This window comes from Enterococcus sp. FDAARGOS_553, from assembly GCF_003812305.1.
Taxonomy (GTDB): Bacteria; Bacillota; Bacilli; order Lactobacillales; family Enterococcaceae; genus Enterococcus_D; species Enterococcus_D gallinarum.
This window is the reverse complement of the sequence record NZ_CP033740.1, coordinates 1,262,501-1,377,843: the sequence shown is the minus strand read 5'-3', so window position 1 is coordinate 1,377,843 and position 115,343 is coordinate 1,262,501. Positions and strand designations below refer to the sequence as shown.

At 42.0% G+C, this 115,343-nt stretch carries 113 protein-coding genes, 1 tRNA gene, 1 other RNA gene, 1 riboswitch and 2 other annotated features (1 of these 118 cut by a window edge); of the genes, 38 read left to right on the top strand and 77 right to left on the bottom strand.

Going from position 1 to position 115,343, the window contains the following annotated elements; genetic code table 11:
* Positions 1-411 carry the 3' portion of a GNAT family N-acetyltransferase gene (locus EGX73_RS07145; RefSeq protein WP_021149078.1) on the top strand. Its footprint begins 60 nt before the window's first position, so 411 of the gene's 471 nt are visible here — the last part of the coding sequence; the start codon falls outside the window, past its left edge; the stop codon is at positions 409-411.
* 270 nt (positions 412-681) lie between these two features.
* Here EGX73_RS07145 and udk read toward each other — a convergent pair whose 3' ends face one another.
* The 3 genes from udk to EGX73_RS07130 form a co-directional block, all read right to left on the bottom strand.
* Positions 682-1,311, bottom strand: coding sequence for a uridine kinase (udk, locus tag EGX73_RS07140; RefSeq protein WP_003128539.1), 630 nt, complete (start codon positions 1,309-1,311; stop codon positions 682-684).
* A gap of 83 nt (positions 1,312-1,394) precedes the next feature.
* Positions 1,395-2,078, bottom strand: coding sequence for a YjjG family noncanonical pyrimidine nucleotidase (locus EGX73_RS07135; protein ID WP_003128538.1), 684 nt, complete (start codon positions 2,076-2,078; stop codon positions 1,395-1,397).
* Positions 2,079-2,091: 13 nt separating this feature from the next.
* Complete coding sequence (locus EGX73_RS07130) at positions 2,092-2,805, bottom strand: pseudouridine synthase (protein ID WP_003128537.1); 714 nt, start codon at positions 2,803-2,805, stop codon at positions 2,092-2,094.
* Between the two features lie 300 nt (positions 2,806-3,105).
* Between EGX73_RS07130 and EGX73_RS07125 the strand changes: the two genes are divergently transcribed.
* The 4 genes from EGX73_RS07125 (at position 3,106) to EGX73_RS07110 (ending at position 5,573) form a co-directional block, all read left to right on the top strand.
* Positions 3,106-3,720 (top strand): 50S ribosomal protein L25/general stress protein Ctc, encoded by a 615-nt coding sequence (locus EGX73_RS07125; RefSeq protein WP_003128535.1) that lies wholly within the window; start codon positions 3,106-3,108, stop codon positions 3,718-3,720.
* A gap of 119 nt (positions 3,721-3,839) precedes the next feature.
* Positions 3,840-4,157: a DUF960 domain-containing protein gene (locus tag EGX73_RS07120; RefSeq protein ID WP_003128534.1), complete on the top strand. Its 318-nt coding sequence runs from the start codon at positions 3,840-3,842 to the stop codon at positions 4,155-4,157.
* A 409-nt stretch (positions 4,158-4,566) separates the two neighbouring features.
* A complete protein-coding gene (locus EGX73_RS07115; RefSeq protein WP_029487302.1) occupies positions 4,567-4,824 on the top strand; it encodes a hypothetical protein in 258 nt (85 codons plus the stop codon).
* Positions 4,809-5,573: a helix-turn-helix domain-containing protein gene (locus EGX73_RS07110; RefSeq protein WP_081445579.1), complete on the top strand. Its 765-nt coding sequence runs from the start codon at positions 4,809-4,811 to the stop codon at positions 5,571-5,573. The genes EGX73_RS07115 and EGX73_RS07110 overlap by 16 nt, the downstream gene beginning before the upstream one ends.
* Positions 5,574-5,755: 182 nt before the next feature.
* On the opposite strand, the gene EGX73_RS07105 is transcribed toward EGX73_RS07110, so the two are convergent.
* The 7 genes from EGX73_RS07105 to EGX73_RS07075 all read right to left on the bottom strand — a co-directional run bounded on the left by EGX73_RS07105 (position 5,756) and on the right by EGX73_RS07075 (position 10,887).
* A complete protein-coding gene (locus EGX73_RS07105; protein ID WP_123866841.1) occupies positions 5,756-6,607 on the bottom strand; it encodes a MetQ/NlpA family ABC transporter substrate-binding protein in 852 nt (283 codons plus the stop codon).
* 47 nt (positions 6,608-6,654) lie between these two features.
* Entirely contained in the window at positions 6,655-7,341 is a 687-nt protein-coding gene (locus EGX73_RS07100) for a methionine ABC transporter permease (protein ID WP_003128528.1), read from the bottom strand.
* A complete protein-coding gene (locus tag EGX73_RS07095) occupies positions 7,334-8,368 on the bottom strand; it encodes a methionine ABC transporter ATP-binding protein (RefSeq protein WP_003128527.1) in 1,035 nt (344 codons plus the stop codon). Before EGX73_RS07095 ends, EGX73_RS07100 begins: the two co-directional genes overlap by 8 nt.
* Before the next feature lie 75 nt (positions 8,369-8,443).
* Positions 8,444-8,695 (bottom strand) — a binding site (T-box leader).
* 72 nt (positions 8,696-8,767) lie between these two features.
* Positions 8,768-9,106: a glycine cleavage system protein H gene (locus EGX73_RS07090; RefSeq protein ID WP_003128526.1), complete on the bottom strand. Its 339-nt coding sequence runs from the start codon at positions 9,104-9,106 to the stop codon at positions 8,768-8,770.
* Positions 9,088-9,465, bottom strand: a complete 378-nt coding sequence (locus EGX73_RS07085) for an arsenate reductase family protein (protein ID WP_003128525.1) — start codon at positions 9,463-9,465, stop codon at positions 9,088-9,090. Before EGX73_RS07085 ends, EGX73_RS07090 begins: the two co-directional genes overlap by 19 nt.
* A gap of 10 nt (positions 9,466-9,475) precedes the next feature.
* On the bottom strand, positions 9,476-10,657 hold the full coding sequence (locus EGX73_RS07080) for an FtsW/RodA/SpoVE family cell cycle protein (protein WP_005472807.1): 1,182 nt from the start codon (positions 10,655-10,657) through the stop codon (positions 9,476-9,478).
* 157 nt (positions 10,658-10,814) lie between these two features.
* Positions 10,815-10,887 (bottom strand) — tRNA-Thr (locus EGX73_RS07075).
* Between the two features lie 126 nt (positions 10,888-11,013).
* Here EGX73_RS07075 and EGX73_RS07070 point away from each other — a divergent pair.
* Complete coding sequence (locus EGX73_RS07070; protein WP_003128523.1) at positions 11,014-11,250, top strand: hypothetical protein; 237 nt, start codon at positions 11,014-11,016, stop codon at positions 11,248-11,250.
* Between the two features lie 200 nt (positions 11,251-11,450).
* On the opposite strand, the gene upp is transcribed toward EGX73_RS07070, so the two are convergent.
* The 8 genes from upp to EGX73_RS07030 form a co-directional block, all read right to left on the bottom strand.
* Positions 11,451-12,080 carry a uracil phosphoribosyltransferase gene (gene upp, locus EGX73_RS07065; protein WP_005472811.1) on the bottom strand — a complete coding sequence of 210 codons (630 nt, stop codon included), beginning with the start codon at positions 12,078-12,080 and terminating at the stop codon, positions 11,451-11,453.
* Between the two features lie 132 nt (positions 12,081-12,212).
* Entirely contained in the window at positions 12,213-13,448 is a 1,236-nt protein-coding gene (glyA, locus tag EGX73_RS07060; protein ID WP_005472813.1) for a serine hydroxymethyltransferase, read from the bottom strand.
* Between the two features lie 80 nt (positions 13,449-13,528).
* Positions 13,529-14,557 (bottom strand): L-threonylcarbamoyladenylate synthase, encoded by a 1,029-nt coding sequence (locus EGX73_RS07055; RefSeq protein WP_123866840.1) that lies wholly within the window; start codon positions 14,555-14,557, stop codon positions 13,529-13,531.
* Positions 14,558-14,753: 196 nt separating this feature from the next.
* On the bottom strand, positions 14,754-15,590 hold the full coding sequence (prmC, locus tag EGX73_RS07050; protein WP_003128516.1) for a peptide chain release factor N(5)-glutamine methyltransferase: 837 nt from the start codon (positions 15,588-15,590) through the stop codon (positions 14,754-14,756).
* Entirely contained in the window at positions 15,583-16,656 is a 1,074-nt protein-coding gene (gene prfA, locus EGX73_RS07045) for a peptide chain release factor 1 (protein WP_003128515.1), read from the bottom strand. Before prfA ends, prmC begins: the two co-directional genes overlap by 8 nt.
* Positions 16,657-16,659: 3 nt before the next feature.
* Complete coding sequence (locus tag EGX73_RS07040; RefSeq protein ID WP_029487305.1) at positions 16,660-17,244, bottom strand: thymidine kinase; 585 nt, start codon at positions 17,242-17,244, stop codon at positions 16,660-16,662.
* 122 nt (positions 17,245-17,366) lie between these two features.
* On the bottom strand, positions 17,367-17,969 hold the full coding sequence (locus EGX73_RS07035; RefSeq protein ID WP_003128513.1) for a GNAT family N-acetyltransferase: 603 nt from the start codon (positions 17,967-17,969) through the stop codon (positions 17,367-17,369).
* A 50-nt stretch (positions 17,970-18,019) separates the two neighbouring features.
* Entirely contained in the window at positions 18,020-18,574 is a 555-nt protein-coding gene (locus EGX73_RS07030) for an AAA family ATPase (RefSeq protein ID WP_003128512.1), read from the bottom strand.
* Between the two features lie 92 nt (positions 18,575-18,666).
* Between EGX73_RS07030 and msrA the strand changes: the two genes are divergently transcribed.
* The 5 genes from msrA (at position 18,667) to EGX73_RS07005 (ending at position 24,499) form a co-directional block, all read left to right on the top strand.
* The gene (gene msrA / locus EGX73_RS07025) at positions 18,667-19,185 is read left to right on the top strand and encodes a peptide-methionine (S)-S-oxide reductase MsrA (protein WP_003128511.1); all 519 of its coding nucleotides are present in this window, start codon (positions 18,667-18,669) and stop codon (positions 19,183-19,185) included.
* 310 nt (positions 19,186-19,495) lie between these two features.
* Positions 19,496-20,560 carry an iron-containing alcohol dehydrogenase family protein gene (locus EGX73_RS07020; protein WP_005472820.1) on the top strand — a complete coding sequence of 355 codons (1,065 nt, stop codon included), beginning with the start codon at positions 19,496-19,498 and terminating at the stop codon, positions 20,558-20,560.
* Between the two features lie 268 nt (positions 20,561-20,828).
* The gene (locus EGX73_RS07015) at positions 20,829-22,235 is read left to right on the top strand and encodes a TrkH family potassium uptake protein (protein ID WP_029487306.1); all 1,407 of its coding nucleotides are present in this window, start codon (positions 20,829-20,831) and stop codon (positions 22,233-22,235) included.
* A gap of 250 nt (positions 22,236-22,485) precedes the next feature.
* Positions 22,486-23,835, top strand: a complete 1,350-nt coding sequence (locus EGX73_RS07010) for a Mur ligase family protein (protein ID WP_003128505.1) — start codon at positions 22,486-22,488, stop codon at positions 23,833-23,835.
* On the top strand, positions 23,828-24,499 hold the full coding sequence (locus EGX73_RS07005) for a type 1 glutamine amidotransferase (protein WP_003128503.1): 672 nt from the start codon (positions 23,828-23,830) through the stop codon (positions 24,497-24,499). The genes EGX73_RS07010 and EGX73_RS07005 overlap by 8 nt, the downstream gene beginning before the upstream one ends.
* A 131-nt stretch (positions 24,500-24,630) precedes the next feature.
* Here the strand turns inward: EGX73_RS07005 and EGX73_RS07000 are convergent, their stop codons facing one another.
* Positions 24,631-25,443, bottom strand: coding sequence for an endonuclease/exonuclease/phosphatase family protein (locus EGX73_RS07000; RefSeq protein ID WP_003128501.1), 813 nt, complete (start codon positions 25,441-25,443; stop codon positions 24,631-24,633).
* A gap of 218 nt (positions 25,444-25,661) precedes the next feature.
* Positions 25,662-27,833 (bottom strand): PTS transporter subunit IIBC, encoded by a 2,172-nt coding sequence (locus EGX73_RS06995; RefSeq protein WP_005472822.1) that lies wholly within the window; start codon positions 27,831-27,833, stop codon positions 25,662-25,664.
* A 253-nt stretch (positions 27,834-28,086) separates the two neighbouring features.
* On the opposite strand from EGX73_RS06995, the gene EGX73_RS06990 reads away from it, so the two are divergent.
* Positions 28,087-30,351 (top strand): glycoside hydrolase family 65 protein, encoded by a 2,265-nt coding sequence (locus tag EGX73_RS06990; protein WP_005472823.1) that lies wholly within the window; start codon positions 28,087-28,089, stop codon positions 30,349-30,351.
* Between the two features lie 114 nt (positions 30,352-30,465).
* A complete protein-coding gene (locus EGX73_RS06985; RefSeq protein ID WP_003128498.1) occupies positions 30,466-31,485 on the top strand; it encodes a LacI family DNA-binding transcriptional regulator in 1,020 nt (339 codons plus the stop codon).
* 63 nt (positions 31,486-31,548) lie between these two features.
* Here the strand turns inward: EGX73_RS06985 and EGX73_RS06980 are convergent, their stop codons facing one another.
* Entirely contained in the window at positions 31,549-32,514 is a 966-nt protein-coding gene (locus tag EGX73_RS06980; protein ID WP_005472824.1) for a ribose-phosphate diphosphokinase, read from the bottom strand.
* A 72-nt stretch (positions 32,515-32,586) separates the two neighbouring features.
* Positions 32,587-33,135 (bottom strand): C39 family peptidase, encoded by a 549-nt coding sequence (locus tag EGX73_RS06975; protein ID WP_005472825.1) that lies wholly within the window; start codon positions 33,133-33,135, stop codon positions 32,587-32,589.
* A gap of 157 nt (positions 33,136-33,292) precedes the next feature.
* On the opposite strand from EGX73_RS06975, the gene EGX73_RS06970 reads away from it, so the two are divergent.
* Positions 33,293-35,185 (top strand): M13 family metallopeptidase, encoded by a 1,893-nt coding sequence (locus tag EGX73_RS06970; protein WP_123866839.1) that lies wholly within the window; start codon positions 33,293-33,295, stop codon positions 35,183-35,185.
* 219 nt (positions 35,186-35,404) lie between these two features.
* Here EGX73_RS06970 and EGX73_RS06965 read toward each other — a convergent pair whose 3' ends face one another.
* From EGX73_RS06965 to EGX73_RS06955, 3 genes are read right to left on the bottom strand one after another with little or no spacing between them, the layout of a single operon-like run.
* On the bottom strand, positions 35,405-35,704 hold the full coding sequence (locus EGX73_RS06965) for a hypothetical protein (protein ID WP_003128494.1): 300 nt from the start codon (positions 35,702-35,704) through the stop codon (positions 35,405-35,407).
* An 18-nt stretch (positions 35,705-35,722) separates the two neighbouring features.
* A complete protein-coding gene (locus EGX73_RS06960) occupies positions 35,723-36,268 on the bottom strand; it encodes a cysteine hydrolase family protein (protein WP_003128491.1) in 546 nt (181 codons plus the stop codon).
* A gap of 18 nt (positions 36,269-36,286) precedes the next feature.
* On the bottom strand, positions 36,287-36,982 hold the full coding sequence (locus EGX73_RS06955; RefSeq protein ID WP_003128490.1) for a 5'-methylthioadenosine/adenosylhomocysteine nucleosidase: 696 nt from the start codon (positions 36,980-36,982) through the stop codon (positions 36,287-36,289).
* A 121-nt stretch (positions 36,983-37,103) separates the two neighbouring features.
* Here EGX73_RS06955 and EGX73_RS06950 point away from each other — a divergent pair, with 121 nt between their 5' ends.
* Entirely contained in the window at positions 37,104-37,709 is a 606-nt protein-coding gene (locus EGX73_RS06950) for a class I SAM-dependent methyltransferase (protein ID WP_003128488.1), read from the top strand.
* A 99-nt stretch (positions 37,710-37,808) separates the two neighbouring features.
* Here the strand turns inward: EGX73_RS06950 and macP are convergent, their stop codons facing one another.
* Positions 37,809-38,105: a cell wall synthase accessory phosphoprotein MacP gene (macP, locus tag EGX73_RS06945; protein ID WP_003128486.1), complete on the bottom strand. Its 297-nt coding sequence runs from the start codon at positions 38,103-38,105 to the stop codon at positions 37,809-37,811.
* A complete protein-coding gene (locus EGX73_RS06940; protein WP_003128485.1) occupies positions 38,098-38,676 on the bottom strand; it encodes an NUDIX hydrolase in 579 nt (192 codons plus the stop codon). The genes macP and EGX73_RS06940 overlap by 8 nt, the downstream gene beginning before the upstream one ends.
* A 213-nt stretch (positions 38,677-38,889) precedes the next feature.
* On the opposite strand from EGX73_RS06940, the gene EGX73_RS06935 reads away from it, so the two are divergent.
* Together EGX73_RS06935 and EGX73_RS06930 are read left to right on the top strand one after the other, a co-directional pair.
* On the top strand, positions 38,890-39,537 hold the full coding sequence (locus tag EGX73_RS06935) for a 5-bromo-4-chloroindolyl phosphate hydrolysis family protein (protein WP_003128484.1): 648 nt from the start codon (positions 38,890-38,892) through the stop codon (positions 39,535-39,537).
* 98 nt (positions 39,538-39,635) lie between these two features.
* Positions 39,636-40,829 carry a toxic anion resistance protein gene (locus EGX73_RS06930; protein WP_003128483.1) on the top strand — a complete coding sequence of 398 codons (1,194 nt, stop codon included), beginning with the start codon at positions 39,636-39,638 and terminating at the stop codon, positions 40,827-40,829.
* A gap of 133 nt (positions 40,830-40,962) precedes the next feature.
* On the opposite strand, the gene EGX73_RS06925 is transcribed toward EGX73_RS06930, so the two are convergent.
* The 19 genes from EGX73_RS06925 to EGX73_RS06835 all read right to left on the bottom strand — a co-directional run bounded on the left by EGX73_RS06925 (position 40,963) and on the right by EGX73_RS06835 (position 62,044).
* Complete coding sequence (locus EGX73_RS06925) at positions 40,963-42,354, bottom strand: APC family permease (RefSeq protein WP_029487307.1); 1,392 nt, start codon at positions 42,352-42,354, stop codon at positions 40,963-40,965.
* A 22-nt stretch (positions 42,355-42,376) separates the two neighbouring features.
* Positions 42,377-43,243 (bottom strand): GRP family sugar transporter, encoded by an 867-nt coding sequence (locus EGX73_RS06920; protein ID WP_003128481.1) that lies wholly within the window; start codon positions 43,241-43,243, stop codon positions 42,377-42,379.
* A gap of 97 nt (positions 43,244-43,340) precedes the next feature.
* The gene (locus EGX73_RS06915) at positions 43,341-44,366 is read right to left on the bottom strand and encodes a HAMP domain-containing sensor histidine kinase (protein ID WP_041119852.1); all 1,026 of its coding nucleotides are present in this window, start codon (positions 44,364-44,366) and stop codon (positions 43,341-43,343) included.
* An 8-nt stretch (positions 44,367-44,374) separates the two neighbouring features.
* The gene (locus EGX73_RS06910; RefSeq protein ID WP_003128479.1) at positions 44,375-45,049 is read right to left on the bottom strand and encodes a response regulator transcription factor; all 675 of its coding nucleotides are present in this window, start codon (positions 45,047-45,049) and stop codon (positions 44,375-44,377) included.
* 146 nt (positions 45,050-45,195) lie between these two features.
* Entirely contained in the window at positions 45,196-45,402 is a 207-nt protein-coding gene (locus tag EGX73_RS06905) for a hypothetical protein (RefSeq protein ID WP_003128478.1), read from the bottom strand.
* 21 nt (positions 45,403-45,423) lie between these two features.
* Positions 45,424-46,917, bottom strand: a complete 1,494-nt coding sequence (locus EGX73_RS06900) for a phosphoglucomutase (RefSeq protein ID WP_005472834.1) — start codon at positions 46,915-46,917, stop codon at positions 45,424-45,426.
* A gap of 157 nt (positions 46,918-47,074) precedes the next feature.
* On the bottom strand, positions 47,075-47,569 hold the full coding sequence (locus EGX73_RS06895; protein ID WP_003128475.1) for a methylated-DNA--[protein]-cysteine S-methyltransferase: 495 nt from the start codon (positions 47,567-47,569) through the stop codon (positions 47,075-47,077).
* 112 nt (positions 47,570-47,681) lie between these two features.
* Positions 47,682-49,604 carry an ABC transporter ATP-binding protein gene (locus EGX73_RS06890; protein ID WP_197081171.1) on the bottom strand — a complete coding sequence of 641 codons (1,923 nt, stop codon included), beginning with the start codon at positions 49,602-49,604 and terminating at the stop codon, positions 47,682-47,684.
* Positions 49,543-51,282 carry an ABC transporter ATP-binding protein gene (locus tag EGX73_RS06885; protein WP_021149056.1) on the bottom strand — a complete coding sequence of 580 codons (1,740 nt, stop codon included), beginning with the start codon at positions 51,280-51,282 and terminating at the stop codon, positions 49,543-49,545. The genes EGX73_RS06890 and EGX73_RS06885 overlap by 62 nt, the downstream gene beginning before the upstream one ends.
* Before the next feature lie 301 nt (positions 51,283-51,583).
* Positions 51,584-53,080: a PASTA domain-containing protein gene (locus EGX73_RS06880; RefSeq protein WP_003128472.1), complete on the bottom strand. Its 1,497-nt coding sequence runs from the start codon at positions 53,078-53,080 to the stop codon at positions 51,584-51,586.
* Complete coding sequence (locus EGX73_RS06875; protein WP_003128471.1) at positions 53,073-53,747, bottom strand: ABC transporter ATP-binding protein; 675 nt, start codon at positions 53,745-53,747, stop codon at positions 53,073-53,075. Before EGX73_RS06875 ends, EGX73_RS06880 begins: the two co-directional genes overlap by 8 nt.
* 12 nt (positions 53,748-53,759) lie before the next feature.
* Positions 53,760-55,304 carry an ABC transporter permease gene (locus EGX73_RS06870; RefSeq protein WP_005472842.1) on the bottom strand — a complete coding sequence of 515 codons (1,545 nt, stop codon included), beginning with the start codon at positions 55,302-55,304 and terminating at the stop codon, positions 53,760-53,762.
* 354 nt (positions 55,305-55,658) lie between these two features.
* Positions 55,659-56,105 carry a D-aminoacyl-tRNA deacylase gene (gene dtd, locus EGX73_RS06865; RefSeq protein WP_003128467.1) on the bottom strand — a complete coding sequence of 149 codons (447 nt, stop codon included), beginning with the start codon at positions 56,103-56,105 and terminating at the stop codon, positions 55,659-55,661.
* Positions 56,106-56,115: 10 nt separating this feature from the next.
* Positions 56,116-58,326 (bottom strand): bifunctional (p)ppGpp synthetase/guanosine-3',5'-bis(diphosphate) 3'-pyrophosphohydrolase, encoded by a 2,211-nt coding sequence (locus tag EGX73_RS06860; protein ID WP_003128466.1) that lies wholly within the window; start codon positions 58,324-58,326, stop codon positions 56,116-56,118.
* Positions 58,327-58,534: 208 nt separating this feature from the next.
* Complete coding sequence (locus EGX73_RS06855; RefSeq protein ID WP_123866838.1) at positions 58,535-59,194, bottom strand: deoxyribose-phosphate aldolase; 660 nt, start codon at positions 59,192-59,194, stop codon at positions 58,535-58,537.
* A gap of 4 nt (positions 59,195-59,198) precedes the next feature.
* On the bottom strand, positions 59,199-59,954 hold the full coding sequence (locus EGX73_RS06850) for a 16S rRNA (uracil(1498)-N(3))-methyltransferase (protein ID WP_005472847.1): 756 nt from the start codon (positions 59,952-59,954) through the stop codon (positions 59,199-59,201).
* Positions 59,955-59,964: 10 nt separating this feature from the next.
* Complete coding sequence (prmA, locus tag EGX73_RS06845; protein ID WP_123866837.1) at positions 59,965-60,906, bottom strand: 50S ribosomal protein L11 methyltransferase; 942 nt, start codon at positions 60,904-60,906, stop codon at positions 59,965-59,967.
* Positions 60,907-60,917: 11 nt separating this feature from the next.
* Entirely contained in the window at positions 60,918-61,406 is a 489-nt protein-coding gene (locus EGX73_RS06840; protein WP_003128461.1) for a DUF3013 family protein, read from the bottom strand.
* A 17-nt stretch (positions 61,407-61,423) separates the two neighbouring features.
* Positions 61,424-62,044 (bottom strand): DNA-3-methyladenine glycosylase, encoded by a 621-nt coding sequence (locus tag EGX73_RS06835; RefSeq protein ID WP_005472850.1) that lies wholly within the window; start codon positions 62,042-62,044, stop codon positions 61,424-61,426.
* Between the two features lie 176 nt (positions 62,045-62,220).
* Here EGX73_RS06835 and EGX73_RS06830 point away from each other — a divergent pair, with 176 nt between their 5' ends.
* The 4 genes from EGX73_RS06830 to EGX73_RS06815 all read left to right on the top strand — a co-directional run bounded on the left by EGX73_RS06830 (position 62,221) and on the right by EGX73_RS06815 (position 64,739).
* Positions 62,221-63,498: a replication-associated recombination protein A gene (locus tag EGX73_RS06830; RefSeq protein ID WP_005472852.1), complete on the top strand. Its 1,278-nt coding sequence runs from the start codon at positions 62,221-62,223 to the stop codon at positions 63,496-63,498.
* Positions 63,499-63,595: 97 nt separating this feature from the next.
* A non-coding RNA gene (gene ssrS / locus EGX73_RS06825) (6S RNA) lies at positions 63,596-63,790 on the top strand.
* Between the two features lie 118 nt (positions 63,791-63,908).
* On the top strand, positions 63,909-64,193 hold the full coding sequence (locus EGX73_RS06820) for a hypothetical protein (RefSeq protein ID WP_005472853.1): 285 nt from the start codon (positions 63,909-63,911) through the stop codon (positions 64,191-64,193).
* Between the two features lie 63 nt (positions 64,194-64,256).
* Positions 64,257-64,739: a universal stress protein gene (locus EGX73_RS06815; protein WP_003128457.1), complete on the top strand. Its 483-nt coding sequence runs from the start codon at positions 64,257-64,259 to the stop codon at positions 64,737-64,739.
* Positions 64,740-65,113: 374 nt separating this feature from the next.
* On the opposite strand, the gene EGX73_RS06810 is transcribed toward EGX73_RS06815, so the two are convergent.
* Positions 65,114-66,694, bottom strand: coding sequence for a hypothetical protein (locus EGX73_RS06810; protein ID WP_003128454.1), 1,581 nt, complete (start codon positions 66,692-66,694; stop codon positions 65,114-65,116).
* On the bottom strand, positions 66,691-67,452 hold the full coding sequence (locus tag EGX73_RS06805; RefSeq protein WP_005472856.1) for an ABC transporter ATP-binding protein: 762 nt from the start codon (positions 67,450-67,452) through the stop codon (positions 66,691-66,693). The genes EGX73_RS06810 and EGX73_RS06805 overlap by 4 nt, the downstream gene beginning before the upstream one ends.
* A 271-nt stretch (positions 67,453-67,723) precedes the next feature.
* Here EGX73_RS06805 and EGX73_RS06800 point away from each other — a divergent pair, with 271 nt between their 5' ends.
* The 3 genes from EGX73_RS06800 to abc-f all read left to right on the top strand — a co-directional run bounded on the left by EGX73_RS06800 (position 67,724) and on the right by abc-f (position 71,606).
* Positions 67,724-69,730 (top strand): KUP/HAK/KT family potassium transporter, encoded by a 2,007-nt coding sequence (locus tag EGX73_RS06800; RefSeq protein WP_123866836.1) that lies wholly within the window; start codon positions 67,724-67,726, stop codon positions 69,728-69,730.
* A gap of 59 nt (positions 69,731-69,789) precedes the next feature.
* Positions 69,790-69,918 carry a hypothetical protein gene (locus tag EGX73_RS16395; RefSeq protein ID WP_005472862.1) on the top strand — a complete coding sequence of 43 codons (129 nt, stop codon included), beginning with the start codon at positions 69,790-69,792 and terminating at the stop codon, positions 69,916-69,918.
* A 104-nt stretch (positions 69,919-70,022) separates the two neighbouring features.
* A complete protein-coding gene (gene abc-f / locus EGX73_RS06795; protein WP_021149043.1) occupies positions 70,023-71,606 on the top strand; it encodes a ribosomal protection-like ABC-F family protein in 1,584 nt (527 codons plus the stop codon).
* Between the two features lie 172 nt (positions 71,607-71,778).
* Here the strand turns inward: abc-f and EGX73_RS06790 are convergent, their stop codons facing one another.
* Positions 71,779-72,636, bottom strand: coding sequence for a radical SAM protein (locus tag EGX73_RS06790; protein ID WP_003128450.1), 858 nt, complete (start codon positions 72,634-72,636; stop codon positions 71,779-71,781).
* A 99-nt stretch (positions 72,637-72,735) separates the two neighbouring features.
* Entirely contained in the window at positions 72,736-74,196 is a 1,461-nt protein-coding gene (locus tag EGX73_RS06785) for a peptide MFS transporter (protein WP_003128449.1), read from the bottom strand.
* A gap of 991 nt (positions 74,197-75,187) precedes the next feature.
* On the opposite strand from EGX73_RS06785, the gene EGX73_RS06780 reads away from it, so the two are divergent.
* Genes EGX73_RS06780 through EGX73_RS06760 form a run of 5 tightly spaced genes read left to right on the top strand, consistent with a single transcriptional unit; the run spans position 75,188 to position 77,897 of the window.
* On the top strand, positions 75,188-75,529 hold the full coding sequence (locus EGX73_RS06780) for a PadR family transcriptional regulator (protein ID WP_005472869.1): 342 nt from the start codon (positions 75,188-75,190) through the stop codon (positions 75,527-75,529).
* Positions 75,530-75,538: 9 nt separating this feature from the next.
* Positions 75,539-76,441, top strand: a complete 903-nt coding sequence (locus EGX73_RS06775) for an ABC transporter ATP-binding protein (protein WP_123866835.1) — start codon at positions 75,539-75,541, stop codon at positions 76,439-76,441.
* Between the two features lie 3 nt (positions 76,442-76,444).
* Positions 76,445-77,224, top strand: coding sequence for an ABC transporter permease (locus EGX73_RS06770; RefSeq protein ID WP_086269332.1), 780 nt, complete (start codon positions 76,445-76,447; stop codon positions 77,222-77,224).
* A gap of 10 nt (positions 77,225-77,234) precedes the next feature.
* Entirely contained in the window at positions 77,235-77,576 is a 342-nt protein-coding gene (locus EGX73_RS06765; RefSeq protein WP_003128445.1) for a DUF1048 domain-containing protein, read from the top strand.
* 9 nt (positions 77,577-77,585) lie between these two features.
* A complete protein-coding gene (locus tag EGX73_RS06760) occupies positions 77,586-77,897 on the top strand; it encodes a DUF1048 domain-containing protein (RefSeq protein ID WP_005472877.1) in 312 nt (103 codons plus the stop codon).
* A 213-nt stretch (positions 77,898-78,110) separates the two neighbouring features.
* On the opposite strand, the gene EGX73_RS06755 is transcribed toward EGX73_RS06760, so the two are convergent.
* The 14 genes from EGX73_RS06755 to EGX73_RS06690 all read right to left on the bottom strand — a co-directional run bounded on the left by EGX73_RS06755 (position 78,111) and on the right by EGX73_RS06690 (position 88,400).
* Positions 78,111-79,295, bottom strand: coding sequence for an acetate/propionate family kinase (locus tag EGX73_RS06755; protein WP_003128443.1), 1,185 nt, complete (start codon positions 79,293-79,295; stop codon positions 78,111-78,113).
* 24 nt (positions 79,296-79,319) lie between these two features.
* A complete protein-coding gene (locus EGX73_RS06750; RefSeq protein WP_003128442.1) occupies positions 79,320-80,327 on the bottom strand; it encodes a class I SAM-dependent methyltransferase in 1,008 nt (335 codons plus the stop codon).
* A gap of 174 nt (positions 80,328-80,501) precedes the next feature.
* Positions 80,502-80,807, bottom strand: a complete 306-nt coding sequence (gene comGG, locus EGX73_RS06745) for a competence type IV pilus minor pilin ComGG (RefSeq protein WP_238581784.1) — start codon at positions 80,805-80,807, stop codon at positions 80,502-80,504.
* 22 nt (positions 80,808-80,829) lie between these two features.
* Positions 80,830-81,243, bottom strand: coding sequence for a competence type IV pilus minor pilin ComGF (gene comGF / locus EGX73_RS06740; RefSeq protein WP_003128440.1), 414 nt, complete (start codon positions 81,241-81,243; stop codon positions 80,830-80,832).
* Positions 81,233-81,514, bottom strand: coding sequence for a hypothetical protein (locus tag EGX73_RS06735; protein WP_005472881.1), 282 nt, complete (start codon positions 81,512-81,514; stop codon positions 81,233-81,235). Before EGX73_RS06735 ends, comGF begins: the two co-directional genes overlap by 11 nt.
* 10 nt (positions 81,515-81,524) lie before the next feature.
* Positions 81,525-82,004, bottom strand: coding sequence for a competence type IV pilus minor pilin ComGD (gene comGD, locus EGX73_RS06730; RefSeq protein WP_123866834.1), 480 nt, complete (start codon positions 82,002-82,004; stop codon positions 81,525-81,527).
* Positions 81,973-82,248 carry a competence type IV pilus major pilin ComGC gene (comGC, locus tag EGX73_RS06725; protein ID WP_029487321.1) on the bottom strand — a complete coding sequence of 92 codons (276 nt, stop codon included), beginning with the start codon at positions 82,246-82,248 and terminating at the stop codon, positions 81,973-81,975. Before comGC ends, comGD begins: the two co-directional genes overlap by 32 nt.
* Positions 82,245-83,276 (bottom strand): competence type IV pilus assembly protein ComGB, encoded by a 1,032-nt coding sequence (gene comGB / locus EGX73_RS06720; protein ID WP_005472886.1) that lies wholly within the window; start codon positions 83,274-83,276, stop codon positions 82,245-82,247. Before comGB ends, comGC begins: the two co-directional genes overlap by 4 nt.
* Positions 83,251-84,192 carry a competence type IV pilus ATPase ComGA gene (gene comGA / locus EGX73_RS06715; protein ID WP_005472888.1) on the bottom strand — a complete coding sequence of 314 codons (942 nt, stop codon included), beginning with the start codon at positions 84,190-84,192 and terminating at the stop codon, positions 83,251-83,253. The genes comGB and comGA overlap by 26 nt, the downstream gene beginning before the upstream one ends.
* Positions 84,193-84,303: 111 nt before the next feature.
* Positions 84,304-84,966 carry a tRNA (guanosine(46)-N7)-methyltransferase TrmB gene (gene trmB / locus EGX73_RS06710; RefSeq protein ID WP_003128433.1) on the bottom strand — a complete coding sequence of 221 codons (663 nt, stop codon included), beginning with the start codon at positions 84,964-84,966 and terminating at the stop codon, positions 84,304-84,306.
* A 53-nt stretch (positions 84,967-85,019) separates the two neighbouring features.
* Positions 85,020-85,799 (bottom strand): phosphotransferase family protein, encoded by a 780-nt coding sequence (locus EGX73_RS06705; RefSeq protein WP_003128432.1) that lies wholly within the window; start codon positions 85,797-85,799, stop codon positions 85,020-85,022.
* A 104-nt stretch (positions 85,800-85,903) separates the two neighbouring features.
* The gene (locus EGX73_RS06700) at positions 85,904-87,115 is read right to left on the bottom strand and encodes an ABC transporter permease (RefSeq protein WP_029487323.1); all 1,212 of its coding nucleotides are present in this window, start codon (positions 87,113-87,115) and stop codon (positions 85,904-85,906) included.
* Entirely contained in the window at positions 87,112-87,846 is a 735-nt protein-coding gene (locus tag EGX73_RS06695) for an ABC transporter ATP-binding protein (protein WP_003128430.1), read from the bottom strand. Before EGX73_RS06695 ends, EGX73_RS06700 begins: the two co-directional genes overlap by 4 nt.
* 74 nt (positions 87,847-87,920) lie before the next feature.
* Positions 87,921-88,400: a hypothetical protein gene (locus EGX73_RS06690; protein ID WP_003128429.1), complete on the bottom strand. Its 480-nt coding sequence runs from the start codon at positions 88,398-88,400 to the stop codon at positions 87,921-87,923.
* 196 nt (positions 88,401-88,596) lie between these two features.
* On the opposite strand from EGX73_RS06690, the gene EGX73_RS06685 reads away from it, so the two are divergent.
* The 3 genes from EGX73_RS06685 to EGX73_RS06675 all read left to right on the top strand — a co-directional run bounded on the left by EGX73_RS06685 (position 88,597) and on the right by EGX73_RS06675 (position 90,544).
* Positions 88,597-89,022 (top strand): HIT family protein, encoded by a 426-nt coding sequence (locus tag EGX73_RS06685; protein ID WP_005472896.1) that lies wholly within the window; start codon positions 88,597-88,599, stop codon positions 89,020-89,022.
* On the top strand, positions 89,023-89,388 hold the full coding sequence (locus EGX73_RS06680; protein WP_021149029.1) for a YtxH domain-containing protein: 366 nt from the start codon (positions 89,023-89,025) through the stop codon (positions 89,386-89,388).
* A 127-nt stretch (positions 89,389-89,515) separates the two neighbouring features.
* Entirely contained in the window at positions 89,516-90,544 is a 1,029-nt protein-coding gene (locus tag EGX73_RS06675) for a peptidylprolyl isomerase (protein ID WP_003128425.1), read from the top strand.
* Positions 90,545-90,582: 38 nt separating this feature from the next.
* Here the strand turns inward: EGX73_RS06675 and EGX73_RS06670 are convergent, their stop codons facing one another.
* The 5 genes from EGX73_RS06670 to EGX73_RS06650 all read right to left on the bottom strand — a co-directional run bounded on the left by EGX73_RS06670 (position 90,583) and on the right by EGX73_RS06650 (position 98,229).
* Complete coding sequence (locus EGX73_RS06670; RefSeq protein ID WP_003128424.1) at positions 90,583-91,527, bottom strand: 3'-5' exoribonuclease YhaM family protein; 945 nt, start codon at positions 91,525-91,527, stop codon at positions 90,583-90,585.
* 28 nt (positions 91,528-91,555) lie between these two features.
* Positions 91,556-94,216 carry an AAA family ATPase gene (locus EGX73_RS06665; protein ID WP_123866833.1) on the bottom strand — a complete coding sequence of 887 codons (2,661 nt, stop codon included), beginning with the start codon at positions 94,214-94,216 and terminating at the stop codon, positions 91,556-91,558.
* Positions 94,213-95,400, bottom strand: a complete 1,188-nt coding sequence (locus EGX73_RS06660) for a DNA repair exonuclease (RefSeq protein ID WP_003128421.1) — start codon at positions 95,398-95,400, stop codon at positions 94,213-94,215. Before EGX73_RS06660 ends, EGX73_RS06665 begins: the two co-directional genes overlap by 4 nt.
* A gap of 260 nt (positions 95,401-95,660) precedes the next feature.
* A complete protein-coding gene (locus tag EGX73_RS06655) occupies positions 95,661-96,002 on the bottom strand; it encodes a YlbF family regulator (protein WP_003128420.1) in 342 nt (113 codons plus the stop codon).
* A gap of 70 nt (positions 96,003-96,072) precedes the next feature.
* Positions 96,073-98,229, bottom strand: coding sequence for a PBP1A family penicillin-binding protein (locus EGX73_RS06650; RefSeq protein WP_003128419.1), 2,157 nt, complete (start codon positions 98,227-98,229; stop codon positions 96,073-96,075).
* Between the two features lie 193 nt (positions 98,230-98,422).
* On the opposite strand from EGX73_RS06650, the gene EGX73_RS06645 reads away from it, so the two are divergent.
* Positions 98,423-99,274: an RluA family pseudouridine synthase gene (locus tag EGX73_RS06645; protein ID WP_003128418.1), complete on the top strand. Its 852-nt coding sequence runs from the start codon at positions 98,423-98,425 to the stop codon at positions 99,272-99,274.
* Positions 99,275-99,366: 92 nt separating this feature from the next.
* Here EGX73_RS06645 and EGX73_RS06640 read toward each other — a convergent pair whose 3' ends face one another.
* Positions 99,367-100,092 (bottom strand): pseudouridine synthase, encoded by a 726-nt coding sequence (locus EGX73_RS06640; protein WP_123866832.1) that lies wholly within the window; start codon positions 100,090-100,092, stop codon positions 99,367-99,369.
* 90 nt (positions 100,093-100,182) lie between these two features.
* Entirely contained in the window at positions 100,183-101,829 is a 1,647-nt protein-coding gene (locus EGX73_RS06635) for a polysaccharide biosynthesis protein (RefSeq protein ID WP_003128416.1), read from the bottom strand.
* A gap of 196 nt (positions 101,830-102,025) precedes the next feature.
* Between EGX73_RS06635 and murE the strand changes: the two genes are divergently transcribed.
* Positions 102,026-103,540: a UDP-N-acetylmuramyl-tripeptide synthetase gene (gene murE / locus EGX73_RS06630; protein WP_003128415.1), complete on the top strand. Its 1,515-nt coding sequence runs from the start codon at positions 102,026-102,028 to the stop codon at positions 103,538-103,540.
* A gap of 140 nt (positions 103,541-103,680) precedes the next feature.
* Here murE and EGX73_RS06625 read toward each other — a convergent pair whose 3' ends face one another.
* Positions 103,681-103,980: a DUF5960 family protein gene (locus EGX73_RS06625; protein ID WP_005472910.1), complete on the bottom strand. Its 300-nt coding sequence runs from the start codon at positions 103,978-103,980 to the stop codon at positions 103,681-103,683.
* A 230-nt stretch (positions 103,981-104,210) separates the two neighbouring features.
* On the opposite strand from EGX73_RS06625, the gene EGX73_RS06620 reads away from it, so the two are divergent.
* On the top strand, positions 104,211-104,441 hold the full coding sequence (locus EGX73_RS06620; protein ID WP_003128412.1) for a hypothetical protein: 231 nt from the start codon (positions 104,211-104,213) through the stop codon (positions 104,439-104,441).
* Positions 104,442-104,796: 355 nt separating this feature from the next.
* Here EGX73_RS06620 and leuS read toward each other — a convergent pair whose 3' ends face one another.
* Entirely contained in the window at positions 104,797-107,211 is a 2,415-nt protein-coding gene (leuS, locus tag EGX73_RS06615) for a leucine--tRNA ligase (RefSeq protein ID WP_003128411.1), read from the bottom strand.
* An 88-nt stretch (positions 107,212-107,299) separates the two neighbouring features.
* Positions 107,300-107,526 (bottom strand) — a binding site (T-box leader).
* Positions 107,527-107,570: 44 nt separating this feature from the next.
* On the bottom strand, positions 107,571-109,241 hold the full coding sequence (locus EGX73_RS06610) for a LysM peptidoglycan-binding domain-containing protein (RefSeq protein ID WP_005472912.1): 1,671 nt from the start codon (positions 109,239-109,241) through the stop codon (positions 107,571-107,573).
* A gap of 261 nt (positions 109,242-109,502) precedes the next feature.
* On the opposite strand from EGX73_RS06610, the gene EGX73_RS06605 reads away from it, so the two are divergent.
* From EGX73_RS06605 to EGX73_RS06595, 3 genes are read left to right on the top strand one after another with little or no spacing between them, the layout of a single operon-like run.
* Positions 109,503-110,153 carry a phosphatase PAP2 family protein gene (locus tag EGX73_RS06605; RefSeq protein WP_003128409.1) on the top strand — a complete coding sequence of 217 codons (651 nt, stop codon included), beginning with the start codon at positions 109,503-109,505 and terminating at the stop codon, positions 110,151-110,153.
* Between the two features lie 24 nt (positions 110,154-110,177).
* Entirely contained in the window at positions 110,178-111,161 is a 984-nt protein-coding gene (locus EGX73_RS06600) for a TIGR01212 family radical SAM protein (RefSeq protein ID WP_003128408.1), read from the top strand.
* Positions 111,136-111,711 (top strand): class I SAM-dependent methyltransferase, encoded by a 576-nt coding sequence (locus EGX73_RS06595; protein WP_005472914.1) that lies wholly within the window; start codon positions 111,136-111,138, stop codon positions 111,709-111,711. Before EGX73_RS06600 ends, EGX73_RS06595 begins: the two co-directional genes overlap by 26 nt.
* Before the next feature lie 24 nt (positions 111,712-111,735).
* On the opposite strand, the gene EGX73_RS06590 is transcribed toward EGX73_RS06595, so the two are convergent.
* The 3 genes from EGX73_RS06590 to metK form a co-directional block, all read right to left on the bottom strand.
* The gene (locus EGX73_RS06590) at positions 111,736-112,518 is read right to left on the bottom strand and encodes an alpha/beta hydrolase family protein (protein WP_021149016.1); all 783 of its coding nucleotides are present in this window, start codon (positions 112,516-112,518) and stop codon (positions 111,736-111,738) included.
* Positions 112,518-113,999: an MDR family MFS transporter gene (locus EGX73_RS06585; RefSeq protein WP_003128404.1), complete on the bottom strand. Its 1,482-nt coding sequence runs from the start codon at positions 113,997-113,999 to the stop codon at positions 112,518-112,520. Before EGX73_RS06585 ends, EGX73_RS06590 begins: the two co-directional genes overlap by 1 nt.
* A gap of 67 nt (positions 114,000-114,066) precedes the next feature.
* Entirely contained in the window at positions 114,067-115,251 is a 1,185-nt protein-coding gene (gene metK / locus EGX73_RS06580; RefSeq protein WP_003128403.1) for a methionine adenosyltransferase, read from the bottom strand.
* A riboswitch (SMK box riboswitch) is annotated at positions 115,249-115,331 on the bottom strand. (Overlaps the previous gene by 3 nt.)
* Positions 115,332-115,343 lie beyond the last annotated feature (12 nt).

Sequence of the window (115,343 nt, the reverse complement as noted above, 5' to 3'; positions counted from 1 at the left end):
CAATCAAAATGGGCGAGTCCCGCATCCATGAAAGTGTATGAAGATAGCTTGACCCACAGTTTTGCTGATACCGATCTACCGCAATGGTTCCTACTCGTGGATAACCAAGCCGCTGCTGTCCCCTCGATCATTGGCTGTGGTGGACTGATCACGAATGATTTTATCAGCCGAATGGATTTGATGCCTTGGCTGCGCGCCCTCTATGTCGATCCTCACTATCGCAGACAAGGTGGTGCTCGGCTTTTGATCGATACTATCAAGCAATCTGCCGCTACTGCTGGTTTCTCGACCCTTTATTTATGTACAGATCTTGTTTCGTTTTATGAAAAATTTGGTTTTGAGCTGATGGGTACAGGCTATCATCCTTGGGGAGAAGAATCGATGATCTATCGCTATCCCCTACAGAAATAGACAAAAAAACAGCCTTGAACATGAATGTTCAAAGCTGTTTTTTATTCACAGTACTATTACTAGTAGAATACCCTATCTCCACAAAAGGAATATTCCGACACCCTGCATCCGGCAGGTGGATCGCTCCTTGTGCCTCTGTTATCAATCTGGTCAGTCAAAGCTAGACCATCTCGACTCGTCGCATGAGGTATACTTTACCATAATTGATAAAGAAAAACTACTGCTTTATCAAAAAAATTCTTTAATAAGTGTTTTCGAAAGAAAAGATGCTCAGCTTTCGGTTAAGAATGTTGCAACTTTCGTTGTGATCAAATCAATCGCTACGTGGTTCTCGCCGCCTTCTGGAACGATGACATCTGCATAGCGCTTCGTAGGTTCGATAAATTGATGATACATAGGCTTGACTACTGTCAAATATTGTTCAATAACGGAATCCAGCGTTCGTCCGCGTTCTTCCATATCTCGTTTGATCCGACGAATGATTCGAATATCATCATCCGTATCTACATACAGTTTGATATCCATCAAGTCTCGCAAACGTTCGTCTTCCAAAATCAAGATTCCTTCAAGGATGATCACTTCTTTTGGTTCCTGAATGATCGTTGCTTCACTGCGAGTATGTGCCACATAATCATAGACCGGTTTTTCGATCGTTTCGTAGGCAAGGAGTTTCTGCAGATGTTCGATCAATAGATCGGTATCAAAGGCAAACGGATGATCATAGTTTGTGTTCAACCGTTCTTCAAAGCTCAAGTTGCTTTGATCTTTATAATAAGAGTCTTGTTCAAGCATCATAATGGAATGATTGGGAAAGTGATTGAAAATCGCTCGGCTCACACTTGTTTTTCCACTACCAGAACCACCAGTCACACCAATAATAATGGGCTTGCCATTCGTCATTCAATTAACCTCTTTCGTCTCTAAAATTTACACTGTTTCTATTATAGCGAAATTCTGAAAAATTACTATTCATTTCTAAGAAATCAGTCTTTTAATAACGATGGCAATTGATCCAACGACTGGATCTCATAGGTTGGGAGAACTGTTGAAGCCGCTTTTTTGTTAGGATTCAGCCAGATTGTATCGATCCCTGACAAATGTCCGCCCAAAATATCTGAAGACAATGAGTCACCAATAATGACTGTTTTTTGTTGTTCAAAATTAGGAATCCGGTCAAAAACATAGGTAAAGAATTCTTTCATTGGTTTTTGATAACCTGTATCTTCTGATACAAAGATATCCCGAAAATAAGGCATCAACTTAGCATCTGACAAACGGCGGTATTGGGTTTTAGAGACACCATTAGTCACAACATATAAATCAAACTTGTCAGCCAATTCGGCCAACACTAGCTGACTATTGCCTAATAATTTATGCCCTTGATCCAAGTAAGAACGATAGTGTTTTTCCATCGCTTCACTGTCGACGATTCGCCCATACTTTTTAAAAAATAAGCCAAATCGTTCATTGACTACTTGGTCTCTAGACAGCTTCCCTTGTTCAAATTGTTGCCACAATCCGTGATTAACCTCTTGATAAGTCTGTTTCATTTCGAGATCCATCGTCAGACCTTGTTCCGCAAAAAGAGCTGTCAGCGCTTCATGTTCAGTATCTTGGAAATCAAGAATCGTATCATCGACATCAAATAACAGTGTTTTATAAGTCATAGTCTCCTCTTTCTCAGCGAAAATAATTCGCTAGGCTTTCTAATTCAAATTGGGTGAGATTCCGGTATTCTCCGGACAATAGATCCCCTAGTTCCAAAGGACCAATTGCAACTCTTTTTAGGGCAATCACTTTTTTCCCTCTTGCTAAAAACATCTTCTTCACTTGATGGAACTTCCCTTCAGCAATCTCTAGATGAACAAAGGACCGCCTACCTGAAGTCATCTCTATGGTCAATTTGGCAGGCTGACAAACGACACCTCCATGAAAAACGATGCCTTGAGCAAAAGCAGCCACATCTTCCGCTGTTACCGGACCATTGACAATGACATCGTATCGTTTCGGCACTTTCTTGTTTGGGTGCAATAATTCATAGCCTAACTGCCCATTCGTCGTCAACAATACCAATCCTTCTGTATCGCGATCCAAACGTCCCACTGCATAAAGTGTCGCCTGTCGGTCTTCTGGCTGTAAAAGATCAATGACTGTGGCGTGCTGGTGATCTATATTTGCTGTCACCACCCCCGCTGGCTTATTGAGTAAGTAATACACATCTCTTGTTTGCAGCAGTACCCCAGCAACCTTGATTTCATGCAATCGACTGTCGACATTTCGAGATGGGTTCCGTTCGATTTGCTGATCCACCAAGACTTTCCCTTGTTGAAAAAGACGTTTCATTTCTTTGCGAGAGGTCGCTAACCGCTCTTCTATCAGTTTGTCTATACGCATTGTTTTCTCTCCATCTTGGCTATTATAGCTCAGATTTAATTGCTTGCAAATCCTCGACTCATCATTTCATTTGACTTTCTTCGACTTTCCACGTAAGGTTAAAGAGTAAAGTAAATAAAGTTTCTCATACACAGCGTTACGACCTGGTGGAGAAAAGTTGAACCAAAACTTTCTGGGGCAGTTGTGTAAACAACTGCCCTTTTGCGTGTTTTTACTCACGTACCACTTAATGTGCAGAGTTAACAAAATTTGCTTAAAAACATCCCGTTTTTTTCGGGAAATTTTAGGAGGAATTGAGTTATGTCAGTATCATTAGAAGTTACGAAAAGAGAAGTTCGCCCCCGTTCATTACGGAACAAATTGCGTCACGAAGGAAAAGTACCTGCTATCGTGAATGGTTATCAAGTAGACAGTACTCCGATTGCAGTCAATGCAGCGGAATTAGAAAGACTGCTACGTGAAAATGGTTTGAATACCGTAATCACTATGAACTTAGAAGGCAAGAAAGTAAATACACTGATCAAAGAATTTCAATCAGACACGTTCACTCGTGCATTGACCCATGTTGAATTCATCTCAGTCGATATGAATGAAGAAACTGAGGTAGAAGCTGAATTGACCTTAGTTGGTGATGCAGCAGGCGTGAAAGCCGGCGGCGTATTGACACAAAACTTATACAGTGTCGTTGTATCCGCAACACCAGATAAATTACCTGAACGTATTGAAGTTGATGTCACTGGACTTGAAATTGGTGACGCGTTGACTGTAGGCGATTTAGAGAAAAATGATGATTATACGATCGTCACAGAAGCCGAAGAACAAATCGTTGCTGTTGCTGAAGCACAAGAACTTTCAGAAGATGACGAAAACGGTGAAGCAGCAGAACCAGCTGTTATTGGTGAAGATCAAGAATAATTTTTGCTACAAGTAAAGAATAAGACCATTCCTTGAGGAGTGGTCTTATTTTAAACAAGTTGATTCTATCTTTCGATTGCCGACCCACGACCGACTTTATCCTCAAGGAGGGAACAACCATGTTTGAACCATTTGACAGTAGCCGCAGCCGCTATGCTTCTGGCGGTATCGTCCAAACCATGCCGGGAGAATTGATCGATAGTTTATGGCTGATCATTGACTTGGATCTGAAAGGCGTTATTCCGTTAGAAAATCTATTAACTTTTCACGTAAAAAATAATGACGGCCGTGTTAGTATTCATTTTTCACAAGATGATCGCCGTGCTGGGATGTGTATCGATCTGCCGATTGCTTACAATGAGTATTTGCCTCAAACCGTTTATGCCTATGATGATGGTCAGCGCCAAACCATTTTATTGCCTAGTGAAGCAAGCTGATTTTCTATAATTTATTTCTCTGCATTACGTACCAAATCTCCAGCGAGGGAGGGATAGCTAGACACTTTCTGCTAGGCTTAAGGTATTCTTAGCCTAGTAGTTTTTTAGTGTTGCCCTACTATTTTTCAGCTATTCAGTTGTGCGGTTCTTTTGAGTCTGCTTTTAAGCGACACTGCTTGCAGGATCACCCAATTTCCCCTTCCATCATTCCCTACTATGAATCCAGAATCCCTGTTTTTTTCCTTATTTTCTTCATTTTTTTCTCTTTTAAGCTGATTAGCTCCACATCTGTCTCTTTGTAGTGAAAATTATTTATTAAACTTTGATGATTATTCTTTTCTAAAAAAACCAAGAAACTAGTTATCCACTATAATAAATGTAATCTCATCCGAAAGAGGTGATTCACAACTTGGAGGATTTTCTCGAGAAAGAAGTGTTGCGCATGTTGCGTCTGATCCGTAGTCTTTTCAAAGAAAGGCCGCTCCCCCTCCAACAAGCAGCCCTGCAACAAGGGATCTCCGTCAAGACTATTAGACGGATGATCGCCAGCGAGTTAGGTATCAAGTTACCAATCAAATTTTTGATTAAAAAAGGCCAACTTGATTATTTACAGACGGAAGCAATGTCGGTTACTGAGTTACAAAAAAAGTCATCGCTTCTCTTGTAAAAAAGAGCAGTAACTACCGTATTCTTAACACCCAGCTGGAAGAACCTTCGTTGACTTATCCATTATTATGCAGAAAATGCCACCTGAGCCCTTCCAGTGTCAATCGACGTTTCACTGCTCTATCATCCTCTTTGGCAGCGTATCACTTATCTCTGAATCGCAAGCATTTTCCACTTTTACAAGGGAACGAAATACAAATCCGTTTTTTCCATTATCAATTGTTGCGCTGGATGCGTCCACACTTGATAAAAAGTTCCAGTGAGGCCTTCTTTTGTATCAAAACAATCCATGAAAAAAGAAAAGCGGTTTATCCGCTGGAAAATGGGATTGCATTAGCTACAGTTTTTCCAAAAAACTTTGTCCCTGCCTTTTATTTGCGCCATGAACGCAACTATCTTTTCTTATGGAAACAATTACTTGGACTTGAAGCCTTCTATTTATCTGAAGAAGATACCTACTTGCTGAACCAAATATTTGCTGCAGAACTGCTCAAAGAACGTCTGGGAAGTGACTCCTTTCAAATCTGTCTTGTCAAAATCACTCAAATCCACTTGCTCTGTGCTTTATTGGAAGGCGATCTGATCTTGTTTAAAGGGAGTGGATCACTTTCACCTGATACCCTCACACTCATTCGTCTGTTTCTTAGCCAGCTCCCCCACTACGATCAATTATTAAAAAAGCACCCTGAATTGCCGCTGCTGTATGAAATGATTTGGCATAACCGTTCTGTTTTGCTAGATTGGAATTAAAAAAGAGCAGTGACAAAAGTATGAAACAAACCACCTAACCGAAACGTAAAGAGATTACTCCTGCGATTCAGGAGGTCTTCGACGCAAGATTGCGAGGAAGGTCAAATCTCTTTATCATTTAGTAAGTTTCGTCTGTTTTTAACTTATGTCACTGCTCTGTTTGTACTTCTTAATGAAGGAAACTATTTAGCGTCCGCATCAACGATTTTCACAGAACCTTGCCATTGTTTTTCGACAAAGTCTTTGATTTCGTCAGAGTGAAGCACTTCAACCAATTTTTTGATTTTATCGCTGCTTTCGTCGCCACTGCGTACGGCAATCACATTGACGTATGGTGAATTATCCGCTTCTAATAAAACAGAATCATCTGCTGGATTCAAGTCGATCCCAAAAGCAAAGTTCGCATTGATGGCCACTAGGTCTGCTTCATCATTTTGGTAAGCCGTTGCCAATAATGAAGGATCAATATCATGCTTGAATTCTAATTTCTTTGGATTTTCAGCAATATCATCAAATGTTGCTGTTTCAGCATCGACACCATCTTTCAACTTAATCACACCAGCATCTTGTAAAATCGTTAAGATACGACCCCAATCGGATTCCGAATTTGAAGTAATCACGGTTGCACCTTCAGCTAATTCAGAAATGTCAGAGATCCGTTTTGAATACAACCCCATCGGTTCGATATGAACCGCTCCTGCATTAACAAAGTCATAGCCATTATCGGCAATTTGCTTGTTCAAGTAAGGGATATGTTGGAAATAGTTGGCATCGATATCGCCATTTTCTAAAGCTTTGTTTGGCAAGATGTAATCATCGAAGGTTTTGATTTCCAAATCGATTCCTTCTTTTTCCAACAATGGTTTTGCTTGTTCTAAAATTTCTGCATGGGGTGTGACAGATGCTCCCACCACCAATTTCGTGTTTTCTCCACTAGCTGATGTTGAATCGGCGCTGTTATTTGAATCTGTACCGCAGGCTGCTAAAGCGACTGTTAACAATACTGTTGTTGCAAAACCAAAAATCTTTTTCATTTTTATTCCTCCCAATTTTCTGTTTGATGTTTTTCTTTTTCAGCCAATCAGCGTTTGTCTGTTGCTTTTGTCAAAAAGTCGCCGATTGCTTGTAAGATAAAGACAATAATTAAAATAATCACTGTTGCTACAAGCGTCACAGTGTAATTTCCCCGTTGAAAGCCTTCTTGCCAAGCCAATGAACCAAGGCCTCCGGCACCGATCGCCCCTGCCATAGCTGTGTAACCAATCATTGAAATGGTGGTGACAGTGATGCCCGAAATCAATGCTGGGACACTCTCAGGAATGATAATCTTATAAATAATCTCCCAGTAACTTGCTCCCATCGCCTCGGCAGCTTCAATCACACCTGGACTTACTTCTCGAAAGGCAATCTCTACTAACCGTGCATAAAAAGGAGCTGCTGATAGAACCAATGCTGGAATCGCAGCTTTTGCCCCTAAGAAGGATCCTACCAATAGTGTCGTAAACGGTATAATCAAAACCATCAAGATCATAAACGGAGTTGAACGAAACACGTTACTGATAATCGAGACTAAGGTATAGGCAAAGCGTGATCCAAATGTTTGCTTGCGACCTAATGAATAAAGAGCCAATCCTAGTATTAGTCCAATCACAATGACTAGTACCATAGAGAAGAATGTCATAAATAACGTATCGATCGTCGCTTGTTGCATGTTTGCCCAATCGATTTTTTCAAAATCAAAATAGGTTTCTGAAAATGATTTACCCACGCTCGATCACCTCCACGCCTACTTGTTCTTGCGCAAAAAAGCGCAATGCTTTATCGATTTCTGCTGTTTCACCGGTCAATAGAACGGTTAATGCGCCAAAAGAGCCTTCATTCGTTTGCTGAATCTTGCCATAAACAACATTGACATCAATCAGATACTTTCGGATCGCTTGCGAAATGATTGGTTCATTCGCATTGTCTTCCGTAAAGGTCAATGTCACTAAGCGGCCATGGGGATTTTCTCTTAAAAAGGCTTGACGCAATTCCTCGGGATCTTCTTCTGGCTCCAAATCTTGCTGCACAAAGCGCTTAGTCACAGCTTGTTGCGGATGACGAAACACCGAGTGTACGGAACCTTCTTCAACGATTTTGCCTAATTCCATTACAGCTACTTTATTGCAGATTTTGCGAATCACGTTCATCTCATGGGTGATCAGTACAATCGTCAAATTCAGTTTTTTGTTGATGGACAGCAGTAAATCCAGAACTTCTTCGGTTGTTTGAGGGTCAAGAGCACTGGTTGCTTCGTCGCATAGCAAGATTTCTGGCTCATTTGCTAACGCACGGGCAATTCCTACCCGTTGTTTTTGGCCACCTGACAATTGGGAAGGGTAAGCTTTTTCGCGTCCTTCTAACCCGACAAGTTTTACCAGCTCTTGTGCCCGCTCGCGGCGTTTGATTTTGGGGATCCCTGCCAATTCTAATGGTAATTCGATATTTTCCAATACTGTTCGTGACCACAAGAGGTTAAAGTGTTGAAAAATCATTCCAATTTTTTTACGAAAATCTCGTAATTCTTTGTTCTTCAAGGCTAAAATATTTTGACCATTGATCACTACATCACCAGCTGAAGGAAGTTCTAATCCATTCAATAGACGAACCAATGTACTTTTGCCGGCACCTGAATAACCAACGATGCCATAAATATCGCCTTTTTCCACTTGCAGAGAAACATCATTGACGGCATGGACTGCGCCACTTTTACCGTCAAAGGATTTCTTTACGTGGGTCAATTCGATTAATGCCATAAATTTCCCATCTTTCTTTATTCATTCACTAGTTAAACACAAAAAAAGCTTTCATCCTTTGTACATTATACTGTTACAAAGGACGAAAGCACAACTTCCGTGTTACCACCTTGATTTACTGTCGACTCGCATCAACAGCCTCTTCCAGTACTTGAATTTCTTCGCATACTGTTGCACAGTAACGGGTGCATCCCGTGATAGGCTTGTCCTTAGACTCACCCATCCTGCTCAAAGACCATCTTCCATCTTCTCTTCGTTGCCCATTTACACCAAACAGGGCTCTCTGTGTACGTCAAGAACATGTACTCTTCTTTTCAAAGCATTCATTTATTGAGCAAATTATAGCAACGTCTCAATCTGCTGTCAATTCTTTTTGTAAATCAGTGGTTGGATCTTGTTTTATAATTCGTCAAATTGACTTGGATCAACATCTTTAAAGCTGACTAGCCAAGCGTTCATTTCATCGCTGTCGTTTAAGATATCAACGTTTTGATCGATTTTTTCATTTACAGAAGAAATCACGCCTGTTAATGGGCTTGGAAATTCACTGACAGCTTTTTCTGCTTCCAACTCCACTAGCGTATCTCCTTGTTTCAAGGCTGTACCAACTTTTTTCAAAGAAGCAAAAGACACAGCACCTAATTCTTCTTGTGCTTCTTTTGTCAAACCAACACAGTATTCTTTGCCATTGAACAGTACCCACAAATTATCTTTTTTTCTCAAGCATTTCTTTTCCATGATTCTAACAAGACTCCTTCATATTCTTTTTCTTTAAACCCATTGATCAAAAAGCGATCTTCACTAATCAACAATGGGCGTTTGATCAACATGCCGTCTGTGGCCAACAAAGTTGCGGCTTCTTCATTCGACAACGTTGGTACTTTCTCTTTCAAACCTAATTCACGATATTTCATTCCGCTTGTGTTAAAAAAGCGGCGAGCTGGCAAGCCGCTAGAGGTGATCCATTGTAACAATTGCGCCTTCGTAGGCACCTCTTTGATCATGTCAATGGCCTCATAGGGAATCCCATTTGCTTCTAGCCAAGCTTTCGCATTTTTACATGTACTGCATTTCGGATACCAGTAAAATGTGATCATAGCTATCTCCTTACAAGGTTTTTGGTGTACTCTCAGCCTGATAGCGCATCGATAAAATCAAGCCAATGCCGATCATGTTACTTAATAATGCCGATCCCCCTTGACTGATGAAGGGTAATGGAATACCTGTCAAAGGCAATAAGCCAATATTAGCACCGATATTTTCAAAGACATGGAACAAGATCATCATGATGATCCCGGTAGCAAGATAGGCATAAAATTCATTGTTTGTATCAAAACAAACCCGAATCATTCGGTAAATCAAAATGAAATATAATAAAATCACAAAGGCACTGCCGACAAACCCAAAGTTCTCTCCGATCACAGAGAAAATCATATCTGATTCACGAACTGGCACGTAGACATCACTCACATTGAACCCTTTACCGAACATCCCACCAGACCCAATAGCCATTAAAGCATAAGCTAGTTGGAAAGACTGGCCTTGAGTATCGTGAAACGGATCTAACCAAGAATCGATACGTGCAAACTGATATTCTTTAAAGCCGACATTATAGAGAAACTCTCGTCCCATATCTGTTGTAACTAAAAAGATGGTCCCGCCCCCTATCAAAACAAAAGCGGCGATAACTGGGATCACGATTTGCCAAGAAATCCCCGACATCAAAAAGATCCCACCAAAAATAGCTAAGAAAACTAACATCGTTCCAAAATCTTTTTGCAGCATGACTAAAACTAGGACCGGAATGGTTACAGCTAACATTTTAGCGATCAATAAGCCATCCGTCTTTAAATCTCGATCTCGATGACGAACATTGTGATGGGTGACCACCAGCGCCAACATCATGATAAAGGCAATCTTCATCAATTCCGAAGGCTGGATCGTAAAGGAGCCAAAACGCAGCCAGTTTCGCGAGCCCGTAGAGTCGGCTAACCCTGCATCATAGAACTTCAAGAGACCCAGCATTACCAGCAATCCTGCTCCGTAAATATAGGGAGTCAACTTCCACAACCACTTGGATTTTATATGCATGATCACTATAATTGCGATAACTCCTAGTACATACCATAAAGCTTGAAATCCTAAGGTTTTTCCCACGGATGGATTCCTTGGATCATTCGTCAATGCGACATACAATGACGCAAACCCAATCAAGCACAATAAAAATACGGGTAATATCACACCGTAGTCAATTCGATTATCATTCTTTTTTATTCGTGTATTTTCCATGCCCACACTCTCTTCTGTAGAATCTTTATCCATTATAGTGATGTTTGCGCAGAAAAGAAAGGATTCCCCGTTCTCATTCAGAAAAAATTTAGAAACTTTAAAGTTTTCTCTAAAAAAATCATCTAAAAAAAGAAGCAGTCTAATTAGACTGCTTCAATGCCAGCTGCAGGATTCGAACCTGTGACCTACGCGTTACGAGTGCGTTGCTCTACCAACTGAGCTAAGCTGGCAACTAACACAAAGAAGATTATAAGAAAAAAACACAACTTTGTAAAGAGAAGTTTAGGGAAAAAATAGGATTACTGAAAATTTTCAAAAAATGTGGTATAATTTAACTATATCAAGGAGGTTTTTACATGGCAACATTTGGTAAGTTCGAAACAACCGTTGTCCCGTCAGCTGAAGGTGCAAATTTTGAGGTCGCTACTCCTGTCATGTTCACGATCCATGGAATAAAACAAACCGGTACAGTCACTAAGCAGCTTAAGAACTCTGCGGTTGTTGAATTGAATCAGACAGCGGAGAATCAAAAGCTTGTTACACAAAGTAATGGTGTATTGATCATTAATTATAAACAGTTAACGAAAATGTAGTTCGTTCAAAAGGAGACTGGGACAAAAGTGGTAATCTCCAAGAAATAAGGAGGAATACACGGAAATTGCTTTTCAAATGTTTGAGTAGTTTTTGAGTAGTTCGATTTATTTCCGAAGGAGTTGCTCCTACTCCCAGCGTTTAGACGTGTTTAGAGCGTGGAACAAAAGTGTTTTTCACTTTTTGTTCCACGCTCTTTCTTTTATTTTGTTCCAAACAAACGGTCACCAGCATCGCCTAATCCAGGAACGATGTAGCCATGTTCATTCAAGCGGTCATCTAAGCTTGCTGTGTAGATATCCACATCAGGATGGGCATCCTGCAATGCTTTCACACCTTCTGGCGCAGCAACTAGGCAAACAAACTTCATGTTAGAAGCACCGCGTTTTTTCAACGCATCGATGGCCATGATCGCTGAACCACCAGTTGCTAACATTGGATCAACAATAAATAACTGACGAGTGTCGATGTCTTCAGGCAATTTAACGAAATACTCATGTGGTTCAAGGGTTTCTTCATCACGATACATACCAATGTGTCCTACTTTAGCCGCTGGGATCAACTCTAGAATACCGTCGACCATGCCTAGTCCGGCCCGTAGAATCGGTACGATTGCTACTTTTTTACCACTAAGTGTTTTTTGGGTCGATTCTTCGATCGGTGTTTCGATCACTACATCTTCGAGGGGCATATCCCGTGATACTTCATACGCCATCAACATGGCGATTTCATCGACAACTTCACGGAACACTTTCGTTCCACAGTTCTTGTCGCGGATCATTGTTAATTTGTGTTGAATCAAGGGGTGGTCAATTACTTGGAATTTACCCATTTTAAAAGTCTCCTTTGGTTTTTCTTTTATTTTAAAGCAAATCAACGATTGATACAACCTTGCATCACGTCATAGCCATATTCCTTCAAAAAAGGATCTGAGCATCGGCTCAAACCCTTTTCCTGCTACATCTTAATACAACGGATACTTGTCCGTCAACTCTTTCACTTGTGCTTTTGCTTCTTCCAAAACAGCCGTATCTTCAGGGTGTTCCAACACTTTGACAATCAGTTTTGCTACTTCCACAGCATCTTCTTCTTTGAACCCACGGCTAGTGATTGCCGGTGTGCCGACACGAATACCGCTCGTTTTAAATGGGCTAAGGGTTTCAAATGGAATCGAATTTTTATTGACTGTGATGTTGACTTGGTCAAGCAATGCTTCGGCTTCTTTTCCGTTAAGCTCAAATCCTCGCACATCAATCAGCAATAAATGATTGTCCGTTGCACCAGAAACAAGCCGTGCTTGCGGTGCTTGATTGAACACTTTTGCCATTGCTTGCGCATTTCTGATCACTTGCTCTGAATAAGATTTGAAGTCTTCATCCAATGCTTCTTTGAATGCGACTGCCTTGGCAGCGACCACATGTTCCAAAGGTCCGCCTTGAATGCCAGGAAAGACTGCACTGTTGATTTTTTTCGCTAAGTCTTCGTCATTGGTCAAAATCAAGCCGCCACGAGGCCCTCTAAGGGTTTTGTGGGTCGTAGAAGTAGTGATGTCTGCATAAGGAACTGGATTTGGATGCAGACCAGCAGCAACTAATCCTGCGATATGTGCCATATCTACCATCAACTTAGCACCGACTTCATCAGCAATTTCACGGAATTTGGCAAAATCGATTGTTCGTGAATACGCACTTGCACCAGCAACGATCAATTTTGGTTGATGCTTTCTCGCTAAGATCCGTACGACATTATAATCAATCACTTCAGTCGCTGGGTCTACGCCATAGCTAACAAAGTGATAGGTTTTCCCACTAAAATTGACTGGAGAGCCATGGGTCAAATGCCCACCTGCGGATAGATCCATGCCCATCACCGTATCTCCTGGTTCAATCAACGCTAGATATGCTGCAGTATTGGCTTGTGAGCCTGAGTGAGGCTGTACGTTTGCATAGGCCGCACCAAAAAGTTCTTTGGCACGATCAATTGCTAAATTTTCAACAACATCGACAAATTCACAACCACCGTAGTAACGGCGACCTGGATATCCTTCGGCATATTTATTTGTTAAAATACTGCCTTGAGCCGCTCTTACACCTGCGGAAACGATATTTTCAGATGCGATCAATTCTAAATTGTTTTGTTGGCGATCCGCTTCCTTTTCAATGGCTTGCCATAAATCAGGATCAAACGTTTGATAGTCCATTCATACAACACCCCTTTACCTTAATGCTAGCATTGTATCATATTTCCTAAGCTCTACCTATGATCAAAGCAGCGTTTTTTCTATTTTACCTGAAAAAAATTTTGATTGGCTGCTTTTTTCAAGCGATTCATATAGGCGCTGCCCATCCCTGTCTCAGGAAAAGCGGCCGCTAAAATGATCTCCAAGCCAGCGATCGATTCATCTAAGGCTCGCAAACCTGCAAAAAGTCCTTTTGCTGCTGCCTCAACCGTGTCGTCCGCATACATGTAAACAGCTGCTGTTTCAAATCTGGCTGTCTCACAAATTGATGGGCCTGCCAAGACACCTGCTCGTAATCGCTTCTGCTTGACCCAATCGAGTGCTGCTGGCCAGTCCTCTGACCGAACCATCACAACCTTTGTATCCGGAGCATAATGTTTGTATTTCATTCCCGGTGCTTTGGGTCTTTCACCTTCAGATACTAGGTGTTTATCTATTTCGACTTCACTGCCTAAAACCGTTTCTAATTGTTCTTTGGTCACGGATCCTGGACGCAAGATCATTGGGTTTGCTGTCGGATCACTTAAATCCAAGACTGTTGATTCAACTCCGATCCTAGTAGTCCCATCATCGATCACACCAGCTATCTTTCCTTTCAAATCATGCAATACATGTTCAGCTGAGGTCGGACTTGGCTTGCCAGAGGTATTTGCGCTAGGTCCGACTAGTGGGACATGTGCCTGTTTAATGACTGAAAGTGTTTTTTTATTCGCTGGCATACGGAATGCCGCTGTGGATAACCCCCCGGTCACAATAGACGGTAAACTGTTATTTTTGATAGAAAAAATCAATGTTAGGGGGCCAGGCCAAAACTTTGCCATCAATTTTTCCGCTGCTGGATGCAAGTTATCCACATAATCCTTCAGTTGTTCCGGGTCGGCGAGATGGACGATCAATGGGTTGTCACTAGGTCTTCCTTTGACGGCATAGACTTGTGCTACCGCTTCAGGCAAAAGAGCGTTGGCGCCTAAGCCATACACTGTTTCTGTAGGAAAAGCAACTAATCCACCCGCGGCTAAAATTTTTGCTGCTTCGGATAATTGTTCTTCACTAAATTTTTTTGTTTCCACAGTTTATCCACATCCTTTTTTTGAGGACTTCCACACTTATCAACATTTTTTCGGTTTTTATCCACATTTTGTGGATAAATCGTTTGTCAAGTGTGGATAACCCTGTTTATAACTTTTATTCGCAAGTAAGTCTTACTCTATCACTGTTTTTTATCAAAAAAATTTTTCAAAAAAATGGTTGTCCACATGCTGTGGATTATTGTACTGCGACCAACCGATCTTTTCCAGATAAATCTTGAATGACCGTAACTTTTTTATCTGGAAAAGCTTCCGCAAAAATACGCTGGACAGATTTGCCTTGTTGAAAACCGATTTCGACGAAGATTTTTCCGTCAGGTGTCAATAACTTCTTTGCCTGGTCTGCAATCTTACGATACATCACTAGACCATTCTCCGCTGCAAAAAGGGCCATTTGGGGTTCAAACTGACGCACACTGGCATCCATCAGCTCCCACTCCTGCTCACTGATATAAGGCGGGTTTGATACAATGATGTCCCATGATTGATCCCCCACTGGTGTCAGCGTGTCGCCTTGATAAAAAGCGACCTCCGCACCTAATTGCGCCGCATTCTCTTTAGCTACCGCCAATGCGGCCTCTGAAAGATCAACAGCAGCGATCTGCCAGTGAGGACGTGCCAATTTCAAAGAGACCGCGATCGCACCTGTCCCTGTCCCAATATCTACGACCCGCAAATTCTCTGCAGGTTCTGTTTGCTCCAGACACAAAGCGACTAATTCTTCCGTTTCCGGTCGAGGAATCAATGTGTCTTCTGTTACTTTGAAGCGATGGCCATAAAACTCTTCATAGCCTAAAAGGTATTGGGGGGGACGATGCGCTAAAAGCTGCTGCAGATCTGCTTCAATTTGCACTTTATCAGCTGGCGAAATTTGCTGATCCATATGCAGCAACCAATCTAGTTTTTGCCAATTTTTACGAGCCAGAAAAAGGTATTGGATCGCATACCCTTCCAGTCCCTTTGTTTCTAAAAAAGAAGAAGCCCGTGAAAGGACTTCTCGATAGGTTTTACCCATTTTGCATTTCTTCCAATTTTGATGTTTGATCGTACATGATCAATGCATCAATGATCTCATCAAGTTTTCCAGCCAAAATTTGATCCAATTTTTGGATAGTCAACCCGATGCGGTGGTCCGTCACCCGATTTTGCGGAAAGTTATACGTACGGATCCGTTCAGAACGATCCCCAGTTCCCACTGCTGATTTACGATTTGCATCGTATTCGCTTCGTGCTTCTTGCTGGATTTGGTCGTATACTCTTGCCCGCAAGACTTTCATCGCTTTCTCACGGTTCTTCAACTGTGAACGCTCATCCTGCATGGCAACGACGATACCAGTCGGCAAGTGTGTCAAGCGGACAGCTGATGCCGTTTTGTTGACGTGCTGACCACCAGCGCCTGAAGCATGATAGATATCTGTTCGGATATCTTTATCAGCAATATCGATCTCTACTTCTTCTGCTTCTGGCATCACGACTACGGTTGCTGTAGATGTGTGGATTCGTCCTTGAGATTCTGTCGACGGCACGCGTTGTACCCGATGCGCGCCACTTTCATATTTCAATTTTGAATAGACATTCTCACCGCTGATCATCATGATGACTTCTTTGTAGCCGCCGATGCCGGTAACGTTGGCATCCATCACTTCGACTTTCCAACCTTGTGTTTCCGCATATTTCTGATACATATTAAAGAGATCTCCAGCAAATAGTGCCGCTTCATCTCCACCCGCAGCCCCGCGAATTTCCATGATAATGTTTTTGTCATCATTGGGATCTTTTGGTAATAATAAGATTTTGATGCGGTCTTCAAGAACATCTTTTTCTTTTTTTAAGTCAGATAGTTCTTCTTTAGCCATTTCTGCCATTTCTGCATCCAAGTTTTCGCCCAATAGTTCCTCTGTATCTTTGATGCCTTCAACGACTTCTTTGTAACGGCGATACACTTCGACAGTCTCTCGGGTATTTGCTTCTTCTTTGGACAACTGCATGAACCGTTTCGTATCTGAAATGACAGCGGGATCACTAAGCAGTTCGCCTAGTTCTTCATAACGGTCTTCAATCGCTTGTAACTGATCGTACATGTTTTATTCTCCTTCTTTTTTGATTCCAGGGTGAAAATAGTGTTTGCGACAAACAGGGTAATAGGCTTCATTACCGCCAATTTGAACTTGATCGCCTTCATAGACTGGTTTACCGTCAATGTAATGCAGATTCATGGTCGCCTTTTTGTGGCAGAACCAGCAGATCGTTTTCATTTCTTCAATTTTATCTGCATAAAGAAGCAGATATTTAGAACCTTCGAATAATTCGTTGCGAAAATCATTTTTTAAACCAAATGCCATCACAGGAATGCCTAATTCGTCTACGATTTTAGTAAACGCCAAGACATGGTGTTTTTTCAAAAACTGTGCCTCATCAATCAAAATGCAATAGGGTTGATATCCTAGATCTTTTACTAAATGATACAAATCGGTCTCATCGAAAATCGGAATGGCGTCACGCTCTAACCCAATACGACTGGAAACTGTTCCGATCCCGCTTCGGGTATCGATGCCGCTGGTCATAATCACGACCGGCTTGTCTTGTTCTTCATAATTATGTGCAACTTTTAAAATCTCGATCGTTTTGCCACTATTCATCGCGCCATATTTAAAAAAAAGTTGTGCCATCTTGCCCATCCTTCCTGATACTCCTTTGGTATTATACTTGAAAACAAGGAATTTTTACAGGTTTAAATTCAGAAGTCGCTAAGAGGGGTACTGAACAGAACGATGCCTGCAAATGATTGGCTTTACTGCCCGTTTTCCTTCTGCGCCACGTCTCTCAAAATAGTCAATACTTGTTCGTACTCGGGATTCATCTGTCCCTGATAGTCTGTATCAATAAGTTTGAAGCCTAGTTGTTGATACAGTCCAATCGCAGCATGACTCCATGTTTGCGTATGGAGAAAAATAGCGGCAGCAGATTCTTCGGAATCTGCCGTTTGGTTCTGGCATGTTTCTATAACTTTGGTTACCAAGCCGCGAGCGATCCCTTGTCTTTGAGCGCTGGGAATGACTGCTACCCAATGAACGAGCGGCACAATGTTGCCATCTTGCTTCTTCTTCCACCAAGCAGTCGCTGTTCCTACCTTTGTTCCTTCTGGATCCACTGCAAAAAACATTCGTTGCGGCAATTGAGATTCATAGGGGAGAAAGTCTTTTTCAAAATACGCAAGTGCCGCGGCTTCTGTATCAAATTCTCCCACCGCTGTCTCAATCCGCGCCCACTCACTCGCATCACCGGATTGATAAGGTTGAATGATGTAGTTATTTGAGTCAGGGACCGGTGCTACTTCATCCGCAGCCATGCGCTCCATCCAAATTTCTGCATAAGGAATTGATTTGTCTAACATAGAGATACCTCACTTTAGTTTTTTTGGAAAACAGATCGTTTGCTTCAAGGCTATTTTTGAAACTGTTTCGTATCCTCCAAGATCATCGTGATCATTTCAGATATTGTCTGCTTCTCTGTAAACATCTTCTCTTTTGAGAGGACTGATTTATTACTCGTATCATTGCTCTTGGACGCTATGCCGTTTTCCCCAAAGAGAAGGTCTTTTTCGAGCCACCACTTTTGTAGCGATGATTCGGAAAAAAATACCCGTTGCGGCCGTGTTCGGTGTCTTTCAATCGTTGTTTGAAAAGGCACATCAAAATAATAAATGAGACACTTCTCAAAGGATTCTAGTAAAAAGAGCAAGAAGTCCTGGTATTTTTCACGGGCAAAAATTCCCTCAACGATGATGAAAGGAACCTTCCCTCGCGCATATAAAAGGGCCTCCATCATTAGACCTACAGCATGATTATTAGGCGTATCTTTCACGTGAAAAATTTCTCGGCGAAATACATCCTGTGAGATCAACACCGCTTCTGCCCCTAATTGTTGATGCAGCGCTTTTGCTACTGTCGTTTTTCCGCTGCCAGAATTCCCCCGCAATAAAATGATGATCGTATCCACAGCAAACCTCGCTTTCTTTGGCCGTTTCTTATAAGCATATCGCTTGTCTTTCTCTATAAGAAGCATACCATAAAACCAAAGGAGGAATCACAATGAAAGATACTGCAATTTTTGCCGGCGGCTGCTTCTGGTGTATGGTCAAACCTTTCGATTCTTTACCAGGAATTCTTTCGGTAGTCTCAGGTTTTACCGGTGGACATGTCCCTCATCCTACCTATCAAGAAGTAACAACTGGAACCACAGGACATACAGAAGCCGTAGAAATCACTTTCGATCCTGAACAAATAACGTATGAAGAACTCGTGGCTATCTATTGGCAACAAACCGATCCTACAGATGCCTTTGGTCAGTTCGCAGACCGTGGGGACTCTTACCGTCCAGTCATCTATTACAATAGTGAAGAACAACGAAAAATCGCAGAAGCTTCAAAAGCCGCTTTGCAAGCAAGCGGTCGCTTTACAGATCCAATCGTGACAACAATCGAACCTGCTGAACCTTTCTATCCAGCAGAAGACTATCATCAAGATTTTTATAAGAAAAATACGGCGCATTACAACGCCTACCGTGAAGGTTCAGGACGAGCTGGTTTCATCCGTCAAAATTGGACATAACCTATTTTGAGAAGCGGCAGTTTGAATATTCCTTTAGTTTCTGAGATAGAAATAGTGCTGTTTTCTCGCCCAACAACTGACCCTCAAAAGGAGAGGATCTTCGCAAAACAGTCTTGATTATGCGAAGACTAGCAAGAACAAACTCTCCTTTGTTAGGGTCTTTTTTTATGCCCTCTTTACGCCTGCTTGCGCCGATTGGCTTTGGCCTGGCTGATCTGAACAAAACTGCTCAAAAGAAAAATTGACAGCAGGCGCTATTCCACGTTACACTAATTAGAAAATTCTGACGATTGCAAAGGAGTGTTGTGTTATGTTAGCCAATGAAGTCCGCCCTGGACCAAACCGGTATATTACTGGTGAAGGAGTTCTTTTTGATCTACCAGAGTATCTCAATGATTTTGATCAGGTTGCTGTCATTACTGGCGATCAATCATTTGACGTTTTTAAAACCTATTATCCGCATCCATTTGACTATCCTGTTTATCGCTATGATGGCTCCTCAAGTTATGAGAATGCTCAGGAGTTAGCGGATAAGATCAAACACGCAGATGTCCTGCTTGCGATCGGTGGTGGACGTGTCGCAGATACCGCAAAAATTACTGCAGAAAGAATGGAAGCGGAGCTGATCGTCATCCCTACATTGGTTTCCAACTGTGCACCCTTTACTCCTGTGATTGTCGCCTATTACCCAGACCACACAATCTGCAAGATCGATTACGCCAAAAAAGGGGCTTATATGACGATCGTCGATACTCGATTCTTGCTAGCAACACCCGTGGATTATTTCATTGCAGGCATCGCAGACACGCTAGCCAAGTATTATGAAATGGAAGCCATTGTACGCACGATGGCAGAAGAAGATAAAACAGCCTTGGTTCGGCTCGGTTTTCAAAGTGCAAAACTAATCAAAGAACTCTTGATCGCAGATGCCATCCAAGCAGTCACTGATTTAGAAGCCGGGCGCTTGACGCCAGCTTTTGCGCGAATCACAGATGCCATCATCGCTTTAGCAGGAGAAGTTGGTGGATTTGCTGTAGAGTTTGGCAGAACTTCTGGCGCCCACGCATTACATGACGGCTTATCTTATCTGAGCGAAACCCACAGTGTCCTCCATGGCAATAAAGTGGCCTACTGCATCTGGGTACAGCTTGCCTACACCAACGATTTTGCTGTTATCGAGGAACTGCGTCCTTTCTACGAAGCATTGCACTTACCTATGAAACTAAAAGACTTGCATGTCACTCGTGTGGATCGCGCTTATTTTGCGCCTGTTTTGACTTATGCCGTTAAAGAAGAAGAAACATTTGTCCTGATCGACCCAATGATCACTCCAGAAAAAGTCTTTCGCGCAATCGAAGCGGTGGAAGCACTCTAACTAACCGATCTCTTCAAAAAAACTGTATGCCCAACAGACTTATCGGGCATACAGTTTTTTGTCCGGCTCACCGCTATCTTCTAGTACTCTCTCAATGACAGGCTATCGTCTTCTCTGTTCCATTAATTGTTTTGCGGCACTATCTCATATTTTTGCAGAGCGTTTCTTTGATGATATTGGCTGCTACTTACTTTCAATCTTGCTTTCTTTTGAAACTGCTTGGTTCTTTGGTATACTGTGGGTAGTTTATTTAGTGAGGAGACTAGTTATGAATTTCACGCGGTTTGCTCGTCTGACACAACGCAAAAGCAAATATTTTATTGCCCAAAATGTTTCTTCGATCCAAGTGATCGTTTTTTACTATATTCTGATGACGATTATTTCCTTAGGTTTATTTTATCTTCCCTTTTTTCGTGAACCTCGTTCTCATGCTTCCTTCATCGATATGTTTTTTATGGCAGTCAGCACGGTCAGTGTCACCGGATTGACGACATTCCCTATCGATGATGTGTTCAATGATCGCGGTGTAGTGCTTCTTGAAGTTCTTTTTCAAGTGGGTGGACTAGGGATTATGATGATCTCCACTTTCTTTGCGATCGTTTCTCGGAGAAAGATCTCATTGAAGCAGCGTCAGTTGATTATGACGGATATGAATCAGCCAAAGCTAAGCGGAATCGTGCGGATGATTCGAATCACGTTTACGATCATCTTACTTTGCCAAGCCATCTCTGGCGCTATTTTTTCTATTTATTTTTATTTTAATGGCTATTATGACAATTGGCGGGATGCCCTATTTTATGGTTTTTACCAAGCTATTTCCGCGGTCACAAACTCTGGTTTTGACGTGACAGGAAATTCCATTTTACCTTTCGCACATGATTATTTCTTTTTGATTTGTATCATGTTTTTGATTTTTATCGGTGGGATTGGGTTTCCAGTGATTATGGATTTCCGAGAATGGGCCCTCTTCAAGCTGAAAAAAAATCGCCGACAACTGCCTTTTCGCTTTTCATTGTTTACAAAAATCGCGATGTTGGCTTTTGTGATTTTGTTTATCGGTGGAACGATCGCCATTTATTTCCTAGAGAAAGACCATCTGTTCAAAGATTACGGCTTTAGCAGCACCTGGATCAACAGTATGTTTTATTCCATGACTACCCGTAATGCTGGACTGCAGATCCATGATTTAGGGAACTTTCAGACTACGACATTGATCGTTTTTTCGTTACTAATGTTTATCGGTTGCAGCCCAAGTTCAGTTGGTGGCGGGATTCGTACGACAACGATCGCCATTATTGGTCTTTATCTTTATGCCTTCTTAAAGAGTGAAGACAATATCAACATATTTGGCCGACGGATCGATGAAGACGATGTGCGTAAGTCGGTTGTTGTCTTCATGTTATCCTTAGGAATGTGCTTTTTCTGCGTATTATTTTTGACTGCCACTGAAGATATCCCGTTGATCGCCATCATTGTCGAAGTAGCTTCTGCGTTTGGGACCACCGGTTTATCGTTAGGGATCACCGATGATCTCTCAAGTGTGGGTAAGTTAGTGATAGCCTTACTGATGTTCATTGGACGTGTAGGTATGCTTTATACGTTGTTGTTGTTTGTGCCAAAAGAAACCCGAGATTTAGGTTATGAATACCCAACCGAGAAGATTATTATTGGTTAAACAGCCAGTAAAATGGCGCTATTGAAGGTTCTAAGCGTTGTATCTTAAAGTCGCGAGCCTTCCACAAGCGTTTTGAAGCGGCAGAGACATCTTGTTTGTAACGAATGTCTCTGCCTTTTTTGGTTCAATAAACTGAACTCTTTGCAGAAACTTAAAGAAATCGAAAAGCCGTTTAACCTTTTTTAGAACATATGGTATGATAAATTGAATTTAAACTAAAAAGACAATCATCTCGTTTGGAGGTTCAACTATGGGGTTAAGAAGTCAACTGGCTGTCACAGTCGGTAAGACCTCTCAGTGGGTATTAAAAAACTTTTTTAAAGGCGGATCAAGTCTGCCTGGGAAAATAGCATTAAAAATCGATCCGCATATTTTAGATCATCTAGCAAAAGATTACCAAGTTGTCGTTATCACTGGTACGAACGGAAAAACCTTGACTACTGCACTGACGGTGAATATTTTACGGCAAGAATTTGATGATGTGCTGACAAATCCAACAGGTGCCAATATGGTCCAAGGAATCGTTTCTACTTTCTTATCTGCCAAACCAAAAGGCGGCAAAAAGTTTGCAGTACTAGAGATCGATGAAGCTAGTCTTAGCAAAGTAACGAAGTATATCAAACCTGAACTATTTGTCTTCACGAATATTTTTCGCGATCAGATGGACCGTTATGGTGAAATCTATACAACATATAAAATGATCGTTGAAGGAGCAGCAAATTCACCGACGGCCACAATTCTATGTAATGGTGATTCCCCGTTGTTCAATTCTGTCACTACTGTTAATCCAAGAAAGTATTATGGCTTTGATCACTTACCTAATCAGGAGCAGATGGCCCATTACAATACAGACGGGGTTCTTTGTCCAGAATGCCACCACATCTTACATTACCAAATGATTACCTATGCGAATCTAGGCAAATACTATTGTCCGAACTGCGGCTTCAAACGTCCAAAACTAGACTACAAATTGACAGCCATCACAGCAATGGACAATACTTCTGCTGATTTTATCATTGATGGGAATTCATATGGAATCGAAGTTGGCGGCATGTACAATGTCTATAATGCATTGGCAGCGACCGCTGTAGCGGAATATTATCAAGTCGCACCTGAAAAAATCAGAGCTGGATTGGCCTATGATGAAAAAGTCTTTGGCCGTCAAGAAGTCATTACCATCGATGGCAAAGAGTGTACACTCGTGTTAGTCAAAAATCCGGTAGGACTGAATCAAGTGATCGATATGATCGGCTTATCTCCGTATCCTTTTTCTCTCGTCAGTCTCTTGAATGCAAATTATGCGGACGGCATTGATGTTAGCTGGATCTGGGATGGAAATCATGAAGCATTTGCCGAAATGGCGATTCCTCAAGTCATTGCTGGCGGCGACCGCCATCAAGATATGACGCTGCGTTTAAAAGTAGCGGGAATTCCCGAAGAAAAGATCACCGAAACAAAAGACCTTGATGAGGTCATTAAAGATATCGCCAATCTACCAACTGAAAAAGTCTATATCCTAGCAACCTATACTGCTGTTTTGCAACTACGCAAAAAATTGGCAGAAAAAGGCTATATCAAAGGGGGGATGGACCGTGGCTAATTATCGTTTGAATGTTGCTCATCTTTACGGGAATTTGCTGAACACCTACGGGGATAATGGCAATTTGTTGATGTTGCGTTATGTAGCCGAAAAAATGGGTGTAGAATTTATTTCGGAAGTCGTCAGCATCCATGAACCATTTGATCCGAAGAAGTATGACTTAGTCTTTTTTGGCGGCGGACAGGATTTTGAACAGCTGATCGTTTCTGAAGATATCCAAACAAAAAAAGAAGCATTGACGGAATACATCGAGAACGATGGAGTCATGTTGGCCATTTGTGGCGGGTATCAGTTGTTAGGTCATTACTACATGGGAGCTAACGGAGAGAAAATCAAAGGAATTAGCGCATTGGATCATTACACATTGAGTCAAGAAAACAATCGCTTCATCGGAGATATCGTTATCCATAATGAAGAATTCGATGAGACCTATTATGGTTTTGAAAATCACAATGGTCGGACGTTTCTTGGCAAAGGTGAGAAACCACTAGGTAAAGTCGTAGAAGGGCAGGGAAACAATGGCGAGGACCAAACAGAAGGCGTGGTCTACCGCAATGTTTTTGGTTCCTATTTCCATGGTCCACTGCTTGCCCGGAATGAACATTTGGCAGAACGCTTAATACGCACTGCCTTAAAAAACCGCTATGGTTCGATTGACATTTGATCAAAATAAAAAGGATGAAATCAGAAATTCGTTTCTGGTCTCATCCTTTTTTTAATCGATTGTCTGCTTCCTGAATCTCTAGCCGATTCAAGCGATAGCAAGCGAATAATCGAAGTCGTCTCTATTCTTGGTTATTCAAAAACCACACAGATACCAAAATGATCGCTGACTATCGGCAGCCGCTGACCGTCAAAGACCACTTCATACTCTACGGGCTGTTCATTCTGTGAGGCAAAGACATAATCGATACGCAAGGCTGTCTGATTGTCTTGCCAGCCATCGATTGCTTTAACAACCGAAGCCTCACCGATCGTTTTTGTTGCGGCAAGAAAACTATCCTGCAGCTGCAATGAACTGTTTTTAACCAGCTGATAACCCAAGCTGTCTGCCTCATTATTGAAATCACCTAAAAGCAAGAGCGATGCTGCTCGCTCAGTCAAAAACGCTTCGGTTTGCTGCCATTCATAGGCAAACTTGCCGTCATTCCACCAAGAAAAATGGCAGCTTAACACTTGGATCATTTTGCCGTCTACTTCTGTGAGACCGCTAAGATTTTTTCGCGTAGTATGGTCCCAGACATCGGTTGTCTCAGAAGCCAAATATTCTTTGGCAATGATTGGATTTTTGGACAGTAAGGCATTCCCTTCATGATAGACATCATAACCCACATGACTGTAAGTCCATGACCAATAATAATCGTGATCCAGAATCTGCAGTTCTTCTACTAAGCGCAAAGCAAAATTGTCTTCTTTGATCTCAAGGATCGCCTCTGTCGGACAATAAAGACCATCCGGAACGATCGTTGTAGCAGCAATCGATTGATTGACTTCTTGCAACGCAATCAAATCATAATCTCCTGCTGCGATTTCTTGTGCGATCACTTTTAATTTTGCTTCTTGATCGTCTTCTAACCAGCTATGGGTGTTTAATGTTAAAACTTTCATGAATAACGCTCCTCTGCGTTTGATTATCTTCTTTCAAAATGTAAATAAAAGAACGGAGCTGTGCCATAAGTATGAACCAGACGAAACTATCCGCACTGTATGAGATCAGCTGTACTTCTCGTGAATTGCGACGAGAAACTACCAGACTGTAGCAACCCCACGATCGTTTGGATATTCAGTTTGGTAAAATACTTATGGCACAGCTCTTAGTCATTTTATTATAGTTTGACGATTCCAACAACTGCTGCAGCTTTTTGCTGACCAGTTTGGGACAATTCAAAGGAATCGATTTGATCGGTATTTGTCATTACTACAACGATCGTTGTATCCTTACCCGCTTCTTTGATAGCTGCGAGATCCATTAAAGCCAACGGGTCACCTTTTGTGACTTGCTGCCCTTCTGTGACAGAAACTGTGAATGGTGCCCCTTGAAGTTCAACAGTATCCAAGCCCATATGAACCAATACTTCGACTCCTTCATCAGATAGCAACCCAATCGCATGTTTCGTAGGAAAAACATTCGTCACTTTCCCAGAGACAGGTGAATACACCTGCGTGTTATCGGGAATCACGCCAAATCCGTCCCCCATCATTTTCTCTGCAAAGACTTGATCACTGACCTCCGTGATCGGAATCACTTGCCCATCGGCTACTGAAACAACCTCAGCGGTTATCCCTTGGCTTTCGTGATTCGTCTCATTAGTGACTTCTTTTATGACTGCTTCAGGAATCGCCACACCGGAATCCAAGATATCCTGGATGTCTGATTTAAGTACATCGGCTTTAGGCCCATATACCGCTTGCACTCCGTTATCTTTTACGATCAAACCTAATGCGCCAGCACCTTTCCAAGACTTTTCGTCTCCTACTGAGCTAGGGTCTTTGACAGAGACCCTTAAGCGAGTCATACATGCATCTACATCGCGGATGTTTTCACGTCCTCCCAACAGATGAATGATCTTAACCACTTGAGAGTTTGGATCTAACGTTCCGTCAGAGGCAGTTGTTGCTACGTTTTCGTCAGCTCCTTCTACTTCGTAGTTGCCGTTGCGTCCGGGCGTCGCAAAGTTGAATTTTTTGATTAAGAAGTTAGCCAAGAAATACATGCCGACCCCAAATGCGATCGTTACTAGGACAAAATTGATCAAGTCCTGACCCAGACCTGCATTGATCGCCATTGGTGTCCGAGTCAATAGTTCGATATTTCCAAAGGAGTGAACACGCAGGTGAACGATATCCGCCATAGCAAATGCTGCCCCTTGAACGACTGCATAAACAACATATAACGGTACAGCCGCAAACATGAACATAAATTCCAATGGCTCTGTCACACCTGTCAAGAAAACCGCAATGGCAGCGGATAAATACATCGAGGTATATTTATGGCGTTTGTCTGCATCGACATTGCGATACATTGCATAGGCAAGTCCCATCAAAATACCAGAAGAACCGATCATTTGTCCGACTTTGAAACGTGCAGGCACAAAATTCTCTATCAAGAATTGGTATTGTGAAGTATCCCCTGCATTTCGCATATTGACTAAATCAGTTGCCCAAGCTAACCATAGAGGATCTTGACCGAAAACTTGTGTCCCCGCTTGTGCACCAGATAAGATCGTATAGGTGCCTCCCAATTCAGTATAATTGATGGGAATAGTCAGCATGTGATGCAGCCCAAATGGCAATAGTAATCGTTCTAATGTTCCAAACAAGAAAGGTGCTAAAATCGGCGCACTTTCTTGCGATTGTGCGATCCACAAGCCAAAGTTATTGATTCCTGCTTGAATATAAGGCCAAACGATCGCTAACACGATCGCAACAACCACGGAACGAGCAATTACAACAAACGGGACGAAGCGCTTGCCATTAAAAAACGAAAGCGCATCGGGCAGTTTGCGGAAATTATAGTATTTATTATAAGCAGTCGCACCCACAAACCCGGCGATGATCCCTACAAAAACACCCATGTTCAGTGCCGGAGCTTCTAAGACACTTGTAAAAAAGCCATCCACCATAATTTTCGTACCGAACAATGTATGAGTAAAAGCCCCTTCTTCCGTCAGCATGGCGCTTGTGACCCCGAAGATCGAACCTGTGATTCGATTGATCAATACAAATGCAATCCCCGCAGCGAATGCCCCGCCTGCGCGTTCTTTCGCCCAACTACCACCGATAGCTAATGCAAATAATAAGTGCAGATTCCCAATAATTGCCCAACCAATATTTTCGATCACACCACCGGTCGTTACCAAAAATGCCCAATCGGCATTAATCATGGGGATCGTCTTCCCAATACTGATCATCAATCCGGCGGCAGGCATAACAGCTACCACAACCATTAGTGCTTTTCCGAATTTCTGCCAGAATTCAAAGCTTAGTAATTTTTTCATCCTCTTTCTTCCTCCTCCACCGTTTTACGCAATCGGTTTCTTAATAATCACATTGTAGCGGAGATTGAAAATTTTGTAAACCGAGAAATTTCAATTTACATTCTCCTCAGCCATTAATTTACAAAAATGCGCAAAAACAGCTCTTTGTCACACTTCTATTTAAAAAAGCATAGAAACCAATGATTTACGCTTGACTAACGCAATCGTTTGCATTTATTATAGAGTTATCAAAAAGATTTTGGAGGAAAAACCTATGAAAAAAATCCAGCGTTTGTTCGATATCGATCCTTGGAAAATCGCAACAACTACTTTAGATAAAGAAAATCGCCGACTACAAGAGTCGCTTACAAGTATTGGAAATGGCTACATGGGGATGCGGGGTAATTTTGAAGAACAATATAGTGGCGATCACCATCTAGGGACTTATCTGGCAGGGGTCTGGTATCCAGACAAAACTCGTGTTGGCTGGTGGAAAAATGGCTATCCGGATTATTTTGGAAAAGTGATCAATGCTGTTAACTTCATTGCAATGGATCTTTTCATCAACAATCAGGCTGTTGATCTTGCGAAAATCAGTCCGAGCGATTTTTATATGGAACTGGATATGCAAACAGGAATTTTACGCCGGACATTTACAGTTTCATTAGCTGGCGCAACTGTCAAATTTACTTTTGAGCGCTTTTTAAGTATCGTCAAGCGAGAAATGGCGGTAATCACGATGCAGGCAGAAATCCTTGAAGGATCAGCAGAAATCACAGTCATTTCTAAACTAGACAATAATGTCCGCAATGAAGATAGTAATTACGAAGAACGCTTCTGGGAAGAATTAGACCACGGCAGCTCAGGCAACTATCGTTATCTGACCACCCGTACCATTGAAAACAACTTTGACATTGAGCAATTCACGGTCACTGCCGCAATGCGTCATAGTCAAGAGCCAGCATCCACAGAGACGAGTGAATTGACGATTGCTGACGCGTTTACTTTTACAGGAGAAACAGGAGCTGTCTTTCATTTACAAAAAGACGTGATTATCGTTACCAGTCGTGATGTCAATCCTCATGATCAAGTAACAAAAATTGCAGAGCTTTTCCAAGTGTACAGCGCACCTTACGAAGACTTACGGCAAGAACAAGTCAATGCTTGGAAAGACCGCTGGGCACTAGCTGATGTGATCATTGAAGGCGATGCTGCTGCGCAACAAGGAATTCGTTTCAATTTATTCCAACTCTTCTCGACTTATTATGGAGAAGATGAACGTTTAAATATTGGACCTAAAGGATTTACCGGTGAAAAATACGGTGGCGCTACTTATTGGGATACAGAAGCCTATGCTGTGCCTCTTTATTTGGCATTAGCGAAACCAGAAATCACTCGGAATTTGTTGAAATATCGCCACAATCAATTGCCGCAAGCCCATATCAATGCGCAAAAACAAGGCTTGGCTGGCGCGCTTTATCCTATGGTGACATTTACAGGGATCGAATGCCACAATGAATGGGAAATCACCTTTGAAGAGATCCATCGAAATGGTGCAATCGCTTATGCCATCTATAACTACACGAATTACACAGGTGATACGAGCTATCTGAAAAAAGAAGGCTTGGAAGTATTAACGGCCATCGCTCGTTTCTGGGCAGATCGTGTCCATTATTCCAAACGTCAGCAAAAATATATGATCCATGGCGTTACCGGCCCCAACGAATATGAGAATAACATCAACAATAACTGGTATACGAACAAGATGGCTACCTGGGTCTTGAGCTATACTTTACAAAGTTATAAAGAATATGCCACAGAAGCAACCGTAACGATCCCAGAAAAAGAGCAAGACTACTGGCAGGATATCATTGACAATATGTATTTCCCAGAAGATCAAGACTTAGGAATTTTCGTTCAGCACGATACCTTCTTAGACAAAGATTTGATGCCAGTCACTGATTTAGATCCAGAAAACTTGCCATTGAATCAAAATTGGTCATGGGACCGAATCTTGCGCTCTTGCTTTATCAAACAAGCGGATGTCTTACAAGGAATCTATTTCTTTGGGGATCAATTTACAGAAGAGGAAAAACGAAACAACTTTGACTTCTATGAACCAATGACAGTGCACGAGTCTTCCCTGTCTCCTAGTATCCATGCCATCTTAGCAGCCGAGCTGGGAATGGAAGAAAAAGCACTGGAAATGTATGAACGAACGGCTCGGCTAGATTTGGATAACTACAACAATGATACCGACGATGGTTTGCATATCACTTCAATGACTGGCAGTTGGTTAGCGATCGTTCAAGGATTTGCCCAAATGAAGACGGACCATGCCCATCTAGGTTTTGCCCCGTTTCTACCGAAGACTTGGAACAGCTATGCTTTCCATATCAATTATCGCGGACGCTTATTATTCATTTCTGTTAAAGAAGAAACTGTCACACTAAAGAAAATCAGTGGTGAGCCATTGACGGTTCAGCTTTATGGAAAAGAGCATCTGTTGGAAGAAGAAGTCTCAGTAACTATTGCTTAATTATTGATCAGAAACCAAGAAAGAAGAAATGAAGGCATTTCTTCTTTCTTTTCTTTCCGGCTACCAAAATAACACAACTTTATGATACTATAAGCTAAAAAAGGAGGGAAAACAGTGAGCGTAACTGTCAAAGATGTCGCCAAAAAAGCCGGCGTCGCTACTTCAACTGTTTCTCGGGTCGTGAATGATCACCCTAGTATCTCTGAAGACACAAAAAAGAAAGTACGCAAAATCATGGCTGAGATGGGCTACGTGCCAAATTTGGCTGCGCGAAATCTAGGCAAGCAGATTTCAAGCGCGATCGGTGTTATCTTGCCGCCTTTGGATTCAAAGGAACGGCTAGGAAATCCTTTCTATTTAGAAACGATCGAAGCCATCAACGAAGAAGCTCGCCACCACCAAATGACGGTTGCGGTTGCCTCTGCCCGTGATTTTGATACATTATTGAAAAATGTGGAACGTATGCACCTTCAAAAACAAGTGGATGGTTTTATCTTAGTCTATTCCGATGAAAAAGATCCAATCATTGATTATTTAGTTCGTAAAAAAGTTCCTTTCACATTGATTGGACATCCTTACAGCAATGAACAAAATATCGTTTTTGTTGATAATGACAACCAAATGCTGGGAAAACAAGCGACAGAGTATCTGATCTCCCAAGGACACTCTAAGATATTGTTTGCTACGAATACAACTCACGAAAATCTCTATTTCGAACGTTTCTTTGGCTATCAAAAAGCAATGATGCTAGCCAACCTGCCTTTTTATCCGGCATTGACATTTGAACAGGCAGAAGACTATGTCAATTTCGAGACAACGATCAAAGAGACCGAAGCAACGGCAATCGTAGTAATCGATGATCTTTTTGCAGTTCGGATCATCCAACTGGCAACGATGTTCGGGTATAAAGTTCCGGATGATCTATCTGTGATCAGCTTTAATAACTCGATTTTTGCTACATTGACCCATCCTTACTTGACCAGCATTGACATCAACGTCTTATCCTTAGGAAAAATCGCCACAGAAAGCTTGATGGCACAATTAAACCATGAAGGTTCAAATGCGGTTCAGCTTGTCGTCCCGCATAAGCTGATTAAACGAGAGACTGTCTTGAACCTCAATAACTTAGCATAAATTGCACTGTCTCATGACAAATAAGAAGCAAGAAAGTCCAGAATAACCGAACTCTCTTGCTTCTTATTTGTATTCTTTGCTTTCTAACCGAAACAGGGGACTCATCGGTGTATTTTCGTGGATTCGTTTGACAGCCTCGCCCATCAGTTCTGCACAAGAAAGGTAAGACAACCGTTCTGGATGCCGTTCTTCGGCAGTCCAACAAGAATCTGTGACACAAATGTTTTCGATGACAGATTGATCAAGAATATCTTTGGCTGGTGGTGACAATAACGCATGAGAGACGCACGCATAAATCTCACTAGCTCCTGCTTCTTTTAGCAAATCTGCTGCCTTTGACAATGTTTTGCCTGTATTCAAAATATCATCTACTAAAATACATTTTTTGCCGGCAACATCTCCAATCACATAGCCACCATCTGCCTCATCTTGATCAACGATCGCAATCGCTGTATCTAAATATTCGGCTAAACTGCGGGTCCGCTGAACTCCGCTATTTTTGGGAGAGACAACGACATATTCGTCTCCGATCATTTTTTTCTCGCGATAATAATGCGCGAAAAGCGGAATCGTAAATAGATTATCAACAGGAATATCAAAGAAGCCTTGCACCTGCACGGCATGCAGATCCAATGTCAAGATCCGTGTCGCCCCAGCTTCCACTAACATATTGGCAATCAATTTTGCCGTGATCGGTTCATGAGGATTTGCCGTCCGGTCTTGTCTTGCATACGCATAGTACGGTAAAACCACATTAATCGTTTTGGCACTTGCACGTTTCATGGCATCGATCATGATCAACAATTCAAGATAGTGATCATTGACTGGTTCATTGGTTGATTGAATGATAAAAATATGATCGCCACGAACACTTTCCTCAATATTGATCGCGATCTCTCCATCACTAAATTGTGTTACTTTTGACTTACCTAACTCTGTACCGAAAACTTTTGCAATTTTCTCGGCTAACGGTCTGTTGCCGTTCAAACTGAAAATCTTCAATGAACTATCTTTATAACTTTCGCCCATGTCTGCCTCCAAGTGAAGTGAATTGTTTCTTTTATTCTAGCACATTATAGGTGCTTTTTTCATTAAATTAATTTAAGGTAACGAGACAGTTCCGTTAATCCAGCTGGCTGGAATCACTTGATTGTAATTCCCCCAGTTGTCATGAACTTTTAGATAACGTCCGGTCTCTGTTTCTAAATAAGCATATGCGACTACCCAGTGATTGCCGTAGGTACTTCCTAAAGGCTTCAAGAGACCAACGATCACCGGTTTGCCTTGATCGATCCGTTTGCAGGCTCGCTGCCAGCCGCCGAAAACTGTGGCACGCCCCCGATAAGGTAGATCAAAATGAGTGAAAAAGCGTGATAGTCCATGAGCCACCTGCCAAGCAATCGTTGGCAATCCATGAGGTTGAATCAAGAGCCGCAAGATGTCAGTCAGTGCGCCCGGCTGCAGCTGATTTTTCCTTCTCACTGTTTTAGGGATGATCTGCTCATCGATATAATCTTGATAATAAGCCAAAAACACGGTGGCAGCATAAGTTCCGCACAAATAGCCGGAAGGTGTTACCCAAGATTTGTAGCGGCGGAATCGTTCTTCTGGTATTCCCTGCCAAGTATCTATGTTCTCTCTTTCTTCCATCGCCATTCCTCCTTACCAAAGTATATCTTAATAGTACCACGGGAATCAGCCGGTTTAGACACTAAGGAACTTTTTCGTTAAGAAAAAAACAAACTTTTTTTGCGTACTGGAAAATTTTGTTCCATAATAGGAGAAAGCATAAAAAGGAGCGAAGCATATGACAACATTATTAAAAGATGATTTTTATGATTATGTGAATGGCGATTGGTTGGAATCAGCGGTGATCCCTGCGGATAAACCGGCAACTGGAGGTTTTCAAGATCTGGTAGACGGAATCGATCAGTTGATGATGGCTGAGTTCAAGAATATGGCGGCAGATCCTTTAGCAATTCCTAAAGGAAAAATGAAAGACGCCGTTGCTTTCTATCGCTTAGCAAGCGATTTTGCTACCCGTGATGAAAACGCAGGTCAAGAAGTTTTGCCGATTTTGGCAAAAATCGAAACCCTTGCGTCTTATGACGAGTTAAATGCACAGCTACCTGAATTCATTCTTAACGGCATCCAACTACCATTTGCTTTCGATATCGGCTCCGATATGAAAAACGCGAAAATGAATACACTGTTGGCCTATCCGCCAGCAACGATCTTGCCTGACAAAACATATTATACTGACCACCCGCAGGCAGAAGAGTTACTACAAGTTTTCTTCGACAATGCTGTTGCGCTCTTAACGAAATTAGGGAAATCACAATCCGAAGCAGAGTCGCTGGTAGAACAAACACTGGCTTTTGATAAATTGATTGCTCCTCATGTTCGCAGTGCAGAAGAAAATGCCGATTACAGCAAAAATTACAATCCGCAAAGTCTAGATACCTTTGCACAGCATTCGGCGCAACTCGACTTCAAAAAGACATTAACCGCTTTATTAAATGCCGAACCAAAAGAGCTGATCGTGACTGAGCCTGAGTACTTTGAGGCATTCGATATCATTGTCTCTCCTACCCACTTTGATTTATTGAAAAGCTGGATGATCGTTCATCAAAGTTTGCGCTACACTGGATATCTTAGTGAAGAACTACGCCAACTCGGCGGAGCCTACAATCGGTACCTCTCTGGCGTTGATGAAGCGATGCCTAAAGAAAAAGCCGCCTATTATCTGACGATTGGCCAATTTAGTCAAGTCGTCGGTGATTATTATGGTCGCAAGTATTTTGGTGAAAAAGCAAAAAATGATGTAAAACATATGGTGGAAACGATGATCGGCGTCTATCAAGATCGTTTGACCAGCAATACTTGGCTCAGCGAGCATACCAAACAAAAAGCAATCGTTAAATTAAATAAACTAGGAATCCATGTCGGTTATCCAGACAAAATCCCAGCCATCTATGATCGACTGCACACAGACCCTGATGCATCATTGTTACAAAATGCACTACGTTTTGGACGTATCTTCCGGGAAGATCTTTTTAGCAAATGGCAAAAACCGGTCGATCGCGAGGAGTGGGAAATGTCTGCAGCAACAGTCAATGCCTACTATCATCCTTTCAAGAATGTGATCGTCTTCCCAGCAGCTATTTTACAAGCACCATTTTACAGTCTTTCTCAATCAGCAAGTGCCAATTATGGTGGGATCGGTGCAGTGATCGCTCATGAGATTTCCCATGCGTTTGATAATAACGGAGCCAAATTTGACGAATTCGGCAACCTGAATAATTGGTGGACAGCAGAGGACCTGGCCCATTTTGAGACATTGGCTCAAGAAATGATCAATGAATTCGACGGCTTGCCATTTGCTGGTGGAACGGTCAATGGCACCTTGACAGTATCGGAAAATATTGCCGATGCTGGTGGATTAAGCTGTGCACTAGAAGCAGCAGAAAAAGAAACTGACGTCTCACTAGAAGACTTCTTTATCAATTGGGCAAAAATTTGGCGCACAAAAGCCAAAGAACAATATCAACAGTTGCTGCTGGCCATTGATGTTCATGGCCCTGCCAAGTTACGGGCCAACATCCAAGTTCAAAACATCGATTCCTTCTTCACTACTTTCGGTATTGAACCGGGAGATGGCATGTACCGGGCTCCTGAAGACCGTGTTCAAATCTGGTAAGATACAGCTTGCTACGAGGCATTTGTTACGAACTGTTTGGTTATGAATCATTGGTCCATTTGTTGATGCAACTTTAAAAAAAAAAAGAGGATTCACCTCACATCATTAGCCAAAGTAGTTCAGAAATACAATCAGCCGTCACCTTCATCAAAAGATACAATATTAAGACCGCCCCCGAAAAGTTAGCTGTTTGCTGCTAACTTTTCGGGGGCGGTGATTTTATTTTCCTAGTGCTTTTTTGATCATTTCGATTAGAGAATCAAATTGGGAATGGTCCTTTACGACTTGGTCAGCATGATACCGGTTGCTTCTATCTTTCATAAAGTCCATGAGTTGATCTTTATCTTGAATGCCTAGTTTTGTCATCAATGCTTCCACATTTTCAAAATCGGTATACTTTTGCATGAACGTATCATTCAAAATCTTGTCAACATCCAATTCACCGCTTTTATAGGACTGATACAATCCTGTCAATTCACTGAAACTAAACTGTTCTTTTAATTGATCCATAAATCCCATTACACTCAGCTCCTTTTTTTAAAGAATAGTAGCCCCTAATGTCTGCTCAAAGTGGCGCAACGCCCATTCATGACCGACTGGATCGAAACTTGCGACAGCATCTTTGAAAATAAATAATCGATACCCAAGGTTATACGCATCGACAGCCGTATGCAAGATACAGATATCTGTACAGACACCAGTCAAATAAAGTGCAGTAATGCCTCGTTCCCGTAAACGAATGTCAAGATCTGTCCCACTAAACGCCGAGTAGTGGCGCTTATCGATCCAGTAAACATTTTCTTTTTCTTTGTGATCTTCATACACTGCAGCTAGTGTCCCGTAGAGATTCCGTCCCTCTGACCCTGCCAGATTATGAGGAGGAAACAACTGATTTTCTGGATGATAAGGATCTTCTGCTTCATGGCGATCAATGGCAAAGACAACAAAATCCCCTTGATCGATAAATCGTTGGGTATGATCTACTAATGTTGTTTCAATCGCTTGACCCGCTTGACCGGTCGTCAAACGACCAGTATCAGCTACAAAATCGACCGTATAATCAATTGAGAGTAATGCGTTCATTTGTGATCTCCTCCAATTTTATTTCAGCTTTTTAACAAAGGCGAGCACCATTTCTGCAGAGCGCTTGCCGGCTTCCAAAATGAATTCGTCAAAGGAAACTGTTGCAGCATGATCCGCAGTGTCACTGATGGCTCTTACGACAAGGAAAGGAATATTGAATTGCTTCGCTGTTTGGGCGATTGCAGCACCTTCCATCTCGCAAGCCAAAGCGTCTGGGAAGTGCCTTAGGATTTCTTGTACTTTACGTCCGTCATTGATAAAGCTGTCCCCTGTTACGATCAAGCCATTTTTTACATTGTGATTCGTTGCTTCTGCGGCTTTGGTCATTTCGCCGATCAAGTAACGACTGGCCTCGAAATACAAAGGCATTCCCCCTGGGAGTTGCCCATATGTATACCCAAATCCAGTAACATCTACATCGAAATAAGCTAGTTTTTCTGAAATCACAAGGTCGCCGACGGCTAAACCAGCACCGATTCCCCCAGCAGATCCAGTATTGATCACCATGTTGACCCCATATTGCTGAATCAGCAAACTTGTTGTCAGTGAAGCGGCAACTTTCCCGATTCCAGATCGAACAACGATCACTTCATGATTGCCGATACTGCCGGAAATAAATAGTGCTCCAGCTCGCTCCCAAGATAAGGGAGCTTCCAATGCTTCCCGCAAGATCTTGATTTCTTCATCCATTGCACCGATAATACCAATTTTCATCTTGTAGCCTCCTGACGATCCTATACATTATATCTTAATAAAAGATCATTTTTTCTCCTTTTATGATAAACTAGTTTTACTCAAAGGAACAGTTTTTTGTCAGACCATTAAGGAGGTTTTTATGTCTGAGATATTTAATAAAATGGCCGACCATTACGATACACCCCCAAGGATTGCTCTAGCTGAAAAGATTACAGCAGCAGTAAGACCCCAACTGATGAATGCCCGTGAACAAATTCTTATTGATTATGGCGGCGGAACAGGTCTTGTTAGTTTACCGCTGGCCCCTTTAGTCAAGCAACTGCAGATTTGGGATACTGCGGAGGGCATGCTGGCGATCGTTGATCAGAAGGTCACCCAGCAAGGGCTGACAAATGTTTCTGGATCACTCCACGATTTAACGAAGGAGTCCATTCATGAAGAAGCAGATATCGTTCTGTTGTCGCTGGTAATGCTTCATATTCCCGACACAGAACATTTACTGCAGCAACTTTATCAATTGTTAAAACCCGGCGGACGTTTGTTCATCGTTGATTTCAATAAAAACCAATCCGTCTCACATCCTAAAGTACACAATGGATTTGAGCAAGACACGCTGCTCCAACTAGCAGAATCAGTAGGTTTTGATTCAGTAAGTTATGAAACATTTTTTGAAGGTCCACAGTTGTTTATGGGGCAAGATGCTGCTCTTTTTCTATATAGCGCTGCTAAGCCATCCCAGCCATAAAACAAAAAAACCAGCATGCTGAGCGCTGATGCTCTGCGTGCTGGTTTTTGATTAGATACATGTGCTGATCAACGAATTAAACCCGATTAATCGTGTTCCTTAAAGCAAAAAGATCGCTAATGCAACTACGATCAGCAGCAATGCCACTACCACGATTGCTTTGATCAAAAAAGTATTCAAGTTGCGGGACTTCTGATTTTCTCCTGCTCTCGTTTTAGTGATCGCTTTATTTTTTTTACGGACTTTCCGATAATGATTGTCGATTTGCTTTTCTTTTTGCTTCCACTCTTTGTTTGCTTGCTTAGCAACGATCTTTTGGTTTCGCTCAGAAGCAGCCATTTCTTCTTCACGACGTCGACGCAATTCAGAGCGGGTGATCAGTGGTTCTTTAGGCACGACTGTTCCTCCGTTTCAATTCTAAAAGCTCCCAAAACTGAATCGCAAAAATCGTTTTTGCATCACAGATCGTTCCATCTGCGATTGCTGCTTTGGCTTCTTTCATTGTCAATTCATACACTTCCAATACTTCATCCTCATCTTGAGGCAGAGGGTTCTCTACTTTTTGTAATTGTTTCGCGTGAAACAAATGCAGCACTTCATTAGCAAAGCCCGGGGAAAGATACATCGAATGCACATGTTCCAACGTTGATGCTCGGTAGCCGGTTTCCTCTTCTAATTCACGAGCACCAGTCAATTCGGGCTGTGCACCTTCTCCTGGATCGATCTTGCCTGCCGGAATCTCTAAAATGACTTTCTCTAATGGCTTGCGAAACTGGCGGACAAAAATCATTTTATTTTCTTCTGTCACAGCGATCACTGCAACACCGCCTGGATGAAAGACCAACTCTCGTTTGCTAGTACCGCCATTTGGTAATGCGACATCATCAACAACGACATCAATGATTTTTCCATGAAAAATCTCGTTTCTGACAATCGTTTTTTCTTCAAAATCTTTATAGGTTAACATTTTTTCACCTGACCTTTAACGTCTTTTCTACAAAATACTTTAGCATAGTTTCTCAAAAATATCTCCTTAAGAAAGAGCAAGAAAGATTATGATTTTACTAAATATCGGAAAATCCACCCCAAGTCTGATATTTTTCTACTAGTGAACATGCTAAAATAAGGATGTCGAACAATCCCTATATTACTTGTCCAAAGAATTTTAGGAGGAGGAAAAATGAAAAAAAATATTTGGCTGATCGTTTCTGCGATCGCTGTAATCACACTTTTTGCCTTTATCAGTTCCACAGGCACTGATTTGTTTACTGTCTTGTTGCTGATCGTTGGCGCGATTCTGGTATTTATTGGTCTGAAGGGGCGTAAGGTAGAAGCAAATCCCAATGTGTTACCTATACTGACGAAAGAAAAAGAAGCGCATTACTTGAAAAGCGGTATGTCTCCAAGTGAAATCGAACTGTTCCGAGAAACCATGAATCAAACCAAACAACAGATCGAGCATTTACAAAAAAACATCAACCGCAGCAATAAATTAAAAGCGATCGACTTGCGTCATGATGCATTACGCGCTTCGAAAGCACTGTTCAAAGAGTTGGTCAAAGAACCGACGAAATTACATTCGGCGAGTCATTTTCTTTACACCCATTTGCCGAACATGGTTGATTTGACAGACAAATTCATTGAGATCAATGAACATGAGATCAAAAGCCGTGAAACCTATGAAAAAATCGAAGAAAGCACTCAAATCATTGAACAAATGGCCTCGTTGATCGCTAAAGATTATCAGCAGTTTGTGGCAGATGATTTAGATGATCTTGATATCGAGTTATCCATTGCCAAACAAAGCATAAAACGAGATAATGAATAGGGATGGATTCCTTTGCTCGATCTTCGAATGAAGCGATCCAAAAAAAAAATCTAGCCCAGGCTAGATTTTTTTCGAAACAAGACTTAGGAGGAGTTAGAATGACGGAGACACCAAATCAAGTTAAACCAGTAAACGATACTCTTGATGATCTATTGAATAATCCATTTGCAACCCCTGTCGATACATTGACGACAACCCAGCAGGCAGAGATCAATGCCTTGCAAGAACAACAAAAAGCCTCTCGCTTAATTGATAAATTACCACCTGAGCGACAAGCACAGGCACAAGAGTTAGCGAATAAGATTGATCCAACCGACCAACAAGCAGTCATTACCTATGGCGCAGCTGCTCAAACCAAGCTGGGAGAATTCTCTCAATCGATGCTGAATCATGTGCAAGCAGCAGATATCGGACCTGTCGGTGATTCATTGACAGAGTTGATGTATCGTCTGCAAGAAGCTAATCCAGATGAATTACGTGCAGGAGAAGGCAATCTCTTCAAACGGATGTTTGGCAAAGTCAAACAATCGATTTTTGAGATCACCGCTAAATACCAAAAAATCGGTGCTCAAATCGATAAAATCGCTGTTAAATTAGACAAAGAAAAAGACGGTCTGTTAAAAGACAATTTGATGTTGGAACAGCTTTACCAAAAAAACAAAGATTACTTCGATGCATTGAATATCTATATTGCTGCCGGTGAGTTAAAAATGCAAGAACTACAAACAACGATTATTCCTGAAGCAATGAAAAAAGCACAAGAAACGAATGATCAGATGGATGTACAGATCGCCAATGACTATACGCAATTTTTGGATCGCTTAGATAAGCGGACCCATGACTTGCGCTTGGCCCGTCAGATCACGATCCAACAAGCACCACAGATCCGTTTGATTCAAAATACCAACCAAGCATTAGCAGAAAAGATTCAGGCATCTGTCAATACAGCGATTCCTTTATGGAAAAACCAAGTCGTTATCGCACTGACTTTATTGCGTCAAAAAGATGCGGTTACTGCACAACGCCAAGTTTCGGAAACAACGAATGATCTCTTACGTAAGAACTCTGAAATGCTGAAGGTCTCTGCGATCGAAACAGCTAAAGAAAACGAACGAGGAATCGTTGATATCGAAACGCTGCAAAAAACGCAAAACGATCTTGTCGAAACAATTCAGGAAACATTGCGTATCCAAAAAGAAGGAAAAGAAAAACGCCGAGCGGCCGAAGTGGAATTGGGTCACTTGGAAGAAGACCTCAAAGATCGCTTGTTGGACTTGACTGGAAACAAATAATTCAGGCAGACGCAATACTGTTTTCTATTAGCTGAACGAGCCTCTGGGAATCTCTCAGGGGCTCGTTTTTTACAGTGTCATCACTTTTGGTTTCCTGCCAAGACATGAACAAAAACAAGAGCGTTAGCAAACACTAACGCTCTTGCTGGTTTTCTTCATTCAATGCACTATTGCGGTACCCATAGATAAAATAGATCAGCAAACCAATGACGATCGTAATACCAAAAACGATCCAAGTGGCTGTCTGCAATCGCGTCATCAAGAACAAACAGCTAGCAACAGAAACTAATGGCAAGACTGGCACAAGCGGCACCTTGAATTCCCCTTTTTTGGGCATGCCCATCATTTTACGCAGCTTGATGATCCCCAACGACATTAAGATCAAGTAGGCCAATGCCACGATATTCGTTAATTCTGCCAAAATATTCAATGGAAAAGCTGCGGCAAAAAAGAAGGCGACGACTCCAGCTGCATAAGTCGCTTTTTTCGGTGTCTTATGCTTAGGATTAATTTTTTGCAATGATTTTGGCAACAAGCCATCCTTACTGATAGCATAAAGCAAACGTGCTAATGAGTACATCATGGAAATCGTCACTGTCAGCAGCGTTAAAATGGCACCCACCGAAATCACCGAACCAACTAAGCCGTGATCGATATATCGCATGGCAAAAGCTACCGGATCATTGACATTCAATTCTTTAAAGGGAACGATTCCAGTCAAAATCAGCGTGACCACGATATACAATAAGGTAGCGATCGCAATTGAACCGATAATTCCCCGGGGCACATCTTTTTGCGGATTTTCAACTTCTTCCGCAGCCATTGCGACCGCATCAAAGCCCAAAAAAGCAAAGAAAACAAGTGCCGCCCCATTAAAGACGCCCGAAAATCCGAAAGGCATGAACGGCTGCCAGTTGCTTGGCTTCACAAAAAATACCCCAAAAAAGATAAAAAGCGCAATGATCCCGAATTTGACCCAAACCATAGCATTGTTCAATCGCAAGGCTTTTTTGGCTTCTTGACTTACCCAAATCGTCACAAAAATGATCACTAATCCTGCAATCAGATCAATGTACGTTCCTTCGCCAGGATTATAGCCAGCAGTCAGCGCTTTTGGCAGATGCACACCGATACTTGTCAAGAACCCTTGGACATAACCGGACCAGCCAGAGGCCACCGAAGATACTGCCAACATAAACTCGCATAGCAGAAACCAGCCAGCGAGCCATGCAACAAATTCGCCAAATACAACATACACATACGAATAGGCACCGCCTAATACAGGGATACGGGAAGCAAACTCCGCAAATGAGAGCCCTGATAAGATAACGACAAAAGCCGCTAAGACAAATGACAAGATCAATGCTGGCCCTGCATATACAGCAGAAGCCGCGCCGGTCACAACAAAAATCCCTGTGCCGATGATTGCGCCAATACCCAACATGATCAAGTCTTTCAATTTCAAATCTTTTTTCAAATGACTAACGGGACTGGCTTCAATAGTTTTTTTACGAAATAAATCCATAAATCCTCCTAAATTTCACTACTTATGCAGCTTTCATATACCCTAGAAGGATACCACCAAAAATAACAAGCAAGCAACCAAAAACCACATATTTGAACTCTTTTTTGGTTTTTTTCTCCCCTAATAAGAATATGCCTCCCAGTGTAGAGATAATAATCCCCATCTGTGACAGCGAGAAACCCACGGCCAGTCCGATCTGTTGAACTGTTATCAACATACAAACATTTCCTATTCCCCACAACAATCCTGATAATGTATTCTTCCAGACCGCCCGATTGACTTTGGTTTTTCTTAGAGCAAAGAAACTAGCGCCAATCAGCATGCCTATACTCTGAGGCAAGATAATTGCCAATGGGTCAATTCCCGCCCAAGTAATAATGATTGTGTAAGCACCATAGCCAATTGTTGAGGAAATCAACGAACGAAAGCCTCTAGGAAAATCCAACATCTTGTTTTCTGTCTCAGGCATTTGTTCCCCGTCTTGTCGTGCGGTCAAATAGGCACCAGTTACTAATAAAATCAATGCGGTGATTCCCAACAAATAGTCTCGTGATTGCGTCCATTCGCCAAAAAAAAGGGCTCCAGCAATTGTATTTAAGATCAATTGCATACCAGTAGATAACGGAAGCCCCACCGAAACGCCCAGATATTTCATTCCATGAAATTGACCATTTTGACCAACTGACCAGCAAAGTCCTGACAGCAAACCAATCACTACGATCCAGCCATCAATCGTCGGCATAGTGACAAAGAAAACAATCAGTGAAAAAAGGAATGCACCAATTGTCATTCCTAATGTCTGTTGATTCGCATCCCCACCTAATTTTCCACTGACCAATCCGATACTGCCCCAGGCAAACATCGGTATTAAAGCAAATACTATACTCATCTTATCCATCCTTATCATTCAATTTGACACACAAGGTTCAGTGTATCAGTGAAAACGGTATAGAGACAAGAACTAAATGGTATTTCTCAAAAAATCATTAGCGATTTTCTTGATAGTAGCTTAGCAGAGGGAAGTAAAGCGTGACGGTTGTCCCTTCTCCTACAACCGATGAAATCGTTAACTCAATTCCTAATTCTTTGGCCAGATTCTTGGCTAAATAGAGCCCTAACCCTGTCGAGTGCATATCAGTCTTCCGACCATTCTCACCAGTAAATCCCTTATCAAAGACTCGCCTTAGATCTTCTGCCGGAATACCGATTCCAGAATCTTCTACCGAAAGACGCGTTCCTTGCCCATCTTTTTGGATTTGGACAATGATTCGCCCATTTTCCGGAGTATACTTCAATGCATTACTGAGGATTTGCCGAAAAATAAAACTCAGCCATTTGCCGTCAGTTAATACTTGCTGGTCTCCCCCTTTAATCGCATAGTGAATATTCTTCTGAATGAACACGTTGGCTTGACTGCGAATAACCGGCTGAATCGTCGCTTTCAATGACACTTCTTGAACAAGGTAATCTTTGGAAAAACTGTCCAAACGTGCCACATACAGCACTTGTTCCACATACTCATTGATCCGATTCACTTCGTTTTCCAGTAAAATATACTTTTCATCTGGAATATCAAATTCAATCGAATTTAACAGTAAGCGCGTCGCTGCCAAAGGTACTTTAATCTCATGGACCCAAGAATCAATGTATTCCTTTTGCTCTTCTTGATTGCTTATCACTTGCTGCATCAAGTCTTGGTGTTCGCGAATCAGCTGATTGATATAGTTTTGAACCAGTTCTTCCTCTGATGAACGCGCACCATGAATATAGTTTTGTAAGACACTGTCTGACTCATGGAATGTGAGCTTTTGCCAGAAACGACGTTTAGTAATATAAAAAACGCCCAAAAAAAGCAGTAGAACGACTGATTCCATCAAAAAAAGATAGCCAACAGTTCCCCAGTCGATGGGGAAATCAGGTGTCAGCCACATCACTAGAATCATCAGCAAGAAAAAAATCACCCAACCAATCAGAAGTAACCAGCGGTCTTTTAAGAAGGCAATGAATGACATCGGTTTGTTCATGGCACAATATACCCTTGTCCAACTTTGGTTTCGATGTAATTATCCATACCGGCTTGCTCAATCTTCCGACGCAAGCGATTGATATTGACAGTCAATGTATTGTCGTCAACAAAACGTTCATCATCCCAGAGCGCTCGCAACAGCTTTTCTCGACTAAGGATCTTCCCGTGATTCTTCATCAATATATATAATAATCGATACTCATTTTTGCTTAAATCAATTACTTCATCATTGATCTGCATGCTGCTGTTGTCGATATTCAAAGTAAGCCCATTGTGAACCAGCGTTTCGCTGTTGTTTTCGACATAGTTATAGGAACGGCGCAGCAGTGCATTGATTTTTGCAATCAAGACATCGATCTCAAATGGCTTCGTCACGAAATCATCTGCCCCCATGTTCATCGCCATGATCATATCCATATTCGTATTACGGCTTGATATAAAAATAATCGGTACTTTCGATGTCTCTCTGATTTTCTGGCACCAATAATAGCCGTCAAAAACCGGTAAATTGATGTCCAACAAAATCAATTGCGGTTCTTGCTCTTCAAAATCGTCAAAAACCTGATGAAAATCAGTTGTTCCAAATGTTTCGAATTGCCATTTTTCAAGTTCTTCGATGATCAGCTGGCGAATAACTGCTTCATCTTCTACTACCATGATTTTTGCCATCTGAATATTCCCCTCCACTTCTTTACTTTAACAAATATCTAAATCGAAAGCGAATGATAATCCCAGCTTTAAAAAAAGCTAAAAAAACTCTCAAATCCGCCAGATAAAAAAGTTCCTTTTCTCTGACTCTCTAAGAGTTTCTTTGTCTATTCAATAATCATCGCTGCTTCTAATAATAACTTTCCAACAAATAAAACGATCCCATCTACAAACAAGACACTCATATTGACGCCCAGTAACATAGACAACCGTTCTACCACATCGATCTGCGGTCGTTTTCTCATGTATGCTATCAGAAAAAGATTCACACCATAAGTGACAGCCATGATCACTAACATAATAAATACCAACATTAACCCTTCATTCTCTATTCATTATTTTTCTAAAAATTGTTTGATTGCAGACTGATCGATCGCTTCAAACGGCAGCAAACGTTCACTGATTTCGCGGACGATCGCCGGCAAATGTCCAGGTTGGTCATTTTCGATCTGCAAGACCAATAATGGTTCATGCAAACTCAACCGCAACAAAAACCACCCTTGTCCATAAGGTGCAGAAACCTGTATACGGATGCCTTCTTCATTTTCATTGTCAATCTGCCACCCCGATGGGAGATGATGCGCTAGCGATGCGATAACCTTCTCCCCGGTTGCGCGATAATCTGAATCATTGATCTTGAAACGCAATTCTTGGGTTTCAACTGGCTGTTTCAGCGCCGCGATCAAGTCTTCCAAACTGATATTTTGCGCACGAAGTGTTGGCAGCAACATCAAGATCTTCGCAATAACATATGCACCATCATCTAAAAAATAGTTTTCCTTGAATGCTGCATGTCCACTAGTTTCAATCGCCAACTGAGCATTAATGCCTTTTTCGTTAAGGGCGATCGCTTTGTTGATAACATTACGATACCCGGAAATATAACGCACTTGATGACCACCTAGCGATTCAATAAATGTCTTTAGATGAGTGGAGGTCGGGGAATTCGTGACAATACTCGCAGCCGGATGTTCGGATAAGACGATTTTACTCAAAACAGCAATCATGTTGTTGCGGTTCAGCGGCTGTCCACTTTTGGTCACAACAGCGGATCGATCGACATCGGTGTCAAAGATGATTCCCAAGTCTGCTTGTTCTCGTAAAACGGCTTCCGTAATACTAGCCATCGCTTCTTTATTATCCGGATTAGGAATGTGGTTAGGGAAGTGTCCATCTGGCTCCAGAAACTGTGAACCATTCGTATCTGCCCCTAACGGCACTAAAACTTGCTCTGCAAAAAAACCACCTGCGCCATTTCCAGCATCCACAATGATTTTCATTCCAGCCAATGGCTGTTCTTCTTCTGTCTGCATCCCATGACGAATTTTCGTCACCATATCTGCTGCATAGGGAGTAAGTAAGTCTCGTTGGTAATACTCGCCGAGTTGGTCAGCCGGATGAGCTTCAGGATGTGCTAAGATAAACGAGATATCTTCTTTTTCTGCACCACCAGATTTACTAAAAATCTTGATTCCATTAAAGTAATAGGGCAAATGACTGGCTGTCAGCATCACACCGGCATCACAATCAAAATCAGCAAACTGGGTACTCATAAATAGCGCGGGTGTTGTAGCCAGCCCACAATCAATAACCGTAATCCCTTCTATTCGCAATTGGTTCATAAACGCCTGCTGCAGCGTTTCACCACTTAAACGACTATCACGACCAACTGCCACTTTTAAGGGTTCCGTATATCGCTGCAGCAACCAGGTCCGCAGACCTGAAGCAATTTCTTTCACTGCATCTTCTGTTAAATCCGCTGTAAGATCTGCTGTCGAAAGCGCGATTCCACGGATATCTGAACCATTTTGCAACTTCATTCGCTTCATCTTCTCCACTCCTTTTTTGTAAACGGAAACAACTCCATTATATCAAAGGTAGCATAAAAAGAAACGCCTTTTTAGTATTTTTTACTTTTAAACAAACAATTTATGAAGCACTAAATTCGAGAAGAAGACCTAGTAAATTTTTGCAGAAAAAATGCGCTCAGTCCTTGAAAGGAATCCCTTCCAGCTGTAATAATTTCCGCTTGATCGGCAAACCTCCCCGATAACCAGTCAATCGACCATTTTTTCCCAGGACACGATGGCAAGGGACAATAATCATCATCGGATTGCGTCCGACAGCATTGGCAACCGCTCGGACGGCACTAGGACGTTGGATTCTCGCCGCTAATTCACTATAGCTGACAGTCGTTCCATAAGGGACTTCAGTTAACGCTTGCCAAACAGTTTGTTGGAACGGTGTACCGACAAAGTCAAAAGGAAAATCGAAGGCTACTGGCTCCCCGGCGAAATAGGCTTTCAGCGGCTTTGCATACCTTTCTGGTGTCTGAGAACATTCACGAATTTCTGCATATGGGAAAAAAAGAGCCAACTCTGCATGTTCTGCTAAACGACCAAAATAAGCAGCCCCCTGATCAGTGACACCCAGTTCATACATTTCCTCATTCAATTGGATCTGTGAAACCGTTAAATGCATCCTATTTCCTCCTATCTATCCACTTACTCCTCATAGTTTTTCTTTAGTATAGCACAGCAGCAAGAAAAAAAACGAAGACCCTTAAATCCGGTCTTCATTTCCTGGGAAAAAATCAGTCTAACTCAATTTTTCCTGTATACAGTTGGTAATAGGTCCCCTTCTCTGCTAATAACGTATCATGAGTACCTCGTTCAATGATTCGACCATGATCCATCACCATGATCACATCTGAATTCTGAATCGTCGAAAGACGGTGAGCGATCACGAAAACTGTCCGACCTTGCATCAGCCGGTCCATTCCAGACTGGACGATCCGCTCTGTTCGCGTATCAATGCTGGAAGTCGCTTCATCTAAAATCATAACAGGCGGATCGGCGATCGCCGCTCTGGCAATTGCTAGTAGCTGTCGCTGTCCTTGCGACAGCCCTTCGCCATCCCCCGTGATTACGGTATCGTACTTCTCAGGTAAATGATTGATGAACATATCCGCATTCGCCAGTTTTGCTGCCGCTTCTACTTCCTCATCCGTGGCATCCAGTTTACCAAAACGAATATTTTCTCGAATCGTTCCTGTGAATAAATGTGTATCTTGCAAGACGATCCCTAATGAGCGCCGCAGAGATTCTAGTTGGATCTTTTGAATATTGATGCCATCATAACGGATCTTTCCCTCTTGAATATTGTAAAAACGATTGATCAAGTTAGTGATTGTCGTCTTACCGGCTCCCGTTGCTCCCACAAAAGCAACTTTCTGTCCCGGTTCAGCAAAAAGATTGATGTCATGCAGAACCATTTGATGATCCACATACCCAAAATCAACTGCTTCAAAACGAACATCTCCAGTCAATTCTGTGTACGTAACAGTTCCATCTTCGTGAGGATGTTTCCAAGCCCAGAGTCCTGTACGATTTGTTGTTTCCACTAAATGGCCAGATTCCCATTTGGCATTGACTAGCGTGACATACCCTGTATCAATCTCTGGGGTCTCATCCAACAAATGAAAAATACGTTCTGCACCTGCCAAAGCCATGATCACAAAGTTGATCTGCTGTGAAATTTGGCTGATCGGTCCATTCAGCGAACGGCTAAGCTGTAAGAAAGAAGCAATCATCCCTACGGTTAGTCCCGAGACACCATTGATGGCAAAGAGCCCGCCGATAATTGCGATCAGCACGTATTGAACATTCAGCAAGTTCATCATGATCGGCATCAATGTATTGGCATTGACATTGGCCTTTGTAGCACTGGATTGCAACTGGTCATTCAAAGCATCAAATTCCTGCATGACAACGTGTTCATGGTTAAAGATCTTGACAACTTTCTGTCCATGCATCATTTCTTCAATATAGCCATTGACTGCGCCTAGATCCCGTTGTTGTGCGCCAAAGAAGCGGCCGCTTTTGCGGGAGATGATCCGAATCACATTCAGCATCAAAATGACCGAAACCAGTACAAAGCAAGTCAATGGGATACTAATGGAAAACATCGCAATGAAAACCGAGCAAAATGTGACGGCAGCCATCATCAAATTGGGAATACTTTGAGAAATCATTTGCCGTAATGTATCCGTATCGTTGGTGAAATGACTCATCATATCACCATCAGAATGGCCATCAAAATAACCAATCGGTAATTTTTGCATATGTTTGAACATCTGATCGCGGATTTTTTTCTGAGTGCCCTCACTGATTTTGACCATCATAAAGTTGTAAGTCAAACCAGCAATGATCCCAATTAAATAAATAATTGCCATCTGAATAATAGCTGCCAGCAGTCCGCTGAAGTTAGGATTGCTTTGTCCCAGCAGCGGAGTGATATGGTCATCGATCACCACTTGCAAAAAAAGTGAGCCGCGAACATTGGCAAAAGCACTTAACAAGATCATGAACAATACGATAATCAACTGCAGTTTGTAATCGCCAAACATGGTCGCCAGCAGACGTTTCAAGGTTCTCTGGGGATTTGCTGCTTGTCTATTCTTCACCTTCACCAAATCCTTTCTGCTGCGAGTCGTAGACTTCACGATAAATTTCATTGCTAGTTAATAATTCTTCATGGGTTCCGATTCCGTTGATTTTCCCATCATCCATCACAATGATTCGATCGGCATCTTCGATCGAATTGATCCTTTGGGAAATGATGATCGTTGTCGTTCCCGGGATTTCTTGTTTCAATCCTGCTCGAATACTACGGTCTGTCTTTGTATCAACAGCGCTAGTAGAGTCATCCAGAATCAGAATTTTCGGTCTTTTTAACAGCGCTCGCGCGATCGTTAACCGCTGCTTTTGTCCACCGGAGACATTATTTCCTCCTTGAGAGATCAATGTGTCATATTTATCAGGAAATTCTTGGATAAAAGGATCCGCTTGGGCAATTTTTGCTACCCGCTGAATCTCTTCATCCGTTGCTTCCGCGTTTCCCCAGCGAAGATTCTCACTGATCGTCCCGCTAAAAAGGACATTGTTTTGCAAAACCATACTGACTTGATCCCTCAATGCTGCCAAATCATAGGCGCGAACATCTTGTCCCCCAACGAGAACACGACCGTCAATGACATCGTACAAACGGGGGATCAATTGGACCAGCGTTGATTTTGCACTTCCGGTTCCGCCGATGATCCCGATTACCTCTCCGGATTCAATTCGTAAGTTGACATTTTCCAATGCCAATCTCGTTTGATCATTTGCGTAACTGAAACAAGCATTTTCAAAGACAATTGAACCATCTTTGACTTCTGTCAATGGCGATGCCGGATTTTTCAAGTCGCTTTCTTCATCCAAAACTTCCACCACCCGCTGTGCGGAAGTACGAGCAATCAGAATCTGAACAAATGCCATTGACATCATCATCAAACTCATCAAGATCTGCATAGTATAGTTGAACATGCTAACCAGTTCCCCTGTCGTCAAGCTGCTGTGCTCAACGATCAGTTGGGCACCGAACCAAGACAACAGCAACATACAGCTATAGATCGAGAATTGCATCAAAGGCATATTGAACGAGACGATTCGTTGTGCTAGCGTAAAGTTGCGGTAGACATCATTTGACACCTCGTCAAAAAGTTCTTCTTGCTGCTCTTCTCTGACGTAGGACTTGACCACACGGATTCCTTGAAGATTTTCTTGGACTACGTTGTTCAAACGGTCATAGATCCGAAATACTTTCAAGAAAAGCGGATGAGCAAAGCGAATCACTAAAGCAAGTCCGATGGCTAGAATTGGCAAGACGACTAGGTAAACCAGCATCAATTCTGGACTGATCGTGCTAACCATGATCAGTGAGAAAACCAGAATCAATGGACTGCGCACCAAGATTCGGATAATCATTTGGTAAGCATTTTGCACATTAGTCACATCGGTGGTCATTCTCGTGATCAAACTAGAGGAAGAAAAACGGTCGATATTGGAAAAAGAAAAATCCTGAATCTTGCTAAAAAGATTGTGGCGAAGATTTCGAGCAAAACCGGCAGAAGCAATCGCAGCTGTTCGTCCTCCTAAAGTTCCTAGCATCAGTGCCAATAATGAGCACAAAAAAAGCAGACCGCCATAGCGCAAAATGACGCCCGCGTGTCCTTTTTCAATTCCTTGGTCGATCATCATTGCCATGATCAGTGGCATAATGACATCTAGCGCCACTTCGCCGGCAACATAGACCGGTGTCAATAGGCTGGCTTTTTTATAATCGCCAACATTTGCTAGTAATTTTTTGATCATTTCTTTCGTCCCTTCTCTATGTAAAATACTGCTTATTGACTGGTTATCAATTCAACTGTACCGTATCGATAAAAGGTTTTCAAGCATGCATGCTTGAAAACCTGTGATTACTTGATAACAAAAAAACTCTCTCCATTTTTCAAAATCCAAGTAAAAAAAAAGAAAAACTATCTAAATGCAGGTAGATCCTTCTGTTTCAGTCTGTCATTGTCGACAAACAGAAGACACACTTCATTTAGATAGTTCACTCACTTATTGCTTGGGTTCTGTAGCTTTGTTACGGGCCCGATTGCTAAATGTCTCATTCGGTAGTGGCACTGTTGACTGTTTCTAGCGGATCCTTTACATTTTCTGTCTCAGGACTGACCGGTAATGATTCGGTCTCGCCTTGCAGATTTCCGCGACTAATCCCGATGGTGATCGATACTTCCAATGGAATAAATTCACCATAACGACTCATCTCCACAACTGTTCCTTTTGGTTCTGCTGAATCTACATAGTAGACATCATAATATACAGAAGCACCTTTCGATTTGTACTCATCAAAGAACATTTTTGGCAGATCGCCTTCCGTTGCTTGGTGCCGGATATCCTTCAAATACGGTTGCCCCAGTGAATAAACCACTTTCACTGTTGGCAATGTATCGCTGTCACTATATTCTTTGCCCGCCTCTTCCGACTGACTGATGAAATTGCCATAACCGATTTGATCAGAATAAACTGTCTTGACTTGAATCGGTATCTTCGATTCTAGCCCCTCTGCCTGCTCGATGGTATACTGTGAGAAATCAGGAACAACTAATGCTTTCCCTTTAGAAACTTTGACAAGAAATTGATCCTTTTTGGCCAATTTGCTGCCTTTGACTGGTTCTTGGGAAACCACGACGTCTAGAGCAACTGTATCAGAAAAAACAGCTTCTTCTTTGTACTTCAATTCATTTTTCTTAGCCCACTCTTGAGCTTCACCTTTGTTTTTCCCTGTAAAATCAGTAACTTCGATGTTCTTCTCGAAGACTTCTTTTCCTTTTGAATAATAGATGCTTAAGCGATCTTTGCGCTTATAAGCTTTGAGATCTTGCTCTTTATTTGCTGCTTCTTGTTTGATGAATACACCTGCTTCGACTTTGTCGTCATACTGTTCGATCAACGAGATATTTTCTGCCTTTTGTTTCTCGATCCATTCTTTTGCCGCTTCGGTAGTCAGTGACGAAAAGTCGGGCAGCTCGATCATTTCTTCTGGGTCAGGACCTAGGCTTGCTTTGACTGTCAAAGTCTTGCCTTTTTTGATCTTCTGATCTGCAGCAACACTTTGACTAACGATTCGATTGGTCTCTACCTCAAAATCATACACTTGATCGACTTTGATCGCCACGCCTTCTTCCATGCCCCATGTTCGGGCTTCGGATAAATCTTTCTTAGCAAAATCAGGAACCTTCACATGAGTCAATTGATAATACACCACACTGCTGATGGCAATCAGCACAATGACAGCACCAGCGATCAGCGCGTATTTTTTACGCTGCCGCTTGCGATAAGTTGGATCAAACTCTGTCTCTTCTTTTCCGAACCGACTGACCGGTTGAGAAGAGCTAGTTTCCTTGCGCGTTCTTCGCTTCATTTCCTTCGGATCCGATGCTGCTGCAGCTTTACTCTCTCCTGCGCCCTGATCAGATGTCTGAGAATCTGGAATTGGTTCTGCTTTACGCTCTGTTTTTTCGTCAAACTCAGTTTCTTTAGGAGAGCTTTGCTTCTTGCCATCGTAATTACCAGGACTGAAATTTGATAAAAAATCACTCATCTTTATTCAACACACCTTTACGCAAATAGAGTACTTCGTCTGCTTGTTGGGCGATTTCATTCGCATGGGTCACAACAATCACACATTTGTTATGCATATGAGCCAAATCTTTAAAAATATCGATGATTTCCTGTTCCATTTCTTCATCTAAATTACCCGTTGGTTCGTCTGCCAAAATAATATCAACATTCGTCGCCAGTGCACGAGCTATTGCCACCCGTTGCTGTTCCCCACCAGACAACTGATTGACTAAACGATCTGCTTTTTCTTTCGTGATCCCAATATAGTCCAATAAATTGTATGCGACTTCCCGCTGGTTCTCCGGCAATTGATTATCCGTGATCGACATTGGGACTAGAACATTTTCTACCGCAGACAGGTAAGGAATCAAATTGTAACTTTGAAAGATGATACTGATATCGTCTCGGCGATATTTCTCATGTCCGATTTTTTGAATATCTTCTCCATTAAAGAAAACAGCGCCACTTTTAGGTGTATCCAACGCACTGATCAAAGAGAGAAATGTGGTTTTTCCTGACCCTGACTGTCCTAAAATGGCATAAAACTTGCCTTTTTCAAACGCCACCGATGTTTCTTTCAAAATATAGCGCCGCTGATCGCCATCTTGATAATAGTAATCTACTTCTTTTGTTTCCAACAAAGCCATTTTTTCTTCCCCCTACATCATGATTTTCTTTGGATTCAGCCGTAGAATATACAACAACGGCAAGATTGCAGACAATAAGACTGTACCTAATCCCAATAAAAGATAGGTGATGACATACCCCATAGAAAAAGTGACTTTATAAGCACTTTGGACATCCGCATAGCTGAGAGTATTTGTCATCATTGTGCTTGAAATGGAATAGGTATCCGTTTGGGACAGATTCGTCATCCAGTCACTTTGCATCAATGTTTGAGAAACCGCACTTCCTAATAGATTTCCCGTCACCAATGAGCAGATTAGAGCGACTAAGCTGACGAGCACCACTTCAATAACGATTTGCCCAATCACTTTCCCACGGCCTTCTCCTAAAGATAGATAGATCCCTAATTCCTGCTTGCGGTCTCGCAAAAACAATAGAACGACTAATGAAATGATAAAGACCGTAGCAATAGCAGCAACAATCACGATATAGCGGGAAATCGTTCCCAGACGATTCATTCCTCCGGCAATCTGATCGTATTGATCTGTGGAAGCTACCACATGATAGTAATCCGGTAATAATGGATTGGCTTCTTGTTTGAATGCTTCAACATCGTCGGTAGAGTTCAAAACATACATCGCTTGATAATACTCTTCCGGTTCGGCCTCCGTATCTTCGGCCATTACCGTATCTCCCCACAATTTTTCGTTTTGGAATTTACTAAAATCTTTCACCAACTGATTGGCAGCATAAATCGTATTGATCTGTTCAACAGCTTGCCAGATTTGATTGGATTTTTCTTCTTGCGAAGGATTACTATTGGCCGATTCCTTTTTAACTACACTAAAAATCCCTGCAATTTTGACAGGATAATCAGCTGTGACAACTTTTGTTTGGATTTCTGCACTTTCACTCTCTGCATCTTCATCATCTGAAGTAGCCGTACTATCATCACTGTCACCCATCGGATCTTGAGGGACTTCACTATACATATCCCAAACAAATTGATCGCCAACCGACAAATTATTTTTTTCAGCGACTTCTTTACTAATCAAAATCGAGTTAGTGGTTTCTGACAAGTCTTTTTCACTAAACACTTCTCCATCGATCAGCTTGATGTTGCCTTCTTCCATATCTAATGGCTGTGGTCGATTGCCGCCCTTTAAATTAAAATAATTGCCGCCCGCCATGCCAAAAGATTCATCTTCTGGTGTATAGGCTTTGAATTTCTTGGTCTCTAACCAACCCATCATGGTATAGTCGTAATATTTGACGTAATCTAATTCTCCCACTTTGTCATAGTCCGCCGTTTTTGGCGTTTTCGGACTATTTTCTTCAGAATAAACTTCCTCATCTGATTTTCCTGAATTGTCTTTCTCAAACTGCTCATAATCAAACTCGACTGTAGCAACGTTGCCCATTTTCTTTTTCGTTTCCCGTTCCACATTCATAGTAGACTGCTGCACAGCTACCGCACCTGCGATCACGTTACCTAAAATAAAGATGACTAAAAATAAAATAAACGACTTCCCTTTCCTGCGAGTAACACTTTTTAATGCACGCTGCCAAAAATTCATTGTCATTTCCTCCAGTGACATTATTTTTTAACTATTATTTCACATTTGCGCTTTAAGGACAATCTAATTTATTGAAAGTTTTTTAGGGATGGATAAAAATAAATAACTTTTTTGTAACTGCTACCATTACGAAAAGGAATAGATTCAGCTCTTAAATAACTATTTCTGATCAGAAAGAACTATCTTACAGTTTTGTAAGATAGTCCAAAGACAAAAGGGTTGGTACCAGAAGTGCTACAAGATGGACTTATTTCCACTAAAAAAAGACTACCAACTTGCATGTTGGCAGTCCTCTTTAAACTATTTGCTTTGGTTCTTTTGGCATGTTGGATAGGCAGTCGTTGTGAACGCAGCCTATTTTTCCTTCGTATCGATCAGGATCGTTACAGGACCGTCATTGATTAATGACACTTGCATGTCTGCGCCAAAGCGACCCGTAGCCACTTCGATACCTGCAGCGTGCAGACCCGCATTGAAAGCTTCGTACAATGGTGTAGCCACTTCAGGTCTGGCAGCTTGAATAAAGCTTGGACGGTTTCCTTTTTTGGTCTCGCCATACAATGTGAATTGCGAGATACTCAAAATAGCACCTTCGATTGCTTCAATCGATTGATTCATTTTTCCCGCTTCATCTTCAAACACCCGCAAATTTTTGATTTTTCGAACCAAGTAATCCACATCTTCTTGGCTATCTTCATGAGTGATTCCCAAGAGAACTAAAAAACCTTTTTGGATTGCTCCTACAGTAGTTCCATCGATTGCAACACTGGCTTCACTTACACGTTGAATGACTGCTCGCATGTCTCGCGTCTCACCCCTTTGTTCTTCTGACACTATATACTTCTGGGATTTGTTTGATTTTGTCCACAATTGACTTAAGATGTGTTAGGTTCTGAATTGAGACCGTGATTCTAATGGTGGCCATCTTGTCTTTGTTGGTTTTCGCTTCCACACTGACCAATCGTTTAGTAACAGCGTTGACTGTTTGCAAGACATCATTCAACAATCCGGAACGATCATAACCATAGATTTCCAGATCTGCATCGTATTCTTTGCCGCTGTTAGAAGTATCTTCCCACTCGACATCGATTAGACGATTGACGATCTCTTTGCTTTGGACATTCGGACAGTCACTGCGATGGATCGAGATGCCGCGGCCCTTCGTGATATACCCGACAATGGCATCACCAGGAACTGGATTACAGCAACGAGAGATTCGGATCAGTAAGTTGTCCACGCCTTCGATCACGATCCCGCCTTCATGGCGGACTTTCATTTTCTCTGGTTCTTTCTTCGCTGGCTGATTGATCATGTCTTGTACTTGTTGTTTTTGTTTTTCGATCTGCTTCTCACGGCGTTCTTCTTCCGTCAAACGATTGGCCAGTGTAGTTGGACTCACTTCGCCAAAACCGACAGAAGCAAATAAATCATCTTCTGTTTGATAATTAAATCGTTCGCAGGCTTCTGCCATCTTGCTTTTTGTTAAAAATTCTTTTGGTACAAAGCCCATGTCTTGCAATGTTTTGACCACTGCTTCGTGCCCTTTGATGATGTTTTCGTCACGATCTTGGGCCTTGAAAAAACGTTTGATCTTGTTTTTAGCTTTGCTGGTAGCTACAAGCTTGATCCAGTCGCGGCTTGGTCCGAATGAATTTGGTGATGTCAAAATTTCAATGATATCGCCATTTTTCAATTTGTAATCCAACTGGACCATCTTGCCATTCACTTTTGCACCAGTGGTTTTGTTCCCGATATCGGTATGAATACTGTAGGCAAAATCCAGCGGACTTGAACCTTGAGGCAATTCTGTGACATCGCCTTTCGGTGTGAATACATATACTTTGTCACTGAAAATGTCCCCTTTGACACCTTCCATAAATTCAGAAGCATCGTAGCTTTCATCCTGGAGTTCCAAAATTTCGCGGAACCAACCGACTTGCTGGGTCATTTTGTCTGCTTTGACTTTCTCGGTTCTACCCTCTTTATATGCCCAGTGAGCAGCAACCCCGAATTCAGCAATCTCATGCATCTCATGGGTACGAATCTGGATTTCTACTGGATTGCCTTTGGGACCGATCACTGTCGTATGTAGTGACTGATACATATTCGCTTTAGGCATCGCAATGTAATCTTTAAATCGACCTGGCATTGGTTTCCATTTTGTGTGGATCGTTCCTAAAACAGCATAACAATCTTTGATTGAATCAACGATTACCCGAATAGCCAAAAGATCATAGATTTCATTGAATTGTTTCTTCTGGTCTTTCATTTTGCGGTAAATGGAGTAGATATGTTTCGGACGACCATAGATCTCAGCAAAAATATCTAGTTCTTCAGTTGCAAGTCGAATCTGTTCAACGGTTTCCGACACATAAGCTTCCCGTTCTTCCCGCTTGGTTTGCATCAAGTGAACGATCCGATAATATTGTTGTGGATTCAAATAACGTAGTGAAATATCTTCTAGCTCCCACTTGATACGGCTGATCCCTAAACGATGCGCCAATGGTGCATAAATCTCCATCGTTTCTTGGGCGATTCGCCGTTGTTTGTCTTCCCGCAGGTGTTTCAATGTACGCATATTATGTAAGCGGTCCGCTAATTTGACCATGATCACGCGCAAATCTTGAGCCATCGCGATCAGCATTTTGCGATGATTCTCTGCTAGCTGTTCTTCATGGGATTTGTATTTGATTTTCCCTAATTTTGTCACACCATCGACCAGCATCGCTACATCTGCACCAAAGACTTCTTTTAGATCTGCTAGGGTCACTTCCGTATCTTCTACCACATCATGTAAAAAACCAGTGGCGACTGTATGAGGATCCATTTGTAGTTCCGCTAAAATCCCTGCTACTTGAATAGGATGGATGATGTAAGGCTCGCCGGACTTGCGAAACTGATCTTTGTGGGCTTCTGTCGCATAATCTAAAGCTTTCTGTACAAATGCAACATGTTCTTCACTCATATAATGGGCCACGAGCTTGATCACACCAGGTCCGGATAATATCACTTCTTTTGCCATGAAACGCGCCTCCTTTTTTCCTATTTTCAAAAAGCAAGACAGAAGCCGCTTCTAAAGAATTCTGCTATCCCCAACTCTCTGAATAGCAGAACTCTTGAAGCAATGCGCTTCTGCCTGGCCATCTTCTTTTATGATTAGTGTCATTATACAAATTTTTCTTGTTTTTTTCAATTCTCTCTATTCTGGTCAAGCGAGACAAAATACCGGTTTATTCATTCAACAGTAACGCTGACTCTGTAAAGTGCACGCCGATTTTTGCCGCCCCTGCCTGTAAAAGTTCTGCAAGTGATTTCTGATCCGTAACAGACGCTGCCGTGTTGACTTGGATCGTCAATTGCGGTCCTCCATCTAAAGCAAAAATCGAGACATCATGCAACGCATCTGAAACAGTTAACTGCTGACCAAGAGTAATACTAGGCCAGTCCCATGCTTTCAAACGCTGTGCTACTTGGATCTTTGTCAACTCATTCATAAGTGAAGTATTGACAGCCCAGCGGATCTCACCACCAGACAAAGCCAGTGACCGGCTTGTCTCCATTAACTCCGCCAGATCAGCCGTCCGCTCTTTTTCCACCAACAAAGCCGCTGGTAGCCAGACTTCTAAAAAATCAGCGCCATCCATAAAGGAATGACCGATCTCAAAAGCTTTCTTAGCGATTGTTCCTTGTGCCAAGGGAAAATCAACTGCACAGCCGACTTGGATCTCGGAGCCTTCAGTTAACTGCTTCGCTCTGCGCAAATCACTAGGCAACACGATGACTTCTTGGACACCAAGTGTGTTAAATTCAGTAAACGTATCTTTTAACAACCAATCCGTCAGTCCAGCTTGTAAAAATCGAAAACTAAGCTTGTCTTTGAATTGCGTCACTTGATCACTTCCTTACTAATTCAGTTAGTACGCTGACAGCACTCAAAAAATAAAATGGGGCGGTTTCGGTTCGCAAAATACGTGGCCCTAACCCACAGATCACAGCACCTTGAGATTCAGCACGAGTGATTTCAGCAGGTGTCAGCCCACCTTCGGGTCCGAAAATTGCTAAGATTTTGCTGCCGGGCGCTGCTTTGGACAAAATATCGATCAGTTTGGCATTCTCGCCGCTTTTAGCAGATTCCTCATAAGCAACGATCACATAGTCATAGTTTGAAAGACTATCCCACAACTCTTTGTCCGAAGCAGCCAGTTGGATGATCGGTGCTCGTTGCCGCTGCGCTTGTTCAGCAGCCTCTTGGGCAATTTTTTGCAGCCGCTGCTGTTTCTTTTGGAGTTTCTTATGGTCCCACTTAACTACCGAGGATTGGGCGGGAAAACCGATAAATTTAGCGGCACCCAATTCTGTCCCTTTTTGGACGATCAATTCCAATTTATCTCCTTTAGGATACCCGCTGGCGATCGTAACATGAATCGGTAATTCTTTGTCTTGCTGTTCCTTTTCTACTTCAATCAAATGAACCGCTTGTTCATCGATCTGCTGGATTTTCGCGAGGATCGCTACTTGGTCTTGAAAGACCAAGTAGACACAGTCATCCGGAACCATCCGCATCACACGTACCATGTGATGAAACGGTTCTCCCTCTACTACATAAACAGGCTTCGCCTCATAATCCTCATTCAAAAAATATCGCTGCATATGACATTCCCTACTCTGGTTTTTTTAGTGCGATCGCATACCAATCTTTTTGATTCAAGATTTGGTCAACAACAAATCCTTGCTCTGTCATGGCATCGATCACAAGTTGTTTTTTCGCTTCGATGATTCCAGAAACAATTAATGTTCCGGTAGGCTTCAGCAACCGCCAAGCATCTGGGATCATCAGTAAGATGATATCAGCTAAAATATTCGCTACAATAATGTCTGCTTCGATTTCAATACCTGTTAAAAGGTCATTGGCAGCAACATTCACTGCTTCGGCAACTGGGTTTAGTGCCATATTTTCTTTTGCCGCCCGAACAGCCACCTCGTCAAGGTCATAGGCATATACTTGATTGGCCCCTAAGTGGCGGCTGGCAATACTTAAAACCCCTGATCCGGTTCCAACATCCAGGACCGTTTCCTCGCCTCGTAAATACATTTCTAACGCCTGTAACGTCAAGCGCGTCGTCGGATGGGTACCAGTTCCGAAAGCCATTCCTGGATCTAGCGTAATGATTTTCTCGGCAGGGTCCGTCGTTTCATATTGTTCCCAGCTGGGAACAATCGTCAAATAGCGAGTGATCCGTACTGGATGATAATATTTCTTCCAAGCAGTCGCCCACTCTTCCTCTACTACTTCGCTGGAGGTAATCTCATTTTTGCCAATTGCTAACCCATATTCCGGTAAACGAGCGATCGCCGCCTCAATAAATGGCAAAATTTCAGGTAAAAAGATAGTCTCGGGGAAATAAGCCGTTACCTGGGCGCCTTCATCCAGCGTTGTATAGGTTTCTTTGTCTAACACTTCACCATAGGCATCGCTTTTAAAGTTTTCAATGTCACGAACATCTTCGATTGCTACACCACTGGCCCCTTGTTCCATCAAAATGTTGGCGACCGCTTCAACTGCTTCACTTGCAGTAGCTACTTTCACTTCATTCCATTTCATCTATCTGCTCCTTAATAACTTGGATAAGGAATATACGATTCCCCATCGCTTTCTTGGTAAGTATTCATACGGTCTAACAACTGATCTTGATCGAAAACTAGTTCGAAGACCGCTTCTTCACTCTCATCGTTTAGAAAATCTAGTAAATCACTTTCTCCCTCCGTCAGAATCTCTTTGATGTAATCAACCAAAGCATCCAGCAACGCTTTTTGGATTCCTTTTTTGCCTGCGTAGGGAATGACTGCCAAAAAGTCCTCTTCTGCAAAGGAAGACTTTTGGGGATCAAACAATAAAATACCGTCTTCAAATTCGATGATCTCTTCTTCAGAGGCTACTCCTTGGGCATCATCTACCTGCAAATGATTCGGGTTCTCTGCAAATAAGCGTAAAACAAGTTCGATGGTATGGTTTCTTGCATCCCAATCAAGGGCAACATCGTACTCAGGGATTTTTTTTGTTAATTGTCTGTCCAAATAAGTCAGCATTGTTTCTTTAGCCATTATACGTTCCTTCTTTCCTATTGCCAGCCGTGATCTGGCTGGACAGCAGATTTTCTGCTGTTGGTAATATATGGATTACCTGCTACGACAAACCGCAGCGGCTTATGGGTCCACTCCCCTTTATTCGGGATACCGATTCTGGGAACAGCGAGTATTTCTTTCGGTGTTCGCCGTTTCTCGTTGACAAGATGCAGTGGACTTGTAAAAATTGAATGGCCATAATAATCAGGCGTAATTCCCAAAGCTTTCACGAGCTTTCCAGGTCCGTTCGAGAGATCAGGACCGGATTTACTGCGATTTATCTCCATTTGTGCGATTCCTTCGACGGGCTCCACGCCGCGGATCATGATCCCTTGGGGAATGCCTTCAGGCTGTGTGATAAAATTCAAAATCAAATGAGTATGCATCGTATATAAATAAATCGTTCCCGGCTTTTCATACATTGCTCGAACTCGTGGCGTGTTACGCATCCCGAAACTATGAGCAGCCAGATCTTCTGGTCCTAAATAAGCTTCACAGTCGACGATATAACCGCCTAATTTCCCACTGGGCGTCTCATGTTCCAGATACATCCCTAATAATTGCCGGGCAATCGCTGTTGTTGATTGTTGTGCAAATAATTGTTCAATTTCATTCATTTTCTTCACCTTCTTTATTTTACACAATTCTCAAGGAACTTACTATTGATTACGACCATCTTATCAATTGTTTGACCTTTCTATCGCCACTGACTAGTTTCAATAGCAAAATACCCGCTTCCTTATGGGAATATACGTTCTTATGATATACTAAAGAAAAAAGAAAGGAGCTTATTATGCAGCAACCACTTGCGTACCGCATGCGTCCCCGCAACCTTGATGAAGTCGTAGGTCAACAGCATTTAGTTGGACCCGGAAAGATCATTCGCCGGATGGTTGAGGCCAAGATGCTCTCTTCCATGATCCTGTATGGTCCACCAGGGACCGGAAAAACAAGTATCGCTAGTGCAATCGCCGGTTCGACACGTTACGCATTCCGCATGCTGAATGCTGCGACTGATACGAAAAAAGACCTTCAAATCGTCGCCGAAGAAGCCAAAATGAGCGGCACAGTCATTTTACTTTTGGATGAAGTCCATCGTCTGGATAAAACAAAGCAAGATTTCTTACTGCCTCATTTAGAAAGCGGAAAAATCATTATGATCGGGGCCACAACTGAAAATCCTTATATCACTATCAACCCAGCCATCCGTAGTCGTACACAGATTTTTGAAGTAAAACCATTGCAAGAATCAGATATTTTAGCCGCCATTGATGCGGCTTTAGCTGATAAAGAACGTGGCTTGGGAACAGAATCGATCCAGTTGACAGAAGAAGCTCGTCTCCATCTTTCACGAGCGACCAATGGGGATCTCCGCAGTGCACTCAATGGATTAGAACTCGCTGCTCGCTCCACGCCGCCAAGTTCTGATGGGAAAATCCATTTGACTTTGCCAATTATTGAAGAGTGTGTTCAGCGCAAAGCATTGACCCATGACAAAGATGGCGATGCCCATTATGATGTCATCTCTGCTTTTCAAAAATCGATCCGCGGCAGTGATGTTGATGCGGCACTCCATTATCTGGGTCGTCTGGTAGAAGCAGGAGACTTGGCAATCATCTGCCGGCGTTTGATGGTGATCGGTTATGAAGATATCGGGTTGGCCAATCCAGCGGCAGCTGCTCGAACAGTCAATGCTGTCTTAGCAGCGGAACGATTAGGCTTACCTGAGGCGAGGATCCCTTTAGCAGATACTGTGGTCGACCTTTGTCTATCCCCTAAGTCCAACTCGGCTTATATGGCACTAGACGCTGCCATCGCAGATATTCGTGCAGGCAATGCCGGGGATGTCCCTGATCATCTAAGAGACAGTCATTACAAAGGAGCTGAAGCCTTGAACCGAGGCGTCGGTTATCAATACCCGCACAACTTTGATGATGCGTGGGTCGATCAGCAATACTTACCCGATAAAATCAAGCAAGCTCACTATTATCAGCCAAAGGCTACCGGAAAATACGAGCAAGCTCTAGGTCAAAGATATCAACAATTGCAGCAACGAAAAAAACAGACCTAACCCTCAGCAGCCGCTTCATGGAAGCGAAAAAGGTTTTTGTCACCGTTTTCAATCTTCTTTATTGCTACTTTTGTTGTCCTATGCTACTATGAAGGTGGGAATTCTGTGATGTACGAGTTGTCCCATCTGTGTGTTGACCGAACATTTTTATTGATATATTGGGATCCGTCTTGTGTCAAAGCTGGTAACATGCCTTTTCATTTGGTAGTTCGATGCTTAGACCGTGGAACCCACCTGCTAGAATTTGCGGGATCAATACTACGGGAAAAAGAACGGCATCTACGGATATTACCCATTCTTTATTGAATGTGCCATCTGTTTTAGACAGGTGGCTTTTTTGTGCTTTTTGCTATTCCTTTAGCACTTCGCTATACTAAAACTATCTTATAAGAGAAGGACGGATTTCACGGATGATTTTTCTATTATTTTTGATTGCTGCTGTTTTGTTGTTTGGCGTCTGCTACTTACTGTTAACAAAACATGCCATTTTCTTTTCCCTTATTCCTGAAAATACTAAAAATCAAACTTTTTTGACCATTTATGGCTATCTTCATGGTGTTTTAGGTATTCTTGCAATCATCGTGGCTTTTTTAGACAAAAAATTGATTGCCCTCGTTTATTTAGCAGTGTTAATGATTACTTCTGCCTCATTCAGTTTGCTGTTTGCCCGTAAGATGAAAAAAATAGATAATTAGGTTTTTCTTTTTAGTCAAAAAGTTTTACAATAAAGATGAAGTTATCTGAGAGGAGTGTTTCATATGTTACAACAATATCAACGAATCATGGTTGCAGTCGATGGCTCAAGTGAGTCAGAATTAGCTTTTAAAAAAGCGGTCAATGTGGCCCAACGGAACAATTCTGAACTGGTACTAGCCCATGTAATCGATACCCGTGCCTTTCAAACTGTTTCTTCCTTTGATGGCATGTTGGCTGAGCAAGCGACTGAAATGGCTAAGCAAACATTGAAAGATTATGAAGACTATGCCCGTAAGAACCAAGTAACTGCAGTAAAGACTGTCATCGAATACGGTTCGCCAAAACCAATCATTGCGAAACAATTACCAGAAGATAATCAAATCGATTTAATCATGATCGGCGCTACTGGTCTCAATGCCGTCGAACGAATTTTTATTGGTTCAGTCTCTGAGTATGTAATCCGTCATGCCTCTTGTGACGTATTGGTCGTACGGACAGACCTTGACAATCATCTGCCAACAACCAACGAAAAAGAGGAAGCATAATCTCTGAATGAACCAACACATACTCAAATCAAAAACAAAAACACTCTGACAAAAAGGTTCTTGTCAGAGTGTTTTTTTCTATTTTTCACGATTTGTTAGTTTTAGCCATTAAAAAAACTGCGCCATCCGTCTCAGCTCAAAATGACCCAGCTGTCTTTCTTGAAGCGGACAACTTCTGGTTCCTTCTAATCAGTATGACGTTTGGCACAGTCTCTTGCAACAAGCCTGTGGAGCAAGCTTGCCAGCAAAAAATGAAAGCAAAGTAATAGGTTATTTATTATCTAATCATGTTTCTGAATACTTGTAAAGTCTTTTTTCTGAATTTTCTGATTAAATCTATTTCTTTTTCTATGCGCTATTGATGACGACTAGACTCAGTGAATCAACTGCCAAAATTTTCTTTGATAGTAGTTGTGCCATAGCACGCTACCAATTAACAGAACTAGCAAGACTGGACCATTCAAGAGCCAAAATGGAATCATCGTTGCTGCAAAACCGTAACCGACGAGTAACAGAATACTAAGGAGAAGTGCCACCATCATACCGACGATCATTCCCACACTTCCGGCACCCCGGGTAAACAATTGACTGACATTGGTCCAATCAAGCAAAAGCAAGCGATAATCACGGGCAAAATATTTTAAGCATAGCAAGTAACAACCAAGTAACGTACCTAGAAAGAAAGTCGTTGCCAATAGGATCGGCATCTTAAAGAGCAAAATCGCCAATAAGGCAATCCCGCCAGTCAAAACCATTTGAAGCATTAGGCCAAATCGGAATTTTGCTTGTAAATATTTTTTCATAGACAACGGCAATGAACGAACAAACAGAAAATTTTGCTGATCCAATGAAATCAAGGTACTGATAAAAGAGGTTGGATTGACCATCATCACAGCTAATGCGATACCTGCCAAAAAGAACACTCCACAAAAACGAGCATCCATTTGTCCTAGATCAAACGTACCGCTCAATGCAAATGTCACAATAAAAATGATCGGTGTCATCAGTGAAGTGGACAATACTTGCATAATCAAGTTGGGATCACGAACCAGCTGGGAATTATAACTGAATAACATCTGCGACAATCCTTGCCCGGATTTCTGCTTCCGTCGCACGCTTCCATGGTCGGGCACAGCCATCGCCACCTGATCATAAAACTTCGGTAAAATAAAGAACCGAATCGCTCCTAGCAGCAACAAACAAACCACTAGAACAATAGCAAAGCTCCCGATTCCTGCAACTGCAAAGGGACTGTGCATGATATAGAAAAATGGCAGTAAAAAGGCAATGGCCCCGCGATCCATGATCTGTGTATCGTAGGAACTGGTTTGATTCATCATCAAGATCCCTACCACTACTACGATCATAGAAATTCCCAACAACAAGCTGGTCATCATTTTTTTATGTTCACGAAACAATTTTGTTCGAGCTAATCCAAAAACGATCAAACTACAAATACTAAAAACAATCACGAGAAATAATAAAAAGAGCACAATCGCTAACAAAAGCGTGAGCAGAATAAAGACCTGTGAACGCATTCCTGTTAAAAGAAATAAGACAAATAACGGAAAAACAAATGGTGCCACTGTTAAAAAGACAACAAGAATCTTGGCGGTGAAAATTTCTGCTTGCCGGAAAGGCAATGGCAGATATGCAGGCAAGTCTTGACTCTCAAAGAAGACATTAAAAATGGACGAGATTCCTTGAGAAAATCCTAGAACGCCAAAAAGAGCAACATAATAAGTGAAAAAACCTGGCAAACGGCTGAAATCCAGTGCGATCATTGTTAGACCGTAAATCACTAAAAAAACGAAACCTGATAATACATATTGTTGGATCAAATAACGAGTCAATTGTGTCCCGCTTTTTCCTTTTTTACGGGCTTTATCTGTGACTTGCGGATTGGCGTACCGAAGATTGACGCTTGTCAACGTCAATAACTGTCGCTTGTTCATCTGAACTCGCCTCCATTTTCTATCAACGATGGCTCTTCCGCGCCTCTACCTGTCATTTTTAAATAGATCGCTTCCAAAGAAAGATCTGGATTTTGTGCAAGCAATTCATCGACAGAACCGTTATAAAGCAATTCGCCTTTTTTCAAAATAGCTAACTGATCACAAAGCTGTTGGGCAGTATCCAAGACATGCGTCGAGAAAATAACCGTTTTGCCTTTCGCAGCATGTGCTTTCATCATTTCTTTTAGATCAAACGCTGCCTGCGGGTCTAATCCCTGCAAAGGCTCATCTAGGATCCAAATATCCGGATCCGGCAGTAATGCTCCAATTAGAATGGTTTTTTGCCGCATACCATGGGAAAAACTGGCTAGCGTTTCTTCTGCATGCGTCGTCATATCAAATAACTGTCCCAGTTCATTTAAGCGTACCTTTTTTTGGGTTTCCGGTACTTCATAAGCAGCTGCGATCAAATCCCAATATTCTCCGGCGGTCAACTGCAAAAACATGTCCGGTGAATCCGGGACATAAGCAATCTGTTTTTTTATTTCTTCTCGGTATTGGGCTAATGCTTTGCCATCAAAAACGATTTCGCCACTCGTCGGCTGTAAAATACTAACTAGACTCTTGATGGTCGTTGATTTTCCCGCACCATTATGTCCTAAAAAACCAAAGATCTCACCTTGCTGAATCGTCAAAGAAAGGTCCTTCAATGCTTTTTTTGTTCCGTACGTTTTACTTACATGTTTCAATTCAATCATTTACTATCCCCCTTAGAAATAAGACTTAACGTAATTTTACGTGAATAAACATAAAATTTAAAATGTTTATTTACATTTTAAATGAAAAAAGTTGACAGGAATCAGCAAAACAAAGATAATTATAGCAATTTAGGGGAGTAGCACATGGGTTTTTCCATGATCATAGATCAACAGCAAGCGGGAATCCGCTGGTCTATGATGTTTCTTGCAAGACCTAAGTGGCAAAGGGCCTCTTGGGTCTTTTTTGCAGTTCAATTTGGAGGGAAAATCTATGAGTAAAATGAAAAAATTAACCGCGGGAGGCCTTTTGGTCGCCATGGGTGTGGTCTATGGAGATATCGGGACCAGCCCACTCTATGTGATGAAAGCAATCGTTGAAGACAACGGCGGGTTGAAAACACTCTCCACGGACTTTGTATTGGGAAGTGTCTCCCTCGTTTTTTGGACTCTGACTCTGCTTACCACGATTAAGTACGTCTTAATCGCTTTGAACGCGGATAATCACGGTGAGGGCGGAATTTTTTCCTTATACACACTTGTTCGTAAGCAAAGCCGCTACTTGATCATTCCGGCAATCATTGGTGGCGCTGCGTTATTGGCAGATGGTGTACTAACTCCTGCCGTCACTGTCACGACAGCCATTGAAGGGTTGCGGGGCATTCCGATGTTTTATGATCATTTTGGGAATGATCAATCCATTATTGTTTGGATTACATTAACGATCCTTTTCGTTCTTTTTAGCCTGCAACGCTTTGGGACAGAATTCGTTGGGAAAGCATTTGGACCGATCATGCTTGGTTGGTTTACTTTTTTGGGGATCGTCGGTTTGATCAACTTTTCCGGTGATCTGTCTGTCATTCGTGCGTTGGATCCTCGTTATGCCATCGGGCTGCTGTTTAGCCCTGATAACACCTCAGGTCTGTTCATTCTCGGGAATATCTTTCTGGCAACCACTGGTGCTGAAGCACTATATTCCGATTTAGGACATGTGGGCAAAAAGAATATTTATGCCAGCTGGCCTTACATCAAAATCTGTTTGATGCTTAATTACTTAGGTCAAGCTGCTTGGTTATTAAAGGTTTATCAAGATCCTGCCTATCAACAGATTGAAAACCTAAACCCTTTTTTCCAGGCTTTGCCTCAAGGTTGGACCGTTTTTGGCGTCGGCTTTTCTGCGTTGGCTGCAATCATTGCCTCCCAAGCTTTACTTTCCGGATCTTTCACGTTAGTTTCGGAAGCAATCAAGTTGCGTTTGTTGCCGCGGATGCAGATCATGTATCCTGGTTCTTCCATCGGACAAATGTATATCCCCGCGCTTAACCTGATGCTGTGGATCGCTTGTTCCGGTGTCGTTCTCTTATTCCGGACATCCACGCGAATGGAGGCCGCTTATGGTTTAGCGATTACAGTAACTATGCTGATGACCACAGTCTTGTTATATTTCTTTTTGCGTCAATTCAAAAAAGCGCGATTTATCGCTCCATTTATTACCTTATTTTTTGCAGCTATCGAAGGCATCTTCTTCATCTCGAGTGCCGCAAAATTTTTCCACGGTGGGTTCGTTGCGGTTTTGATGGCCGCTTTGATTATCGCCATCATGCTCATTTGGGAATGGGGCAACCACATTCAAGAACAAGCTGCCGAAGAAGTTGACTTGACCGAATACATTCCCCAACTACAGGAATTGCGGAATGATGAGACATTGCCATTTTCTCAGACCAATGTCGTCTTTTTAGTTCCTAAACTGCAAGGAAATACGATTGGCCGTCAGTTTATTTATTCGATCCTTGATAAACGGCCGAAACGCGCCAAAGTTTATTGGTTTGTGAATGTGGAAGTCACAGATGAACCTTATACAAAACAGTACGAAGTCTCGATGGCTGAGACAGATTTCATCGTAAAATTGAAACTCTACTTAGGTTTTCGGGTTTCTCAAGAAGTCAATGTCTACATCCGACAAATTATTCAAGAATTGATGAAGGATGGTCGCTTACCAAAACAGCCGCAAAAATACTCATTGACCCCGGGACGTCAAGTTGGCGACTTCCAGTTTGTTCTGATCGAAGAAGAGTTGTCGAATGTCACCTCATTAACCCGATGGGAGCGGCAAGTAATGTTAACCAAACTCTTTATCAAACGGCATACTATTTCTCCGGAACGTTGGTTTGGACTCACTTACAGTGACGTGGTCCATGAGACCGTTCCATTAGTGATTGGGCAACCGAAGGCAAGTAACCTTTCTGAAATTGTTCCAGTCAAGAAAAAACTAACTGACTAATTGCAAAGTAAGGTCACTTGCGGTACACTATTGGCAAATAAGCAAAAGGAGGAAACACCATGATGCGCATGACTAAAATAACATGTAACGTCAATTATCAGCGTTACCATATCGCATTTAGCCATGCAATTGGTTTTACAAAAACCGTTTTAGGGACGAGTCTGTCTAAAACAGTTGAATATTCGTAAAATCAATGGCCATCTCAAGGTGTTTATCTCGAACAACATCAGATAAAAATAACGCAGGCCATGGATTTCCATGGCTTTTTTGAGTGGTCTCAAGGAGTGAGATCATGCTAATTCAAGCAAATAAAATCAGTAAAAATTTTGGCGGTACCCCGCTATTTGAACAATTAACTTTCCAAATTGATCCCGGTGAAAAGATTGGTTTAATCGGCATCAATGGCTCTGGTAAGACAACATTATTAGATTTATTACTCGGGACCGAGAAAAATGATACTGGAACGATCAGCCGACGTAAAAGTCTTTCTATTGGTCATTTGGCACAAGAATTTTCGCCCTCTTCAGAAACGGTGCTGACGTATTTACAAACCTCTTCCCCCCGACTGCAAGAGATAAGTCGCAAGATGCGACGTTGTGAACAACAGATGAGCGATCCTGACGCTGACTTATCGAAATTATTGGACCGCTATGGACAATTACAGCTACAATTTGAAGAACTCGGTGGCTATCTGTTAGAAGACCGGATTCTTGCTAGTTTAAGAGGATTGGGAATAGCGCAGTTGCAAGAAACTTCTTTGCAGGCGTTAAGTGGTGGGGAGCGAGTCAAAGTAGAACTAGCAAGATTGCTGTTGACAGAGCATGACTTGCTTTTACTGGATGAGCCCACGAATCATCTTGATTTAGCTAGTCTTCATTGGCTGGAAAACTATCTTATCAATACGAAAAAAGCGTATATCGTCATCTCTCATGACCGCGCTTTTCTGGACAAAGTGACGACTAGGATCTGTGAGATCGAAGATGGTCAATTGATTTCTTATCCGGGAAACTATAGCCAATATCGTTCATTGAAACAAGCTCGAATCGCAGAACTGACTAAGAACTATGAGCTGCAGCAAAAAGAATGCCAGCGGCTTAAAGCGATGATTCGCCGTTATCGCCAATGGGGGAATGAAGGGGACAATGAGGACTTTTTCCGTAAAGCCAAAGAAATTGAAAAGCGTTTAGCGAAGATCACTCTCGTTAAGCCCCCGCTGCCTCCTAAAAAAAGGATACGCACAGTCAATCAAAGTGATCGAACAGGCAGAGAAGTCTTTATCGCCCGAAATATCGGTAAAGTCATGGCTGATCGGCTACTCTTTGAAGACAGTAGTTTCTCGATTTACCGTGGTGAGCGCTTAGCGATCATTGGTGAAAATGGCACCGGTAAGACGACCTTGATTCAGCTTTTGTTAGGTACTTTGGCGCTTGACGCGGGAACGATCAAATCCGGCAGTAATCTGCAGATCGGGTATCTGCCTCAAAAGCTCTCATTTTCTAATCCCGCTATGCGGGTCCTATCCTTTGCCTATCAGTTCATAGGCAATGAACAATCTGCACGACAACAACTGGCACAAATCGGTTTTTATCAGGATGATGTCTCAAAACGCATTCAGGATCTTTCTGGCGGTGAGAAGATTCGCCTTTATCTGCTGAAACTTTTTCATAAAAAAATCAACGTCCTGCTATTAGATGAGCCTACCAATCATTTGGATATCTATGCTCGTGAAGAAATTGAAGAATTGATTCAGCGCTTTGGTGGTACGTTAATTGCTGTGAGCCATGACCGCTATTTTCTAAAACAAACTTTCCAAGACATGCTGTTGATCCGCGACCAGCAGGTCATGCGGCAGCCCATCGACTGGCAGGCTCTTTAAGAAGACCACGTTCGTTTTTTTCACCATAAGGAATCGCATATCAGAAAAATCAAATAAAAATAGCCGCAGGATAAGAGAACTGGCACACCTCGTGACAGGGTGACGAGGTGTTGCTCGTACACTGGAACACTCTCAGTCCTTGCGGCTATTTCATTTGTTTAAAAGACGCGAATTAAAAGAGTGTCAACTGCTGGTCTTCAAAACGATGGATATAGGCAAAGACTTCTTCTGGTCGATAAAGGATTTGATAGGTTTGGCAGAATGCACAAAAAATAGCCATTAGCTTTTGCTGATTCGGACTGTCGCAAACATACCGATCGCCAAAAGCTTGCTGATACTTTTCCTTCATACCAGGAAAATCACGGTCTAGTTGCTGATAAAAGTATGCGCGATTTTCTTCCCGCATCGTCACCCCAAATCCAAAACAGATGATGCCTTTCACTCCCGCTTGGCGACAGTAGTCCAAAACCCACAACAGATTCTCCTCGCTGTCATTGATAAAAGGAAGAATAGGTGATAACCAAACAACAGTAGGAATCCCTGCTGCTTGAAACCTCTTAAGCGCCAAAAAACGATGATAAGTGGTAGCGACTTGTCGTTCTAATTTTTTACATAGTGCTTCATCATAAGTCGTCAGAGTCATTTGAACAACTGCTTTCGTTTGCTGGTTGATTTCTATCAGCAAATCCAAATCTTCCAACACACGCGTTGATTTGGTCAAAAGCGCGACACCAAAACCGTTCTTTTTGATTACTTCCAGTGCTTGCCTCGTTTGTCTCAAACGCTGTTCTGCATGAACGTAAGGATCTGACATAGCACCGGTAACGATCATGCAAGGCTGTCGGCGCTTCTTTAATTGCTGGTCCAAAATCGTTATTGCTGCTTCTTTGATCTCGATATCTTCAAACCGATGCGCCATCTGATAGCAGCTGCTGCGACTATCACAATAAATACAGTCATGTGTACACCCTCGATAGAGATTCATTGTATTGTTTGGTGAAAGAATCGTTTTATAGCGTCGCGTGTGCATTTAACCCCTCCTACGGAACATATGTTCCTATTTATTTTCTCATAACTTGACTAAAAGTGCAAAAAAAGACTTGATCTTTTTCAAGATCAAGTCCGTTGATTAGTGAATATTCCCAATCAGCTTACGAATCGGTTTTCTTGCCATGTAAAGAATAATCCCTACGACTACTGCAACACCACCGACAATGCCATAATAAGCCCCTTCTGTTTGCGGTGTATAGAAACGAGCAATTTGAGCATTGATCGCTTGCGAAGAAGCATCTGCTAATAGCCAAATAGCAAGAGTTTGCGCTTCGAAGGCTTTTGGTGCTAATTTGGTCGTTACAGACAATCCAACTGGTGACAGACACATTTCGCCAGCAATCATGATAAAGAAACTAAAGACTAGCCACAATGGGCTTACCCGTTGATTGACTCCGAACAGCATACTTGGGAACATCAACAAGACAAAAGACAAACCTGCTAAAATCAAACCAATTGCAAATTTCACTTCCGTTCTAGGTTGTTTATTGCCAAGTTTCGTCCACAACCAAACAAATACCGGTGTCAACAGCACGACAAACAATGGATTTAGTGTTTGATAAAGACTCGCCGGAATCGTGATCCCAAACAACGTATCTTGTGTCCGATCGGCCGCAAAAAGTGCCAATATTGATGACCCTTGTTCTTCTAGGGACCAAAAAACGATTGCAGATAAGAACAAAGGAATATACGCTAAAACTTTTTTCTTTTCATCCGGTGTCACATCACGAGAACGCAACATTTTAGTAAAGTAGTAGATCGGCAAAAATATTCCTAAGATACTGATGCAATTGATAAAGAAATCAACGGTCAGATAGCCCATCGCAGCTGCACCGCCGAAAACCACTGCTACAAGCACTAGTACGATGATAACGTTACGGAAAAAGATTTTTTTCTCTTGCGCAGATAATGGATTAGTTGGTGTCGTTGCAACATCTTTCAACGTTGTCTTCCCTTGAACATAATATTGCACCAAACCAATGAACATTCCGATAGCTGCTATTGAAAAACCTAAATGGTAATTGACGTTTTGTCCTAAAATACCCACAATGATCGGTGCTAAAAGTCCACCAATATTGATCCCCATATAAAAGATTGAAAATCCTGCATCTCGGCGCACATCTTCTTTCGAATATAAGTGGCCGACCATCCCTGACACATTGGACTTCAACAAACCTGTTCCAATAACGATCAACATCATAGAAACAAATAGTGCAGCAATACCAAGAGGCGCTGCCAGAACAATATGTCCAAACATAATAAGGATCCCGCCATAAAAAACGGATTTGTTCGATCCTAATAAGCGGTCAGAGATCCATCCGCCAACGATACTAGACATATAAACGAGTGAACCGTAGATTGACATGATCGCTACAGCCGTTGATTTAGGCAGGCCTAAGCCACCATTTGTTACAGCATCATACATAAAGTAAACTAAGATGGCCCGCATGCCATAGTAGCTGAATCGTTCCCACATCTCAGTGAAAAATAGTGTCGACAACCCTCGCGGCTGTCCTAGGAAAGTCTTTTCTTTTTCCATACTTACTGGCTCCTTATAAAAAACAAATTTAGAAATTTTTCTGAAAATTCACAAATGCCAGTTTATTCCCGTTTGGCTTCCTTTACAAGGTTATTTTGCTTAGATTATGTTTTGTAAAATGGCGATATGCTGAGTCGAAAATGAGAGTTTTTTACTAGATACTAGGAAATCACTGATCTAACAACCTAAAAAATTGTACGTTAATTAAATAACATTTTTTATCGATTAAAATTATTTTTACCGTTTTTTTATTCTAGATTCAAGAATTTGTTAATAAAAATAACCTGATTCATCACATCAATGTTTATTCATACACTTATATGCTGAATCAGACGATTTTTTATTCAATGTTCTTTGTTATTTAGCAGGACACAGCCTCTCTCAACATCTGGCAGAACATTTCCACCGACTGGGCATAAAGAGCAGCAATTGTGAGCTTTCCTCTTTTAGTCTAGGCTTGCTTACTGTCTCAGTCAAATCAAGTGCATTGGGCGCCTGTGTATCAGCGGCATTCCCTAACGAAACAATCCTTAGTTTCATAACAGAGCCCAATAAATCTCGATTTTTTTTGCTCCCTTCTCAATCGATGTCTAACATTTCATGTCAATGATTCACACCATGATCGGTACCGAAGTCCTATTTCTCTTTACTGAACACAATTCATCAAATCAGAGCCTATCTTGTTGAACTTGTTCTTAAGAGTGATAACAACGGCGAGCAGCAGCTAATCACTGTCTTCGATGATTAGCTGCAAACTTAGATTCGAACGAAGAAGTTGCAGAGCAGCCCACAATAAAGCTCAGTTTAACAGGATCCAGTCTCCTGAGTACCATTCGCCACTAAGCGGGAAGCTTTTTTCAAGGTGTTACTTTTTTTGCATCTCTGCTTAATGATACTTAATAGTTGACAGTCCATCTACTAAGTATTATTATGTAGCAGTACTGAGTAATACTAGGTATTGAGACAAATGGTTTTTGAGAGGATGAGCGATGTGAAAGGAATGACTGAATTACTAAAAGGTGTGCTAGAAGGTGTCGTGCTTCAAGTCATCCATAACAGCAAAGAGACTTATGGCTATGAAATCACGAATACACTGATCGAATTAGGGTTTCAAGATATCGTCGAAGGCACCGTCTATACGGTCTTACTCCGTTTAGAAAAAAAAGAATTGGTAACTGTTGAAAAAAGGAAATCTGACCTTGGACCGGCAAGGAAGTTTTATCGTTTGAACGCAAATGGGGAAATTTACCTCCAAGATTTCTGGAGTAAATGGACGTTTCTTGTAGATCAGCTAGATAAAATCAAGCACGAGACACTTTTCAATCAGGAATGAGGGATAACTATGAAAGCCATCACTGTGGATCATCTTACAAAAACCTATGGTGATCTTGACGTATTAAAAGGAATTACTCTTGAAATCAAAAGAGGCGAAATCTTTACTTTACTTGGAGAAAATGGTGCTGGAAAGTCAACACTGATCAATATTCTAACTACACTCGCTAGCCCTACATCCGGCAATGCAACAATTTTAGGGTTAGACCTACGAAATAACTCCGATCAAGTGCGGGATGTCATCAGCTTGAATAGTCAATCGATCACACTAGATGATGAATTTACCGGTTTTGAAAATTTGAAATTAATTGGCACGCTGTTGGACATCCCTCATCTTCGCAGGAAAATAGATACCATATCAGAACGACTTCATTTAGCAGATTTTCTCTATAAAAAAGTCGCTACCTATTCTGGAGGAATGAAGCGACGACTAGATATTGCAGTCTCTCTGCTTCCTGACAAAGAAATTTTGTTTCTTGATGAGCCAACTACTGGTGTGGATCCAAAAAACAGATTAGAGATTTGGCAACTAATCCTTCAACTTAAAGCAGAAGGAAAGACGATCTTTCTGACAACTCAATACCTTGATGAAGCAGACCGTTTAGCTGATCGAATCGCTTTTATCAACGATGGGAAGATTTCATTGATTGGCACACCACAAGAATTGAAAAAGCAAGCAAGAGATCTGCACAAAGTCATCGTTCCAAAAAAAGTGATCGATCAAGCGACTTCTCTTCTAAACGAATCTGCGATTCACTATATGGTTGAAAATGACACCATTATTCTTGCTAGAAATGATTTAAAAGAGTCGATGATGAAACTCTTGCAAAATGATATTGACATTCTAACAACTGCTCCGATTGAACTTAGTTTGGAAGAAATATTCTTGGATGCTACTGGAAAGGAGGACTAAAAAATGAAGACAATCAAGCAACTTTTCACATTAACGAACCGCATCGTTAGACAAAATTTAACAAGTGTCGATACGATCATTACAAGTATCGTTATGCCTATTTTCATCTTACTTTTTTTCGTTTATGTCATTGGTGGCAATATTTTAGTCGGGGGCACTGCAGGAGAGCCTTCAGATTATCTTAGCTACGTTATGCCAGGATTTTTGCTGATGTCTATGGCAATGGGATCGGCTTACACTGCTTTGAGGATCAACAATGATAAAACAAAAGGATTCCTGACGCGATTATTATCTATGCCAATGAAACGTTGGGTGATTCTAGGATCGCACATTGTCGCCTCAACAATTTTTATGCTTATTTCTGTACTTTCTGTACTGCTGATCGGACTAGTATTGGGTTATCGACCACAAGCAACGATTGGTGACTTCCTGCTTTTCACCCTTTTGATCGTACTTTTTGCCGTTAGTCTCACTGTGCTAGCTATCCCCTTCTCGTTAACAGCAAAAGATTATGCTGGAGCAGGAGCCTTTTCGTATATTTTGATCTTCCTGCTTTTTATCAGTCCAGCCTTTGTGCCAGTCGCTGGAATGGCAAAACCTGTGCGCCTATTTGCTGAGAACCAGCCAATGACGCCCATTATCGAAACGACAAAGAATTTGCTTGCTGGTACATTCTCTTTTGGTTCCCAAAGCAGCCTCTTGACCCTTTTGTGGCTAGCCATATTACTAAGTTTTTTCTCTTTTCTGTCAATGAAACGCTACAAACAACTATTTATTAATTAGGAGGCCCACCATGAACTTTTATGACAAAATAACAGGTAACGACATGAATAAGCAACAAAAAGAATTTCAACTTCGTATTGATAAGTTACCCGCTGGCTACCAAGATGCGTGGCGCGAACACAATCAAAAGATCTGGAGCTACAGTGATTTTTCTGGAAGAAATCTGTACCCTATCTTGGAAGGGATCGTCGGTCTTTTTGAAGAAAGTGCCGCAGAAAAACTGCCGATCAATAGCGTGATCGGTGAAAATATGACTACCTTCATCTCAGAAATCGCTGAAGCAGCTGGTGCCAAAAATGAGCGAGACAAATTGCGAGAACACTTGAATCAAGTGACCAAAAAACTAAAGTGAGGGATGAAGATGGGAATAAAAGAAGCATTAGAAGGTAAAAAAGAATGGCGTGCTCTGCAAAAACGGGCAAATCAGTTGCCGAATGATTATCGAATCGTCTATAAAGAAATCCAAAAGTACTTTATGAAAGTTGATCCAGTAAATCTTGCCAGCGATTTCCAACCACTCGTTGATCTGTTGGATTTGTTTGAAGACAATGCGCAACAAGAAAAAAGTGTTCTTCAAGTAACTGGCGAAGACGTGGCCGCCTTTGCGGACGGATTGCTGGTAAACCAAGCAACCTCTGACAACGAAATGGAACCAAAGTCAAAAAAGCTATGAGAAAATGGCTAGATAAGTTTTGAGTTCCACCGTTGGATTTTCTGAAAATATAAAGAAAATTAAGAATAGCGCTAACCAAATTTGCAACTTTCAAGCATTATTCATTGGTATCCAAGGTGTACAGCTGTTCAAAACAAAAAAGTGTTAAGCCAAGGCTTAACACTTTTTTTATTCAAATAATGAAACTCATTTGTTCCAATTGATCTCCGACAATTAACCGCGCAAACGTTCCACGTCGCGAGCAATCATTAATTCTTCGTCTGTTGGAATCAACAAGACTTTCACTTTAGAATCTTCTGTAGAAATGACTAACTCTTCGCCGCGTTTGGCATTTTGTTCTTCATCAAGTTCACAACCAAACCAAGTCATTCCTTTGATAACCTCACTGCGGACATGGGCATCGTTCTCACCGATACCAGCAGTAAAGACGATTGCATCAACACCGTTCATTGTTGTTACATAGCCACCGATATATTTACGAATGCGGTCAGTAAAGACATCATACGCAACTTTTACTTCTTCTTTGTCATAATTAGCTTCAAGATCCCGCATATCGCTAGAAATACCGGAAAGTCCTAACAAACCAGATTTTTTGTTCAAAACATCGATCATTTCATCGATCGATAGGTCTAATTTTTCCATTAAATAAGGCAATACAGCTGGGTCGATATCACCAGAACGAGTACCCATCGTCACTCCTGCAAGTGGTGTGAAGCCCATTGATGTATCAACAGATTTTCCACCATCAACTGCAGTGATCGATGCGCCATTTCCTAAATGACAAGTAATGATTTTCAAATCTTCAATCGGTTTGCCTAACATTTCAGCCGCACGTTCTGACACATAACGGTGGCTTGTACCATGGAAACCATATTTACGAACTTTATAGTCGTTGTAGTAAGCCAATGGCAGACTGTACAAGTAGTTGTGTTTTGGCATGGTTGCGTGGAAAGAAGTATCGAAAACAGCAACACTAATGATATCTGGTAAGATCTTCTTGAAAGCAGTGATCCCCATCAAGTTGGCTGGATTATGCAATGGTGCAAACTCTGCCAATGCTTCAATGCGTTCCATCACTTCATCTGTGATCACAACAGAATCCGGGAAGTCTTCTCCTCCATGAACGACACGGTGACCAACACCAGTGATTTCATCATATGAACCTAAGATGTTCAATTCGATCAATTGATCCAAAAGCATTTTTACTGCGACTTCATGATCATTGATGTCGATGATTTGTTCGAATTTTTGATCTTCCCCATATTTGATGGTAAAAATCGAATCTTTTAATCCGATACGTTCAACGATCCCTTTAGCGACCACCGTTTCTTCTGGCATTTGATATAACTGCCATTTTAGACTTGAACTTCCAGCATTGATTGCAATTGTTTTAGACATAATTTTCTCCTTATCCGATTTATATTACAAATTTGATGCTTTCCAAGCTTCAAATTGTTCGAAAAATTTCTTGATGTTTTTTGGTTCCTTGAGAGATGCGAGTTTAGCAAGTAACACTGGTGCTTGCTTGCTCGTTGCACCATGATTTTGAATCAGCACAATACTTTTTCTTGATCGCTCATTTTTGAAAAGCTCGTCTGGCAATTGAATGATTCCTTGCAGATAAACTTTTTCATTGAGCCATTTCTTCAAATAATCGCTTTGTTCAGTTTCCATGAAATTAGCCGGAGCTAAGAATAGTCCATAGCCATCTTCTTTCACATAGTTCATTGCTTGTTCCATCAATAAATGGTGGGCAAAGCTATGTCCTTCGCCTTCGGGAGCTGAAGTAAGAAACGATGCTGCTTTTTCATCTTGTGGATAATAGCCGACTGGCAAATCACTGACAGCAATGTCCATTGGGTCGATTAACAATTCTTGCAACCCGTCTTGATGAAACAAATGCAGCGGGGCTTGAGTCCATTCGCTTGTAGCTGCAGCAACACTCAGTAATGTTTCATCAATGTCAACACCTGTTGCTTGCACATCTCTTTGCGCTAACTGCAAATTGAGCAAGAGCGTTAAGACAAGATTCCCCATTCCAACCGAAAGGTCCAGAATCTTGGTTTGTTGCTTCGCTGGTGTCAATTGCTCGATCAAATACACAAACAAAAAACCGATACTATCTGGTGTCAGCTGATGATTAGGCTGCAGATGTTCGGTTTGTCCGCCCTTTAACAGAAGTAGTTGAGCAAGTTTACGCCGTTCTTCTGCTGTTAAGGGTATCTGCTCTAATTTTTTATAAATCGCTTCCAACCGTTGAGCATCCGCTTCACTAGGTACTCCGTCGATCACCCGTACGCGATACTGATCAATAAAATTCTCGATCGTCTCGATATATGCATCCAAATAAGATGTTTCTAATGCGTTTTGGAGCACTTGAATCGCTTCTAGCGATAAATGAAAAGACTCTTCCATTTTTTCTGGGGACATCTTGCACCTCTTTTCAAAACTATAACAACATACATACCTGTTTAATTTTAGCTGATTCAGCCAAAATAATCAATCGCTATCTTTCAGAATAATTTGTGAAGAGACAAACATACTTTTCAACTCTTTTATACAGAAAAAAGACACAGTATGTCTGTGCCTTTTTCTGTATTATAGTTACTCAAGATCTGTTGCTATTTTTTCCAAATCACCTGACAAAATTTCGGTAAAACGGATGGTGCGCTGATTGACGACACATTGAATCAACAACAGCTCTTCTTTTTGTTCGTAAATGACCCTCCCTACATTGTAGTTGACACTGCCCTGCTCGGCATAGGTTAACCGCTGATAATCCGCCAAAAAAAGTTCTTTCATGATTCGTGCCTCATACATGTGAAGAGTCTTAATATAGAAATCAGTAGTTGTCCGAGTATTTTCTAAAACCGTTAGCAACATAAGGCTCAGCAAATGAATCAGCATCATTGCTGACAAAAAGATACCGCCCTTATGCAGGAATCTGCCATTGACCAATTCTCACCTCTCCATTCTCGAAAGTCACTGTAAACTGGATCGAGGATGCCTTTTTTTCAAAGTAAATCAATGATACTTCCGTCAATAACGGATGGTAGCCATTATTGTCTCTTTTACGGACTTTCCCATTGATTCGATCGATCGTGACTACATTTTCTTTGCTGCTTTTTAAAAAAAGTGTATACGGACTCACTGAAACATACGTACACGTTTGAAGCTCCCTTTCTAACTGAATCAAAAATATCTGCCATTCTTGGTCTTTGCGAGCAAAAAGCTGTTGATTAACTTGAGGCATCTGGCGAATGATTCCGTTGATCAACAACACACTGAGTCCTAAGATCATTAAAGACAGCAAACATTCCAACAAAGTAAAACCCTTACTCTTCATAGTTGATCTCCATGATAAGAGGACCTCTTACAATCCGTCCATAGCTTCGGTCACGCTTGAAACCGAAAGACAACTGATACGACTCTGTACGTTGTGTCGAATAAACGACTTCCTGTTCAAATGCTTGGCATTGGACTTCTTCATACAATACCCGAATAGCAGCCACCTGGGCCTGTAACTGTGCACTTTGCTGTAAAATATGGGTCTGGACAGTCAGAAAAAGGAAGACACTCGTCGTCAGCAAACCAAAGCCAATGATACTTTCTAGCATGATATATCCTTTATTCGATGATCTTATCATATCGTCCACTTCCAAAAAGAAATTTGTAGGTAATCTTTTTTTCTTGGTCCATCCATTCAAACCGTAATGTTTCCATCCGCGTATAATTGCCAGATTGACTGGTGAATGTAAGTACAGTAAAAACACGTACTGCGAGCTGCGAGGGTACTTCAAGTGGCTCCATTTTGATTTCACCTGTGATCGTCGAATGAAAATATATCGTAGGAACTGGTGAATCAGAATAAGCGACTTTCGTTTCGCGAGCATCAATAATCGCTGTTTGTTGTGCTACTGCCAATCCTTTTTCCAAACGAGCACAAAACCCCCACACTTCAAAATATGCTTGGTAACGGTCGATAGCTATTAGCGGAAGAAAGATGAAAATCGAAACGACTAAGAGGACAATCAAACTCTCCACCATTGTAAATCCCCGCCAAGTAAAAAAACTGCTATTCGTTCCGATGGGCAAGGTAAATCGCATACTGCTCCTCCGTTACATAATTTCCAGCTAGTAATTCTTGTCGAGTAGGTGTTCGATTCTCATTAAGCTGGAACAACTCAATCTGGGTTTCTACGACTTTGACGATTGCCGCATTTCCTTTCTCATCTATCACTGTACGTTGTGCGGATAAGTTTGGTACAAACAATAAAATCAAAATACTGATCACTAACAGTACAATCAGCATCTCCACCAATGTGAACCCTTGATGCTTCAATTTTCTCATTCGATCACTCCTTGAATATTGCCGTAAATCGGCAAAAACATTGCAGCATAAACACCCACGATCAGAAGGGCCACTAATAAAAAAATGACTGGTTGAATCCACTGGATTTTCTTCTCGATTTGTTGGAAAAGCCGATCTGTCAAAAGCTGACTATAAACAAACAATTCTTCTCCTAATTTCCCACGCATTTCGCCCTGGAACACAATCAATGAAAACTCTGGCGTCAAAAATACATAGTCCTTTAATTTGTCCGGCAACAATCCGCCACTTGCCAAGCACAGCTCTAATTGAACAGCTAGTTCTTGTACTAATGTTGCTGTACTTGTTTGTTGCATGCACATAATGATCTGACGAATTTCCAAGCCTTGCTGAAACAATTTTCCCCACTCTAATGCAAAATAACTAGTTTGATAGCAGCGATACAAGTCTCCCAAAAAAGGCAATCGACTCAAAAAAGTGGCTCGCTTCAACGCTGTCTGCTTGGCAAAGATTCCTCTTACAACAAGAACGAAACCTCCCAATCCGCCTACAATGACCGCACCGATCCATGGTGCTGCCGTAATAAAGAGAATGCCCCAATGATTCGCATCGATCATACCGGAGGCCAGAAGTTGAGGCAATAGAAACCGACGCATGGCAAAGAGAGCGGTAAAGACAAATACCAGCAATAGAAGGGGATACGCCAACACTTTTTGTAATGTCTGATTTTGTTTTTCCAAAAGGATCTGGTAAGCGACCATTCGCTGCAACGTATCCACCAGATTGCCATGGGTCTCTGCCAAGTCCAGCTGATTTTGTTCGGCTTCAGATAAATGCAGCAAAGAAAAGGCCTGTCTGAGTCGTTGACCTTGTTTCAGTCGCTGATCAATATCTTTTACTGTATTCGGATCAAATTGGCCACTGCGAAGTAGAACAAGCAAACTCTCTTGTAATGAGAAACCACTCTCTAATAAAACCGTAAATGTGGCTAATAAGGCGTGGGTCTGTTTGCGGGAAAGCCGTTTACTTTTCCTTGTCAAAAACCTCATGGGTGATCTGCTCCTTTTCTCTGATCCTTGTTAGTGCTTGATCCCAAGTCATTGAGGATTTGTGGGGTTCATAAAAGGTGTAGGCCATCAATGCGTGAGGGACTCCGTGAAGATCTGGCAGTAAGCGCTGATAAATGATTCCTTGGAGGCATTGGTCGATCACAGCTGCTTCCTCTGTCAGCTCTTGCAATCGCGCAATTGTTTCCGTTAATCCCCGTGCATGGATCGTCGCAAAAACCCGATGTCCTGTCAGTGCCGCACGGATCGCAGCCTTGGCCGTCTCTTTGTTGCGGATCTCACCAATCAGCAATAGCTCAGGTCGATGCCGCAACGACAAACGAATCAGCTCATCATAATCCTGGCCGATCATTGGATTGGTCTGCAACTGTAAAAAACGAGGCTCAACGATCTCAACCGGGTCTTCGATCGTGATCACCTGACCTGCTGCAGCTGAAGCTAAGCGATACATCAGTGTGGATTTCCCCGATCCAGTAGGACCAGAAAAGAGATAGAGCCCTCGATAGCGGCATGCATCTGCGATCGTTTCATATTGTTCATTCATAAAGAATCGATGGAACTTACCTAAAGGGTGCAAAAAACGTAGAACTAAACTTTCTTGACCTTGAAAATCCCCAACAGTCGAAACCCGGATACGCTGCTCTCCATCTGCCAAAGGATAGCTGATAGCCCCTAATTGCGCTCTTCGTTTTTCTCCTACTTCCATACCGCCCAGAAATTTGAATCGAGTGATCAATTGTTGCGCGTCTTCTGTAGTAACTTTGCGATACATTTGCCGATAGTAACTTTTGCTGAAAATCAGAGTCATCCCTTCGACTGTTGGCAGTATGGATAGATCTTGCATTTTCTGCACCTTCGCATACTCCACCAACTCATCTGAAAATGTACAAATGTCCATTGTCACCCTCCTAAAAAGAGATACGCAGCTTTTACTTTTCTATACAAAAAAACTGTAGAACAAAGACATTTTCTGCCTTGTGCTACAGTCTGAACGCTAAGACTCGCTTATTTAACTTTTGGTCGTATCTTCTGGTGCCACAAATTGGGCTTCTACCCGGTAGATTCTTTGACCGCGGCTGGAAAACTTCTCTTCATACTCGGTCATGATATTTCCTTCATAGTCACTTTGATGAAGATCCAACCATACTTGTTTTAAAACCATACCATATTGTGAAAAGCTGGCGAGTGAATATTCAAATAAGCCTTGATTGTCCGTTTTGAAATGAATTTCACCATTCGGACGTAAAATTTGTTCATCGACTGCCAAAAAAGCTTTCGATGTTAGTCGGCGTTTCTCATGCTTCTTTTTTGGCCAAGGATCTGAAAAATTCAAATAGATTTGATCGACTTCATGATCCGCAAAATAATTCGTCAATGCGGAACCGTCAACGTGCAGCAGCTGCACATTAGGGATATCTTGTTCGATCAGTTTATCCAGTGCAATGGAAACCACACTGATTTGCATTTCGATGCCAATATAATTAATTTCCGGATGTGCTTTAGCCATTTCGGTAATGAAACGGCCTTTTCCCATACCGATTTCAATATGCAATGGGTGATCATTGCCAAATCGTTCCTTCCAACGGCCTTTCCACGCTGTCGGTTCAGCTACTACAAATTCGGGATGCGCTTGGACTAATTCTTCTGCTCCCGCACGTTTTCTTACTCTCATGTTGTTTCCTTTCCGAAAAAACAAGATGGAACTTGTTGCTTCGCTCCATCTTCTCATTCACTATAAATTCTTTTTAATTGCAGAATCTCTGCATTCATTGCTTTATAATCCCCGCGTTGGTAGTACTTCTTTACTTCCTGAAGCATACTTAATAAAGCATACCAATAAATTTTCTCGATCACTTCACTGCTGCCATGAATCCCGTAACGCACTAGCCAATGCGGCCAGCTGGATAATGGAACATAATGCCCTAAGATCGTACCGATATCCATTGCGGGATCCGCAAACATGATCGAATCCCAATCAACCAAATACAGATAGTTTTGGCAAACAAGCCAATTACGGTAATTGACATCCCCATGAACGACGGAGGCCTTTTGTTCCTGAAATTCTGGAATATTCTCTCTTAAATAACGATAAACAATAGCAATAAAGCGATTTTGAACAACCGCTTTAGGTAAGTTTTCTTCATATTCAACTAACATTTTTTCTGGTGTCATCACTTGACCACCGATTTTGCTCAGCATCTTCGCTAATGTTTTGGAATGGTGCAAATGATACAATACATCGATCACATCATTTCTTTGACCGATCTCTTCGGGGTCCAATACACGTCCATCTAGCCACTCTTGAGCAGACAACGTATCGCCATTGCCGGTACGCTTGGTCCACACAAGTTTAGGAGTAATCCCCTCTTTGGAGAGTGCCGCAAGCATCGGGGTCGTATTTCGTTTGATAAAGACTTTATCATTGTCCTTCAAGCCAATGTAGGCTTTGCCGGTGTCGCCTTTGATTGGTCTCAGGCGCCAATCTTGATCCAAGCGAATATCCATCCTAGCTTCTCTCCTTATTTCACAGTATCTCTTATTCTAGCTTCCTAAAGAGTCAACGTCAAGCGCATATGCGTTCGGTTTTTTCGAGTAACGTCCAGCCATCTTTATTGACTTTGCATTTTTTTCAAGCGGGCAGGTACATAGAAAACCAAAAAGAGTCCTGTAAATAACAAAAAGCCCAACAGCACTAGCACTCCTTGCCAAAGAATTGCCGCTCGGAACAAGCCGACTACACCAAAAATGAAAGCAGCTCCGCCTAATAATCTAAGCAATAGCCAATTAATGGCTGTCTGTTTTTGCCCTTCCTCGATTGGATATAAATGAGTCAAAATCATGTACTGAAACTCATTATACATCGGCAGTAGCTGAAAACCGATCAAATAAAGAAACATACATCCTAACCCTAGACTAAGCCACCATTCTTGAACAAAGAAAAGCACTAATACACCAATCAGTGTCAAACGGAAAAAAAGCCCGCTATATTGTTCCCCTCGCAAAAAGCGGCGAGCATATAGATAGCGATAAGTCTGTTCCTGTCCAAAAGGAATCCTATTCAACAGACCATCTAAATACTTGCGGCGTTTGGCTGCTGCTGTGATTTGAGGTACATCTGTGAATAAGTTGATAAACCGATAAATGCGATGAAGTCTCGTTTCTTCCATGTGGATCATGCGATCCCAACCTAATAGAAGACCTGTCGGACGACACTGAAGGTTGAACCAAGCAGCTTGTAGAACAGCTAAGAGCAATCCAACCCAAGGTGCAACATACAGACTAGCTAAAAGGCTGCTTACTGCAGCAATCACCCACAGAACACGCTGGTTGTTACGCTGTTCTTGTCCTTGATAAAGAGACAAACGCTGTAACCAGAGATCCGTAACTTTTAATAACCAAATCGTCCCTAAATAAAAGAAAAAGCTCGCAAACGTTTGTTCAGTAACTACTACGACTAAAGGCATCGTCGCACCAACGACTAAAAAGGAGACCCCAAAAGGCAGCCACATTGAATAGCGCAGTGCTTGAGCAAGATAGTCCGCCATCTGCTTTTCTTTAGCTAAAAGAAAAATCAAATCTGCTGGTTTCACCAATGTTGCCAACTTGCCGACTGACAAAAGTGCCAACCAGATCAATAGCAATACGATCCCCCCCTGAGGGAACGGCCGAGGGAGCGTTTTTAAAAAATTCGAATAATATAGACCCAGTCCACCCATTAGAAATGTGATGAGGATCGCAAAATGATCATTGAAAACATAACGCAAATAGCGACTCATCTGTTTCTGGTGTCGTTGCAAGCGTTGTGAGAAGAACCCCTTCATAGCTGACTCTCCTTTGTCAATGCTAAGTACAACTCATCGAGGGAAGCTCCTTCAGCCCCAAATTGGCTTTGTAATTGCGACAGCGTTCCTTGGGCTCGAATCTCGCCATTGTGAAGCAGGATAAACTTGTCACAATATTTCTCAGCTGTAGCCAAGATATGGGTCGACATTAAAATCGATGCCCCGGTTTGTTTCATCTCATTCATCAATTCAAGCAATGCATTGATTGCCAATGGATCTAAGCCCAAAAAAGGCTCATCGATGATGTACAAACTTGGTTCAATTAGAAAAGCACACAAAACCATGACTTTTTGTTTCATTCCCTTAGAAAAATTTGCTGGAAACCAGTCCAACTTATTTTCCAAGCGAAATGTTTTTAATAACCGCTCCGCCCGTTGCAGTGCGACATCTTTGGGGATGTCATAGGCCATTGCCGTTACTTCGATATGCTCTTTTAAAGTCAATTCTTCATAAAGAGAAGGCGTTTCAGGAATGTAGCCGATCTGCTTGCGATACGCTTGCGGATCTTCTTTCAGCGATAGTCCGTTGATAGTGATTTTTCCAGTGTGAGGTTGTAGCAGACCAATGATTTCTTTAATCGTGGTACTTTTACCAGCACCATTCAAACCGATCAACCCCACAAGTTCACCATCCGCGATCGAAAAATCAATATTTTTTAGAACAGGTAGCTGTGTATAACCGCCTGTTACATTTTCTACTTGTAATGTCATTTTCGTTCCTCCAATATCAACTATTATACCATGAAGCAGCGGTCAAAGAGCAGTCATCTACTTCTTGAAATCTGCTATTTTCCGTTATTAGTTATTTGAACAACATACTCGTGTCCAGCTACTTGCAATGGTTCTTTTGGCAGCTCACTGCTACCAAAACGCTCGACCCACATGTCTGCTTCGGACGCATCAAAAATGACGGCTTGAATTGCTCCGGCAGCTAAACGGGTCGTAAAGGCTTGGACAGCGGCTGGATCTTCATAGGAAACAAATGTAACTGTTATTTCGTGATCAGGCGCCACGTTTTGCTTCACCCAATCCGTCGCTGCTTTTTCAAATTCAGATTGTGTGGGCTGCTGTTCACTGGTCTCAGAAACAACAGCCACTGTATAAACAACTTCTTTTGGTCTTGTCATCGAATAGATCAGCGAACCTCCTACTAGAATGACTGCTAGTCCTGCAATCAGCCACTCCTTATATGCATAGGCAAGATAGCTGATTTTTTCTCGTTTGGTCTTTTTTTTCTGTAACGTTTCTTTAATGATTGGTTTCATCGTATCCGTCCTTTTCTATTTCTGCTTTTAAGTCTATTGGTGCAAGCGGACAAATGCAAGCGTTTCTCTCCACAAACATCCGTACTTTACATGGAAAAGAAGCGATGGCCTGCTTTTGAAGGAATTCAAGAACAAAAACTGCCGAAATCAGCAGAATATGGTAAAGTAGGACTAGAAGAACAAGGAGGTTTATGAAATGGAAAATTGTATTTTTTGTAAGATCAACAATCGTGACATCCCTAGTTACAAAGTATATGAGGATGATCAAGTCTATGCCTTTTTGGATATTTCCCAAGTAACACCTGGACATACATTAGTTATTCCGAAAGTCCACGTAACGGATATTTTTGAGTATGATGAAGCCCTTGCTGCAGAGGTCTTTGCTCGCGTTCCTAAAATCGCTCGGGCAATCGAAAAAGCCTTTCCTGAGATCAATGGACTCAACATAATCAATAACAATAAAGAATTGGCTTATCAATCTGTTTTTCATTCCCATATTCATTTGATTCCTCGTTACGATGAAAAAGATGATTTCTCGATGCATTTCGGTAATCATGCAGAGGATTACTCACAGGAACAGCTAACAGAGATCGCTGAAAAAATCGGAAAGCTGGTGGACTAAATGATCGGTAACTTTATCAAAGGTTTGTTATTCGGCTCTCTCGCCGGCGGCTTAGGCGGGCTGCTATTTGCACCAAAAAGCGGTAAAGAAACCCGTGAACAAATGCTTCGTTATGTCGATGAGACCACGGAAGCGACTCTTGAGTTTAATGAAAGTGTCAAAAACTTAAAAGATGCTGTCACATTGACGCGTAAAACGGTTGACGAAACGATTCCTGTTGTCAAAGAGTCTTTCACAAAAGATTTTGAATCATTCAAATTCCAAGCACAGCCAAGAATCGAGCGGATAAAGACCCACGTGGATCGTTTGAACCAACATGTCACGACGATACAAGCCAAATCAGTTCCCCAAGAAGAAAATAAGTAGCAAATATTGGAGAATCTATGAATTTTGTTTGAAACATCATTTGTTTTCTTCCCAATTAAAAAAAGAGTGTGGTATAGTATTAGCTGTGATTCTTTGAAATATTTAGAAAATAGGAGTGCTTAAACGAATGAAGAAAAAATTGATTTTAGCAGCAGTCAGTGCACTGAGCGTTTTGACATTAGCTGCTTGTTCCGGAAGTTCAAGTAATGAGATTGCAACCATGAAAGGCGGTAAAATCACGGTTGAAGATTTTTACGAACAAGCAAAAACAGATCAGAATAACCAAAGTCTTATCCGCCAATTGATCGTCTTAAAAGTCTTCGATCAAAAATATGGGGATGATGTTACAGAGAAAATGATCGACAAGCAATACGATCAAACTGCGAAACAATATGGCGACAGTGATAAATTTGAGTCTGCATTGGAAGCTTCTGGACTTACTAAAAAAAGCTATCGTGAACAAATCAGACAGCAATTAGCATTACAAGAAGGGCTAAAAGCGAACATGGATATTGGTGATGATGAGCTGAAAGCAGCTTGGGATTCTTTCCATCCAGAAGTTGAAGCACAATTGATCAAATTGACTAGTGAAGATGATGCAAAAGATGTATTAAAAGAAGCTCAAAAAGATGGTGCTGACTTTAGTAAATTAGCAAAAGAAAAATCAACAGACACAGCGACTGCAGAAGATGGCGGTACAGTCAAATTCGACTCAACCTCAACAACTGTGCCAGCTGAAGTACAAACAGCTGCCTTTGCATTAAAAGATGGTGAAATTTCAGAGGTCATTTCTGCTACGGATGCTTCTACTTATACAACAAGCTATTACATTGTCAAAATGGTCAAAAACCAAGACAAAGGCAACGACATGGATAAATACAAAGATCAAATCACAGAAATCGCACAAAACACGCTATTGAACGATTCTACATTCGTGGCAAAAACGATTGGTAAAGAACTGAAAGCTGCCAATGTGAAAATGAAAGATGAAGATCTAGCTGATATTCTTTCTGACTATGTTTCTGCAGCAGAAACAAAAGATTCAACTGATTCTTCTGCTACAGATGCATCAGATAACAAAGAGAATGCAACTGATTCTACAAAAGAATCAACTGAAACAACTAGTTCATCTGCTACAGATTCCTCTGAAAAATAACAGAAAAAAAAGATTGGCAAAAGCCAATCTTTTTTTATTTATACATCTTTCGGCACATAAAAACTACGATTATCCATCCCAAAAATCCGCTCAGTGTATTCTCCTGGTTCCGTTAAGCGAATAGATGACAACATCATTTGCATAGAAGCATCGATGTTATCGATTTGATGCAGGATCTCCGCCTCCATAATTCTTGGGCGAACTGGTGAGCCATATTCCAACAATCCATGATGAGCCAAAACCATGTGCCGCAGCACAACGATATCTTCTTGTTTATCATCAAATTTCAGAGCAATACACGCTTGGGTGATTTCTTCATCTACTAGCACTAAATGTCCAACCAGATTTCCAGCTAATGTATACTCTGTGGTCATTGGTCCCGTCAATTCAATCACTTTTCCTAAATCATGCAGGATAATTCCTGCATACAAAAGCGGTGCATTGATTTCCGGATACTCTTTGATCAAAGATTTTCCGATTCGCAACATGGTCGTTGTATGGTAAGCCAATCCACTAGCAAAGGCATGGTGATTCCGTTTAGCTGCTGGAAAATCAAAAAATTCTTTCTTGTATTTATTCAGCAAAAAACGAACGATACGATTCCAATGAGGATTGGTGATTTCAAACAATGTCTGATTAATTTCCTCTTCCATGTCTTCTTTTTTCAGAGGGGCTCTTTCCATGTACTGGCTCGGGTCATGAGGTTCTTCTGGTTTTGCCAGACGCAGATGCAAAATCTTGACTTGGGGATTTCCTTGATAAACTTCTCGCTTTCCATCTAATAAAACGACCTTACCAGCCTCGAAGCGATTGATTTCTTCCTCAGAAGCATCCCAAAACTTTCCGTCGATTGTTCCAGAAGTATCTTGAAAAGTAAACGCGATAAACTTTTTGCCATTTTTTGCGATACGAACATCCGCATTTTTAATCAACAAAAACAGTTGAAACGTCTCATCTACGGTCAATTCTCGAATTTTTTTCATGTTAACATTTGGCGCATAGCCAAATTTCTCACATCCTTTGACTAAGTTCTTGTACGGATTGCTGGTATTTATGATAATAGCTTACCATTTCTTGGTCAGAAGACAAACAAATTACTTGGTAATATTGGCCAAACTCAGCGAATAATTCCGCTAACCGTTCTTTTCGTGCACTATCATAATGCAACCAGCCATCATCGATAATGATGGGACTAAGAGGATGATTTTGTTGCAACGCAAGATAACCGAAGCGGATCGCCATGATCAGCTGATCTTTTGTTCCTGTTGATAGATCGATGATCGAGTAACTATCGCTAGCATTGCTGGCAACTAATTGCCCCTCATGCAGTGTTACTTGGTGATAGCGGTCATTGGAAAGCAATCTGAAATATATCGAAGCTTTTTCTAGTAATTGCGGCAATTGTTGCTCAGACAATTCAGTCGTCAAATCGGACAATACCGAAGCAGCTAATTGTCGACTGCTCCAAGCAAGAGCCAATTCCTCGATTTTTGCCCGCAGTTCGCTTTCTTCCTGATAGAGCTGGCTCAACGTACCGCTTTTTTGGCTGGCGGCTACTTCTAGTTCAAGCCGTTGCCTTTGCTCTGCCTTTTGTCGACTAAGCTGGTGCAGCTCTTTTTGCTTTTGTGCCACTTGCGTTTTCTTTTCCAGCAATTCTTCTTGTGTGATTGGTTCCGGGAAAATCGGATCCAGCATGACTGCTAATTCGGCTTCCCGCTTTGCCGCCCGCTGATGCGTCTCCCATTGTTTGAGCCAAAGACTGATTTCTGCTGGCTGATCAATGCCAACTTGTGAGAGAATCTCTTGAGAAGCCTTCAACAATTCAGCCCGCTCCGCCTTTTTGCGAGCAAGTTGCTGCGCCAACAACGTGCTGGGCTGCTGTAAACGCGCCAATTTAACAGCCTGCATCTCTTCATTGAATTCATGCAATAGCTGAGCCTGCTCCAGTATTGTCTTATTTTGCAGGGGCAACCAATCAGCAAAAGGTGTAAACATCGCTTGATAAGGCTGAAGCTGTTCTGTGACCTCTTGCAGTTGTTCTTTGGCTTCGCGAAGCAGATGAGCATGCAACTGATAATTAGTAACATCCTCTTGGTACTGCAGCAAGAAGACCGACCATCTGTGATAAGGTTCCGTGCCAAAAAAAGGTTGCAGCGCCTGACGCCATCGTTCATTCTGTTGTTTTTGTAAATTATTGGCTTCTGTCAGATCTGCGATCTCTGAGGCAACCAGATCCGTTTGCAACAATAACTCTTGCCATTGTTTTTTGCTGTCACCTTGTTTATGAGGACGTTGTTTCATTGCCTCCCAAATTGCTAGTCCAATACCAACGGTGCCAGCCGCTATACACAACCAGCGCCAAGGAGACGGTAAAAAGAATGCTGCAACACAAGCAACCAAACCACCTACTAATGGCACCATAGGAATAGCCATTTTTTGCTCTCCCATCAATCCTGGGTGCGCCTGTTCCAACCGTGATAAAGCATGTTGAAGATGATTTTCCTTCTCTTCTAACCACTCTAAGCGCTTGTTTGCTTCCTCTAACTGGTAGTCGCTTTGCTCCAGATTCATTAATTGTTCCTGGATTTGTTCTGTCTGCAGTGGTGGTGATTCTTTTGACCATTGCCGTCTATTGATCAGCTGGTTCAACGCCATTCGTGCTTGTTGTTCCTTTTCTAGCGCCTGTTCCTGCCGATCCATCAATCGGGCCATCTCAACTTGTTTCTGAAGGATCTGAGTGATCAAATGTTCGTTGTCCAGATAAAAGAAATATTTATCTGAAGCTTGCCCTTGTTCCAAACGATCAAGTTCTGCTTCTTTTTGATGAATATCTTCTGTTAAGTGCTGATAGGTCTGATAAAATCTGCTGATTTCCTGAGCGTCTTTTTCTGCTACTGCAGCTGGCTGGCTTGATAGCTGTTGCCATTCTTCATACAATGGCCAATGGCTGATCTGTTGTTGAACAGCTTGATAAGCATCGCTTTGCACTTGCTGCTGTTCTTCTAATTGCCGCAATTCTTTTTGAATCTGTGAAATCTGCTGATACTGCTGTTGCAAGCGATGTTCTTCGCTTTCTTTTTGGGCAATTTTCTCCTGTAGTTTCTCCAAACGTTTCAACGCTTGGTTCAAAGGGAGTTTTTGTCCCCGCGGTTTATAATTTTGTTGATTGATTGCTTCATAGCGAGCCACTTGTTGCAGCATCTTTTGACTCCCACTGATTCCCAAAGAAATCAGTGCTTGATGCAATTCATTTTCTTGCAGCTTGTCAATTTGGGCAAGTTGTTCTTGCTGAAAAGTAAATACATCGAAAAACAACGTCTGATTCAAGGGTTGCAGCAACTGTGCCAGCATTTCCTCGTCGCCGGTCTGCCCGTTGAAATGGACTTTGGCTCTTCCTCGATCGATTTGACGGTAACGTTCGATCATCACTTCCCCGTAAGGTTCGACAACTAGCCACAATCTGCCTCCATAAGCGGCCCCATTTTTGGGGGTATAATCCTTTTTCTTAGCTGTTCTTTTAGGAAAACCAAACAGCATAGCCGCAATAAACTGATACAATGTCGACTTGCCGATTTCATTGTTGCCAAAAAGCAATTGATTTCCTTGGGAAAATTCAATCACTTGATCATGGTAACGGCCAAACCCAGTGATTTCTGCTTTTAAGATTCTCATACTTCTTCCTCCCACTGGAAATCATTCTCCAGCAAGTGTTTCGTCTGCTGTAAGACCTCTTCTTGAAAGGCACCTTGATCAATCCCGCGATAAAGCAACGGATGACGAAGCAAATCATTCAGTCCTTCAGCAAAAATAGACGGGTCTTGATAAATAGCTAGTAATTGATCAACATAGGACGCCGGGATCGCTAATGGAATTTTGTCTGTCTCTGTTTTGTAGACTTCGATTGCATAAATTGTCTGTAATACGTCTCTTGACAGCTGCTCGTTCAAATAGGCGATCATTTCATTTTTTTCGGTTTCAGAAAACCAATCTGAAGATAACTGATCCGTATCTGTCAGCACTAATTTGATCAGTCGTGGCTGATTCGTGTTGACCTCCTTCAAAATCGTTTGCAAAATCGAACGCTGATCCTTACAAGCTGCTAATGAGACTTCTTGTTGTGCCCATGTGATTTCTGCTACGTCGACCGTCTGGATCTCGGTACCATGGGAACTCAAAGTGGCTAAAACAACGCCTGTATCTTGTTCTTTTTGCGTTTTGCCTTGTGGGGTCCCTGGATAAACGATCGCAGGCTCTTCTGAAAGGATCTTAGGAACATGAATATGACCTAGTGCCCAATAATCATAGCCTTTCTGCTTCATTTCACTCACAGAAAATGGTGCATAATGTTCCCCCGCACTATCCCCGTGGTACATACCGATATGGAAATCAACCGCTTGGCGATTAGGAAATTCCCTGATCTTGTTCTGTGTAATCCAAGGCTGCTGATAACTAAAGCCACTGATAGCATAGGTCTCACCATTTCTGGTTACGCCTTTGATCGTTTCAACCGTCTCACTGGGAAACAGCACAACATTCTCAGGAAAATCAAACCAATAACGCTGCGGATCATAGTAATCATGGTTACCAAAGATCATATAGACAGGGATCTCTGCTGACGCAAGTCGGGAAATCTCTTGAAAAAAGTCATGCTGGATCCGCAGACTTGGACGGGCTTGGTGGAAGGTATCCCCCGCCAAGAGAACAAAATCCACTTCATGCTCCAGTGCCGTATCAACCAGTTTTTTGATTATTTTTCGATTGATCAGTGGAAGCTGCTCTTTGACGTTATCCGATAACATGCGGATCCCTTCGAAAGAACGATCAATATGCAAGTCAGCACTATGTAAAAAACGCATGATACCTTTCCCCCTTTTGCTTCTATCATAACATTTCTTTGTTTTTTCGTCAGCAAAACACGAAAATTTGTTCGCCTTTTTGAACAAAAAATTCGAAGGGTCGAGGAAGTCCCCGATCCTTCGAATGTTGTCCGCTCAAATTAGCCTCTAACGCTATCTAAAGCACTGTAAATTGGCATAGAATTGGCACAAGTCCGAGGCCTCTGTTTGAGAACCCCTCTTGGACTCTTTTGTGCTGCGGTAAGTCAGCAGGCTAGCGCTTAGGCTTCGTATAAGTCCCGCACAGGGCCCATGATGATTCGATTCAAATCATTGGCCACCAGACTAAATGCTTGCTCTTTTTGCATCAATTCCGAAACGATTGGATCTTGCTGAATTTTTTGAGAGAGTTCTTGTGCTTGCTGTGCTTCTTCTTCTGTCATTTCTTGGCCTGCCATCATTTTTTGTTGCAAAGCTTGTTGCAAGCCTTGGAACTCCTTGAATAAGCTATACGCTTCTTGGTTTTCTTTCAAACGATCAAACGAGGCTTTTAAATCTTGAAACTGTTCGGATTCTCGTAATTCTCGTTCTAATTGATTCGCTGTGTCATAAATATTTGCCATACTGTTCCCTCACTTTGTTTTTTTCTTATTATAACATACTGTTCGGATGCACATGCAGTAGAAGCTAACATCAATTACCATTGATCGTATTCCATAGATTACCAAAAAGCTCTTTGGTTCCTTGTTTGACACGCTCACCAAAATCTTTTAATCCTTCTTTGGCATTTTCGGCAAACTCGTCAACTGATTTTTTCCAGTCATCGTTGTCCGTTGATTCATTTGGATCTGGCACTTCATCTGCTGCCATCAGTTTCCCACCAGTCATATAGGCATCTGCTACTTGGAACTGACTTCCTTGGCTGTAAGGCAACAGACTTTCGGCTTCCGCTTTAAATATCTTGCCGACGACTTGCCCGCTGGTTCCAGTCAAATAGTGTTCGGCACTCGTTTGTTCAAAGCCCAGCCAGGTGGAGATTACGAGATCAGGTGTATACCCAACGATCCACTGATCATTGACTTTTGATAAATCAAAGTTTGTTTCCGTTGTCCCGGTTTTTCCTGCGATCGTAAAGCCATAAGGGCTAGCGCTGACCCCAGTTCCATTAGAGAAGGTACCCAGCATCATGCTTGTCATCTTGTCTGCTGTTTCTTTGGAGATGACTTGTTTTCCTTTGACTGAAGTATTATCTACAATAACCGCGCCCGTTGAATCAACGATTTTGGTGATCAAATGCGGTTGGTAGTAATAGCCTCCGCTAGCAAAGACACCATACGCGGCAGCCATGGTCAACGGTGATTCGCCAGTTTCCAATCCGCCTAACGCCAATCCCCAATATTTGTCCGATTCTGACAATGTTAGCCCAAATTCCTGAGTCTTTTTGTATCCGCGGTCGAGACCAATTTCATGAAGTGTCCAAACAGCTGGCAGATTTAAACTTTGAGCCAATGCTTGATACATCGGCACTTCACCGGAATAGGTCCCATCGTAATTCTTTGCCTCATAATAACTTTGAGGTTTGTCTTCCAAAATACTATCTGGATTATAGCCCGCTTCGATTGCAGGTGCATAAACACTGATGGGTTTGATTGTCGAACCTGGCGAGCGTTTCATTTGGGTAGCAAAATTGAACCCGCGAAAAACATGTTCGCCTCGTCGCCCTACCAATGCTTGAACACCGCCAGTTGTCGGATCTAATGCCACCGAACCTGATTGGACCATCGTTCCATCAGACGCATTTTCTGGAAAGAGCGCATCGTTTTTATAGGCAGCTTCCATTTGTGCCTGATAGTTTTGATCCAGTGCTGTGTAGATTTTGTATCCACGATTCATCACATCATCCGCATCAAGTCCGTAAGACTCCGCTTCATCGATCACTGCATCGAAGTAATAAGGATATTTATAGCCAGATTCTGAATTGCCATAGCCATCGTACAACAGGCTAGCTATTGAAACTTGCTCTTCTTGATCGGCCACAGATTGATCCAGCATTTTGTTGTCCACCATCAGTCCTAGAACAGTATCTCGGCGGTTCGTCGCATTTTCTGGATGATCGATAGGATTATAAATTGATGGACCTTTAAGCATACCTACTAAGGTAGCTGCTTCTCCCACCGTCAAATCTGAAGCATTGACACCAAAATATTTGAGCGAAGCATCTTGAATCCCCCAGACTCCATTACCGAAATAGGAACTGTTCAAATACATTTCCAATATTTCATCTTTTGAGTATTTTTTTTCGATTTCAATCGCTAGAAACAGTTCTTTGGCTTTTCGACTAAAGGTTTGATCGAGAGAAAGATAGGCATTCTTTGCTAGCTGTTGCGTAATTGTACTCCCACCGCCACCTTCTGCACTACGATTGACTACCATCCGCAAGGCCGCCCGAGCGATCCCTTTGATATCAAACCCATGGTGATTATAAAAATTCCGGTCTTCCGTTGAGATCAGTGCGTGAACGACTGCTGGGGAAATGCTTTTTAAATCAACATAGGTGCCCTTTTGAGAATAGAGCTGCCCAGCTTCTTCTCCTTTAGCATCGTAGATCACAGTGGACTCTTTCAATCCTGATTCTAATTCACTAACTTTGGTATTCTTGGCGATATAAAACAAGTAACCGCTCATCACTAAAATACCCACTAAAGTCAGTAAAATAACTATTTTATTCACATGATATTTCTTCCAAATGCGTTTGCGCCATTGATGGAATTGCTGTAGATAAGGCTTGATCCAACGCCAGAAAGTTTGGATCGATTCTTTTATCTTGTGAAGGATTTGTTTCAAATCCATTTCTCCACGCTCCTTTTAACAAAGTGTAGCATATATCAAACCGTTTGGAATACGGCTCTAGCAGTAAATTTCATCCACAAAAGATTGCTCGTCAATTCTATCAGCGAAACTTCTGTTTTTTGTTGTTTTTTTTATAAGAAAATCTTAAAGATGCTATAATAGCAAATAGATCACAACTTAGAAAGGGATTTTTATGGAATATACCATTACATTACCTAATGACCATCCCCGAACAACGATTCGGGAATTATTAGAACAAGAATGGCTCGTCCCTCGCAAAGTACGCCATTTACTGCGAACCCGCAAAAATGTACGCGTCAACGGTGAAACAGCCCTTTTTCATCAGGAAGTAGCAGGTGGGGATCAGCTCACGCTTCTTCTAGAAGAAGCAGATTACACGTATCAGCCAGTGATTTCTGGGAACAAAGAGAAGATTACGGTGTTGTTTGAAGATGAACATCTGATCGTTGTCAATAAGCCCGCTGGTATCAAAACCCACCCCAACCAACCAAATGAAACCGACACACTTATGAATGATCTGGCTGCATATCTTTCACCAGAGACAAGACCCTATGTCGTTCACCGATTAGATAAAGAGACCAGCGGCGTCATTTTATTTGCTAAAAACCCCTTAGTCTTGCCTATTTTGGGACGAATGCTTGAAAGTAAGCAAATTTATCGTCGCTACCAAGCAACAGTCTGGGGACAATTGGATCAAAACCAAACCATTCGCAAAAAAATCGGACGCGATCGCCACGACCGTCGCAAACGAGTCATTGACCCACGCAATGGCTTATCTGCGGTGACACACGTTGAGATTGCCGCTCGCAATGCCCAAACGACTTCGATCTATTGTGTATTAGATACAGGACGTACGCATCAGATTCGTGTCCACCTTGCTAGCATTGGACATCCTATCGTCGGAGACCCTCTTTATCAGAAAAAAACTGCAGCTCGCCTTGAGCTGCATGCCTATGAACTTTATTTGACCCATCCATTCTCACAAGAGTCACTGCAGATCAAAGCGCTGCCTGGGCTCTGGTGATGGACAGAATGTTTCTGAAGCAGCAGAGACATTGCCTCTAGTCTCATTCCACATACTGGGCACAGCCGTCAGGCTTCATTCGCTGCAACAATTCAATCTTCCGCTGGTTCAGCAGAAAGCTGTGCCAGCTCTTTTTCTGTCATTGAGCGATACTCTCCTAATGCCAAATCTTTCGGCAGCTGTAACCCGCCCATTCGAGTACGCTTGAGATAAGTCACTTCTTTTCCCACTGCCTGCACCATTCGTTTTACTTGGTGAAACTTCCCTTCATGCAAAATCAAGGTAATCGTGGATGTCTCGGCCTGCTCGTCTACCTTTAAAATCGTCAGCTGTGCCGGCATGAGAGTTTCCCCATCCAGTTCGATTCCTTGGAGAAATTGGTGACGATCCTCTTCGGTCATGATCCCTCGAACTTCTGCATAATACTCTTTTTCGACGTGTTTTTTGGGTGACAATAACCGATGAGCTAGCTGGCCATCATTCGTAATTAGCAGTAGTCCTTCGGTGTCTTTATCCAAACGACCGACTGGAAAAAGATCCCGGCGATAATCTTCCGCCGCAAACAAATCCAAGACTGTCTTTTCCGGATCGGTCGTTGCAGAAATCACACCAGCCGGTTTGTTCAATAAATAATAGAAATCTTTCTGGTAACGTACCAGTTCTCCTGCAAACGAAACCTGATCCTCTTGTTCAGCTACTTGGAATTTATCACTTTTGACTTGTTGACCATTGACCGCAACAACGCCTTTCTTGATTGCTTGCTTCACTTCTTTTCGTGAGCCATACCCCATATCTGCTAAGAATTTATCTAGTCGCATGTTTTCTCGCCTCTCTCTTTGCGATCTTTTTTACTGAAAAAACCGCCTGATCGATCCATGCGATCTCAGCGGCTAATCAGGTTTATTGGGTTATTTGATTCGCAATTTCTTACGCAAACGAATCATTGATGAGCCCAGTAGTTTTTCTGCTAAGCGGATTTTCAATGCCATATAAATATAGGCCCCGCCACCGACTGCTGCAACCAGTAGAGAAAGAATAAAGGCTTGGACTTTGCGATCCGAACTTAAGACCAGACCAAACAATTGCCGAGCAATCAGCGCGATCACTAACATAATGAGAGTCATCAGGAAAATCAAAACCGTTCTTCTAAAGGTCAACTTGGCATTGAAGTGGCCTTTAGTCAACATTTTTCTAATATTCAGCCAGCAAGTCACACCAAGTGCCAATGTTGTAGAGACTAAAGGACCATAAACTTGGAACAGCCAGATGGCCGGATACTGCAAAATAAATTTTAGCAACAAACCAATAAAGAAGAAGATAACCGCTTCTGTGTTATGGTACATCCCTTGCAGCATGCTAGAAGTCAGCATGAACAAGCCCAGGATTAAGCCAGAGATACAAGCAGCAACGAGGACGCTTGCCCCTAATGTATCCGGTCGATAAAACAATGTATACAATGGATACGCCAATACGATCATTCCAAACGTAGCAGGCAGCATGACAAAGGAATACAACTGGAGGTTATTACTGATCAATTTAGCTAAATTTCCTTGATTCTTTTTCGCTACTGCTTCACTGATTAAAGGCAACCCTGTAGATGCCATCGACGTTGCTAAGCCGATCACGACCATTGTCAGCTTGTCTGGATTGCTGCCAAAGATTGCCATCATGTCTAAGAGCTGATCATTGGAATATTGTGTAAATCCTTTCATAATTCGAACAAAGGTATACTGATCTACTAGTTTAAAAATTGTGATCCCAGAACCAACAATAATAAAAGGAATCGCTTCTTTGATGGTGGATAAAACCAATTCTTTGGTTTGGATCTCTGTTTCTTCTTTGCTCATGTCCAGCAAAACATCCATCCGAACCCGCTGCTTCTGGAAATAATAAACCAAAACCAGAACACTTGCTAAAACGCCGATAAAGGCAGCAAACGTTGATTGAGTCACAGCAGCTGTATAGTCGCCTTCTACCACCCGCATGATAATAAACGTTGCCAACAGCATATAGAAGACTCGCGCGATCTGTTCAACGATCTGAGAAATCGCGAATGGTTTCATGTCTTGATTTCCTTGGAAATATCCTCGCATCACACTCATACATGGAAAGACCAAAAGTGCCACGCTTAAGGAGCGCATCGTTGGAATCAATTCTTCTCCGCCACCAGATGCGGTTGCCAGCCAAGGAGCGGCTATGTACATGATACCAGCAGTTACTACCCCAAATCCTGCCATCAACTGTAAAGCTCTCAGGAACAAGCGCTGACTTGTACGATACTCTTCTCTTGAGTTGTAGTAGGAAATCTGTTTCGCAATCGCTGCTGGAATTCCTGCAGTAGAAATCATCAAAAACAAAGCATAGACATTGTAACCCATTCCAAACAATGCATTTGCTTTATCTCCGTTGGCTCCCATCCAGTAGTACCACGGCAAAATATAGATCGCACCGAGCAACCGAGAACCAATGTTTCCCAGTGTCATCCAAGCCGATCCTTGAGCCATTTTTTCTTGTGTCGTTAATTGTTTTGACGCAGATTGCGTATGATTATCCATGGCAGTTCTCTCCAACTTTCTACAAACATATCCCCTTCATTTTAATTCGAAAAAGGACTTCGAGCAATCTATTTTTGCAACATATTAAAGTTTCTTCACATTATTGAAGAAGAACGACCAATCGCATGCTGTCTTCCATTCGATTTGCCTGAATATGCTATAATAAACTAAACTTTTTGAAACGAGGAGAACCAAGATGTCACTACTTACCATTACCCCCCATCAGATCCGCGGGTTGTTGATCGAAGCAAATCTATTAAAAGAGTTTATCGGCCAAGAATGGCATTATACCGTTCCACAAGAAATGAACGACTTGATCTTTACCTCATTAAGTTATGATTCGCGTCAGACAGACGCAAATACGCTATTCTTCTGTAAAGGTGCCGCGTTCAAAGAAAGCTATTTGGAAAGTGCCGTTGCTCAGGGTCTTCAATGTTATGTTTCGGAACACCCTTATGAAAATTGTTCCGCCTATGGCATCATCGTTACAGATATCCGAGCAGCCATGGCTTGTATTGCCCAGGCTTTTTACAACAATCCGCAAGATCAGCTGTTTAAAATTGGAATCACAGGAACAAAAGGCAAAACGAGCTGTGCTTATTTTGTGCGGGAGATTTTAGCCAAAACAACCAATCAGAAAGTAGCTTTTTTCTCCTCTGAAGAAAATACTGTTGACGGAAAGAACTATCAGGAAGCAGTTTTGACGACTCCGGAAACGTTAGACTTGTATGCTATGATGGCCGAAGCAGTCGCTAATGGTATGACACATCTAGTAATGGAAGTCTCTTCCCAAGCTTATAAAACCAAACGTGTCTCTGGGATCACTTATGAAATTGGAATCTTTCTAAATATTTCGCCCGATCATATCGGTCCAGTAGAACATCCGGACTTTGATGATTATCTTTTCTGCAAACGCGAGTTGATCCACAATAGTAAACAAATGATCATTAACCGACAAAGCGATTATTTTGAACTATTAAAAGAAACTTGTGCTGCTCATCAAGTACCATTGATCACCTATGGCCAATGCGATGGAGATTATCAAGTATTACCAGCGGAATCGGGCGATCCTAAATCATTCCGCATCCATTCTGAAAAAGATATTCTTCTTGTGAATGGCGACTATCAGTTGGCTTTGCTAGGAGAATTCAATCACGACAATGCTACTGCTGCAATCGTTGCTGCTTGTCTTGCGGGAGCTACCCAAGAAGAAGCACAATCTGTCTTGCCTAATGTAACGATTCCAGGACGAATGATCGTTCTGGAAAAACAAAATGGCGCATTAATCATCGTTGATTATGCCCACAACTACTTAAGCTTTAAGTCACTGAGTGAGCTAGCCCATACATTGCGGCCAAAAGGACGGCTGATTTTTGTGACCGGCAGTGCCGGCGGCAAAGCAGAATCACGACGTCCTGACATGGGTCGAGCGCTTTCTGAGTATGCAGATAAAGTCTATTTAACTTCTGATGACCCTAACTTTGAGGATCCTCGTGCTATCGCTGCCGAGATAGCCGCTGCGATCACTGCACCTACTGTCATTATTGAAGAACAGATGGACCGCAGCCTTGCGGTCCAATCAGCGGTTGCTGAAGCCGCTAGTCAAGATATCGTGATTCTAGCTGGTAAAGGCGCTGAGCAATATTTGAAAGTCAATGGTCAAAAAGAACCTTATGAAGGTGATTTGCAAATCGCTCAGCGTTTGCTTTGATTTTTTCATTGCCTCACCTATCCGTTAACAACAAACACCCAAAGAATGACAGCATCAAGCGGGTCATCCTTTGGGTGTTTATTTTTGTGTCTATGCAAATGCCTCTTAAAAAGTTCTTGATTTAAATACCTTGCTGAAAATTATGGTTGTTCATCCTCATAGGTTTCATAGACATAAGGAGCACCATCATAGCGAAATTCTGTCGAGATTGCTGCGTCCAAATCTTCGGTATACATGAATTTGCTGAAAGGAAACAGAAAGACTTCGCCGTCTTTCGTTTTTTCCGCTTCCACTCGGTAAATTAGCTGGTCCGCAGTCAATTGCTGATTCAGCTGTTCCAGCACGTCATCGATCACTTCTTCTTCTTGGTAACCTGCTTTTGCTACTCGTTGATAATCATTGAAAAAAGCCTCTTGACCTTCAAAAGATTGATAGTCCATTTTTATTCCTTCTTTCTGCGCTTTCATTTGCGTTAATTCTATTATACGAGACCCCTCTTAGTTCAGCGAATGATTTGATTGCCGTTTCACTTAGAAAGAGTCAGCTGACTAGAAAAATATGTCAAATTCATTTCAAGTGTATTACGAATCAATGATTTGACAAAATCGCATTGAAGACTTTTTCATTTTTTGTATAATGGGACATAGAGAATATTAAAGGGGCAGACGCAATGAACAGCACAAAGAAAAAAATCTTCTTTGGAACAGGGGCAACAGTAGGTTTTCTAGCAATGATCGCATTGGTCGGACAATTTTTAGTAGCAAACCACTTGATCGGCACAAATGATACTTCCACAGAAATCTTCACTCGCGCAACATATCCAAATGGCTTTCTATTGGTGATCTTCATTCCATTAGTGGCTACAGCTGTATTGTTTTACGGCATTATTCGCAAAAAATAGTATGCAGCGGCAGTTGATGTTTGCATCAGCTGAACCGCTGCTTTTTTGTACAAAAAAAGCGGGGACAGAAGTGTTAAACTCCGAGAAATAAGGAGGAATACACAGAAATTGCTTTTCAAATTTTTGGGTATTTCGACTTATTTCTCGGAGTTGCATCTGCTCCGACCGTTTAGACATGTTTAGAGGGACTGTGCCATAAGTCATCATCCAACAAGTTAAACCGAATAATAGTCTATTGCTAGGATAGATTCCTCTGACTTTTGCGACGAGGAGTCCCTGCACCGCAGGAGCAATAATAGTTAATGTTCGGATAGTTTTACTTGTAGGAGACTTATGGCACAGTCCCTCTTTTCAATTAATTAGCGACGATATTGACTAATTTATTTGGTACAACGATGATTTTGCGAATCGTTTTTCCATTCAATTGTTCTTTTACCAGTTCATTTGATTGAGCTAACTGTTCGAGCGTCGCTTTGTCTGCATCCGCAGGAACTTTGGCTTTTGCCCGAACTTTGCCGTTCACTTGGAATACCACTTCGATTTCATCTTCGACTAGCGCACTTTCATCATAAGTTGGCCATGGCACATAAGAGATGCCCTCTTTATTTCCGAGAATTGCCCATAGTTCTTCACCGATATGAGGGGCAATCGGTGCCAACAATTGGACAAATCCAGCAACATATTCATATGGTAGTGCATCGGACTTATATGCTTCGTTCACAAAGACCATCAGCTGTGAAATAGCCGTGTTGAAATGAAGCTGTTCAAAATCTTCGGTAACTTTTTTAACTGTTTGGTTGTAAACTTTACTTAGTTTGCCATCATTGAATGTAGTAATTCGATCACGCATTTTGCCATTTTCATCCACGATCAAACGCCAGACGCGGTCTAGGAATTTACGGCTGCCTTCCAAGCCGTTTTCATTCCATGCGATCGATGCATCTAATGGACCCATGAACATTTCATACATGCGCAGTGTATCTGCTCCGTATTGTTCGATGACATCATCCGGATTTACGACGTTTCCGCGAGACTTCGACATTTTTTCATTGTTTTCCCCAAGGATCATCCCTTGATTGAATAATTTCTGGAATGGTTCTTTTGTCGGTACGACACCAAGATCATAAAGGAACTTATGCCAGAAACGAGCATAAAGTAAATGAAGCACCGCATGTTCTGCCCCACCGATATAGATATCTACTGGTAACCAGCGTTTCAATTTGTCAAAATCGGCTAAGCGATTTTTATTGTGAGGGTCGATAAACCGCAAGAAGTACCAAGAGCTCCCCGCCCATTGTGGCATCGTATTCGTTTCACGACGTCCCTTCATGCCTGTTTCTGGATCAACGACATTGACCCACTCGCTGACATTCGCCAATGGCGATTCACCTGTACCACTTGGCTTGATATTATCGGTTTTTGGCAAGCGTAGTGGCAATTGATCTTCCGGAAGAGTGGTTGTAGTACCGTCTTCCCAATGAATGATCGGGATAGGCTCACCCCAGTAACGCTGCCGAGAAAACAGCCAGTCTCGCAGACGGTAGCTGATTTCTTTTTTACCGACTCCTTGTTCTTCTAACCAGTGGTTCATTTTTTCAATTGCTGCTTCTTTATCTAGACCATCCAGAAACTCTGAATTGATATGAGGACCGTCTTCAGTATAAGCAGCTTCTTCAACGTCTCCTCCAGCCAGAACAGGAATGATTTCTAACCCAAAAGCTTTTGCAAATTCATGGTCACGTTCGTCATGAGCTGGCACAGCCATGATCGCACCAGTACCATATGAAGCCAACACATAGTCAGCAATCCAAATTGGCACTTCTTTCCCATTCGCTGGATTGACCGCATAGGCCCCTGTGAAGACACCCGTCTTTTCTTTAGACAAATCGGTCCGATTCAAATCGGACTTCTTCGCTGTTTCTGCAACATATGCCTCAACCGCTGCTTTTTGCTCCGGTGTAGTGATGGCTTGTACCAACTCATGTTCAGGAGCCAAAACCGTATAAGTGGCACCGAACAATGTATCTGGTCGTGTCGTAAAGACGGTGAATGCTGCATCGCTACCCGCTACTTTGAAGGTGACATTGGCACCCACAGAACGACCGATCCAATTCCGCTGCATTTCTTTGATGCTCTCAGGCCAATCAACTTCTTCTAGATCATCTAGCAAGCGATCCGCATAAGCCGTGATCTTCAACATCCACTGACGCATAGGTTTGCGAATAACATCGTAGCCGCCGCGTTCACTTTTGCCATCGATCACTTCTTCATTGGCGATAACCGTTCCTAACTCTGGAACCCAATTGACAGGAACCTCGGCTTCATAAGCCAATCCTTTTTCATAAAGTTTGGTAAAAATCCATTGCGTCCATTTATAGTACTCAGGATCTGTCGTGTTGATCTCACGATTCCAATCGTAACTAAACCCCAGTGAATTGATTTGACGACGGAATGTTTCAATATTTTTTTTCGTAAACTCGGCCGGATCATTCCCGGTATCCAATGCATATTGTTCAGCAGGCAACCCAAAAGCATCCCAACCCATGGGATGAAGAACGTTGAATCCTTGGCTGCGCTTGAAGCGGCTTAGAATATCCGTCGCTGTATATCCTTCTGGATGCCCTACGTGCAATCCTTGTCCAGAAGGGTATGGGAACATGTCTAACGCATAAAACTTTGGTTTATCCGGTTGATCGTGGGTATTGAACTCATTTTTCTTAGCCCAATATTTTTGCCATTTTTTTTCAATTTCTTTGTGATTGTAGTTCACTATGGACGCCTCCTAAAAATTGGTGCTCTGACTTGATCAAAAATCAGCAGAACTTAAAAAAAAGTCCTATAAAAATCACTATTGATTTTTATAGGACGTTATAAACGTGGTACCACCTAATTTTATCTGTTATGAAACAGACCTCGATGTGTTAACGACCATCGCCGTATCTGCCTACTTTGAGCGGTTCTGAGAAACACTCATTTCAGTCAAATATCACTTGAAGGCGAGTTCGAAAGGTCTTCTGTGCATTTCCACCAGCCATGCACTCTCTTGATTCCAACACGTTTCTACTATTCCTTCTCAAATGTGAAAGATTCTTTGCACTTATCCTATCAAAAAAACAGCGGAATAGCAATCTATTTTACGCGAACGCTTTGGCCAGGATAAACAAAGTTGTCTTTAATGTTATTCCATTGAATAAATTGATCTCTGGAAATACCAAATTTATCCGCAATTCCCCAGACAGAATCGCCAGATACTACGGTATAGTTGCTCGTACTTGCCGTCTGATTCGCAGCCGTTGCCGTACCGCTGACCCGTACGCTTTGACCAGGATAGACGTAATCATTTTTGATATTGTTCCAACTGCGGAATTGGTCCATCGTGATACCAAATTTATTAGCAATCGACCAAACCGAGTCCCCAGACGCCACTGTATACTTTTGACTGCCAGCTGATGAAGAAATGCTCGTAGAAGCTGTGGTCGGGCTACTTGTCTGTTTATTTCCAGAATTTTTTACGACTAAGCGTTGACCAGGATAAATAAAGTCATTTTTGATATTGTTCCAGCTGCGCAATTGATCCATCGTGATGCCATGCTTATTCGCCACACTCCAAACCGAGTCCCCTGAAGCAACGGTATAACTACCGGCATTGGTTACAGAACTTATTGCTGTAGTCTTGTTGGCCTGACTTTTTGACCCAGTATCATTTTTTACGACTAAGTGTTGACCAGGATAAATAAAGTCATTTTTGATATTGTTCCAGTTGCGCAATTGGTCCATCGTGATACTATGCTTGTTCGCCACACTCCAAACCGAGTCCCCTGAAGCAACAGTATAACTACCAGCACTTGCTGTCGTGGTAGATATGGTCCCTGTATTCGTCGTTTGTTTGGCAGTACCACCATTGATCGTCAGTTTTTGTCCTGGGTAGATAAAATTATTGCGAATATTGTTCCAGCTACATAGCTGATCCATTGTGATGCCGAATTTATTAGCGATTCCCCAGACAGAATCCCCTGACGCAACTGTATAGCCTTGACTACCAGAAGAAACTGACGATGTCGCTGCTGGCTTGCTGACAGGATTTGTAGCGGTATTAGGCGTACTGACCGTTGCTCCACCACCGGCATTGCCTGAAGCTGGTGTATCATATTTAGTCAAGCCATACTGCTGTATCACCGTATTCAATGAAGAAGCATAGTTGGGAGCTGTTGCGTAACGCCCCGTCAACCATTGGGTTGCATCACGGTAAGAAGACGTATTGCTCTTCCAAGCACCTGCATAATAATAATTACCGTTTCCTAGCGAAACATTTCTTAATGTTCGTGCGTTGTCTTCAAAAGATTCTTTGTAAGAAGGGTATTTTTTGAAGGGTTCTTTCATAGTCAACCATTGATTGTTTAAATACTCTGCTGTATTCATATAGACTGTCTGACCATTATGACTGCCCTTGATTCCAAAAAGATTATGGTTAGGTGATTGGGACAGGGCACTTCTTCCCCAGCCGCTTTCAAGAATGGCTTGTGCGATCATGACTGAAGCATAAAGATCATTTGCTTGGGCAACAGGCTGTGCATAAGTTGCGATTTCTGTAATGAATGCTGCTGTATTAGGTGCAGCAAAGTTACTTCTCACCACAGTATTTTCTACGGCATCCGCTTGAACTGGAGTCAGCAAAGGCGCTACTACTGAGCAAGCGGTTATGGTTGTCCCTACAACAGCGGCACTTTTTCTCATCGTTTGATAAAATTCACTGGACTGTCCTTCTCTGCGACGCTCTTTGCGCGATAAACTCATGTTCATGAACGTTCCTCCGTCTTCTATTTTTTTCCTACGTTTAGTATACAATTTCTTAAGATTTTATAAAAGTTATTTCCTTCTTTTCGCCAAACTGTAAACTCTTTGTAATCTAACGTACATTATTCGAAAGAAGAAGTAAGCGACAATTTCTTGTTATACAATATTGTCCCTCAAGAAACACCCCTGCACCACTGTCTTTTGTCCCTCCAAGATAAATGGTATAATAGACTCACTATGTTTGCCTGTAGAAATGAGGATATTTTTATGAACAAAAAACTGTATTATCAATTCGCCGGCAGCTGTTTTTTGCTGCTTTTTGCCTTTTTAGGCTATGTTGTCAAATTCTATCCAACTTGGCTGAATCCTTTCGATGAAAGTAGCACTCGTTTGATCCGTAGCGGTTATCCTTTTTTGACTGACTTTTTCCTATGGGTGACCAAGTTTGCTAATCCAGTAACGATTGGACTGCTTTTCATTGTTGTATTGGTCGTGTTGCTTATCAATCGCTTCTATTCCGAAGCACTGTGGCTCAGTTTCGGTACGATTGGCATCTCAGCGGTCTTCAATCCGTTGATTAAATTATTCTTTATGCGAGAAAGACCTACACTGGAACATTTAGTGTTGGAGACAAGCTCTAGTTTTCCTAGCGGACACTCCACTGGCAGCATGGTATTTTATGGAACCTTACTTTTGCTGATTCCTGTCTTTTTCCAGTCACAAGCGTTACGCTGGGGTATGAGAATCTTGCTTGGCTTACTGATTTTTCTGATCGGTATCAGTCGGATCTATCTAGGTGTTCACTTTCCTAGCGACGTACTCGGCGGATTTTGTGTGGGACTCTCTTGGCTGTTACTGACCTATCCGTACTATTTAGAAAAGCGTTTTGTCTGGCGTTTCCAACAAAAACAATCTTAGAAAAAAGAAAAGAAGGTAAAATCCATGAATTCATTCCCCTATGCCGAAAATCAGCATAAACGTTACCATTCTTGGAATTATGCATTGCGTCAGGAATTTGGTGAAAAAATATTTAAAGTACCGATCGATGCTGGCTTCGACTGTCCCAATCGAGATGGTACTGTTGCAAAAGGTGGTTGTACCTTTTGCAGCGTATCTGGTTCAGGCGACATGATCGTTGCACCTGAAGCCCCTCTGCCCGTTCAATTTCATAAAGAAATCGATGTGATGCACAAAAAATGGCCTCATGTCGATAAGTACATCGTTTATTTCCAAAATTTCACCAATACCCATGCCCCAGCTGCAGTCATTCGAGAGCGGTTTGAACAAGTTTTGACCATGCCAGGTGTCGTTGGTGTTTCTATCGGTACACGTCCTGACTGTCTTCCAGACGATGTGGTAGACTATCTAGCTGAATTGAACCAACGCTTTTATTTGTGGGTGGAGTTAGGGTTACAAACAACCTTTGAAACCACCAGCAACGCAATCAACCGTGCGCATGATTATCAAACATATCTTGATGGTGTCGCTAAATTGAGAAAACATGGCATTCAGGTTTGTACCCATTTGATCAATGGACTCCCTGGTGAAACATTAGAAATGATGCGGGAAAATGTGCGGAAAACAATCTTGGACTCAGATATTCAAGGGATCAAACTCCATCTCTTGCATTTGATGCGAAATACCCGCATGCTCCGGGACTATCATGAAGGCAAGCTGCAGTTGATGCAAAGAGAGACTTATGTCTCTTTGATTTGCGACCAACTAGAAATGATTCCTGCGGAGATCATCATTCATCGTCTGACAGGTGACGCTCCTTGGGATGCTTTGATTGGACCTATGTGGAGTCTCAAAAAATGGGAAGTCTTGAATGAGATCGATAAAGAAATGTTGCGCCGCGACTCCTATCAAGGAAAATTTGATGTTAGAAAAGAGGCTATCTATGCTACAAACAGCCATGCGTTATAGCCACACCCTTTTACAAGAAGTCGTCAAACCGGGACAGACCGTAGTTGATGCCACCATGGGAAATGGCCATGATACCGAGCTGTTGGCAACACTAGTCGGACCTGAAGGCAAAGTCTATGCCTTTGATATTCAGGAACAAGCAGTAACAACAACAAAAGAACGCTTGTTAGCAAAAGGACTCCTGCCGCAAGTTGAACTGATCCACCAAGGACATGAAACAGTAGCGGATTACGTCCCTGATGCCGTTCATGCAGCTATTTTCAATCTAGGTTACTTACCAAAGAGCGATAAAAAAATCATTACTTTACCTGAGACGACCGAACAGGCACTGCAAGCATTGATCCAACGTATTGTTCCTTGCGGTCGGATCATCCTTGTATGCTATTATGGCCACGAAGGCGGACCTGAAGAGTTAGAAGCTGTTCATCGCTTTTGTCGTCAATTACCACAAGCGCAATTTAACGTGCTGTCCTATCAATTCATCAATCAGCGCAACCAACCACCAGTCCTGTTTTGTATCGAACGAAAAAAAACATCAGAGAACCGTTGACTATTCTTCGGTCTCTGATGTTTTTTATTTTCCTTCAACGAGCCAGTTTAATACCCGTTGGATCCACTGATCCCAAAATTGCCAATCGTGATCTCCGGAACCAGACTCAAATGTCACTGCCAAGTCACGTTCCTGCATTTTTGCAACTGCATATTCACTTGCAGGAAACAGTTGGTCTTCTGTTCCACAACTAATATAAAAGCGCGGTGCCTTTTGCGGATCAATCGTATCGATCAAATGGATCAAATCATTCTCTGAACCTTGAAACTGATCCAATGGGCCAAAAATCCCTTCCCAGTAAGAAGTATTTCGAATCTTTAAAAGAGAATCCATGCTTTCAGCAATCGCTAAAGCCCCGGACAAAGAGGCAACGGCAGCAAAACTCTCTGGTTTACGCAAACCCAACTTAACAGCACCATAGCCCCCCATAGATAGACCAGCAGCAAATGTCTTCTCCCGATCACTGCTCAATTGAGGAAACAGCTCTCGGCAGATTTGCGGTAACTCTTCTGCAACAAAGGTCCAGTACTTCATATCATAAGTTGTATCTGTATACCAAGCCAAATCAGTCGAAGGCATGATCACTGCCATTTGATAGTCGCTCACATAGCGCTCGATCGAAGTTCGTCTTTCCCAGACACTATGATTACCGCCCATTCCATGTAATAGATATAGAACTGGTAATTCTTTTTGATCATTTTTTGTAGTTGTACCTACCTTTTTGATGGTAGTTTGGGGGAGAATCACGTTTACCATTACTTCCATTTCAAGAACATTTGAATAGATATTTGCTTGTATAAAAGCCATCAAATCACCTGCGATTCTTTTTTTATCATTGTACCAGATTCTCGCCGAATTGTACGGGCAAACACCAAAGCAAGCACAATCAGCAACAACCCTAATCCATATACCCAATGTAATCCATCGTACAAAATTCCTCGTAATTGAAGCAGAATGTCTGTTGAAAGTTTCTTAGCAGCAGTTGGGTCCACTAAGCGATTCATGATTTCCTGATCTTGAATACCTGCTTCTTTCAATCCAAAATTATTGCTGATATTCAAGACGATCCCGAAAACAGAAACCATGATTGTCTGACCAATTGTTCTTAATAGCGTATTGAAGGAGGTCGCTACCCCAATTTGTGAATGAGGAACACTGGTTTGAGCAGTCACGGTACAAACGACCATCGTCGCTCCCAATCCGATTCCGGTAATTGAAGAGATTCCTAAAAACCAGAGAAAAGACGTTTTCATTGGGGTAATAAAAAGCCAGATTGCGCCAACAAGCGTAATTAATAGACTAGCCGTTAGGACCCATGAAACCGACCGCTTCAGCAACCAGCGGCTGGCTAGAAATGAGCCGACCATCCATAAAATCGATAACGGTGCTAGTACAAGACCACCGATACCTGCACTCATTCCTAAGACTCCTTGCATCCACATTGGGATATACACATCGATACCCATCAAAAAACCGCTAGCTAGTGCTGCGACAATATTTACTACCACAAAAGTTCTAGAATGGAATAACGCTAAATCAATTAATGGATCTGCTGCTTTTTTCTCTACTCGATAAAACAGTAGGAATGTTACAATAGTCAAAATCAGTAAGCTTACCACAGCAACACTTAACCCCTGATCGCCTAGTAACTGAAACCCTAAAAGCAGAGAAACTAATGTGACCATCATCAAAAAACTACCAAGTAAATCCATTTTCTCAGATTTCTTCGTCTTTTTGTTTTCATGAAAATAAAACCAAATCATGCCAAGAAGAAACACACCAATCGGCACATTAATAAAAAAGATCCAGTGCCAACCGACTGTATCAACAATCACACCACCAGCTAATGGACCGACGACACTAGCAATCCCCCAAGCAGTACTGTTCAAACCCAAGACTTTCGCTCTCTTTTCTACAGGGTACAAGTCGGCGATGATCGTCAATGCAACAGGCATCATCGCACCAGCCCCGATTCCTTGAACAGCTCTCGAAAGGATGAGTGTCAGCATGCTGTTTGACAAGCCACAGAGTGCGGAACCAATCATAAAGAGCAGTGTCCCAAATAAAAAAATCGGTTTACGACCAATGGTATCGGCAAGTTTACCGTAAATGGGTGTCAACATAGCACTAGTCAATAAGTAAATCGAAAAAACCCAATTCATGATCTCGATCCCGTGTAAAGAACCAACGATCGTCGGCATAGCAGTCGTAATGATCGTCCCTTCGATAGCCGTCATAAATGTTGCAACAAAAACAGCAATCGTCACACGTGTCACATTCGTTTTCATCATTCTCCCCCTCTTCTAAGTCAAAAAAAAGAACCTCTATTGATTTACATCAACAGAGGTCGCCTCTTTATTCCTTCACACTTGCCAATAAAGCATCCACTTTATCTGTTTGTTCCCATGGCAAGTCGATATCTGTACGACCAAAATGTCCATATGCCGCTGTCTGACGATAAATCGGACGACGTAGATTCAACATTTCTATAATTCCAGCTGGCCGCAGATCAAAATTCTCTCTTACAGCTTGGATCAATTTCTCTTGACTGACTTTTCCGGTTCCAAACGTATCAATTCGAATCGATACAGGTTGTGCTACACCAATCGCATAAGCTAGCTGAACCTCTACCTTTCGGGCAAGTTTCGCTGCAACGATATTTTTAGCAATATAGCGTGCAGCATAACTAGCAGAACGGTCAACTTTTGTTGCATCTTTCCCAGAAAATGCGCCACCGCCATGTCTTGCATATCCACCATAAGTATCTACGATGATTTTTCTACCAGTCAATCCGGCATCCCCTTGAGGCCCACCGATGACAAATCGTCCTGTCGGATTGATATAATATTTTGTTTCATCGTCTAAAAGAGAAGCTGGTATCACTTCTTTAATCACTTTTTCAATAACGTCATGACGAATCGTTTCATTGTCTACTGCATCATCATGCTGTGTGCTGATAACAACTGTATCCACTCGACGAGGCTGATCTTGATCATCATACTCGACAGTTACTTGGGATTTTGCGTCAGGACGCAAATAGGTCAATTCATTCGTTTTACGCAGTTCTGCTAATCGCCGAACAAGACGGTGACTCAATGCAATTGGTAATGGCATCAATTCTGGTGTTTCATCAACAGCAAAACCAAACATCAATCCTTGATCTCCGGCACCGATTTCTTCTTCATTCGCTTCATCGCGTACTTCTAATGCATTGTCAACGCCTTGAGCAATATCAGGTGATTGTTCATCAATGGCTACCAATACCGCCACAGTGTCACCGTCAAAGCCGAATTTTGCCCGTGTATAACCGATTCCTTTGATGGTTTCGCGAACAATTTTTTGAATATCTACATAGGCACTTGTCGAGATTTCGCCAAAAACCAATACTAATCCGGTCGTCACCGAGGTTTCGCAGGCAACCCGTGCCATTGGATCTTCAGCAAGCAGCGCATCTAAAATAGCATCACTGATTTGATCAGCCACTTTATCTGGATGTCCTTCAGATACAGATTCTGAAGTAAATAAATGTTTCTCTGTCATTTTTTGTATTCCCCCTAAATTTCGATTCGGTTACAAGGCATCTTCGCAGCTGCGAATCCTTTCGGGAACTTGCAACGGACTGATTATAACAA

Coding starts and splice junctions, on each gene's coding strand:
- udk (WP_003128539.1), bottom strand. CDS start 1,311: ATGACGAATGGCAAGCCCATTATTATTGGTGTGACTGGTGGTTCTGGT.
- EGX73_RS07135 (WP_003128538.1), bottom strand. CDS start 2,078: ATGACTTATAAAACACTGTTATTTGATGTCGATGATACGATTCTTGAT.
- EGX73_RS07130 (WP_003128537.1), bottom strand. CDS start 2,805: ATGCGTATAGACAAACTGATAGAAGAGCGGTTAGCGACCTCTCGCAAA.
- EGX73_RS07125 (WP_003128535.1), top strand. CDS start 3,106: ATGTCAGTATCATTAGAAGTTACGAAAAGAGAAGTTCGCCCCCGTTCA.
- EGX73_RS07120 (WP_003128534.1), top strand. CDS start 3,840: ATGTTTGAACCATTTGACAGTAGCCGCAGCCGCTATGCTTCTGGCGGT.
- EGX73_RS07105 (WP_123866841.1), bottom strand. CDS start 6,607: ATGAAAAAGATTTTTGGTTTTGCAACAACAGTATTGTTAACAGTCGCT.
- EGX73_RS07095 (WP_003128527.1), bottom strand. CDS start 8,368: ATGGCATTAATCGAATTGACCCACGTAAAGAAATCCTTTGACGGTAAA.
- EGX73_RS07090 (WP_003128526.1), bottom strand. CDS start 9,106: ATGGAAAAGAAATGCTTGAGAAAAAAAGATAATTTGTGGGTACTGTTC.
- EGX73_RS07085 (WP_003128525.1), bottom strand. CDS start 9,465: ATGATCACATTTTACTGGTATCCGAAATGCAGTACATGTAAAAATGCG.
- EGX73_RS07080 (WP_005472807.1), bottom strand. CDS start 10,657: ATGGAAAATACACGAATAAAAAAGAATGATAATCGAATTGACTACGGT.
- EGX73_RS07070 (WP_003128523.1), top strand. CDS start 11,014: ATGGCAACATTTGGTAAGTTCGAAACAACCGTTGTCCCGTCAGCTGAA.
- upp (WP_005472811.1), bottom strand. CDS start 12,080: ATGGGTAAATTCCAAGTAATTGACCACCCCTTGATTCAACACAAATTA.
- glyA (WP_005472813.1), bottom strand. CDS start 13,448: ATGGACTATCAAACGTTTGATCCTGATTTATGGCAAGCCATTGAAAAG.
- prmC (WP_003128516.1), bottom strand. CDS start 15,590: ATGGGTAAAACCTATCGAGAAGTCCTTTCACGGGCTTCTTCTTTTTTA.
- prfA (WP_003128515.1), bottom strand. CDS start 16,656: ATGTACGATCAGTTACAAGCGATTGAAGACCGTTATGAAGAACTAGGC.
- EGX73_RS07040 (WP_029487305.1), bottom strand. CDS start 17,244: ATGGCACAACTTTTTTTTAAATATGGCGCGATGAATAGTGGCAAAACG.
- EGX73_RS07035 (WP_003128513.1), bottom strand. CDS start 17,969: ATGTTAGACAAATCAATTCCTTATGCAGAAATTTGGATGGAGCGCATG.
- msrA (WP_003128511.1), top strand. CDS start 18,667: ATGAAAGATACTGCAATTTTTGCCGGCGGCTGCTTCTGGTGTATGGTC.
- EGX73_RS07020 (WP_005472820.1), top strand. CDS start 19,496: ATGTTAGCCAATGAAGTCCGCCCTGGACCAAACCGGTATATTACTGGT.
- EGX73_RS07015 (WP_029487306.1), top strand. CDS start 20,829: ATGAATTTCACGCGGTTTGCTCGTCTGACACAACGCAAAAGCAAATAT.
- EGX73_RS07010 (WP_003128505.1), top strand. CDS start 22,486: ATGGGGTTAAGAAGTCAACTGGCTGTCACAGTCGGTAAGACCTCTCAG.
- EGX73_RS07000 (WP_003128501.1), bottom strand. CDS start 25,443: ATGAAAGTTTTAACATTAAACACCCATAGCTGGTTAGAAGACGATCAA.
- EGX73_RS06995 (WP_005472822.1), bottom strand. CDS start 27,833: ATGAAAAAATTACTAAGCTTTGAATTCTGGCAGAAATTCGGAAAAGCA.
- EGX73_RS06990 (WP_005472823.1), top strand. CDS start 28,087: ATGAAAAAAATCCAGCGTTTGTTCGATATCGATCCTTGGAAAATCGCA.
- EGX73_RS06980 (WP_005472824.1), bottom strand. CDS start 32,514: ATGGGCGAAAGTTATAAAGATAGTTCATTGAAGATTTTCAGTTTGAAC.
- EGX73_RS06975 (WP_005472825.1), bottom strand. CDS start 33,135: ATGGAAGAAAGAGAGAACATAGATACTTGGCAGGGAATACCAGAAGAA.
- EGX73_RS06970 (WP_123866839.1), top strand. CDS start 33,293: ATGACAACATTATTAAAAGATGATTTTTATGATTATGTGAATGGCGAT.
- EGX73_RS06965 (WP_003128494.1), bottom strand. CDS start 35,704: ATGGGATTTATGGATCAATTAAAAGAACAGTTTAGTTTCAGTGAATTG.
- EGX73_RS06960 (WP_003128491.1), bottom strand. CDS start 36,268: ATGAACGCATTACTCTCAATTGATTATACGGTCGATTTTGTAGCTGAT.
- EGX73_RS06955 (WP_003128490.1), bottom strand. CDS start 36,982: ATGAAAATTGGTATTATCGGTGCAATGGATGAAGAAATCAAGATCTTG.
- EGX73_RS06950 (WP_003128488.1), top strand. CDS start 37,104: ATGTCTGAGATATTTAATAAAATGGCCGACCATTACGATACACCCCCA.
- EGX73_RS06940 (WP_003128485.1), bottom strand. CDS start 38,676: ATGTTAACCTATAAAGATTTTGAAGAAAAAACGATTGTCAGAAACGAG.
- EGX73_RS06935 (WP_003128484.1), top strand. CDS start 38,890: ATGAAAAAAAATATTTGGCTGATCGTTTCTGCGATCGCTGTAATCACA.
- EGX73_RS06930 (WP_003128483.1), top strand. CDS start 39,636: ATGACGGAGACACCAAATCAAGTTAAACCAGTAAACGATACTCTTGAT.
- EGX73_RS06925 (WP_029487307.1), bottom strand. CDS start 42,354: ATGGATTTATTTCGTAAAAAAACTATTGAAGCCAGTCCCGTTAGTCAT.
- EGX73_RS06920 (WP_003128481.1), bottom strand. CDS start 43,243: ATGAGTATAGTATTTGCTTTAATACCGATGTTTGCCTGGGGCAGTATC.
- EGX73_RS06915 (WP_041119852.1), bottom strand. CDS start 44,366: ATGTCATTCATTGCCTTCTTAAAAGACCGCTGGTTACTTCTGATTGGT.
- EGX73_RS06910 (WP_003128479.1), bottom strand. CDS start 45,049: ATGGCAAAAATCATGGTAGTAGAAGATGAAGCAGTTATTCGCCAGCTG.
- EGX73_RS06905 (WP_003128478.1), bottom strand. CDS start 45,402: ATGTTGGTATTTATTATGTTAGTGATCATGGCTGTCACTTATGGTGTG.
- EGX73_RS06900 (WP_005472834.1), bottom strand. CDS start 46,917: ATGAAGCGAATGAAGTTGCAAAATGGTTCAGATATCCGTGGAATCGCG.
- EGX73_RS06895 (WP_003128475.1), bottom strand. CDS start 47,569: ATGCATTTAACGGTTTCACAGATCCAATTGAATGAGGAAATGTATGAA.
- EGX73_RS06890 (WP_197081171.1), bottom strand. CDS start 49,604: ATGAAATTTATCGTGAAGTCTACGACTCGCAGCAGAAAGGATTTGGTG.
- EGX73_RS06885 (WP_021149056.1), bottom strand. CDS start 51,282: ATGATCAAAAAATTACTAGCAAATGTTGGCGATTATAAAAAAGCCAGC.
- EGX73_RS06880 (WP_003128472.1), bottom strand. CDS start 53,080: ATGAGTGATTTTTTATCAAATTTCAGTCCTGGTAATTACGATGGCAAG.
- EGX73_RS06875 (WP_003128471.1), bottom strand. CDS start 53,747: ATGGCTTTGTTGGAAACAAAAGAAGTAGATTACTATTATCAAGATGGC.
- EGX73_RS06870 (WP_005472842.1), bottom strand. CDS start 55,304: ATGAATTTTTGGCAGCGTGCATTAAAAAGTGTTACTCGCAGGAAAGGG.
- dtd (WP_003128467.1), bottom strand. CDS start 56,105: ATGCGAGCAGTCATTCAACGTGTAAGTGAAGCCAGTGTTGCAATCGAT.
- EGX73_RS06860 (WP_003128466.1), bottom strand. CDS start 58,326: ATGGCAAAAGAAGTGATATTATCCGGACCTGGTGTGATCAAGCTCGTG.
- EGX73_RS06850 (WP_005472847.1), bottom strand. CDS start 59,954: ATGCAGCGATATTTTTTGAATGAGGATTATGAGGCGAAGCCTGTTTAT.
- prmA (WP_123866837.1), bottom strand. CDS start 60,906: ATGAAATGGAATGAAGTGAAAGTAGCTACTGCAAGTGAAGCAGTTGAA.
- EGX73_RS06840 (WP_003128461.1), bottom strand. CDS start 61,406: ATGGCTAAAGAAACAATGCTGACTTATTTGGACAGACAATTAACAAAA.
- EGX73_RS06835 (WP_005472850.1), bottom strand. CDS start 62,044: ATGAATGAAATTGAACAATTATTTGCACAACAATCAACAACAGCGATT.
- EGX73_RS06830 (WP_005472852.1), top strand. CDS start 62,221: ATGCAGCAACCACTTGCGTACCGCATGCGTCCCCGCAACCTTGATGAA.
- EGX73_RS06820 (WP_005472853.1), top strand. CDS start 63,909: ATGATTTTTCTATTATTTTTGATTGCTGCTGTTTTGTTGTTTGGCGTC.
- EGX73_RS06815 (WP_003128457.1), top strand. CDS start 64,257: ATGTTACAACAATATCAACGAATCATGGTTGCAGTCGATGGCTCAAGT.
- EGX73_RS06810 (WP_003128454.1), bottom strand. CDS start 66,694: ATGAACAAGCGACAGTTATTGACGTTGACAAGCGTCAATCTTCGGTAC.
- EGX73_RS06805 (WP_005472856.1), bottom strand. CDS start 67,452: ATGATTGAATTGAAACATGTAAGTAAAACGTACGGAACAAAAAAAGCA.
- EGX73_RS06800 (WP_123866836.1), top strand. CDS start 67,724: ATGAGTAAAATGAAAAAATTAACCGCGGGAGGCCTTTTGGTCGCCATG.
- EGX73_RS16395 (WP_005472862.1), top strand. CDS start 69,790: ATGATGCGCATGACTAAAATAACATGTAACGTCAATTATCAGCGTTAC.
- abc-f (WP_021149043.1), top strand. CDS start 70,023: ATGCTAATTCAAGCAAATAAAATCAGTAAAAATTTTGGCGGTACCCCG.
- EGX73_RS06790 (WP_003128450.1), bottom strand. CDS start 72,636: ATGCACACGCGACGCTATAAAACGATTCTTTCACCAAACAATACAATG.
- EGX73_RS06785 (WP_003128449.1), bottom strand. CDS start 74,196: ATGGAAAAAGAAAAGACTTTCCTAGGACAGCCGCGAGGGTTGTCGACA.
- EGX73_RS06775 (WP_123866835.1), top strand. CDS start 75,539: ATGAAAGCCATCACTGTGGATCATCTTACAAAAACCTATGGTGATCTT.
- EGX73_RS06770 (WP_086269332.1), top strand. CDS start 76,445: ATGAAGACAATCAAGCAACTTTTCACATTAACGAACCGCATCGTTAGA.
- EGX73_RS06765 (WP_003128445.1), top strand. CDS start 77,235: ATGAACTTTTATGACAAAATAACAGGTAACGACATGAATAAGCAACAA.
- EGX73_RS06760 (WP_005472877.1), top strand. CDS start 77,586: ATGGGAATAAAAGAAGCATTAGAAGGTAAAAAAGAATGGCGTGCTCTG.
- EGX73_RS06755 (WP_003128443.1), bottom strand. CDS start 79,295: ATGTCTAAAACAATTGCAATCAATGCTGGAAGTTCAAGTCTAAAATGG.
- EGX73_RS06750 (WP_003128442.1), bottom strand. CDS start 80,327: ATGTCCCCAGAAAAAATGGAAGAGTCTTTTCATTTATCGCTAGAAGCG.
- comGG (WP_238581784.1), bottom strand. CDS start 80,807: ATGATGCTGATTCATTTGCTGAGCCTTATGTTGCTAACGGTTTTAGAA.
- comGF (WP_003128440.1), bottom strand. CDS start 81,243: ATGAAGAGTAAGGGTTTTACTTTGTTGGAATGTTTGCTGTCTTTAATG.
- EGX73_RS06735 (WP_005472881.1), bottom strand. CDS start 81,514: ATGCTAGAAAGTATCATTGGCTTTGGTTTGCTGACGACGAGTGTCTTC.
- comGD (WP_123866834.1), bottom strand. CDS start 82,004: ATGCGATTTACCTTGCCCATCGGAACGAATAGCAGTTTTTTTACTTGG.
- comGC (WP_029487321.1), bottom strand. CDS start 82,248: ATGAGAAAATTGAAGCATCAAGGGTTCACATTGGTGGAGATGCTGATT.
- comGB (WP_005472886.1), bottom strand. CDS start 83,276: ATGAGGTTTTTGACAAGGAAAAGTAAACGGCTTTCCCGCAAACAGACC.
- comGA (WP_005472888.1), bottom strand. CDS start 84,192: ATGGACATTTGTACATTTTCAGATGAGTTGGTGGAGTATGCGAAGGTG.
- trmB (WP_003128433.1), bottom strand. CDS start 84,966: ATGAGAGTAAGAAAACGTGCGGGAGCAGAAGAATTAGTCCAAGCGCAT.
- EGX73_RS06705 (WP_003128432.1), bottom strand. CDS start 85,799: ATGGATATTCGCTTGGATCAAGATTGGCGCCTGAGACCAATCAAAGGC.
- EGX73_RS06700 (WP_029487323.1), bottom strand. CDS start 87,115: ATGAAGGGGTTCTTCTCACAACGCTTGCAACGACACCAGAAACAGATG.
- EGX73_RS06695 (WP_003128430.1), bottom strand. CDS start 87,846: ATGACATTACAAGTAGAAAATGTAACAGGCGGTTATACACAGCTACCT.
- EGX73_RS06690 (WP_003128429.1), bottom strand. CDS start 88,400: ATGAAACCAATCATTAAAGAAACGTTACAGAAAAAAAAGACCAAACGA.
- EGX73_RS06685 (WP_005472896.1), top strand. CDS start 88,597: ATGGAAAATTGTATTTTTTGTAAGATCAACAATCGTGACATCCCTAGT.
- EGX73_RS06680 (WP_021149029.1), top strand. CDS start 89,023: ATGATCGGTAACTTTATCAAAGGTTTGTTATTCGGCTCTCTCGCCGGC.
- EGX73_RS06675 (WP_003128425.1), top strand. CDS start 89,516: ATGAAGAAAAAATTGATTTTAGCAGCAGTCAGTGCACTGAGCGTTTTG.
- EGX73_RS06670 (WP_003128424.1), bottom strand. CDS start 91,527: ATGAAAAAAATTCGAGAATTGACCGTAGATGAGACGTTTCAACTGTTT.
- EGX73_RS06665 (WP_123866833.1), bottom strand. CDS start 94,216: ATGAGAATCTTAAAAGCAGAAATCACTGGGTTTGGCCGTTACCATGAT.
- EGX73_RS06660 (WP_003128421.1), bottom strand. CDS start 95,400: ATGCGTTTTTTACATAGTGCTGACTTGCATATTGATCGTTCTTTCGAA.
- EGX73_RS06655 (WP_003128420.1), bottom strand. CDS start 96,002: ATGGCAAATATTTATGACACAGCGAATCAATTAGAACGAGAATTACGA.
- EGX73_RS06650 (WP_003128419.1), bottom strand. CDS start 98,229: ATGGATTTGAAACAAATCCTTCACAAGATAAAAGAATCGATCCAAACT.
- EGX73_RS06645 (WP_003128418.1), top strand. CDS start 98,423: ATGGAATATACCATTACATTACCTAATGACCATCCCCGAACAACGATT.
- EGX73_RS06640 (WP_123866832.1), bottom strand. CDS start 100,092: ATGCGACTAGATAAATTCTTAGCAGATATGGGGTATGGCTCACGAAAA.
- EGX73_RS06635 (WP_003128416.1), bottom strand. CDS start 101,829: ATGGATAATCATACGCAATCTGCGTCAAAACAATTAACGACACAAGAA.
- murE (WP_003128415.1), top strand. CDS start 102,026: ATGTCACTACTTACCATTACCCCCCATCAGATCCGCGGGTTGTTGATC.
- EGX73_RS06625 (WP_005472910.1), bottom strand. CDS start 103,980: ATGGACTATCAATCTTTTGAAGGTCAAGAGGCTTTTTTCAATGATTAT.
- EGX73_RS06620 (WP_003128412.1), top strand. CDS start 104,211: ATGAACAGCACAAAGAAAAAAATCTTCTTTGGAACAGGGGCAACAGTA.
- EGX73_RS06610 (WP_005472912.1), bottom strand. CDS start 109,241: ATGAACATGAGTTTATCGCGCAAAGAGCGTCGCAGAGAAGGACAGTCC.
- EGX73_RS06605 (WP_003128409.1), top strand. CDS start 109,503: ATGAACAAAAAACTGTATTATCAATTCGCCGGCAGCTGTTTTTTGCTG.
- EGX73_RS06600 (WP_003128408.1), top strand. CDS start 110,178: ATGAATTCATTCCCCTATGCCGAAAATCAGCATAAACGTTACCATTCT.
- EGX73_RS06595 (WP_005472914.1), top strand. CDS start 111,136: ATGCTACAAACAGCCATGCGTTATAGCCACACCCTTTTACAAGAAGTC.
- EGX73_RS06590 (WP_021149016.1), bottom strand. CDS start 112,518: ATGGCTTTTATACAAGCAAATATCTATTCAAATGTTCTTGAAATGGAA.
- EGX73_RS06585 (WP_003128404.1), bottom strand. CDS start 113,999: ATGAAAACGAATGTGACACGTGTGACGATTGCTGTTTTTGTTGCAACA.
- metK (WP_003128403.1), bottom strand. CDS start 115,251: ATGACAGAGAAACATTTATTTACTTCAGAATCTGTATCTGAAGGACAT.